This window comes from Mesorhizobium kowhaii, assembly GCF_003253745.1.
GTDB classification, from domain to species: Bacteria; Pseudomonadota; Alphaproteobacteria; order Rhizobiales; family Rhizobiaceae; genus Mesorhizobium; species Mesorhizobium kowhaii.
In genome coordinates this window covers 57,243-170,305 of record NZ_MZXV01000080.1, presented here as the reverse complement: position 1 = coordinate 170,305, position 113,063 = coordinate 57,243, and the positions used below count along the sequence as shown (strand labels likewise).

The 113,063-nt window shown below is 63.5% G+C and carries 107 protein-coding genes, 2 tRNA genes and 1 pseudogene (2 of these 110 cut by a window edge); 55 read left to right on the top strand and 55 right to left on the bottom strand.

The annotated features are described in order from the left end of the window. From B5V02_RS36310 to B5V02_RS36290, 5 genes are all read left to right on the top strand, one after another. Window positions 1-948: the 3' portion of a Bug family tripartite tricarboxylate transporter substrate binding protein gene (locus tag B5V02_RS36310; RefSeq protein WP_111548761.1), read on the top strand. It extends 33 nt beyond the left edge of the window; 948 of the gene's 981 nt are visible here — the last part of the coding sequence; its start codon lies off the left edge, out of view; the stop codon is at window positions 946-948. A 125-nt stretch (window positions 949-1,073) separates the two neighbouring features. Then, on the top strand, window positions 1,074-1,610 hold the full coding sequence (locus B5V02_RS36305) for a tripartite tricarboxylate transporter TctB family protein (protein ID WP_111548760.1): 537 nt from the start codon (window positions 1,074-1,076) through the stop codon (window positions 1,608-1,610). A 4-nt stretch (window positions 1,611-1,614) separates the two neighbouring features. After that, window positions 1,615-3,138: a tripartite tricarboxylate transporter permease gene (locus B5V02_RS36300; RefSeq protein WP_111548759.1), complete on the top strand. Its 1,524-nt coding sequence runs from the start codon at window positions 1,615-1,617 to the stop codon at window positions 3,136-3,138. Window positions 3,139-3,153: 15 nt separating this feature from the next. Beyond that, complete coding sequence (locus B5V02_RS36295; RefSeq protein WP_111548758.1) at window positions 3,154-4,338, top strand: CaiB/BaiF CoA transferase family protein; 1,185 nt, start codon at window positions 3,154-3,156, stop codon at window positions 4,336-4,338. Continuing rightward, complete coding sequence (locus B5V02_RS36290; protein ID WP_111548757.1) at window positions 4,335-5,183, top strand: citryl-CoA lyase; 849 nt, start codon at window positions 4,335-4,337, stop codon at window positions 5,181-5,183. Before B5V02_RS36295 ends, B5V02_RS36290 begins: the two co-directional genes overlap by 4 nt. Window positions 5,184-5,294: 111 nt before the next feature. Here B5V02_RS36290 and B5V02_RS36285 read toward each other — a convergent pair whose 3' ends face one another. Next, window positions 5,295-5,771, bottom strand: a complete 477-nt coding sequence (locus B5V02_RS36285) for an NUDIX hydrolase (protein ID WP_111548756.1) — start codon at window positions 5,769-5,771, stop codon at window positions 5,295-5,297. Window positions 5,772-5,897: 126 nt separating this feature from the next. Further along, window positions 5,898-6,206, bottom strand: coding sequence for a hypothetical protein (locus tag B5V02_RS41250; RefSeq protein ID WP_111548755.1), 309 nt, complete (start codon window positions 6,204-6,206; stop codon window positions 5,898-5,900). Window positions 6,207-6,533: 327 nt separating this feature from the next. Between B5V02_RS41250 and B5V02_RS36275 the strand changes: the two genes are divergently transcribed. Beyond that, window positions 6,534-7,109, top strand: coding sequence for an invasion associated locus B family protein (locus B5V02_RS36275; RefSeq protein ID WP_111548754.1), 576 nt, complete (start codon window positions 6,534-6,536; stop codon window positions 7,107-7,109). A 59-nt stretch (window positions 7,110-7,168) separates the two neighbouring features. On the opposite strand, the gene coaBC is transcribed toward B5V02_RS36275, so the two are convergent. From coaBC to ubiE, 3 genes are all read right to left on the bottom strand, one after another. Continuing rightward, entirely contained in the window at window positions 7,169-8,641 is a 1,473-nt protein-coding gene (coaBC, locus tag B5V02_RS36270; RefSeq protein WP_208647192.1) for a bifunctional phosphopantothenoylcysteine decarboxylase/phosphopantothenate--cysteine ligase CoaBC, read from the bottom strand. A gap of 93 nt (window positions 8,642-8,734) precedes the next feature. Further along, complete coding sequence (gene ubiB / locus B5V02_RS36265; RefSeq protein ID WP_111548753.1) at window positions 8,735-10,309, bottom strand: 2-polyprenylphenol 6-hydroxylase; 1,575 nt, start codon at window positions 10,307-10,309, stop codon at window positions 8,735-8,737. 70 nt (window positions 10,310-10,379) lie between these two features. Then, on the bottom strand, window positions 10,380-11,156 hold the full coding sequence (gene ubiE / locus B5V02_RS36260) for a bifunctional demethylmenaquinone methyltransferase/2-methoxy-6-polyprenyl-1,4-benzoquinol methylase UbiE (protein ID WP_111548752.1): 777 nt from the start codon (window positions 11,154-11,156) through the stop codon (window positions 10,380-10,382). Between the two features lie 134 nt (window positions 11,157-11,290). On the opposite strand from ubiE, the gene B5V02_RS36255 reads away from it, so the two are divergent. From B5V02_RS36255 to B5V02_RS36245, 3 genes are all read left to right on the top strand, one after another. Continuing rightward, window positions 11,291-12,265 carry an adenosine deaminase gene (locus B5V02_RS36255; RefSeq protein WP_111548751.1) on the top strand — a complete coding sequence of 325 codons (975 nt, stop codon included), beginning with the start codon at window positions 11,291-11,293 and terminating at the stop codon, window positions 12,263-12,265. 146 nt (window positions 12,266-12,411) lie between these two features. Next, a complete protein-coding gene (gene upp, locus B5V02_RS36250; protein ID WP_111548750.1) occupies window positions 12,412-13,041 on the top strand; it encodes a uracil phosphoribosyltransferase in 630 nt (209 codons plus the stop codon). 95 nt (window positions 13,042-13,136) lie between these two features. Then, complete coding sequence (locus B5V02_RS36245) at window positions 13,137-13,700, top strand: TIGR02281 family clan AA aspartic protease (protein WP_111548749.1); 564 nt, start codon at window positions 13,137-13,139, stop codon at window positions 13,698-13,700. Between the two features lie 59 nt (window positions 13,701-13,759). Here B5V02_RS36245 and deoA read toward each other — a convergent pair whose 3' ends face one another. The 6 genes from deoA to B5V02_RS36215 all read right to left on the bottom strand — a co-directional run bounded on the left by deoA (window position 13,760) and on the right by B5V02_RS36215 (window position 20,145). Next, entirely contained in the window at window positions 13,760-15,079 is a 1,320-nt protein-coding gene (gene deoA, locus B5V02_RS36240) for a thymidine phosphorylase (protein WP_111548748.1), read from the bottom strand. After that, entirely contained in the window at window positions 15,079-15,888 is an 810-nt protein-coding gene (locus tag B5V02_RS36235) for a purine-nucleoside phosphorylase (RefSeq protein WP_111548747.1), read from the bottom strand. Before B5V02_RS36235 ends, deoA begins: the two co-directional genes overlap by 1 nt. A gap of 64 nt (window positions 15,889-15,952) precedes the next feature. Further along, window positions 15,953-16,474, bottom strand: a complete 522-nt coding sequence (gene cdd / locus B5V02_RS36230) for a cytidine deaminase (RefSeq protein ID WP_167458807.1) — start codon at window positions 16,472-16,474, stop codon at window positions 15,953-15,955. Between the two features lie 29 nt (window positions 16,475-16,503). After that, complete coding sequence (locus B5V02_RS36225) at window positions 16,504-17,475, bottom strand: ABC transporter permease (RefSeq protein ID WP_111548745.1); 972 nt, start codon at window positions 17,473-17,475, stop codon at window positions 16,504-16,506. 1 nt (window position 17,476) lies between these two features. After that, on the bottom strand, window positions 17,477-18,616 hold the full coding sequence (locus tag B5V02_RS36220; protein WP_111548744.1) for an ABC transporter permease: 1,140 nt from the start codon (window positions 18,614-18,616) through the stop codon (window positions 17,477-17,479). Continuing rightward, window positions 18,613-20,145 (bottom strand): ABC transporter ATP-binding protein, encoded by a 1,533-nt coding sequence (locus B5V02_RS36215; RefSeq protein ID WP_111548743.1) that lies wholly within the window; start codon window positions 20,143-20,145, stop codon window positions 18,613-18,615. Before B5V02_RS36215 ends, B5V02_RS36220 begins: the two co-directional genes overlap by 4 nt. 230 nt (window positions 20,146-20,375) lie before the next feature. Between B5V02_RS36215 and B5V02_RS36210 the strand changes: the two genes are divergently transcribed. Continuing rightward, window positions 20,376-20,582 carry a SlyX family protein gene (locus B5V02_RS36210; protein WP_208647194.1) on the top strand — a complete coding sequence of 69 codons (207 nt, stop codon included), beginning with the start codon at window positions 20,376-20,378 and terminating at the stop codon, window positions 20,580-20,582. Between the two features lie 22 nt (window positions 20,583-20,604). Then, window positions 20,605-21,003: a hypothetical protein gene (locus tag B5V02_RS36205; protein ID WP_111548741.1), complete on the top strand. Its 399-nt coding sequence runs from the start codon at window positions 20,605-20,607 to the stop codon at window positions 21,001-21,003. A gap of 60 nt (window positions 21,004-21,063) precedes the next feature. On the opposite strand, the gene B5V02_RS36200 is transcribed toward B5V02_RS36205, so the two are convergent. The 4 genes from B5V02_RS36200 to B5V02_RS36185 form a co-directional block, all read right to left on the bottom strand. Next, window positions 21,064-22,053, bottom strand: a complete 990-nt coding sequence (locus B5V02_RS36200; RefSeq protein WP_111548740.1) for a BMP family lipoprotein — start codon at window positions 22,051-22,053, stop codon at window positions 21,064-21,066. 211 nt (window positions 22,054-22,264) lie between these two features. Beyond that, on the bottom strand, window positions 22,265-22,927 hold the full coding sequence (gene msrA / locus B5V02_RS36195; RefSeq protein WP_111548739.1) for a peptide-methionine (S)-S-oxide reductase MsrA: 663 nt from the start codon (window positions 22,925-22,927) through the stop codon (window positions 22,265-22,267). Window positions 22,928-23,023: 96 nt separating this feature from the next. Continuing rightward, on the bottom strand, window positions 23,024-23,347 hold the full coding sequence (locus tag B5V02_RS36190) for a hypothetical protein (protein WP_111548738.1): 324 nt from the start codon (window positions 23,345-23,347) through the stop codon (window positions 23,024-23,026). Between the two features lie 367 nt (window positions 23,348-23,714). Further along, window positions 23,715-24,419: a DUF2569 domain-containing protein gene (locus B5V02_RS36185; RefSeq protein ID WP_167458806.1), complete on the bottom strand. Its 705-nt coding sequence runs from the start codon at window positions 24,417-24,419 to the stop codon at window positions 23,715-23,717. A 356-nt stretch (window positions 24,420-24,775) separates the two neighbouring features. Between B5V02_RS36185 and B5V02_RS36180 the strand changes: the two genes are divergently transcribed. The 11 genes from B5V02_RS36180 (at window position 24,776) to B5V02_RS36125 (ending at window position 36,261) form a co-directional block, all read left to right on the top strand. Then, window positions 24,776-24,865: transfer RNA gene (locus B5V02_RS36180), tRNA-Ser, on the top strand. 181 nt (window positions 24,866-25,046) lie between these two features. Then, the gene (locus B5V02_RS36175; RefSeq protein ID WP_111548737.1) at window positions 25,047-25,289 is read left to right on the top strand and encodes a hypothetical protein; all 243 of its coding nucleotides are present in this window, start codon (window positions 25,047-25,049) and stop codon (window positions 25,287-25,289) included. Between the two features lie 136 nt (window positions 25,290-25,425). Then, the gene (locus B5V02_RS36170) at window positions 25,426-25,686 is read left to right on the top strand and encodes a hypothetical protein (RefSeq protein ID WP_111548736.1); all 261 of its coding nucleotides are present in this window, start codon (window positions 25,426-25,428) and stop codon (window positions 25,684-25,686) included. Window positions 25,687-25,899: 213 nt separating this feature from the next. Next, window positions 25,900-27,111 (top strand): acyltransferase family protein, encoded by a 1,212-nt coding sequence (locus B5V02_RS36165; protein ID WP_245446371.1) that lies wholly within the window; start codon window positions 25,900-25,902, stop codon window positions 27,109-27,111. A 179-nt stretch (window positions 27,112-27,290) separates the two neighbouring features. Further along, window positions 27,291-27,593 carry a DUF982 domain-containing protein gene (locus tag B5V02_RS36160; protein WP_111548735.1) on the top strand — a complete coding sequence of 101 codons (303 nt, stop codon included), beginning with the start codon at window positions 27,291-27,293 and terminating at the stop codon, window positions 27,591-27,593. A gap of 461 nt (window positions 27,594-28,054) precedes the next feature. Continuing rightward, the gene (locus B5V02_RS36155) at window positions 28,055-28,144 is read left to right on the top strand and encodes a K(+)-transporting ATPase subunit F (protein WP_023669708.1); all 90 of its coding nucleotides are present in this window, start codon (window positions 28,055-28,057) and stop codon (window positions 28,142-28,144) included. A 34-nt stretch (window positions 28,145-28,178) separates the two neighbouring features. Continuing rightward, window positions 28,179-29,882, top strand: a complete 1,704-nt coding sequence (gene kdpA, locus B5V02_RS36150; RefSeq protein WP_111548734.1) for a potassium-transporting ATPase subunit KdpA — start codon at window positions 28,179-28,181, stop codon at window positions 29,880-29,882. A gap of 231 nt (window positions 29,883-30,113) precedes the next feature. After that, the gene (gene kdpB, locus B5V02_RS36140) at window positions 30,114-32,207 is read left to right on the top strand and encodes a potassium-transporting ATPase subunit KdpB (RefSeq protein WP_111548733.1); all 2,094 of its coding nucleotides are present in this window, start codon (window positions 30,114-30,116) and stop codon (window positions 32,205-32,207) included. Between the two features lie 11 nt (window positions 32,208-32,218). Continuing rightward, a complete protein-coding gene (kdpC, locus tag B5V02_RS36135) occupies window positions 32,219-32,782 on the top strand; it encodes a potassium-transporting ATPase subunit KdpC (protein ID WP_111548732.1) in 564 nt (187 codons plus the stop codon). Window positions 32,783-32,839: 57 nt separating this feature from the next. Then, window positions 32,840-35,572, top strand: coding sequence for a sensor histidine kinase (locus B5V02_RS36130; protein ID WP_111548731.1), 2,733 nt, complete (start codon window positions 32,840-32,842; stop codon window positions 35,570-35,572). Next, window positions 35,569-36,261, top strand: coding sequence for a response regulator transcription factor (locus tag B5V02_RS36125; protein ID WP_111548730.1), 693 nt, complete (start codon window positions 35,569-35,571; stop codon window positions 36,259-36,261). Before B5V02_RS36130 ends, B5V02_RS36125 begins: the two co-directional genes overlap by 4 nt. A 114-nt stretch (window positions 36,262-36,375) precedes the next feature. On the opposite strand, the gene B5V02_RS36120 is transcribed toward B5V02_RS36125, so the two are convergent. From B5V02_RS36120 to B5V02_RS36085, 8 genes are all read right to left on the bottom strand, one after another. Further along, window positions 36,376-37,812, bottom strand: a complete 1,437-nt coding sequence (locus B5V02_RS36120) for an MFS transporter (protein WP_111548950.1) — start codon at window positions 37,810-37,812, stop codon at window positions 36,376-36,378. A 197-nt stretch (window positions 37,813-38,009) separates the two neighbouring features. Further along, entirely contained in the window at window positions 38,010-38,492 is a 483-nt protein-coding gene (locus B5V02_RS36115; RefSeq protein WP_111548729.1) for a DUF992 domain-containing protein, read from the bottom strand. A gap of 149 nt (window positions 38,493-38,641) precedes the next feature. Further along, on the bottom strand, window positions 38,642-39,118 hold the full coding sequence (locus tag B5V02_RS36110; protein WP_111548728.1) for a DUF992 domain-containing protein: 477 nt from the start codon (window positions 39,116-39,118) through the stop codon (window positions 38,642-38,644). A gap of 177 nt (window positions 39,119-39,295) precedes the next feature. Continuing rightward, window positions 39,296-40,147, bottom strand: a complete 852-nt coding sequence (locus B5V02_RS36105; protein WP_111548727.1) for a tetratricopeptide repeat protein — start codon at window positions 40,145-40,147, stop codon at window positions 39,296-39,298. Window positions 40,148-40,338: 191 nt separating this feature from the next. Further along, entirely contained in the window at window positions 40,339-40,617 is a 279-nt protein-coding gene (rpsU, locus tag B5V02_RS36100) for a 30S ribosomal protein S21 (RefSeq protein WP_023810129.1), read from the bottom strand. 178 nt (window positions 40,618-40,795) lie between these two features. Further along, window positions 40,796-41,182, bottom strand: coding sequence for an SET domain-containing protein (locus B5V02_RS36095; RefSeq protein WP_111548949.1), 387 nt, complete (start codon window positions 41,180-41,182; stop codon window positions 40,796-40,798). Window positions 41,183-41,293: 111 nt separating this feature from the next. Next, window positions 41,294-42,052: an SDR family oxidoreductase gene (locus tag B5V02_RS36090; protein ID WP_111548726.1), complete on the bottom strand. Its 759-nt coding sequence runs from the start codon at window positions 42,050-42,052 to the stop codon at window positions 41,294-41,296. Window positions 42,053-42,216: 164 nt separating this feature from the next. Continuing rightward, the gene (locus tag B5V02_RS36085) at window positions 42,217-42,585 is read right to left on the bottom strand and encodes a DUF2568 domain-containing protein (protein ID WP_111548725.1); all 369 of its coding nucleotides are present in this window, start codon (window positions 42,583-42,585) and stop codon (window positions 42,217-42,219) included. Window positions 42,586-42,786: 201 nt separating this feature from the next. Between B5V02_RS36085 and B5V02_RS36080 the strand changes: the two genes are divergently transcribed. The 7 genes from B5V02_RS36080 to B5V02_RS36050 all read left to right on the top strand — a co-directional run bounded on the left by B5V02_RS36080 (window position 42,787) and on the right by B5V02_RS36050 (window position 49,491). Continuing rightward, window positions 42,787-44,040, top strand: coding sequence for a sarcosine oxidase subunit beta (locus B5V02_RS36080; RefSeq protein ID WP_111548724.1), 1,254 nt, complete (start codon window positions 42,787-42,789; stop codon window positions 44,038-44,040). Further along, window positions 44,040-44,462, top strand: coding sequence for a hypothetical protein (locus B5V02_RS36075; protein WP_111548723.1), 423 nt, complete (start codon window positions 44,040-44,042; stop codon window positions 44,460-44,462). Before B5V02_RS36080 ends, B5V02_RS36075 begins: the two co-directional genes overlap by 1 nt. A gap of 12 nt (window positions 44,463-44,474) precedes the next feature. Then, window positions 44,475-44,771, top strand: a complete 297-nt coding sequence (locus tag B5V02_RS36070; RefSeq protein WP_111548722.1) for a sarcosine oxidase subunit delta — start codon at window positions 44,475-44,477, stop codon at window positions 44,769-44,771. Continuing rightward, a complete protein-coding gene (locus B5V02_RS36065; RefSeq protein ID WP_111548721.1) occupies window positions 44,768-47,761 on the top strand; it encodes a sarcosine oxidase subunit alpha in 2,994 nt (997 codons plus the stop codon). The genes B5V02_RS36070 and B5V02_RS36065 overlap by 4 nt, the downstream gene beginning before the upstream one ends. Then, the gene (locus tag B5V02_RS36060; RefSeq protein WP_111548720.1) at window positions 47,754-48,338 is read left to right on the top strand and encodes a sarcosine oxidase subunit gamma; all 585 of its coding nucleotides are present in this window, start codon (window positions 47,754-47,756) and stop codon (window positions 48,336-48,338) included. The genes B5V02_RS36065 and B5V02_RS36060 overlap by 8 nt, the downstream gene beginning before the upstream one ends. A gap of 59 nt (window positions 48,339-48,397) precedes the next feature. After that, window positions 48,398-48,628: a hypothetical protein gene (locus B5V02_RS36055; protein ID WP_111548948.1), complete on the top strand. Its 231-nt coding sequence runs from the start codon at window positions 48,398-48,400 to the stop codon at window positions 48,626-48,628. Window positions 48,629-48,705: 77 nt separating this feature from the next. Further along, window positions 48,706-49,491, top strand: coding sequence for a ThuA domain-containing protein (locus B5V02_RS36050; protein ID WP_111548719.1), 786 nt, complete (start codon window positions 48,706-48,708; stop codon window positions 49,489-49,491). A gap of 12 nt (window positions 49,492-49,503) precedes the next feature. Here the strand turns inward: B5V02_RS36050 and B5V02_RS36045 are convergent, their stop codons facing one another. Beyond that, window positions 49,504-50,352 (bottom strand): SDR family oxidoreductase, encoded by an 849-nt coding sequence (locus tag B5V02_RS36045; RefSeq protein ID WP_111548718.1) that lies wholly within the window; start codon window positions 50,350-50,352, stop codon window positions 49,504-49,506. A 104-nt stretch (window positions 50,353-50,456) separates the two neighbouring features. Between B5V02_RS36045 and B5V02_RS36040 the strand changes: the two genes are divergently transcribed. Next, window positions 50,457-51,374, top strand: a complete 918-nt coding sequence (locus B5V02_RS36040; protein ID WP_111548717.1) for an AraC family transcriptional regulator — start codon at window positions 50,457-50,459, stop codon at window positions 51,372-51,374. Window positions 51,375-51,405: 31 nt separating this feature from the next. Here the strand turns inward: B5V02_RS36040 and B5V02_RS36035 are convergent, their stop codons facing one another. From B5V02_RS36035 to B5V02_RS36010, 6 genes and pseudogenes are all read right to left on the bottom strand, one after another. Further along, the gene (locus B5V02_RS36035; RefSeq protein WP_111548716.1) at window positions 51,406-51,654 is read right to left on the bottom strand and encodes a DUF680 domain-containing protein; all 249 of its coding nucleotides are present in this window, start codon (window positions 51,652-51,654) and stop codon (window positions 51,406-51,408) included. A gap of 216 nt (window positions 51,655-51,870) precedes the next feature. Continuing rightward, window positions 51,871-52,515 (bottom strand): TetR/AcrR family transcriptional regulator, encoded by a 645-nt coding sequence (locus tag B5V02_RS36030; protein WP_111548715.1) that lies wholly within the window; start codon window positions 52,513-52,515, stop codon window positions 51,871-51,873. A 185-nt stretch (window positions 52,516-52,700) separates the two neighbouring features. Then, a pseudogene (locus B5V02_RS36025) lies at window positions 52,701-53,377 on the bottom strand (SDR family NAD(P)-dependent oxidoreductase). Further along, a complete protein-coding gene (locus B5V02_RS36020; RefSeq protein WP_111548714.1) occupies window positions 53,377-54,411 on the bottom strand; it encodes a phosphotransferase family protein in 1,035 nt (344 codons plus the stop codon). The pseudogene B5V02_RS36025 and the gene B5V02_RS36020 overlap by 1 nt, the downstream one beginning before the upstream one ends. Continuing rightward, entirely contained in the window at window positions 54,408-54,893 is a 486-nt protein-coding gene (locus B5V02_RS36015) for a MaoC family dehydratase (protein ID WP_378922604.1), read from the bottom strand. The genes B5V02_RS36020 and B5V02_RS36015 overlap by 4 nt, the downstream gene beginning before the upstream one ends. A gap of 36 nt (window positions 54,894-54,929) precedes the next feature. Beyond that, window positions 54,930-55,745 carry an SDR family oxidoreductase gene (locus B5V02_RS36010; RefSeq protein ID WP_111548713.1) on the bottom strand — a complete coding sequence of 272 codons (816 nt, stop codon included), beginning with the start codon at window positions 55,743-55,745 and terminating at the stop codon, window positions 54,930-54,932. A 122-nt stretch (window positions 55,746-55,867) separates the two neighbouring features. Here B5V02_RS36010 and B5V02_RS36005 point away from each other — a divergent pair, with 122 nt between their 5' ends. The 6 genes from B5V02_RS36005 (at window position 55,868) to B5V02_RS35980 (ending at window position 61,780) form a co-directional block, all read left to right on the top strand. Further along, a complete protein-coding gene (locus B5V02_RS36005) occupies window positions 55,868-57,109 on the top strand; it encodes an acyl-CoA dehydrogenase family protein (RefSeq protein ID WP_111548712.1) in 1,242 nt (413 codons plus the stop codon). A 54-nt stretch (window positions 57,110-57,163) separates the two neighbouring features. Next, window positions 57,164-58,201, top strand: a complete 1,038-nt coding sequence (locus tag B5V02_RS36000) for a zinc-binding dehydrogenase (RefSeq protein ID WP_111548711.1) — start codon at window positions 57,164-57,166, stop codon at window positions 58,199-58,201. Window positions 58,202-58,409: 208 nt separating this feature from the next. After that, window positions 58,410-59,573 (top strand): glycosyltransferase family 87 protein, encoded by a 1,164-nt coding sequence (locus B5V02_RS35995; protein WP_111548710.1) that lies wholly within the window; start codon window positions 58,410-58,412, stop codon window positions 59,571-59,573. Next, a complete protein-coding gene (locus B5V02_RS35990) occupies window positions 59,566-60,555 on the top strand; it encodes a glycosyltransferase family 2 protein (protein WP_111548709.1) in 990 nt (329 codons plus the stop codon). The genes B5V02_RS35995 and B5V02_RS35990 overlap by 8 nt, the downstream gene beginning before the upstream one ends. After that, on the top strand, window positions 60,552-61,373 hold the full coding sequence (locus B5V02_RS35985; protein ID WP_111548708.1) for a ChbG/HpnK family deacetylase: 822 nt from the start codon (window positions 60,552-60,554) through the stop codon (window positions 61,371-61,373). The genes B5V02_RS35990 and B5V02_RS35985 overlap by 4 nt, the downstream gene beginning before the upstream one ends. Next, a complete protein-coding gene (locus B5V02_RS35980; protein WP_111548707.1) occupies window positions 61,370-61,780 on the top strand; it encodes a GtrA family protein in 411 nt (136 codons plus the stop codon). The genes B5V02_RS35985 and B5V02_RS35980 overlap by 4 nt, the downstream gene beginning before the upstream one ends. A 146-nt stretch (window positions 61,781-61,926) precedes the next feature. Here the strand turns inward: B5V02_RS35980 and B5V02_RS35975 are convergent, their stop codons facing one another. The 3 genes from B5V02_RS35975 to B5V02_RS35965 all read right to left on the bottom strand — a co-directional run bounded on the left by B5V02_RS35975 (window position 61,927) and on the right by B5V02_RS35965 (window position 67,186). Beyond that, a complete protein-coding gene (locus B5V02_RS35975) occupies window positions 61,927-65,046 on the bottom strand; it encodes an efflux RND transporter permease subunit (protein ID WP_111548706.1) in 3,120 nt (1,039 codons plus the stop codon). Beyond that, window positions 65,043-66,200 carry an efflux RND transporter periplasmic adaptor subunit gene (locus B5V02_RS35970; RefSeq protein WP_111548705.1) on the bottom strand — a complete coding sequence of 386 codons (1,158 nt, stop codon included), beginning with the start codon at window positions 66,198-66,200 and terminating at the stop codon, window positions 65,043-65,045. Before B5V02_RS35970 ends, B5V02_RS35975 begins: the two co-directional genes overlap by 4 nt. A gap of 158 nt (window positions 66,201-66,358) precedes the next feature. Then, window positions 66,359-67,186: a MurR/RpiR family transcriptional regulator gene (locus B5V02_RS35965; RefSeq protein ID WP_111548704.1), complete on the bottom strand. Its 828-nt coding sequence runs from the start codon at window positions 67,184-67,186 to the stop codon at window positions 66,359-66,361. Window positions 67,187-67,422: 236 nt separating this feature from the next. Here B5V02_RS35965 and B5V02_RS35960 point away from each other — a divergent pair, with 236 nt between their 5' ends. The 9 genes from B5V02_RS35960 (at window position 67,423) to B5V02_RS35920 (ending at window position 78,236) form a co-directional block, all read left to right on the top strand. Further along, window positions 67,423-68,241, top strand: coding sequence for an N-formylglutamate amidohydrolase (locus B5V02_RS35960; RefSeq protein WP_111548703.1), 819 nt, complete (start codon window positions 67,423-67,425; stop codon window positions 68,239-68,241). Window positions 68,242-68,262: 21 nt separating this feature from the next. Next, on the top strand, window positions 68,263-69,825 hold the full coding sequence (locus tag B5V02_RS35955) for an amino acid permease (protein WP_111548702.1): 1,563 nt from the start codon (window positions 68,263-68,265) through the stop codon (window positions 69,823-69,825). A gap of 88 nt (window positions 69,826-69,913) precedes the next feature. After that, window positions 69,914-71,284, top strand: coding sequence for a glutamine synthetase family protein (locus tag B5V02_RS35950; RefSeq protein ID WP_111548701.1), 1,371 nt, complete (start codon window positions 69,914-69,916; stop codon window positions 71,282-71,284). A gap of 177 nt (window positions 71,285-71,461) precedes the next feature. Further along, window positions 71,462-72,850: an aldehyde dehydrogenase family protein gene (locus B5V02_RS35945; protein ID WP_111548700.1), complete on the top strand. Its 1,389-nt coding sequence runs from the start codon at window positions 71,462-71,464 to the stop codon at window positions 72,848-72,850. Between the two features lie 18 nt (window positions 72,851-72,868). Next, on the top strand, window positions 72,869-74,041 hold the full coding sequence (locus B5V02_RS35940; protein ID WP_111548699.1) for an iron-containing alcohol dehydrogenase: 1,173 nt from the start codon (window positions 72,869-72,871) through the stop codon (window positions 74,039-74,041). A 243-nt stretch (window positions 74,042-74,284) separates the two neighbouring features. Further along, window positions 74,285-75,391 (top strand): ABC transporter substrate-binding protein, encoded by a 1,107-nt coding sequence (locus tag B5V02_RS35935; protein WP_111548698.1) that lies wholly within the window; start codon window positions 74,285-74,287, stop codon window positions 75,389-75,391. Window positions 75,392-75,453: 62 nt separating this feature from the next. Further along, a complete protein-coding gene (locus tag B5V02_RS35930; protein ID WP_111548697.1) occupies window positions 75,454-76,368 on the top strand; it encodes an ABC transporter permease in 915 nt (304 codons plus the stop codon). Continuing rightward, window positions 76,365-77,156 (top strand): ABC transporter permease, encoded by a 792-nt coding sequence (locus B5V02_RS35925; RefSeq protein WP_111548696.1) that lies wholly within the window; start codon window positions 76,365-76,367, stop codon window positions 77,154-77,156. Before B5V02_RS35930 ends, B5V02_RS35925 begins: the two co-directional genes overlap by 4 nt. A 15-nt stretch (window positions 77,157-77,171) precedes the next feature. Continuing rightward, the gene (locus B5V02_RS35920; RefSeq protein ID WP_111548695.1) at window positions 77,172-78,236 is read left to right on the top strand and encodes an ABC transporter ATP-binding protein; all 1,065 of its coding nucleotides are present in this window, start codon (window positions 77,172-77,174) and stop codon (window positions 78,234-78,236) included. Window positions 78,237-78,374: 138 nt separating this feature from the next. Here B5V02_RS35920 and B5V02_RS35910 read toward each other — a convergent pair whose 3' ends face one another. Beyond that, window positions 78,375-78,608 (bottom strand): hypothetical protein, encoded by a 234-nt coding sequence (locus B5V02_RS35910; RefSeq protein WP_245446370.1) that lies wholly within the window; start codon window positions 78,606-78,608, stop codon window positions 78,375-78,377. 50 nt (window positions 78,609-78,658) lie between these two features. Between B5V02_RS35910 and B5V02_RS35905 the strand changes: the two genes are divergently transcribed. The 3 genes from B5V02_RS35905 to B5V02_RS35895 all read left to right on the top strand — a co-directional run bounded on the left by B5V02_RS35905 (window position 78,659) and on the right by B5V02_RS35895 (window position 82,076). Then, a complete protein-coding gene (locus tag B5V02_RS35905) occupies window positions 78,659-80,212 on the top strand; it encodes a cation:proton antiporter (protein ID WP_111548694.1) in 1,554 nt (517 codons plus the stop codon). 99 nt (window positions 80,213-80,311) lie between these two features. After that, window positions 80,312-81,223, top strand: a complete 912-nt coding sequence (locus B5V02_RS35900; RefSeq protein ID WP_111548693.1) for an endonuclease/exonuclease/phosphatase family protein — start codon at window positions 80,312-80,314, stop codon at window positions 81,221-81,223. Between the two features lie 7 nt (window positions 81,224-81,230). After that, window positions 81,231-82,076: an EamA family transporter gene (locus B5V02_RS35895; RefSeq protein ID WP_111548692.1), complete on the top strand. Its 846-nt coding sequence runs from the start codon at window positions 81,231-81,233 to the stop codon at window positions 82,074-82,076. Between the two features lie 64 nt (window positions 82,077-82,140). Here B5V02_RS35895 and B5V02_RS35890 read toward each other — a convergent pair whose 3' ends face one another. The 14 genes from B5V02_RS35890 to B5V02_RS35825 all read right to left on the bottom strand — a co-directional run bounded on the left by B5V02_RS35890 (window position 82,141) and on the right by B5V02_RS35825 (window position 98,073). Continuing rightward, window positions 82,141-83,358: an MFS transporter gene (locus tag B5V02_RS35890; protein ID WP_167458805.1), complete on the bottom strand. Its 1,218-nt coding sequence runs from the start codon at window positions 83,356-83,358 to the stop codon at window positions 82,141-82,143. An 89-nt stretch (window positions 83,359-83,447) separates the two neighbouring features. After that, complete coding sequence (locus tag B5V02_RS35885; protein ID WP_111548947.1) at window positions 83,448-83,765, bottom strand: Dabb family protein; 318 nt, start codon at window positions 83,763-83,765, stop codon at window positions 83,448-83,450. Window positions 83,766-83,778: 13 nt separating this feature from the next. Beyond that, window positions 83,779-85,407 (bottom strand): GMC family oxidoreductase, encoded by a 1,629-nt coding sequence (locus B5V02_RS35880; RefSeq protein WP_111548690.1) that lies wholly within the window; start codon window positions 85,405-85,407, stop codon window positions 83,779-83,781. Window positions 85,408-85,420: 13 nt separating this feature from the next. Next, entirely contained in the window at window positions 85,421-86,182 is a 762-nt protein-coding gene (locus B5V02_RS35875) for a 3-ketoacyl-ACP reductase (RefSeq protein WP_111548689.1), read from the bottom strand. Then, entirely contained in the window at window positions 86,179-87,681 is a 1,503-nt protein-coding gene (locus B5V02_RS35870; protein WP_111548688.1) for a GMC oxidoreductase, read from the bottom strand. Before B5V02_RS35870 ends, B5V02_RS35875 begins: the two co-directional genes overlap by 4 nt. Before the next feature lie 5 nt (window positions 87,682-87,686). After that, window positions 87,687-88,802, bottom strand: a complete 1,116-nt coding sequence (locus tag B5V02_RS35865) for an ABC transporter ATP-binding protein (RefSeq protein WP_111548687.1) — start codon at window positions 88,800-88,802, stop codon at window positions 87,687-87,689. Window positions 88,803-88,806: 4 nt separating this feature from the next. Continuing rightward, window positions 88,807-89,751, bottom strand: a complete 945-nt coding sequence (locus B5V02_RS35860; protein WP_111548686.1) for a carbohydrate ABC transporter permease — start codon at window positions 89,749-89,751, stop codon at window positions 88,807-88,809. Next, window positions 89,748-90,704 carry a carbohydrate ABC transporter permease gene (locus B5V02_RS35855; RefSeq protein ID WP_111548685.1) on the bottom strand — a complete coding sequence of 319 codons (957 nt, stop codon included), beginning with the start codon at window positions 90,702-90,704 and terminating at the stop codon, window positions 89,748-89,750. The genes B5V02_RS35860 and B5V02_RS35855 overlap by 4 nt, the downstream gene beginning before the upstream one ends. A gap of 90 nt (window positions 90,705-90,794) precedes the next feature. Next, window positions 90,795-92,048, bottom strand: a complete 1,254-nt coding sequence (locus B5V02_RS35850; RefSeq protein WP_111548684.1) for an ABC transporter substrate-binding protein — start codon at window positions 92,046-92,048, stop codon at window positions 90,795-90,797. A 59-nt stretch (window positions 92,049-92,107) separates the two neighbouring features. Then, window positions 92,108-93,619: an aldehyde dehydrogenase family protein gene (locus B5V02_RS35845; protein ID WP_111548683.1), complete on the bottom strand. Its 1,512-nt coding sequence runs from the start codon at window positions 93,617-93,619 to the stop codon at window positions 92,108-92,110. A 15-nt stretch (window positions 93,620-93,634) separates the two neighbouring features. Further along, window positions 93,635-94,411: an enoyl-CoA hydratase/isomerase family protein gene (locus tag B5V02_RS35840; RefSeq protein WP_111548946.1), complete on the bottom strand. Its 777-nt coding sequence runs from the start codon at window positions 94,409-94,411 to the stop codon at window positions 93,635-93,637. After that, entirely contained in the window at window positions 94,404-96,005 is a 1,602-nt protein-coding gene (locus B5V02_RS35835; RefSeq protein ID WP_111548682.1) for an acyl CoA:acetate/3-ketoacid CoA transferase, read from the bottom strand. The genes B5V02_RS35840 and B5V02_RS35835 overlap by 8 nt, the downstream gene beginning before the upstream one ends. After that, window positions 96,002-97,018 carry a Gfo/Idh/MocA family protein gene (locus tag B5V02_RS35830; protein WP_111548681.1) on the bottom strand — a complete coding sequence of 339 codons (1,017 nt, stop codon included), beginning with the start codon at window positions 97,016-97,018 and terminating at the stop codon, window positions 96,002-96,004. Before B5V02_RS35830 ends, B5V02_RS35835 begins: the two co-directional genes overlap by 4 nt. Then, complete coding sequence (locus B5V02_RS35825) at window positions 97,015-98,073, bottom strand: LacI family DNA-binding transcriptional regulator (RefSeq protein ID WP_111548680.1); 1,059 nt, start codon at window positions 98,071-98,073, stop codon at window positions 97,015-97,017. Before B5V02_RS35825 ends, B5V02_RS35830 begins: the two co-directional genes overlap by 4 nt. 240 nt (window positions 98,074-98,313) lie before the next feature. Between B5V02_RS35825 and B5V02_RS35820 the strand changes: the two genes are divergently transcribed. Next, entirely contained in the window at window positions 98,314-99,468 is a 1,155-nt protein-coding gene (locus B5V02_RS35820; protein WP_111548679.1) for a dihydrodipicolinate synthase family protein, read from the top strand. 21 nt (window positions 99,469-99,489) lie between these two features. On the opposite strand, the gene B5V02_RS35815 is transcribed toward B5V02_RS35820, so the two are convergent. Continuing rightward, window positions 99,490-99,564 (bottom strand) — tRNA-Val (locus B5V02_RS35815). Between the two features lie 117 nt (window positions 99,565-99,681). Beyond that, the gene (cpdR, locus tag B5V02_RS35810) at window positions 99,682-100,044 is read right to left on the bottom strand and encodes a cell cycle two-component system response regulator CpdR (RefSeq protein ID WP_010911372.1); all 363 of its coding nucleotides are present in this window, start codon (window positions 100,042-100,044) and stop codon (window positions 99,682-99,684) included. 162 nt (window positions 100,045-100,206) lie between these two features. On the opposite strand from cpdR, the gene B5V02_RS35805 reads away from it, so the two are divergent. Beyond that, window positions 100,207-101,148, top strand: a complete 942-nt coding sequence (locus B5V02_RS35805) for an N-formylglutamate amidohydrolase (RefSeq protein ID WP_111548678.1) — start codon at window positions 100,207-100,209, stop codon at window positions 101,146-101,148. A 372-nt stretch (window positions 101,149-101,520) separates the two neighbouring features. Next, window positions 101,521-102,294: a histidinol-phosphatase gene (gene hisN, locus B5V02_RS35800; protein ID WP_111548945.1), complete on the top strand. Its 774-nt coding sequence runs from the start codon at window positions 101,521-101,523 to the stop codon at window positions 102,292-102,294. A 2-nt stretch (window positions 102,295-102,296) separates the two neighbouring features. On the opposite strand, the gene B5V02_RS35795 is transcribed toward hisN, so the two are convergent. The 3 genes from B5V02_RS35795 to B5V02_RS40945 form a co-directional block, all read right to left on the bottom strand. Next, window positions 102,297-103,127, bottom strand: coding sequence for a helix-turn-helix domain-containing protein (locus B5V02_RS35795; protein WP_111548677.1), 831 nt, complete (start codon window positions 103,125-103,127; stop codon window positions 102,297-102,299). Between the two features lie 209 nt (window positions 103,128-103,336). After that, window positions 103,337-103,591 carry a DUF1127 domain-containing protein gene (locus B5V02_RS35790; RefSeq protein ID WP_111548676.1) on the bottom strand — a complete coding sequence of 85 codons (255 nt, stop codon included), beginning with the start codon at window positions 103,589-103,591 and terminating at the stop codon, window positions 103,337-103,339. 3 nt (window positions 103,592-103,594) lie between these two features. Then, window positions 103,595-103,750: a hypothetical protein gene (locus B5V02_RS40945; protein WP_167392101.1), complete on the bottom strand. Its 156-nt coding sequence runs from the start codon at window positions 103,748-103,750 to the stop codon at window positions 103,595-103,597. Between the two features lie 176 nt (window positions 103,751-103,926). On the opposite strand from B5V02_RS40945, the gene B5V02_RS35785 reads away from it, so the two are divergent. Next, entirely contained in the window at window positions 103,927-104,439 is a 513-nt protein-coding gene (locus B5V02_RS35785; RefSeq protein WP_111548675.1) for a DUF1579 domain-containing protein, read from the top strand. An 18-nt stretch (window positions 104,440-104,457) separates the two neighbouring features. Here B5V02_RS35785 and B5V02_RS35780 read toward each other — a convergent pair whose 3' ends face one another. Beyond that, the gene (locus B5V02_RS35780) at window positions 104,458-105,435 is read right to left on the bottom strand and encodes an alpha/beta fold hydrolase (protein WP_111548944.1); all 978 of its coding nucleotides are present in this window, start codon (window positions 105,433-105,435) and stop codon (window positions 104,458-104,460) included. 469 nt (window positions 105,436-105,904) lie between these two features. Between B5V02_RS35780 and B5V02_RS35775 the strand changes: the two genes are divergently transcribed. Further along, the gene (locus tag B5V02_RS35775) at window positions 105,905-106,372 is read left to right on the top strand and encodes an Hsp20 family protein (RefSeq protein WP_111548943.1); all 468 of its coding nucleotides are present in this window, start codon (window positions 105,905-105,907) and stop codon (window positions 106,370-106,372) included. A gap of 65 nt (window positions 106,373-106,437) precedes the next feature. Here B5V02_RS35775 and B5V02_RS35770 read toward each other — a convergent pair whose 3' ends face one another. Beyond that, a complete protein-coding gene (locus B5V02_RS35770; protein WP_111548674.1) occupies window positions 106,438-107,490 on the bottom strand; it encodes a threonine aldolase family protein in 1,053 nt (350 codons plus the stop codon). A gap of 471 nt (window positions 107,491-107,961) precedes the next feature. On the opposite strand from B5V02_RS35770, the gene gltB reads away from it, so the two are divergent. Beyond that, window positions 107,962-112,707, top strand: a complete 4,746-nt coding sequence (gene gltB, locus B5V02_RS35765; RefSeq protein WP_111548673.1) for a glutamate synthase large subunit — start codon at window positions 107,962-107,964, stop codon at window positions 112,705-112,707. Window positions 112,708-112,844: 137 nt separating this feature from the next. After that, on the top strand, window positions 112,845-113,063 hold the 5' portion of the coding sequence (locus tag B5V02_RS35760) for a glutamate synthase subunit beta (protein ID WP_111548672.1). It continues 1,236 nt past the right edge of the window; 219 of the gene's 1,455 nt are visible here — the first part of the coding sequence; the start codon lies at window positions 112,845-112,847; the stop codon falls past the right edge of the window.

Sequence of the window (113,063 nt, the reverse complement as noted above, 5' to 3'; positions counted from 1 at the left end):
GCGGCGGCGGCAGGCGCTGCCGGCTTTGCAGGACTTCATCTCTCTCCCGCTTTCGCCGAAGGCGCACCGCAGATCCAGATTTTCGTGCCGGCGGCACCCGGTGGCGGCTGGGACCAGACAGGGCGCACGATGGACCAGGTGCTGCGCAGTGAGAAGCTGATCTCCGGCTCGCAGATCACCAATGTCGGTGGCGCCGGCGGCACGGTCGGGCTGCCGCAGTTCATCAACCAATGGAACGGCAAGGGCAATTCGCTGATGGTTGCCGGCATGGTCATGGTTGGCGCCATCATCGCCAACAAGGCTGCCAACAATCTGACGCAAGTCACGCCGATCGCGCGGCTCACCGGCGAGTTCGAGGCCTTGGTGGTGCCGGCGGAGTCGCCGTTCAAGACCGCCGCTGATTTCGTCGCCGCGCTCAAGGCCGATCCGACTAAGGTTCCTGTCGCTGGCGGCTCCGCCGGCGGCTCGGATCACATCCTGTTCGGCCTGATCGCCAAGACCGTCGGCGTGCCGGCGACAAACCTGTCCTACGTCCCGTTCGCCGGTGGCGGCGAGGCGCTGTCGGCACTGCTCGGCAACCAGGTGGCGGCCGGCATCTCCGGCTTTGGCGAGTTCTCCGAGCAGATCAAGGCGGGCGCACTGCGGCTGCTTGCCATCTCTGCCGATAAGCGCCAGGACGGTATCGACGCGCCGACGCTGAAGGAAGCCGGCATCGATGTCGAGCTGTTCAACTGGCGCGGCGTCTTCGCACCTCCCGGCGTTTCCGATGCCGACAAGGCGGCGATGATCACGCTGATCGAGAGCATGGCCAAGAGCGATGCCTGGGCGACGGAGTGCAAGAACCGCAACTGGACGCCGATCCTGCTCACCGGCGACGACTATGCGAAATTCGTGACCGAGGATACGGCCCGCATCGAGGCCATCCTGAAAGATCTCGGGCTCGCCTGATCTTCCCTAAAGGGGCGGCGCACGCCGCCCCTTCTCACATGGAATGCAAAGCCGGCATGAAACTGCGATGAGGACCGGCCGTGCGGTGCCGCGCATCTTGGCCAGCTATCCTGGGGAGGACAATCATGAGCAGCAGTGACCAGCAGGCGGCGCCGTCGCGCCTTGCCGTGCCGGAATTGTTGATTGGCGTCGGGCTTCTGGCCTGCGCCGGCGCCGTAGCCTGGCAGACGCTGGCGATCCCGGTGTCGCCGCTCTACTCCAAGGTCGGCCCGACCGTTTTTCCCTACCTCACCATGGTCGGTCTGGTGGTGCTTTCCCTGTTGCTCATCCTCGCGGCGCTTCGTGGCGGCTGGCAGCCGGAGGAGGAAAGGGAAACGCCGACCGACTGGAAGGCGATGGGTTTCGTCGTCATCGGCCTGCTCGCCAATCTGCTGCTCATCCAGCCGCTCGGCTTCACGGCGGCATCCGTCATCATGTTCGTTCTCGTCTGCTACGGCTTCGGCAGCAAGCGCACGCTGCGCGACGTCGGGCTCGGCCTGATCCTGGCGCTGGCCGCCTATTTCGGCTTCGCCAGGGCGCTCGGCGTCAACATCGGCGCCGGCTTCATCGAGAACCAGCTGAACACGGTGATCGATCAGATCATCGGCACGTTTGGAGCCTGACGCCATGGAAACGCTCGGCCATCTCGCACACGGCTTCTCGGTTGCCTTCACCCCGGTCAATCTTCTGTGGTGCCTGCTCGGCACCACGCTCGGCACCGCCATTGGTGTGCTGCCCGGCCTCGGGCCGGCGCTGACCATCGCCCTGCTGCTGCCCATCACCTACCAGGTGGCGCCGGAGGCCTCTTTCATCCTGTTTGCCGGCATCTATTACGGCGCCATGTATGGCGGCTCGACGACGTCGATACTGCTCAACACGCCCGGCGAAAGCGCCACCATCGTCACCGCGCTGGAAGGCAACAAGATGGCGCGGTCCGGCCGCGGCGGTGCGGCACTTGCCACCTCGGCGATCGGCTCCTTCGTCGCCGGCACCATCGGCACGATGGGCGTCGCCTTCCTGGCGCCGGTGGTGGTCAAATTCGCACTGGCCTTCGGCCCGGCCGAATATTTCTCGCTGATGGTGTTGGCCTTCATCACGGTTTCGGCGGTGCTCGGCTCCTCGTCCGTGCGCGGCCTGACCAGCCTGTTCGCCGGCTTCGTCATTGGCATGATCGGCGTCGACCTGCAGACCGGCCAACCGCGCTTCACCTTCGGCATGACCGAACTGCTTGACGGCGTCGACGTCATCATCGCCGCCGTCGGCCTGTTCGCCGTCGGCGAGACACTCTACATGGCTTCGCGCCGCTATGCCGGCAAGGACGAGATCGTGCCGCTGAGGGGCTCGCTCTACATGACATCGGCCGAATGGGGGCGCTCGTGGAAACCCTGGCTGCGCGGTGCGGCAATCGGCTTTCCGATCGGCGCCATGCCGGCCGGCGGCGCGGAAATCCCGACCTTCCTGTCCTACGCCATCGAAAAGAAGCTGTCGAAGCACAAGGAGGAGTTCGGCACGGTCGGCGCCATCGAGGGCGTTGCCGGCCCCGAAGCCGCCAACAACGCGTCCGCCGCCGGCGTGCTGGTGCCGATGCTGACGCTCGGCCTGCCGACCTCGGCGACGGCGGCGATCATGCTGTCGGCGTTCCAGAGCTATGGCATCAATCCGGGGCCGCTGCTTTTGACGACGCAGGGCGACCTCGTCTGGGGGCTGATCGCCAGCCTGTTCATCGCCAACGTCATCCTCGTCATCCTCAACCTGCCGCTGATCGGGCTGTGGGTGCGGCTGTTGAAGATCCCGGCGCCGCAGCTCTATGCCGGCATCCTGGTGTTCGCCACGGTCGGCACCTATGGCATCTCGCAATCGCCTGTTGACCTGGTCATCCTCTATCTCCTGGGGGCGGCCGGGTTCCTGATGCGGCGCTTCGATTTCCCGACCGCGCCGGTCATCATCGGCATGATCCTGGGGCCACTGGCAGAAACGCAGTTCCGCCGGGCGATGACCATCTCGAATGGCGACTGGTCGGTGTTCTACAAGCATCCGCTGTCGCTGACGCTGCTGACGCTCGCCTTCATCGGCCTGGTCGGGCCGCATATCTGGGCCTATGTCGAGCACCGCCGGCGGCGCGGACCGGAGCATGTGCCGGGCGATGCCTGATCGATTTGAGCTGTCATGACCGAATTGCTTTCCGGTATCCGCGTCCTCGACCTGACCAACGTCCTGGCCGGCCCCTATTGTGCCTATCAGTTGGCGCTGCTCGGGGCCGACGTGATCAAGGTCGAGGTCCCGCAAGGCGGCGACCTGGCACGCCAACTCGGCGGTTCGCCAAAGCTCAACAGCGCCGGCATGGGCGCATCGTTCCTGGCGCAGAACGCCGGCAAACGATCGGTGGTGCTCGATCTCAAGAACCCGGCCGATCGCGAGCGCTTCCTCGATCTGGTCGCCAGTGCCGATGCGCTGGTGGAGAATTTCCGCCCCGGCGTGATGGATCGGCTTGGCCTTGGCTACGAGGCACTGAAGGCGGTCCGTCCCGGCCTCGTCTATTGTGCGATATCCGGTTTCGGCCAGACCGGGCCGATGCGTGACAATCCCGCCTATGATCAGATCATCCAGGGGCTTTCCGGGATTATGAGCATCACCGGCACGCCGGAAACGGCGCCGCTGCGTGTCGGCTATCCGGTCGCCGACACGCTTGGGGGACTGGTCGGCGCGTTCGCCATTGCCTCGGCGCTGGTCCGGCAAAAGACAAGCGGCGAGGGCGCCTTTCTCGACGTCTCGATGCTCGAATGCACGCTCTCGGCGCTCGGCTGGCCGGTCTCCAACTACCTGACCGCGGCCGTCGATCCGCAGCCGATGGGCAATGAGAACATGACCGCAGCACCCTCCGGCGCCTTTCGCACCGGCGACGGGCTGCTCAACATCGCCGCCAACAAGCAGGAGCAGTTCGTCGCGCTGTGCCGGCTGATCGGGCGGCCGGAGCTGGCGTTGGATCAGCGCTTTGCCGAGCGCGAGACGCGCAAGCGCAACCGAGCGGCGCTCAAAGTCGAGATCGAGGACGCCCTGGTCAGCGCCCCGGCGGCGGTCTGGGAAGAGACGCTCAACCGTGCCGGCGTGCCGGCGGGCAGGGTGCTAACGATCCCGCAAGTGCTGGCCGAGCCGCAAGTGCTCGAACGCCAGGTGACCGCGAATTTTGAAGACGTGCCGGGTATGGACAGGCCACTGACTGTCCTGCGCGGTGGGTTCATGGTCGATGGCGCGGCACCTCTGCCGACGAAGCCGCCACCGGCGCTGGGCGAGCATATGGACGAGGTTTTCGCCGATCTGCCGCCGCGCGCCAAGGCAAAGGCACGGGCATGAGCACCGAGAAGAAGACCGGCCGTGAGCGCGGCGAGGAATGGTGGCAGACCGACATCATCGAGATGCAGCCTGGTATCATCCGGCTGCGCGGCTACGAGATCCAGGATCTGATCGGCCGCGTCAGCTTTCCGGCGATGATCTGGCTGATGCTGCGTGGCGAATTGCCCAGCGAGGACGAGGCGGCGCTGCTTGGCATTGCGCTGGGCGCCGCCGTCGACCATGGGCCGCAAGCGCCGTCGATCGCGATTGCGCGCATGGCTGCAACCTGCGGCGTCGGCATCAACAGCGCCATGGCCTCGGCCATCAATGTGCTCGGCGACGTGCATGGCGGCGCCGGCGAACAGGCGCTGTCCTTCTACGGCGACATCGCCGTGGCGCTCGACGGCGGCATGACGCTGAATGCAGCCGTCTCGGCACGGCTCGACCGGTTCTTCGCCGGGGAGAAGGGCTATGTGCCGGGGCTCGGCCATCGCTTCCATCCCATAGACCCGCGCGCGCCGCGCCTGCTGGAACTGACCCGCGAGTTTGCCGCGCGTGGTGTCGTCAATGGACGCTTCGCCGACATCGCCGAGGCGGTGGAAGCGGCAGTCGCGCGGCGCAAGGGGAAAAAGATACCGCTCAACATCGATGGCGCCACTGCCGTCATCTATGGCGAACTCGGCTTCCCGCCGCCGCTGACGCGCGGGCTTTTCGTGCTGTCGCGCTCGGTCGGCATCCTGGCGCATGCCTGGGAACAGTCGCAGCAAGCCGAGCGAAACAAGGGTCCGTTGCCGCGTGAATGGTTGTGGGCCTATACCGGTGCGCCGGCGCGCCCCTTACCCGAAGGGGGCGACACGAGCGAGTGAGGTCCAGAGCGGTTCACCGTTTCACGGAAACGCTGAACCGCTCCATCTCTCTGTTTTGACGCAATTCCGGACGGAAAACCGTTTCACACTTTTCCTGGAATTGCTCTAACCTCAGGCGGGGTTGAGCGGTTCAGGCCGGGCAATCGTCAAGGTCGCCACCAGGGTCGAAAGGTCTGGCTCATCGATCAGCAGGGCCGCATCGGCGGGCGGCAGCCAGGCCCGCTGCCGCCGTTTGGCTTCCTGCCAGTCGGCCAGTTCCTCGGTGACTTCCAGCAGATAGACGATGACGTCGACGCGGACGAAGCGGTTGGCCAGCCGTTTCCAGTAGGAATAGGTGCCCGCCGGTTCCTTCAGCGTCTTGCCGAGCACGCCGGCTTCCTCTCGCGCCTCGATGGTGGCCGCCTTGCGTCCGCTCTTGCCCTTCATTGGCCAGCCCTTGGGGACGATGAAGCGTCTTGTGGTTCGCGACGTAACCAGCATCACCTCGACATCGCCACGCGGGTTCAGTCGAAACGGAATCGCCGCCACCTGACGGATACTCTCGCCCTTCTTTGCCTTGCGTACGGCCTTTTTCTTGGTGGCTGCCATTCGTGAATCCAGTCGATGCAATGCCGCATAGCGCGACAGAGCACCGTTGCAAAACCAAAACTTTCGCGTGTGCCGAAAGGCACTCCGAATACATAAGTCGGCTAATAAATGAAAAACGCCGGCTTGTCAGCGGCAATTGCTCACGGCGGTGCTGCCGATTATCTGCGTCGTGCAGCCTGGCTTGAATTGTGGCACCACCGGTTGCGGCTGCTGGACGATCTGGCGGTCCTGGGCACGATACTGCTGCTGTTGCTGCTGGTATTGCTGCCGCTGCACCCTGTTCTGCAGGATTTGCAGGTCGTTCTGCCGGATCAGCGCGTTATTGCCTGTGAGGGAATTGAGGGCCTGCGCGGAAACGGGCAGGCAAGCGCCGGCCAGCACCGCCGTGGCCAGCATTGCCGATGTGAAAACCATCGATGGTCGAAGCGCCGACATCCGCTCATTCCCGCGTGAAAGAAATCATGGCCTTAATATAGGGCGTCTGTCCGGCTGTGCCATATCTCGGCGCTGATCGAAGCAAAATCGGGTTATCGACCGCGGCGGAGAATCTGCCTTGCAACCCCGCATTGCACTTGACGGAAGCGGTCGATTCGCCGCTCTATCGGGTCGGCGCTGGTCCTGAGCTGAATGGCGTCAAGGGCGTCGGCATGTTCGTCAGGTATGATGGCGCCTCCGGCGAAACGGTTAAACGGAAGGCGATCGGCGCGTCTCTCAAGGTCAGCATCGAGCTGGCCCAGGCGGAGCCGGGCGGGAGGGGTCTTGATGAGGAAGTACGCGTATTTCGTGGCAATGCTGGGTGTTGCCTGCGTCGTCGGTGTGCCGGCCGTGGCGGCGCAAACCAAGACCGACAAGGCGGTGGTGGCGCCCGCCGCCGATGCGCCGCAGTTGCCTGGCGGAGCGTCGGCGCTGTCAGAAACCCATGGCGACTGGACGGTCAATTGCCAGATATCAGGCGCGACCAAGACCTGTAGCCTGTCGCATCAGCAATTCAACAAGCAAAACAACCAGCGCCTGCTGGCGATCGAGCTGTCGAGCAAGACCGGCGACGATGCCACCGGTACGCTCGCGCTGCCGTTCGGCCTGGCGCTGGGCAAGGGCGTCAGCATGTCCATCGACGACCAGAAGCTGGATGGCAGCCTGCCGTTCAACACCTGCCAGGTTGTTGGCTGCCTGGTGCCGGTGGCGTTCGATGCGACTCTCACGCCGCTGCTGAAGTCGGGCACCACCCTGAAGATCGATGCCTTCGCGGCCGACACCGAACAAGCGGTGAGTTTTTCCATTCCGCTCAACGGTTTTGCCGGCGCACTTGCCCGAACCGCGGAGCTTTTGGCCAATTGACCGCAGAGGTCGTGCAGAGCCGGATGACCTGAAGCGCGCCGCCGCTCCAGCGCCACTGCTCAAACGACGATCGTCTTCAACCGTTCGGCGATCAGGGCGGCGAGCCGCGCAGCCACCTCGTCCTTGCTCATCTCGGGCCATTCCTCGACGCCGGCCTTGGACACGATCCGCACCCGATTGCGATCACCGCCCATCACGCCCGAAGGACCGATGCCGCTTTCGTGTGACACGTCGTTTGCAACGATGAAATCGGCGCCCTTCTTGCGAAGCTTGGCGTCGGCGTTGCGCAAGAGATCCTGTGTCTCGGCCGCGAAGCCAATCACAAGGCCGGGTCGCTGGCTATGATGGCCAACCCCAGCGAGAATGTCCGGATTCTCGACCATGCGCAGCACCGGCGGTCCTTCGCCTACGACCTTCTTGATCTTCTCACCGGCCGAGTTCTCGCTGCGCCAGTCGGCAACTGCGGCGACGAACACCGCCGCGTCCGCAGGCAGAAGCTGCTCAACCGCATCGCGCATCTCTTGCGCCCGTTCGACATGGATGGTCTTCACGCCGGCGGGATCGGCAATGGTGACCGGACCGGAGACGAGCCGCACATCGGCGCCGAGCCTGGCCAGTGCCGCCGCGATGGCATGGCCCTGCTTGCCCGACGAACGGTTGGCGATGTAGCGCACCGGGTCGATCGGCTCATGCGTCGGGCCGGAGGTGACGATGATCCTGCGTCCCGACAGCGGCTTGGGGCTGACATCGAGCAGCGCTTCGATGGCGGCGACGATCTCCAGCGGCTCGGCCATGCGGCCTTCGCCCGCCTCATGGCTTTCGGCCATCTCGCCCTTGGCCGGACCTATGAAGGCAATACCGTCCTTGCCTAGCGTCGCGCGGTTACGACGTGTCGCCGGATGCGCCCACATTTTTGGGTTCATGGCTGGCGCCATCAATACCGGCTTGTCGGTGGCGATCAGCACCGTCGAGGCAAGATCGTTGGCATGGCCGTTGGCAAGCCTGGCCATCAGGTCGGCGGTGGCCGGCGCCACCACCAGCAGGTCGGCCTCGCGCGACAGCCTGATGTGGCCGACATCGTGTTCGTCATTGCGGTCGAACAGTTCGGTGAAGACATGGTCGGCGGAGAGCGCGCCCACCGACAGCGTGGTGACGAATTCCTGCGCGGCTGATGTCATGACCACCCGCACCGCAGCGCCTCGCTCGCGCAGCCGGCGGATCAGATCCAGCGCCTTGTAGGCGGCGATGCCGCCGCCGATGATGAGCAGGATGCGCTTGCCGGAGAGGCTGCCGCGCGGCACGATCTTGCCTGGCGCCGCAGCGATTGGCACCGCGAGGTTGTGCGAACTGGTCAGGTCGCGGAGGGTTTTCTCGATCTGGTCGATGCGACCCACAGGACCGATCTGCCCGTCAACGGCGGCTCGGATCATGACCCGCGCCTGCTCCTCCATGGAGCGGTCGTTTTCCGCCGCCAGGCGGCGCAGCAGTTCCTTGACCTCATCGTCCAGGTTGCGGATCGTAATGCTGGCCATATGATTGCACCCGGCTGCGGCTTCCGATCGCAATGATAGCAATGCAATCAGATCGCTGCAAGTTGCGGAACCGAATCCCGATGTGGCTGGGCGCTATACGAGCTTCCAGGCGATATAGACCAGCGTTAGCGCGATCACCCACAGTGCCAGGCGGCCGGAGCGGCTGTAGCGCGCCTCAGCCTTGCCGATGGCGCGGGCGGTGGTCTCGTCGAAGCGCAGGCCGTGCTCGGCCATCAGGTCGATCTCGCGTGATAGCCGATCGGTGCGCGCCGCAAGTTCGGGCGCCTGGCGGGCCAGCGTCAGCAGCGCCTTGGCGCCATCGCGTGCATCGATCATCATGCCACGCGGGCCGAGATTGCCGGCGATCCAGCCGCCAACCACCGGTTCGGCCGTCTTCCACATGTTGAAGGCCGGGTCGAGCGTGCGTGCCACGCCCTCGACCACCACCATGGTCTTCTGCAGCAGGATCAATTCCGGCCGCGCCGCCATGTCGAAGAGTTCGGTCACTTCGAACAGCAGCGTCAAGAGCTTGGCCATCGAAATGGTCTCGGCTGGCTGGCCGTGGATCGGCTCACCGATCGCCCGGATTGCTTGCGCGAAGGCCGCGACATTGTGCTGGCGCGGCACATAGCCGGCCTCGAAATGCACTTCGGCGACACGCAGATAGTCGCGCGTGATGAAGCCGTAGAGGATTTCGGCGAGGAAGCGGCGCTCCTTCTTGCCGAGCCTGCCGGCAATGCCGAGATCGACGGCGACGATGGTGCCGTTTGCTTCGACGAACAGGTTGCCCGGATGCATGTCGGCGTGGAAGAAGCCGTCGCGAAGCGTGTGGCGCAGGAACGACTGGATGAGGTTGGCCGCGATCGTCTTCAGGTCATGACCGGCAGTGGCAAGGCCGGCAATGTCGTTCATCTTGACGCCGTCGACCCACTCCATGGTCAGCACGTCGCGGCCGGTGCGCTCCCAGTCGACGGATGGCACGCGAAAGCCGGGATCATGCCTGGTGTTTTCGCCGAGCTCCGAAAGGGCGGCCGCCTCGAGGCGGAGATCCATCTCGACCTTGGTGGTCTGCGCCAGCGTCTCGGTGACCTCGACCGGTCGTAGCCGGCGCGACGACGGGATGTATTTCTCCTGCAGGTGGGCTGCGAGGAAATAGCTTTCGAGATCCTGGAAGAAGCGGCGGCGCACGCCCGGCCGGATCACCTTCACTGCTACCTTTGTGGCTATGCCGTCATGGACCGTGTCGGCAGCATGGACCTGGGCGATGGAAGCGGCTGCGACCGGGTCGCCGAATTGCGCGTAGAGATCGCCGACCTTGCGCCCGAGCGAAGCCTCGATCGCCGTGATCGCCTCGGCTCTCGGAAAGGTGTGCATCTTGTCCTGCAACATGGCGAGATCGAGCGCCATGTCGTTGCCGACGACGTCGGGCCGTGTCGCCAGGAACTGGCCGAGCTTGACATAGGATGGCCCGAGCCGGACGACCGCCTTGGCCAGCCGGTCGCTGCGCTCATAGGCCAGCGCGCGGCGGCGGGTGAACAGCCGCGCCAGGCGCCAGCCGAACTTCGGCAGGCCGGACAATTCCTCGCCCGGCAAGGCGGCGACGACGCCTTCGCGCACCAGCACCCAGCCGGCCCGCATGAGCCGAAATCCAGCGCTGACGGTACTCATGGCCGTTCCCGTCCTACCGGTTCTTCGAACCGGCATAGCGCATATCGACTGTGAGAAATGCGGTCCAGCCTCAAAGCTTCCAGCCCGAATGAAGTGCCGCGATGCCACCGGAATAGTTGCGGAAGGAGACGCGATCGAAGCCGGCGCGGGAAATCATCGTCGCGAAATTCTGCTGGTTGGGAAACCTGGCAATCGATTCGACCAGATAGGAATAGGGTTCGCCGTCGCCGGTGACCATCTTGCCGATCTTTGGAATGGCGTTGAACGACCAGGCTTCGTAGGCCTTGTCGAGCAGCGGCATCTCGACTTCGGAAAATTCGAGGCACAGGAACCGGCCGCCCGGCTTCAGCACGCGGAACGCTTCACTGAGCGCGACATCGATGCGCGGCACGTTACGAATGCCGAAAGCGATGGTGTAGGCGTCGAACGTAGCGTCGGCAAAGGGCAGTTCCTCGGCGTTGGCCTCGACGAAGTCGGTGTTGCCGGACAGGCCTTTCTTCTCGGCACGGTCGCGGCCAACGGCAAGCATCGAGCCATTGATGTCGAGCACGGTGGCATGGGCATTGCCGTGGCTGGCATCGACGATGCGGAAGGCTATGTCGCCGGTGCCACCGGCAACGTCGAGCACGCGCCAGCCCATCCTTTTTGGAGGATTGAGCCAGGTGACCATGGCATCCTTCCACAGCCGGTGCAGGCCAGCCGACATCAGATCGTTCATCAGGTCGTAGCGGTTCGCGACCTTGTGGAAAACATCGTTGACCAGGGACTGCTTGTCGCCAGCCCCTACACGCTTGAAACCATAGGAGGTTTCCATGCCGCCCGCGGCCGTGGTTCTCTCAACTGACATTTTTTTGATCCGTCATAAAACCGGCGGGACCATAGCCGATCGATGGTGCGGGCGCTATTGTTTAAGGCGCGGTGTTCAGCCGCGCTTCCAGGTGTTGGGTTTTCAAGACCTGGACTGACAGACGGGATGATTGAATGCCTTTGAAAGCGGAATTGCACTGCCACATTGAAGGGGCAGCGGCGCCCGAACTCGTCATCCGCCAGGCGCAGAAATACGGCAAGGATACCGCGCCCTATATCCAGAACGGTTCCTTCGTCTGGCATGATTTCACATCCTTCCTCGCGGCCTACGATTTCTCCTCCGATCTGTTCCGGACGGAGGAGGACTATGCGCGGCTGGCCGACCATTATCTGACCAGCCTCGCCCGCGACGGTGCCATCTATTCCGAGGTGTTCACTTCGCCCGACCATGCCAAGAAGGCCGGGCTGTCGCCCAAGGCCTATACAGACGCGCTTGGCGAAGGCATGGCCCGGGCCAAGGCCAAGACCGGCATCGAGGGCCGCATGATCGTCACCGGCGTGCGCCATGTCGGCGTCGAGTCGATCGAGCAGGCGGCGCGCTTCGCGGCGCGCTGCGGGCATCCGCTGGTCACCGGCTTCGGCGTCGCCGGCGACGAGCGCATCGGCGACATGGAGGACTATGTCAGGGCCTTCGAGATCGCGCGCGAGGCCGGGCTCGGCATCACCATCCATGCCGGCGAACTGACCGGCTGGGAGACCGTCAAGGCGGCGCTCGATCACATCCGTCCCTCCCGCATCGGCCATGGCGTGCGCGCCATCGAAAACCCGGACCTTGTCCGGCGCATTGCTGATGAGGGCGTCGTGCTGGAGTGCTGCCCCGGTTCCAACATCGCGCTCAAGGTGTTCGACAGTTTCGCCGACCACCCCTTTCCGGCCCTGCAGGCGGCCGGCTGCAAGGTGACGCTCAATTCCGACGATCCACCCTATTTCTGGACCTCGCTGAAGCGCGAATATGACATCGCCGCCGAGCATTTCTCGATGAACGAAAAGGCGCTGACTGCCGTCACCAGAACGGCCATCGAGGCCGCTTTCGTCGACCGAAAGACCAAGACCGCGCTTCTTGCCCGCCTCAACGGCGCCGCTCGCTGATTTCTTCCGACAAAGCTGTGGTCGGTGCAGGCCAAGCGGTTCCTTGGCCGGCGCATTGCCGCTAGGGTTCGCTCAAGCAGCTTGAAGCGCGGTGCGTCCGAGAGGACCATGCGTGCACTTTCGGGCGCAGGCATCAGGAGAACACCATGCAGGGCGTCACCGTCGTCGACCATCCGCTTGTCCAGCACAAGCTGACCATCATGCGCAAGAAGGAGACCTCGACGGCCGGCTTCAGGCGGCTGCTGCGCGAGATCTCGCTGCTGCTCGGCTACGAGGTCACCCGCAACCTCGAACTGACGACGACATCGATCGAGACACCGATGGAGACGATGGAAGCGCCGACGCTGGAGGGCAAGAAGCTGGTCTTCGCCTCGGTGCTGCGCGCCGGCAACGGCTTGCTGGAAGGCCTGCTCGACCTGGTGCCGGCGGCCCGCGTCGCCCATGTCGGCCTCTACCGCGATCACGAAACGCTGGAGGCGGTCGAGTATTTCTTCAAGGCGCCGAGCGACCTCGCCGACCGGCTGGTCATCGTCGTCGATCCGATGCTGGCCACCGCCAATTCGGCGATCGCGGCGGTCGACAAATTGAAAGAGCGCGGCGCCACCAACATCCGCTTCCTCTGCCTGCTGGCGGCACCCGAAGGCATCGAGCGCTTCACCAAGGCGCATCCGGACGTTCCCGTCTTCACCGCCTCCATCGACCGCCAGCTCAACGAGAAGGGCTACATCATGCCCGGCCTCGGCGATGCCGGCGATCGTATGTACGGGACCAAGTAATTTACCAATTGTTTACGCAAAGGCGTGGTTTTGGCGCGCGTTAAAGCGGCAAACACCATGCGGGCTTAAGGATCGGCCGTCACGAAGGCCGATCCATGCTGCGCAAGCTTCTCATCCTTGGCGTTTTCGCCGGTACATCGGCATCGATACCGATCGTGTATCAGTCGAATCCGCAAATCATCGAAAACCTGCTGAAATCGGCGGCGACGAGCAAACCTGCGGTCGAAGTCCAGCCGGACGTCAATCTGGCATCGGTGCCCGGCAAGCCGGCCGCGCCGCTGGCGCTTGGCCGCAAGGTCATCGTTACGGCAGACGAACGCGGACATTTCTCGTCGGCCTTCAAGCTCAACGGACGTCAGGTCGACGGCATGATCGACACCGGCGCCACGCTGGTTGCCATCAACACCTCGACGGCACGCAGGATCGGCCTGTCGCTGAACCCTTCCGACTTCAGTCACGAGGTCAGCACCGCCAATGGCTCGATCAAGGCTGCCGTGGCAATGATCGACCGCCTGCAGATCGGCAGCATCACGGTCAATGACGTCCAGACCATCGTGCTCGACGACAAGGCGCTGCACACCAACCTGATCGGGATGAGCTTCCTCAATCGGCTTGGCAAATTCCAGGCCGAGAATGGCACGCTGCTGCTCGTCCAGTAGCGAGAGCATTCCAGGAAAAGTGTGAAACGGTTTTCCGTCCGAAATTGCGCTGAACCGCTCTAGCCCCGCGGAAGAATCCGCCGGATGACCGACTTGTCGGCGGCCGGCTTCGAAGCCCCGATCGCATAGGCCGAAATCACGGCGGCGGCGGCCGCCTCGGCATCGGCCAATGAGCGGGCATGGACCAGCGCCAGCGGCTCGCCAGTCCGAACCTCCGCGCCGACCGGCAGCAGCCTGGTGATACCGACCGCGGGGTCGACCTTGTCGTCCGGCCGCGTGCGTCCGCCTCCCAGGCCAACCACCGCGAGCCCGATGTCGCGGGTCGCTATGCCGGTGACGAAGCCGTTTTCGGTCGCCTTGACGGCAAACTCGGTCGCCGCTTCCGGCAGGTATTTTTCTGGCTTCTCGATGAAATCGGTGGGGCCGCCGAGCGCGGCGACCATGCGCGCGAAAGTGGCGGCGGCGCGGCCGCTGGCAAGCGTCTCAGTGGCGCGCCGCATGCCATCCTGGTTGGACGACACCAGTCCTGCCGACTGCAGCATCTCGGCGGCGAGCGCCAGCGTCACGTCTTCCAGCCGACGATCACGAAGACGGCCGGTGAGGAAATCGACGGCGTTGCGCACCTCAACCGCGTTGCCGGCGGCCGACGCCAGCGGCTCGTTCATGCCGGTGATCAACGCCGAGGCCTTCAACCCGGCACCATTGGCGATCTCGACAAGGCTGCTGGCGAGTGCGGTCGCATCGCGTGACTTTTCCATGAAGGCGCCGTTGCCGACCTTGACGTCGAGCACCAGCGATTGCAGCCCGGCCGCCAGCTTCTTCGACAGGATCGAAGCGGTGATCAGCGGCACCGATTCGACCGTGCCGGTGACATCGCGGATCGCGTAGAGCCGGCGATCGGCCGGCGCGAGGTCGGCGGTCTGGCCGATGATGGCGCAACCGGTTTCAAGCACAGCCTTGCGAAACAGCGCGATATCGGGCTGGCTGGCATAGCCGGGGATGGCATCCATTTTGTCCAGCGTGCCGCCGGTATGGCCAAGGCCACGGCCGGAAATCATCGGCACATAAGCGCCGCAGGCGGCGACGATCGGCGCCAGCATCAGCGAAACATTGTCGCCGACGCCGCCTGTCGAATGCTTGTCGGTGACCGGGCCGGGCAGGTCCGACCAGTCGAGCACGTCACCGGAATCGCGCATCGCCAGTGTCAGCGCCACGGCCTCGTCGCGGCTCATACTGTTGAAGAACACCGCCATGGCGAAGGCGCCGACCTGGCCGTCCGAAACGACCCCTTCGGTGACGCCCTCGACGAAGCCGGCGATCTCCTGCGCCGACAGTTTCAGGCCATCGCGCTTGCGTCGGATGATTTCCTGGGGAAGCATCAGCTCTCCAGCAGTCCGTCGCGGAACACGCGCTGCAGGATCGTCGCCAGCCGCGCGCCACCGACCGGCGCCATGTCCTTGGTCTCCTGGTGCGAAAGCTCGGCGCCGGTCATGCCGGCCGCCAAATTGGTGATGACCGAGCAGGCGGCGACGCGCAGTCCGAGGAAGCGGGCAAGAATGACCTCCGGCACGGTCGACATGCCGACCGCATTGGCGCCCATGATGCGCGCCATGCGGATTTCGGCGGGGGTTTCGAAGCAAGGGCCCGAGAACCACATGTAGACGCCCTTGTGAAGTGCTGTGCCGGTCGCCTTCGCCGCGCGTTCGATCGCCTTGCGGATGCCGGCGTCATAGGCTTCGGTCAGGCCGACAAAGCGGCGGTCGCTGGGCTCGCCAATCAGCGGATTGGTGCCCGAGAAATTGATGTGGTCCGATATCAGCATGACCGAGCCCGGCGGCATGTCGGGATCGACCGAGCCGGCGGCATTGGTGAGGATCAGTTTTGTGATGCCGATACCGGCAAGCACTTCCAGTGCCGGCCGCATCGCAGCCGCGTTGCCGTGCTCGTAGTAGTGGGCGCGGCCGGACAGCATCAGCACCGGCACGCCGGCAAACAGCCCCGCCACCACTTCGCCGGCATGGCCGGTGACGCCGCTTCTGGGAAAGCCCGGCAGGTCGGCGTAGGAAACGCGGATCGGATCCTCGATCTGGTCGACCAGCCCGCCCAGGCCCGAACCCAGCACCAGTGCGGTCGACGGCGCCAGGCCGTCCAGCCGTTCGACGAGATGGTCCAGCGCCTTTTCCGTCATTGCAGCCAACTCTTCATTTCAGCCAGTTCTTCATTTCAACCAGGTTTTCATTTCAACCAGGTCTTCATTTCAAAATGTCGCCGCGGAAACCGTAGGGCAGCATCTCGCCCATGGTCACGGTCTCGGCCACGCCGGCATTGTCGCAGAGATAGAGTTTTGTTTCCGGCCGGCAGAATTCGGCCAGCCGCTGCCGGCAGCCGCCGCAAGGCGAGCATTTCGCCATGCGTTCGGCAAGGACGGCGATTTCCACGATCTTGCCGCCGCCACCCATGATGTAGTGACCAAGCGCGGTGGTCTCGGCGCACCAGCCTTCCGGATAGGAGGCGATTTCGACATTGGCGCCGGCAAAGACGCGCCCGTCCTCGGTGCGCAAGGCGGCGCCCACCCGAAACTTCGAATAGGGCGCATAGGCCTTGGACATGGCAGCTTTGGCCGCTTCGAACAGATCATGCGACATTAGTTTGTTCTCTCCGATGATCGTGTCCAAAACCCGGCACTCCCGCTTAAAGCGCGTCGCGTCGAAACGGATTCTTGTGACGCGCTTTAAGTCCGTTGTCCCAAAACCGGGACCACTTTTGAGCGACATGCCTTGGCCTGAGCCGACCCCGCTTCGGCTCAGCGTTCCTTCACGTAAGGCACGCCGCCGGCGCGCGGCGGGATCGCCTTGCCGATGAAGCCGGCGAGCAGGATGACGGTGAGGATGTAAGGCAGTGCCTGCATGAACTGCACCGGCACCTTGCCGATGATGGGCAACGGCGAGCCTTGCAAGCGGATCGACAGTGCGTCGAGGAAACCGAACAGCAAGCAGGCGAACATGGCGTTGACCGGCTTCCATTTGGCAAAGATCAGCGCCGCCAGCGCGATGTAACCCTTGCCGGCGGTCATGTCCTTCACGAAGCCGCCATTCTGCACCATCGACAGATAGGCGCCGGCGATGCCGGTCAGCACGCCGGTGCAGATCAGCGCCCGGTAGCGCAGCCAGGCGACGGAAATGCCGGCGGTGTCGACCGCGGCCGGGTTCTCGCCGACGGCGCGCAGCCGCAGGCCGAAGCGGGTGCGAAACAGCACCCACCAGGTGAACGGCACCATCAGGAAAGCGAGATAGACCAGGATCGAGTGGCCGGAGATCAGTTCCGAATAGATCGGCCCTAGGATCGGCACATCGTGGATGGCACCGGCGCCAGGCCACGTGATGGCCTCGAAGCGCTCACCTGGTTGCAGCGCCGGCGTGCGCCCGCCTTGCTGGAACCAGGCCTGGCCGAGGATGATGGTCGATCCGGCGGCGATGAAATTGATCGCCACGCCGGAGACGATCTGGTTGCCGCGATGGGTGATCGAGGCAAAGCCGTGGATCATGGCAAACGCGACCGAGATCAGGATGGCCATGCCGAGGCCGAGAAAGGCCGAATGGAACACGGAAGCCGCCGCCGCACCCGCGAAGGCGCCGACCAGCATCTTGCCTTCGAGGCCGATGTCGAAGATGCCGGCGCGTTCCGAATAGAGGCCGGCGAGGCAGGCGAGCAGCAGCGGCACCGAGAGGCGGATGGTCGAGTCCAATGTCTGGACGATTGCGTTGAACACATCCATTTCAGGCACCCTTCCCCTTGACCGCTTCCATGCCGACCGATCGCGGACTGAAAGAGGCGAACAGCGCCTGAATGTAAGGCCGGAACATGTGCTCGAGCGCGCCGGCGAACAGGATGACCAGACCCTGGATGATGACGATCATGTCACGGCTGATCGCCGGCATCTCGAAGGCAAGCTCGGCGCCGCCCTGGTAGAGCATGCCGAACAGGATCGCCGCCAGCACGATGCCGATCGGGTGCAGGCGGCCCATCAGCGCCACGGCGATGCCGACGAAACCGGCGCCGGAGACAAAGTCGATCGCGACATTGTGCTGGTCGCCCATCACCGGATTGAGCGCCATCATTCCGGCGAGCGCGCCCGAGATCATCATAGCAGTGATGATGATGCGGGTTTCCGAAATGCCGGCATAGCGCGCCGCCTTCGGGCTGTGACCGTAGGTGCGCATCTCATAGCCGAGCTTGGTGCGCCAGATCAGCAGCCAGACCAGGAAGGCCATGATCAGCGCCAGCAGGAAGGAAATGTTGAGCGGCGCCGAACGGATCTTGGCGCCGAACAGCTCGATGATCCAGTTGAGCTTCGGCAATTCCGCGCCAGCGAAGAAGTTGCGCGTCTGCGGCGCTTGCGAGGCTGCCGGCTTCAAGGGGCCGACCAGCAGGTAAACCATGATCGAGGCGGCGATGAAATTGAACATGATGGTGGTGATGACGATGTGCGAGCCGCGCTTGGCCTGCAGATAGGCGGGGATAAGCCCCCACAACGCGCCCACGACCGCCGAAGCGACGATGGCCAGCGGAAATGTCAGCCACCACGGCAGCACGCTGTCGAAGGAAAGACAGACGACGGCGATGCCGAGGCCGGCGATGTAGGCCTGCCCCTCGGTGCCGATGTTGAACAGGCCGCAATGCGCTGCCACGGCCACCGAAAGCCCGGTAAAGATGAATGTGGTGGCATAGAACAGGGTGAAGGCAATACCTGTGCCCTTGCCGAAGGCGCCCTCGACCAGGATGACGGCGGCGCGGAACGGGTTCTCGCCGACCAGAAGCACGACGAAGCCGGCGACGACGAAAGCAACGAAGAGGTTGATCACCGGGATCAGGCCGTAGTCGGCCCAGGCCGGCAATTTGGCGTAAGGCGTGCTCATTGGGCTGCCTCCTGATGCTCGACGCCGGCCATCAGCAGGCCAAGCTCGCCTTCGCTTGCTTCCGGGCCGCGCTCGCCGACGATGCGGCCAGCAAACATCACCAGGATGCGGTCGGAGAGCGAACGGATCTCGTCCAGCTCGACCGACACCACCAGCACCGCCTTGCCCTGGTCGCGCATGGCGATCAGGCGCTTGTGGATGAACTCGATGGCGCCGACATCGACGCCGCGCGTCGGCTGGCCGACTATGAGCACGCCGGGGTCCTGTTCCATCTCACGTGCCAGTACGATCTTCTGTTGGTTGCCGCCGGAGAAATTGGCGGTCTTCAACCGGCAGTCCGCCGGACGGATGTCGTATTTGGCGATCTTGTCCTTGGCATCGTTTCGGATGGCATCGATGTTGAGGAACGGGCCTTTCAAATAGCGCGGGTCGTCATGATAGCCGAGGATGGAATTCTCGTTCTCCTCGAAGGCCAGCACCAGCCCGACATGATGGCGATCCTCCGGCACATGGGCGAGGCCGCGGTCGCGCAGTTCGCCGGGATCGGCGGCACCCGTCAGGTCGATCGGCTTGCCGTCGAGCATGACCGAGCCGGAAACGGCGCGCCTGATGCCGGAAATCGCCTCGAGCAGTTCGGATTGTCCGTTGCCGGCGACGCCGGCGATGCCGACGATCTCGCCGGCGCGAATGTCGAAGGAGATGTCGTCGACCATGGTGACGCCGCGCGTATCCTTCACCGTCAGGTTCTTGACCGCGAGCTTGATGGCGCCGGCGTCGGCCTCGCCCTTTTCGACCCTGAGCAGCACGCGCCGTCCGACCATCAGTTCGGCCAGTTCCTCGACGGTGGTCTTCTTGGTCTCGCGCGTCGCCACCATCGTGCCCTGACGCATCACCGACACAGTGTCGGTGATGGCCATGATCTCGCGCAATTTGTGGGTGATCAGCACCACCGTCTTGCCCTGTTCCTTCAACTGCCTGAGGATGCGGAACAGATGGTCGGCCTCGGCTGGTGTCAGCACGCCCGTCGGCTCGTCGAGGATCAGGATCTCGGCGCCGCGATAGAGCGCTTTGAGGATCTCCACCCGCTGCTGAAGGCCGACCGGCAGTTCCTCGATGATCGCATCGGGATCGACTTCCAGCCCGTATTCGCGTTCGAGGCGTTCGAGTTCGGAGCGCGCCTTGGCGATGCTTCGCTTCAGCAGTGCATCGCTTTCGGCACCGAGGATGACGTTTTCCAGCACCGTGAAATTGTCGACCAGCATGAAATGCTGATGCACCATGCCGATGCCGAGCGCGATGGCGTCATTGGGGGTCTTGATCGAGGCCGGCTGGCCGCCGACGCGGATCTCGCCGCTGTCGGCCTGGTAGAACCCATAGAGGATCGACATCAGCGTCGACTTGCCGGCGCCATTCTCGCCGACAATGCCATGGATGGTGCCGCGTGCGATCTCCAGATTGATGTCGCGGTTGGCGCGCACGGCGCCAAAACTCTTGTTGATGCCGATCAACTCGATTGCGGCTTGCGCCATGCAGCCTGTCCCACTCTTATTTTTTATCGCTTGGTCAAAATGCCTAGCATGACACTCCGCCCCTGCCAATTGGCGGAGCATTGGTCACTCTCGACAAATCCCGGTGCGCTTGTCAATTTCCAACGTGGCCGGGGCCTTCACATTCGCTAATATGGCGAAGCCGAAATTCGTATCGCGGCGCAACGTATTGCAGTGCGAGGCATCGCGGCGAGAGACTGGGGATTTGAATGATCATGCCTGCCGACCGGCTGACGACGCTGGAGATCCGCGCCGCCGAACAGGAGAAGACGATCGAGGAACTGTCCGGCCAGATCGCCGAGCAGTGGAAGGTGATCGAGCGCATGCAGCGCAAGCTCGACGCGCTGACCGACCGCTTCCTGGCGCTGGAGGAGCAGGCGGCGCCCGACGTGCCTGTAACCAGACCACCGCACTGGTGAGGAAAAAGGGGAGGGGGAAGTCATGGCCAGTGAAAGCGATCGCACCGCGCGGGCCGGCGACTATGTGCTCGGCCTGATGAACGACGCGGAACGCGAACGGGCCGAGCGCGACCTAGAGATCGACCCTGCCTTCCGCGACGCGGTCGTGCAACTTGCCGAACGCATGCACGTCTTCGACCGTGCCGAACCGGCTGATGGCGAAGAGCGTTGGAACCAGATCACCCAGCGCATTGCCGACCTGCCGCAGATGCGCAGATCTGGTCTGGGCGGCAACGATGCCAAATCACCGACGGTGATCCGAAGCCTGTCTCGGCGCCCGTACGGCATCGGCCTGCATGCGCTCGGAGGTCGGCGCGGATTTGTCGTCGCTGTCGGGCTGATCGTGGCCTTCGCGCTGGGTTACCTGGCGGGCAAATTATAGGCCAACGCAAAACCGCCGGGCTTGCGCCCGGCGGTTTGCAGTTCATGTATGTCGTGCCGCTCAATACGGGCAGGCGTTGTCGGCCGTATAGTCGTGCACCTCGAGCTTGCCGGCGATGATATCGGCCTTGGCCTTTTCGACCGCCGCCTTCATCTCGTCGGTCACCAGCGCCTTGTTGTTGTCGTCCATGGCGTAGTCAACGCCGCCTTCCTTGAGGCCGAGATTTTGCAGGCCGCCCTTGAAGGTGCCGTTCTTGCCGTCCATGAAAGCGGTGTAGACGGCAACATCGACGCGCTTCATCATCGAGGTCAGCACCTTGCCGGGCTGCAGGCCGTTCTGGTTGGAATCGACGCCGATGCCAAGCTTGCCGGCATCAGCCGCCGCCTGCAGCACGCCGACGCCGGTGCCGCCGGCCGCGGCGTAGACCACGTCGGAGCCCTGGTCGATCTGCGTCTTGGCGATTTCACCGCCCTTCGCCGGGTCGTTCCAGGCAGCCGGCGTGTCGCCGGTCATGTTCTGGATGACATCCGTCGCACCGGCCGACTTGGCGCCGCCGACATAGCCGCATTCGAACTTGCGGATCAGCGGGATGTCCATGCCGCCGATGAAGGAGACCTTCTTCGACTTTGAAGCCATCGCCGCCAGGATGCCGACGAGGTAGGAGCCTTCATTCTCCTTGAATACCAGCGAGCGGACATTGGGCAGATCGACGGCATCGTCGATGATGGCGAAGTTGAGGTCAGGATATTCGGCCGCGACCTTCTTCAGTGCATCCTCCCAGGCAAAGCCGGCCATGACGATCGGGTTGCGGCCGTCCTCGGCGAAGCGGCGCAGCGCCTGCTCGCGCTGCGAGGCGTTGGACACCTCGAACTCGACATAGGCGACGCCGGTCTCTGTCTTGAACTTCTCGGCGCCATGAAAGGCAGCCTCGTTGAAGGATTTGTCGAACTTGCCGCCGAGATCATAGAGGATGGCCGGCTGGACATCCGCGGCGAAAGCCGGAAGAACCATTGCGGTTGCGGCCAGGAGGCCGAGAACGATACGTTTCATGTGATCCACACCCTGTCGGTTATTTTTTCCGTTACGCGCCGCATGCTGCCCGGTTCTCCGGCAGGCATGCGACATCAGCCAGGAGTGTATTCCCCTCCCGCTCGGCGGCAATCTGGCACGGCCCGAAACAAAATTCACGCGGAATTTTGACCTTTTGGAAAAGCATGGCGCGGGGAGACCGCACCGCAGCTCGATCCTTGCGCCAAAGGCTTTAGGCGGAGATGGCAGCCGGGATGCAAGGGATGCCGGTGCCTTTGAGGTTGCAGTAGCCGTAAGGGTTCTTCGCCAGATATTGCTGGTGATCGGCTTCGGCGAAGTAGAATTCAGGCGCCGGTACGATCTCTGTGGTGATCTTGCCATGGCCAGCACCGCGCAAGGCGGTTTCGTAGGCATCGCGCGAGGCGCGCGCCGCCTGCAATTGCGCATCGCTGAGTGTGTAGATCGCGGAGCGGTAGGTGGTGCCGATATCATTGCCCTGGCGCATGCCTTGCGTCGGGTCGTGGCTTTCCCAGAACAGCTTCAGAAGCCCGGCATAGGAGACGATTTTGGGGTCGTAGACGACCAGCACCACTTCGGCATGGCCGGTGAGGCCGGTGCAGGTTTCCTGATAGGTCGGATTGGGCGTGATGCCGCCGGCATAGCCGACCGCGGTGACCCAGACGCCGTCGAGCTGCCAGAACAGCCGCTCGGCGCCCCAGAAGCAGCCGAGCCCGAACATCGCCGTCTCAAAGCCTTCGGGGTAGGGACCCTTGAGAGGCTTTTTCAGGACATGATGCCTGGATGCCGTCGGGATCGCCCGGGCGCGGCCCGGCAACGCCTCGGACGGTTTCGGCAGATTGAGCTTCTTGTTCAGCATGTCGCTGAGAAAGAACATGCGCGGTCTTCCCTCTCTGGGTGGGATGCAAGAAGTGGTCTTTCGTTTGAGCATCGGATTTTCCCAAAACCGGTACTCACCTTTGGGTCCGATGCTCTAGGTGGCGGCGAACTGTCCCGGGCGTCGTTGCCGCCTGTAGCCGATAGCATAGAGCAGGAGGGCCAGCACCGCGAACACGGCGAAGCCCGGCTGGTTGAGCACCCAGGCGATCGCACCGTCCCACAGCAGCGCACCGGCTTTGGTTCGCACGAAGGTTTCGAAGGCGGCCCGCGTGTCCGGCGAGACCGCCAGCCAGCTTGTGTCGAGCGGGGTCAGCACCAGCGCCGAAGCCGCCACGGTGCGCGTCGCGTCGAGCACCGCCATGATGACGGAAATCGACAGCGCGACCATTGCGGCAAGACGAAAGACGAAGCGAAACATGCGGAGACCTTCCCCCGGGCCAGTCCTCAAGCTCCTCCCGAGGGCCTTCCGGTTCCAAGACGAGAAATAGAGTGCGCATGCCTGGTTCGCAATCGCCATACGCGAATTTGCAGGGCTCCCAACTCAGGTTAACAAAAGCCCTGACGACAGCCAGTCCAGGGGTGTGGGCAGCTCTTGTGCCGGTAGCTTTTCATTGACATGTGACGGCAGTTATGCTACCAATTTGGATATGGTGTTAATTTGCGCCAGTGACCCGCCGCACAGGCGGGTTTTTTCGTTTGATGCTTCGTCAACCCACGCGTAGGCGAAGGTTCCGAAGGAACCCGTTAACCTGGATTCGTTGCCCTGCGCGAATTTGAAGCCTGGCCTATGCCGCCGGCTTCCTTATGCGCCGATGGACGCGCCAGACGGCGAAAAGGCCGCCACCGATGGCGCCGACGACCAACCCGGCCAGCCCGATGAACAAGGCAAAATAACCGCAGCCGCCCTCGAAGCAGCTCATGTCGGTGGCCTCCGCAATCCCCTCACCGGCGAAGAATCCGCCCACGGCGCCGATGACCGCGCCGAGGATGATACCGAGCAGGGCGGCGATGATCGAAACGAAGACAGGCGGGCTTTCGGTTTCCGGATTGGCATAGACGGCCCCGGCTTCGGAACCGCGGCGCAGCAGATAAATGCAGAGAACCCCGATGGCGATCTCGGCAGCGGTGACGGCAAGCGCCTGGCCTGAGAAGACGAAATCGGAAATCGTCAGCACATAGGCCTGCCTCGCCAGCAGCCAGATGATGGTGGCGATCTGCCAGATGGTGAAATGGCGCGGGAAGCGGGCCGAGCGGCCAAAGGCGAGGCCGAGCAGGTAAAGCCCCCACAGGATGGTGATGACATTGGCGACGACCCCGCTCAGGAGGAGATAGAAGATCCTGTCCGGCAGGCCAGAGTTCCCAACCAGCCACCAGCTCGACACCAGGCCGTAGACCGACCACGCCATGACGAAGACGAGCCAGCCCGGCGGCACGAAGGACAGGCCGCTGTCCGGCCGTCTGGCAGGCGTCTGTCCATTGCTCGATGTCATGTCCGGCCCCCCAAGGCCTCTGCGTCACTCGACAGGCGGCCCCGGGCGAAGTCAAGCGCGGCCGGCCTTGCGGCCTTGCCTGTGCACATCATTCGGGTGACTGCGCCTCAAAACGGGCGCGCCGGCAGCCTCGCGAAACGCTGTGTGGCCGGCAAAGCGAATAGACTGCCGTTATGGCTTGGCATTCGGCGCCGGATCGACTAGATGAGCCCCGCGCCTGTTGCTTCGACGGCTCAGGTGCAGGGGAAGGGCGTTCGCTGGTTGGCGGCGCCGGCGCGGGGTTCCACGCCCAATCCCAAGGGAGGTGCATCTCCCCAACCCACGCGGCGAAACCGGCCGGCGCGACATGCATGGACGGAGAGGTGGCCGAGTGGTTGAAGGCGCACGCCTGGAAAGTGTGTTTACGGGAGACCGTAACGCGGGTTCGAATCCCGCTCTCTCCGCCACCATCGTTCGACAACACGTTGAAATCGCTGGTGATTTCTGAAGCACTTGCGTGCTTCCCTACTTTTCCCTGCCTGGCTGGCTTGCTCAAACAGAAAAGCCCGCACCGTGAGGCAGCGGGCCAACGTGAGCGAAAAAACCAGAAGCCGGAGGAACCCGGGGCGGTGACGAGCGTTTCCTCGCATGCTCAAGAAGATCGCCCTCGCTGCCGTCCTGATCCAAGTCGCCGCCGTTGCGGCGCTCATAACTCAGACAGTGCTCGTCACGTCATCCACCGCTACCCAAGCCGCGAACGTGCGGCCCGGCGAAACTGTTGCGGTCACGGAGAAAGAATGCGCCAAGGCGACGTGGCCAGATATTCCAGAACATTGCCTCAAACGAATTGAGGCGAGAGAGCGCACGTTCGTCCTGACTGCGGCGCGATAGAAGCCCGCCACCGTGATTTCAGGATCAAGGGAAGGCGATCTCTGTTGAGGGGGCTCGCCGCAACGGAGGATCATATTCGTGATCTCGGTGCCAGGCCTCAGGGGGAACGAACCGCTCCGTTATGAGTTAGCACTTCATGATGTACACCCTGGAGCACAACGGACGCGGCGCGATGGCCGATCTCATGATCCTGGAACTGGCTGAGGCCAGACTGCGCGTTAAGCAGGCGGAGCTCGCCCTCGGGCGTGCCAAGGATATGCTGGACGAAGACTGCGGAGTCGGGATCAATATCGCGCTCTGCAGCAGGATAAGGGCCGCTCAGCGGCGTGTGATCGAGGCCAGAGAGCATCTGGCGAAGATCGATCCACCAGCACGCGCGAATACCAATGCACGATGATTTTTGGGATTGTTGCTAGCCCGCGCAAGTGTACGCATGGCCGGTGGAGCATGCCCTTCGTTCCTGCGCCGACCGGTTTTGTGTCTGGCGGATCTTGCGGGCGCTTGTGCCGCCGCTGGGCAAGGTTGCATAGTCTGACAGGGGGACTCAGCAGGCTGTGCGCATCGGCTCGGAGCAATCGTGATTGGACTTTATGACCTCTGGCCCGCCTTTGTGGTCGTCGCGCTGCTTTGGCCGCTTGCAGGCATGCCGCTGTTTCAGCGGGTCGGCTTCGAAGCGAACGCCGCCAGGGTCCGGGCAATCGACGGGATGCGAGGCTATCTGGCGCTTGCCGTCGTGCTTCATCACGCCGTCATCTACCATGAATTCCTGACAACCGGCGCATGGAAGTATCCGCCTTCGGCTTTCTATGGCCTGCTGGGACAGGTGGGAGTGTCCTTTTTCTTCATCATCTCCGCCTATCTGTTCTGGGGGAAATTGCTGTCTGCAAAGTCCGCCGTGGATTTTCCGACCCTGTTGCTCAAGCGGGCTTTCAGGATCGGGCCGCTCTACATTTTGGCCGTCGGCCTGGCGATGGCTTTGGAGGTCGCCGACGGCCAGATCGATTATTCGACCTTCGCAACCTACGAGCGGGCATTTCTCAATCTGCTGTTTGGTGTCTTTGGCTATGTCCCGCTTTCGAGTGCCCGCGTCTGCGTATTGGCCTGCGTAACCTGGACCTTGCCCTATGAATGGCTGTTTTATTTCAGCCTGCCAATCGCAGCCATATTCAGCCGGCACCCGGTTACCCGCATAGGATTGCCGGCCGTTCTGCTGGCTTTTTCCATTCTCATGTCGATGAATGGAGGGGGCGGCGCCTACGGCTATCTAGGACTTTTCGCAGGTGGGATGCTGTGCGCGACGCTTGAAGCAAACACGCTGCTGGTGAAGGTGCATCGGCACGTCCTGTCTACTATGGCTCTAGCGCTGCTGGTCTATATTTTTGCCACCTACAGGATTGCCTACGCGCCGGGGCCGGTGCTGCCGTGCATCGGTGCCTTCTTCCTGATCGTCTCGGGCGCTGATTTCTTTGGTCTTCTGACCGCCAACCGTTCGGTGCGACTGGGCGAGATCAGCTATGGCATCTATCTCTTGCAGGGGCTTGCCTTCGTCGCGATATTTTCCATCGCGCCGGTGCGGACCTTGGCCTTGGACAACGCCACCCAGTATTGGCTTGTGATAGTGATGGCGATGGTGCTTCTGGTCCTCATGGCGCTGGTCGCGCACCTTGTTGTTGAAAAGCCCGGCGTCTCGCTGGGAAACAGCCTTGCGGCAGTTCTTCGCCTGTCGACGCAGCGTGAGACCCGCGAGGCTCCAGTCGCGCGTGAAGTGTGGTCCTGGCGAATGCCGACAAGCTTCACACGACAATCTGCCGACCGCTCATAGCGCCCAAGAGAGGCGCGAACGATTGGTTGTGCGGGCATCGCGATCAACGGCCGACCGCCGCATTTCATATAAAAGCGCTCGGCCTGGAACCTCCTGCCTCCCAGCGCGTTTCACGGCGTCCCGTCCGTGGACCAGCCCGGATATCTCTCCCGGCGCTGCGATAAATCAGGAGCCATTTCATGCACGACAAGCTGTTTCATTCACCGGTCGCACTGACCGTCGGCCTTGGCTTCAAGCGCGAGATTGCCTCGCTTGCCGAAATGCACGATTTCCTGACCAACTGGACGACCTCCCGCCGTGGCCCGCTCTTTCGCAACGCGGTGAAGGCATGTGATCTCGCCGTTCCGGGTTATGTGACCATCGAGCAGGCGCGCCGTGCCCTGGTCGAATTTGCCCAGGCTGCCGGCATCCTGTGGCCGGATCTCGAGCCGGCTGCAGGCGTACACGCCGTTGCCCGTGGTTATGGCGGTTACGCCGCCTGACGCCACCTCCCATCGTGGCGGCTAAATCTGCACCAGCCACCACGGAAAGCCCGGCTTGGCCCTCCCCAGCCGGGCTTTCGCTTTTCCAGCCGGGAAACCGCAGGCCCGTGGTCGGGGCTGAAGCCGGCCGCTGCGCGACAATCAACCTGTCGAACGCTTGCGACGAGCTGACCCGAAAACCTTTATAAAATTCCTATTTCTTTCCATCCCGCCCCGTCTCGAACCTTTATGGCGATCGGGTCCATATCACCCTTGAGAAAACACATCCGGTACCGCCGCCAAAATGCGACGGGCCGTTTTCACGTAATCGCCGACCTGTCTGTATCAGGCGAAAGTGGAAGACCGGAAGCAAGGAACAAGCACAATGGACATTATTGTTCTCGGGATAGGGATTTTGTTTTTCGCCCTTTCCTTCGCCTACATCAAAGCCTGTGACATTCTTTAACGCGAGGACCGCAAAAATGCTCGTCGACTATATCCTCGGTGGCGGCGTGACGCTGTTCCTGCTCGTCTACCTGACATACGCCCTCGTTCGCCCAGAACGCTTCTGACAGCAATTGGCGCAAGGCACGGAAAGCTACAACCATGACTCTCAACGGATGGCTACAGATCCTCGTCTACTGCGGGATCGTCGTTTTGCTGGTGAAGCCGCTCGGCGGCTACATGTACCGCGTCTTCAACGGCGACCGGACATTTCTTTCGCCGGTTCTAGGCCCGATTGAACGCGGGCTTTATCGCATCGCGGGAACCAGCGAGCGCGAGGAACAACACTGGACCACCTATGCGGCAGGCATCATGTTCTTCAGCGTTGTCAGCTTCCTGGTGCTTTATGTCCTGCAGCGGCTGCAAGGCGTCCTGCCTTACAATCCGGCGGGCATGACCGCCGTCGAACCCAATCTCGCCTTCAACACCGCCGTCAGCTTCGTAAGCAACACCAACTGGCAGAACTACGGCGGCGAAAGCACGATGTCCTACCTCGTGCAGATGGCCGGCCTCACTGTGCAGAACTTCATGTCGGCAGCGGTCGGTATCGCCATCGCGGTCGCGCTGATCCGTGGCTTTGCCCGCGCCTCAGTCAAGTCCATCGGCAATTTCTGGGTCGATATCACCCGCTGCACCCTCTATGTGCTGCTGCCGCTCTGTATCGTCCTGACCCTCGTCTATGTCTGGCTCGGCATGCCGCAGACGCTCGGCGCCTATGTCAACGCCACGACGCTGGAAGGCGCGCAGCAGACGATTGCGGTCGGCCCGGTCGCGTCGCAGGTGGCCATCAAGATGCTCGGCACCAATGGTGGTGGTTTCTTCAATGCCAATGCCGCGCATCCTTTCGAAAATCCCGATGCGATCTCCAACCTGATCCAGATGGTGACGATCTTCGCGCTCGGCGCCGCCTTGACCAACGTCTTCGGCCGCATGGTCGGCAACCAGCGCCAGGGCTGGGCGATCCTGGCCACCATGGGTGTCCTGTTCATCGCCGGTGTCGCCGTCTGTTACTGGGCGGAAGCTGCCGGCAATCCGCTGGTGCACGCGCTTGGCATCGACGGCGGCAACATGGAAGGCAAGGAGAGCCGCTTCGGCATCGCCATGTCGGCACTGTTTGCTGTCGTCACTACCGCCGCGTCCTGCGGCGCGGTCAACGCCATGCATGACAGCTTCACGGCACTCGGCGGCTTCATCCCGATGATCAACATGCAGCTCGGCGAAGTCATCGTCGGCGGCGTTGGCGCCGGCTTCTACGGCATCCTGATGTTCATCGTCGTTGCGGTCTTCGTTGCCGGGCTGATGGTTGGCCGCACGCCGGAATATCTCGGCAAGAAGATCGAAGCCAAGGAAGTCAAGATGGCGATGCTGGCCATCCTCAGCCTGCCGCTGGCGATGCTGATCTTCACGGCCATTGCCGTGGTGCTGCCAAGCGCCGTGGCATCGATCGCCAATGCCGGCCCGCACGGCTTCTCTGAGGTTCTCTACGCCTATACCTCGGCGGCGGCGAACAATGGCTCGGCCTTTGGCGGCCTCAGTGGCAACACGCCCTGGTACAATATAACGCTCGGTATCGGCATGCTGATGGGACGCTTCCTGGTCATCATTCCGGCGCTGGCCATTGCCGGCTCGCTGGTGGCCAAGAAGACGGTCCCGGCCTCAGCCGGCACCTTCCCGACCGATGGCCCGCTGTTCGTCGGCCTGCTGGTCGGCGTCATCCTGATCGTCGTCGGCCTGACCTTCTTCCCGGCGCTGGCAATCGGACCGATCGTCGAACATTTGGCGATGATCCATGGGCAGACCTTCTGAAACCGCCCCGCCTTGGATAGAAGTCATGTCCTGGTTCAGCAACATGCGTCGCAAGGCTCGGCCCTGAGCCGACAATGAGGGGGAGGCAACTCCCCCTCCCTTCCCGACCATATCCACGTTCCTGGGCATTGCGGCGGTCATGATCGTGATCTGGCTGCTGGTCTACGGGCCACCCTTTTCGGCATCCGATCGATCGGTGCCATCCAACAACAGCGAAGCCGGAGCTCCAAAATGAGCCACTCAAAATCTGCGAGCATCATGGATGCTAGCATCCTCTTGCCCGCCATCGGCGGGGCCTTCAAGAAATTGAACCCGCGCACCCTGATCAGGAATCCGGTGATGTTCGTCGTCGCCGTTGTCTCGGCGCTCACGACCGTCCTGTTCGTCAGGGATCTGATCACCGGCGGCGGCGATTTCAAATTCACGCTGCAGATCATCATCTGGCTGTGGTTCACCGTGCTGTTTGCCAACTTCGCCGAAGCCGTCGCCGAAGGCCGTGGCAAGGCGCAGGCGGATTCGCTGCGCAAGGCGCGCACCGAGACCCAGGCCAAGCTTTTGACCGGTGAAGACCGCACGAAATACAAGCTGGTGCCCGGCACCAGCCTCAAGGTCGGCGATGCCGTGCTGGTCGAGGCCGGTGACATCATCCCGTCCGACGGCGAGGTGATCGAAGGCGTCGCTTCGGTCAATGAGGCGGCGATCACGGGCGAATCCGCGCCAGTCATCCGCGAATCCGGCGGCGATCGTTCGGCGGTCACGGGCGGCACGCAGGTGCTGTCCGACTGGATCCGCGTGCGCATCACCGCGGCCTCCGGCCATACCTTCCTCGACCGCATGATCTCGCTGGTCGAAGGCGCCGAGCGCCAGAAGACGCCGAACGAGATCGCGCTCAACATCCTGCTCGTCGGCATGACGCTGATCTTCGTGCTGGCCACGGCGACGATCCCGAGCTTTGCCTCCTATTCGGGTGGCTACATCTCGGTGACCGTGCTGGTCGCGCTGTTCGTGACCCTGATCCCGACGACGATCGGCGCCCTGCTGTCGGCCATCGGCATCGCCGGCATGGACCGCCTTGTGCGCTTCAACGTGCTGGCCATGTCCGGCCGCGCCGTCGAGGCGGCCGGCGACGTCGACACGCTGCTGCTCGACAAGACCGGCACGATCACGCTCGGCAATCGCCAGGCGACGCAGTTTCGCCCGGTCAAAGGCGTCACCGAGCAGGAACTGGCCGACGCGGCCCAGCTCGCCTCGCTCGCCGACGAGACGCCCGAAGGCCGCTCGATCGTCGTGCTCGCCAAGGAAAAGTACGCCATCCGCGCCCGCGACATGGCGACGTTGCACGCCACTTTCGTGCCCTTCACCGCGCAAACCCGCATGAGCGGCGTCGACATCGATGGTTCGTCGGTCCGCAAGGGCGCCGTCGATTCGGTTCTTGCCCATGTCAACCAGTCGACATCAGCCTCTCATGGCACGCGCCCAAGCAGCGAATCCGTCCGCGATCTGCAGGCCATCGCCGACGAGATCGCCAAGTCGGGCGGCACGCCGCTGGCGGTCGAACGCGACGGGCGCCTGCTCGGCGTCGTCCACCTCAAGGACATCGTCAAGGGCGGTATCAGCGAACGCTTCACCGAACTGCGCCGCATGGGCATCCGCACGGTGATGATCACCGGCGACAATCCGATGACGGCCGCGGCGATTGCCGCGGAAGCCGGCGTCGACGACTTCCTCGCCCAGGCGACACCCGAGGACAAGCTGAAGCTGATCCGCGACGAGCAGGCCAAGGGCAAGCTGGTTGCCATGTGCGGCGACGGCACCAACGATGCGCCGGCCCTGGCCCAGGCCGATGTCGGCGTCGCCATGAACACCGGCACGGTGGCCGCGCGCGAGGCCGGCAACATGATCGATCTCGACAGCGATCCGACCAAGCTGATCGAGATCGTCGAAATCGGCAAGGCGTTGCTGATGACGCGCGGTTCGCTGACCACCTTCTCGATCGCCAACGACGTCGCCAAGTATTTCGCCATCATTCCGGCGATGTTCGCCGTCTTCTACGTCGCGCCGGGACAGACGACCGGCCCGCTGCAGGCGCTCAACATCATGCATCTGGCGACGCCGCAGAGCGCCATCCTGTCGGCCATCATCTTCAACGCGCTGATCATCATCGCGCTGATCCCGCTGTCGCTGAGAGGCGTCAAATATCGTGCCATCGGCGCCGGCGCGCTGCTCCGCCGCAACCTGCTCGTCTACGGCCTCGGCGGCATCATCGTCCCCTTCGTCGGCATCAAGGCGATCGACATGATCGTCACCGCCCTCGGCCTCGCTTAAGGAATACGTCCATGCTCACCCAGATAAGACCCGCGATCATCATGATCGTCTTCTTCACGGTGCTGACCGGCCTGACCTATCCGATCGGCATGACCGGCATCGCCCAGGCGCTGTTCCCGCGCCAGGCCAATGGCAGCCTGATCGAGAAGGACGGCAAGGTGATCGGCTCCGAACTGATCGGCCAGGGCTTTGCCAGCGATCGTTACTTCCACGGCCGCCCCTCGGCCGCCGGCGACGGCTACAACGCCGCCGCCTCGAGCGGCAGCAACCTCGGCCCGACCAATCCCAAGCTGATCGATCGCATCAAGGGCGACGCGGAAAAGCTGAAGGCGGAGAATCCGAACCAGCCCGTGCCGATGGACCTGGTGACGACGTCCGGCAGCGGCCTCGATCCGCATATCAGCCCCGAAGCGGCCTACTTCCAGGTCGCCCGGGTGGCCAAGGCCAGGGGCGTCGACGAAGCCAAGGTCAAGGCGCTTGTCGACAGCCAGGTCGAGGGCAGGGAGCTCGGTTTCATGGGAGAACCAGTGGTCAACGTGCTTGGTCTCAACCTTGCGCTGGACGGCGCGAAATAGTGAATGGTGAGGTCCGGGGATCGACAGTATCCCCGGCGCCATCCATGATCGATCCTGATGCCGGACGACAGCCGCAACGAAACCAGACCTTCTCCCGACGCGCTGCTTGATCATGCCGAGCGGGAGGCACGCGGCCGCCTGAGAATATTCCTGGGTGCGGCACCCGGCGTCGGCAAGACCTACGAGATGCTGATGTCGGGTCGCGCCAGGCTGGCCGACGGCGTCGACGTGGTGATCGGCGTCGTCGAAACGCATGGCCGCAAGGAAACACTGGCCCTGGTCGAGGGCTACGAGGTCATTGCCCGCCGCAAGGTCGACTACAAGGGGCGCATCCTCGACGAGATGGATATCGACGCCATCCTCGCCCGGCGCCCGGCGCTGGTTCTCGTCGACGAACTCGCCCACACCAACGCGCCCGGCAGCCGCCACCCCAAGCGCTACCTCGATGTCCAGGAAATCCTGACGCAAGGCATCGACGTCTACACGACGCTCAACATCCAGCATGTCGAAAGCCTGAACGATGTCGTCGCCCAGATCACCAAGGTCAGGGTCCGCGAGACGGTTCCCGATTCCATCATCGACCAGGCCGATGATGTCGAAATCATCGATCTCACCCCCGACGACCTGATCAAGCGGCTCGAGGAGGGCAAGGTCTATTTCCCCAACACCGCCCAACGCGCCATCGAGAACTATTTCTCGCCGGGCAATCTGACGGCGCTGAGGGAACTGGCGCTGCGCCGCACCGCCCAGCGCGTCGACGACCAGTTGCTGATCCATATGCAGGCCCACGCCATTCCTGGACCGTGGGCAGCAGGCGAAAGGGTCCTCGTCTGCCTCGACGCGCGCCTGGGAGGATCGGCTCGCGTCCGCTATGCACGCAGGCTGGCCGATCGGCTCCGTGCTCCCTGGACGGCGCTGCATGTCGACAGCCCTCGCTTGGCCAGCATGCCCGAGGAGGACAAGGACCGGCTCGCAACCAACCTGCGCCTCGCCCAACAACTTGGTGCCGAGGTGACGACGATTCCGGGTCAGAATGTGGCGCAGGACATTGTGCGCTATGCGACGGCGAACAATTTCACCCATATCGTGGTCGGCAGGCCGACCCGATCGCGCTGGCGCGAATTGATCGAAGGCTCGCTCACCTATGATCTCATCCGCAATGCCGGCGACATCAGCGTCCATGTCATTTCGGGAAATGAACGCAACACCGAGGCGACGTCGAGGAGCGTCAAGACGGCGGACGAGCAGAGGCAGTTCCAGATAGGGCCCTATCTGCTGTCCACGGCCTATGTCGTGGGTTCGCTCGCCTTCAGCGCGGTCCTCGACCAGTTTCTCGACGTCCGCAATCTCGCCATCATCTTTCTCATCGCGGTGCTGGCATCGGCGGTCACCGGCGGACTGTGGCCGGCTCTGTACGCCTGTCTCGTCAGCGCCCTTGCCTTCAACTATTTCTTCCTGGAGCCGCGCTACACGCTGACCATCCGGGATCCGGAGAGCATTGTTGCGCTTGGCGTCTTCCTGGTTGTCGCCGTCATTGCCAGCAATCTGACGGCGCGCGTGCAACGGCAGGCGGTCGCCGCCCGCTCGCGGGCGCGGGCCACCGAGGACATCTACCTCTTCTCAAAGAAGCTCGCCGGTGCCGGCACGCTCGACGACGTGCTCTGGGCCACCGCCTTCCAGATCGCCTCGATGCTGAAGCTGCGGGTGGTGCTGCTTTTGCCGGAAGACGGAACGATCACCGTCAAGGCCGGCTATCCGCCCGACGATACGCTGGCCGAGGCCGACATCGCAGCCGCCCGTTGGGCCTGGGAGCACAATCGTGCCGCGGGACGCGGCGCCGACACGCTTCCGGGCGCCAAGCGCCTCTATCTTCCCTTGCGGACCGGGCGCACGGCAATCGGTGTCATCGGCCTCGACAACGACAAGCAGGGCCCGCTGCTGACGCCCGAGCAGCAGCGCCTGCTCGATGCGCTGGCCGACCAGGCGGCGGTCGCCATCGAGCGCATCCAGCTGGTCGCAGATGTCGACCGCGCCAAGCTCGCTGCCGAGGCGGATAGGCTGCGCTCGGCACTTCTCACTTCCATCTCGCATGATCTGAAGACGCCGCTCGCCGCCATCATGGGCGCGGCCGGCACGCTGAGGGAATTCGCGCCGGCACTTCCCGAACAGGACCGGGCGGAGCTGCTGACGACGGTGCTCGACGAATCCGAGCGATTGAACCGCTTCATCGCCAATCTGCTCGACATGACCAAGATCGAGTCCGGCGCGATGGAGCCGAACTATGCTTTCCACTATGTCGGCGACATCGTCGGTTCCGCCCTGCAGAGAGCCAGGAAAATCATCGCCGAGCACAAGACCGAGATAGACATCCCCTCGGATCTGCCGATGTTGAAGGTCGACCCCGTCCTGTTCGAGCAGGCGCTGTTCAATCTCCTCGACAATGCGGCGAAATACGCGCCGCCCGGCTCGACGATCCGCGTGCAGGGCTGGACCGACAATGGTTCCGTCATCCTGCAGATCATGGATGAGGGGCCGGGCATCCCCTCCGGCGATTTGGAACGGATTTTCGACACGTTCTACCGGGTGCGCAAGCGCGACCAGGTTCGTGCCGGCACCGGGCTCGGGCTGTCGATCTGCCGCGGCTTCATCGAGGCGATGGGGGGCACGATCACGGCGGCAAACCGAACCGACCGTTCGGGCGCGGTTTTCACCATCAAGATGCCGAAGCCGGCGAACCCGCCCGAGCTCGACGCCTCGAATGCGGACGACGATGTGGGTGACTTGGCATGACAAACTCGAACGTCAGGATACTGGTTGTCGATGACGAGCCGCCAATCCGCAAGCTGCTGCGCGTAGGCCTCGGCAGCCAGGGCTATGCGATCAGCGAGGCGCCAAACGCCAGGGTGGCGATCGAACTGATGGAGGCCGAGAAACCGGATCTCGTCCTGCTCGACCTCGGCCTGCCCGGCATGAGCGGCCATGAGCTGTTGCGCAAATGGCGCGACGACGGCCTCGACATTCCGGTGGTCATCCTTTCCAGCCGCACCGACGAGGCCGGTATCGTCCAGGCTCTGGAACTCGGCGCCGATGACTATGTCACCAAGCCATTCGGCATGAACGAGCTGGTAGCGCGCATCCGCGTGGCGCTGCGCCACAAGTTCCAGCAGCAGGGTGAAACGCCGGTGTTCCACACTGGCGACCTGTCCGTCGATCTGGTCAAACGCATCGTCAAGGTCGAAGGCAAGGACGTAAAGCTGTCGCCGAAGGAATACGACATCCTGCGCATCCTGGTGCAGCACGCCGGCAAGGTGCTGACCCATCATTTCCTTTTGAAGCAGGTCTGGGGCGATTCGACCGACGTGCAGTATCTCAGGGTCTACGTCCGGCAGCTCAGGCAGAAGATCGAGAAGATCCCCGACCAGCCGCGCTACATCACCACCGAGACCGGTGTCGGCTACCGCCTGCGCGAGGTCGAATAGAGCGAGGGGCCATTCGACCTCTCGGGATCGCGCTCTATCTCTTCGTTTTAACGCAATGCCCTCAGGGAAGGCGCTACGCGCTTTTCCCCGTTTCACACTTTTCCTGGAATTGCTTTAACCAACAGCTTCCTGCAGACGGTTTGCCGTTGACGATGTCCGCAAGGCAGCCAGGCAGCCGACAATGCCGAGCGGCACGAAGGCGAGGAACAGCCAGGACGCGACATTCGCCGCCGCGTCATGGTTCAAACCTTGCGAAAAGCCACTGGCATTGGCGACGATGCCGGCAAGTGCTGCACCCACGGCATAGCCGATGCGCTGCATGGTCGGCACCGCCGCCGAGGCGATGGTCTGCTCGCCCTCCGGAGCGGAGGCGACGATGACGCGCGTCAGGAACGGCCAGGCGATGCCGAAGCCGCCGCCCTGCAGCAGGGCGCAAAGCAGGATCAGCGGAATGGAGCCCAGCGGTATCGTGTAGGCAAAGCCGGCGATGCCTGCCGCGATCATCACCGCGCCGCCAACGATGATCAGCCGCTCGCGTTGCGGTGGCGCATTGGCGACGAGGATCGACAGGATCGACCAGGCGATCGATTCGGCGGCGATGATGTAGCCGGTGGTGAGCAGCGGAATGTTGTGCAGGCTGGTCAGGATCAGCGGCCCGTAGACGCCGAAAGAACAGGTCGCCACTGAAAAGGCGGCGACCATGGTCATGCCGGCGCCGACCGGTGTGCGCCACGAGAATAGCCGCGCCGGAAAAAGCCGGGAGCGCGGCTTCAGCGCGTCGATGGAGAAGAACAGCACCAGGCCGATGAGGCCGAGGACCATCAGCAGCGACGAGCGCAGCAAGGCGATATCGACGCCGGCCGAGGCGATCAGCACCACGGCGACGGCAAGGCAGCCAAGTGCTGCGAACGGGAAGGGCGGTGCCTTGCCGGTGCTTGTCCTGGGTTTCGTCGCCTCCGGCGTGTTGAGCACGATGAAACTTGCCAGCGCCATGGCGGTGCCGCCGAAGGTGAAGATGCCGAAGGCCCAGCGCCATGACAAAAGCTCGGTCATGATTGCACCGAGCATCGGGCCGCTGAACGCGGCAACGCCCCAGATCGCCGACATGATGCCGAAAAGCTGCGGCCAGATGGCGCGCGAGAACAGCCGCTCGACCGAGACGAAGGCCAGCGACACCAGCGCGCCGCCGCCAAGCCCTTCGATCAGGCGGCCGGCAAGGAACAATTGCATGGAAGGCGAGGTGGCGCAGATCAGCGCCCCGGCGGCATAGAGGAGGGCGGCGACCACCATGTTGGTGCGCAGCGGGACATAGCTCACCAGCCGCCCGGCCGCCGCGCCGGCGACGATGGCGCCGAGCTCATAGATGGCCAGCGACCAGCCGACGAGCTGCACGCCGGCCAGTTCGCCGACCATGGCCGGCATCACCGTTGCCACCATCGTCTCGTTGGTGGCGTGCAGCAGGATGCCGAGGCTGATGAAGCAGAAACGCGCCAGGTCGCCGCTCGCCCATAAAGCGCGCCAGTCGACCCTGCTTGTGCTGATTTCGGTCATTTCCACCCCTGCCTTCCATATGCCTGCGCATGGCGCCAGAAGCCAGTATGGGTTTCCGGCAGGACCATGCGCAGGCAGGAGCGTGCGTCGCGCGCCGTATCAAGGGCGCTGCTCCAGTCGGGGCAGGCTTCTAAGACCTCAACCGGGGTTGAGCTCAAGCGAAATTTTTCGGAACATTTACGGCAGGCGACCGGGGGTCAATTCTCGGTGCTGCGCAACTGGAACTGGCTGACGCCGATGGCGAGGTTGATGCCGGTCTGCGTCTGCAGGCTGAGTGGCTGCAAGGTGAAGGCCTGCGAGGAGCCTCCGACCAGCAGATTGGCACCGGCGCCGACGGCTGCCGTCACCTCCGCGCTGGCGCCGAGATAGTCTCCGGCCAGCGCGCCTGGCGCGTAGATGTTCTTCAGCGGTGTCAGCACCAGCCATTGCATCACTGTCTGCTTCGTGGTGCCGATGTCGAGGCCGTATTTGTTGACGGCGCCGAAATAGGCTTCCGGTGCAAAGGTCTTGTCGGCGGGGTTGAAGGTGCAGCTCAAGTCCTTGCTCGAGCCGAAGATGAAACCGGTGCCGCCGCCGATGGCGCAATCCAGCACACCGAGTTCGATGCCCTTGTCCTGTGCATGCGCCGTCCCGGCAAGCGCGGTGGCGAATATGGCAGCAGCGATGGCTGTCTTTGGCATGCGGTCCCCCAGCGGTTCGGAACCGCTCTATCTTTTTGTTTTGACGCAATTCCCTAAGGGAATTGCTCTAAAAATCAAACGGCGCAGAACCATCCTATCTGGTTCCGCGCCGCAGGTAGAGGGGTCGTGGAGCGCATGGCTCCCTGCACTCACTTGAGCGAGTGGATCAGCTCGAGCGAGGTCACCGCCAAGGCGAGGTTGACGCCGGTCTGTGCCTGCACGCTGAGCGGCTCCAGCATGAAGGCGCTGTTGAAGCCACCAACCAGCAGGTTGGCGCCGCCGCCGGTCACCACGCTGGCCTCGGCGTTAACGCCGTAGTAGCTGCCGGCGAGATCGCCCGCGTCACGGTCGCGTGTTGCCGCCAGCACGGCCCAGGCGAGCTGGCCCTGATGCGTCTGGCCGACATCGACGCCGATCTTGGAGATGACGCCGGTGTAAATCTCCGACGGTCCGTGATGGTAGGGGCGGAAGACACAGGACACGCCCTTGTTGGAGGCGACGATGTAAGCGGTGCCGCCGTCAATGGTGCAGTCGAGCGTTCCGAGCTGCAGTTTGCCAGCGCTGGCAGGGGCGGCCGCGAACACCGTCGTGGCGAGGGCAGCGGCGCAGGCGAGTTTCTTGATCATGGGAGGGTCCTTTCGCAAATTGCTTGGAATAACGGCTTGGGTGGCCAGACCGTTCCGCCGAAAACTTGGCGCGAACAAGGCACGGGTCAGCACCTTGCTGCCGGGGTTAACGCGCGGTTGCCGGATTGACGGCTTTGCGGCGCCGCCCGCTCTTTCGGCCAGCGCTTTGATACGCGCCTAAGTCGCACCGCTGACGCGGGCGAGGCCATCCTTGGCCGGCTGGTAAGTCGGATCAAGATGCACGGCTTCGCGGTAGGATTTCCCGGCCTTGACCTTGTCGCCGCGCCGCTCGTAGATCAGCGCCTGATTGGCCCAGGCCTCGGCGTTCTTGCCGTCGAGCTTGATCGCCATGTTGAAGTCGGCAAAGGCGTTGTCTTCGTCGTTCGTGGCCAGATAGGAAAGCCCGCGGCCGTTGTAGGGCTCGGCGGCGTCCGGCGCCAGCGAGATGGCGGTCGAGAAATCCTCGATGGCGAACTTGTGCTGGCCCTGGCTCTGATAGATCAGACCGCGATTGTGGTAGGCGCGCGCATCGGTCGTGTCGAGCTGGATTGCCTTCTGGAAGTCGTTGAAGGCGTCCTGTGTGCGACCCGCCTTGCGGTAGAGGTTGCCGCGGCCGATATAGGCGGCGTCATAATTGCCGTTGATCTGGATCGAATGGTTGTAGTCGTCGAGCGCAGCCTTCTGATTGCCGAGGAAGCGCTGAATGAGCGCGCGGTTCGAATAAGCCTGGAAGAAATTCGGGTTGAGCTGGATGGCGGTGTCGAAATCCTTGAGAGCCGCCTGGTACTGGCCGCCCCGGCCATAGGCGGAGCCGCGCACATTGTAGCCTTCGGGATCCTGGGGATTGCGCTGGATCACCGCCGACAGCGAGGAGATGTTCTCGCTCGACCCCTGCGCCTTGTCGATGTTGTTGAATTCGCCTGTAGGGCCAGCCGTCTGGCAGCCGGCAAGCGCCAGCCCGGAAAGCAGAGCTGCCGTCAGGGCAAAGCCGCGCAATGGGGTTCTGCGCTCCACGCTGATTGCGTTCATGTCTGCCCTGTCCTCGCTTTAGCCGCGTCGATCGGTCCGAGTCCCCCCTCCGGGCCGGGTCGTAGTTTTCGTAAAGTGTTAGAGCGTCCTTTGTGCGTCCGTGTGGACGCCTGTCGCCCTAAACAAAAAGGTGGCGGCGATTCCGCATCGCGCCACCTCTAGTATCCTTCGAAAAGGACGAAAAATTGGCGTTAGAACCGCGGCGGACGCGGAGCACCACCTGCACCGCCGGCGGCGCCAGCAGCAACCGGACGCGGCGTCATCGGCAGCAGGCCTTCGCGCTGAGCGCGCTTGCGGGCCAGCTTGCGGGCGCGCCGCACGGCTTCGGCCTTTTCACGGGCGCGCTTCTCGGAAGGCTTCTCGTAATGTCCGCGCATCTTCATTTCGCGGAAAATGCCTTCGCGCTGCATCTTCTTCTTGAGCGCGCGAAGCGCCTGATCAACGTTATTGTCGCGGACGAGTACCTGCACGGGCAATCCTGTCTTTCGGGTTTGATATCAACAGGCAAGCGGCCATAGCCACAAGCCTCCGCGGCGATCTACACCACGAATTGTGGCGGCTGATAGCAGAATCAGGCCGCGCTGTCCACAGCCGAAATGAACATCAGCGGCCAAACCGCAGCCGGTTTGCTGCTGGATAGGGAGCCGACTACGCCGTAGCGAGGTGAAGCCGCTCGAAATCCGCGAAGAACTCGCCATAGTCGCAGGTGATCTCCTCGCCGGCCGCGATGTCGCGGGTCGCGGTCGCGCCGCCATACCGCGAAAAGTCCGTATTCGGCCGTTCGGCGTGATTCATGAAGCGCCCATTGTCGACCTCATAGACCATGAAACCGGGACGATCCGGGCTTGGATAGGCATAGCGGTCGAGCAATTCCCTGAGATGCGGCGGTGCTGCCTCGTATTTCTGCAACGGAATCAACCGGTCGAAATCCGGATCGAGCCGCCAGATCGAGGCGCCTTTCCTGATCGGCTCGGCGGCGAACACGCCGACCCCTTCGATTGCGCTCGCAGCCACATAGGTTCTGATCAGCATCATGGTTCGAGGACCCGTTTCGACAGGAAACGGCATCGCCAAATCGCACAGAAAAAGCAAGACCGGCCGCCCAGGTTTGCGGCAATGAACATGCATCCTGGCGGCGAAAAGCCTTCACGTCCGGTTGATCGACACGCCGCCATCGGCAAACAGCGCGGCTCCGGTGGTGAAGCTCGAAGCGTCGGAGGCGAGGTAGAGCGCCGAGCGGGCGATCTCTTCCGGTACCGCGACACGCTTCAGGGCATGCAGGTTTTCGACGAAAGCCCGCGATTCAGGGGTCTTGAAGGTTGCCGCCGGTGTGTCGGTCCCGCCGGGCAGCAGCGCGTTGACCCGCACGCCTTTCGGGCCATATTCAGCCGCCAGCACCTGCGTCAACCCGATCAGGCCGGCCTTGCTTGCAGCATAGCTGGTCATGCCGGGCATGCCGACGGTGTTACCGACGAAGGTGGAGGTGAAGATCAGCGAACCACCGCCGCGCTCGACCATTGCCGGCACCTGGTATTTCGCGCCGAGAAAGGCGCTGGTAAGGTTGGTGTCGAGCGTCTGGCGCCATCCCTCCAGTGACAGGTCCGAAATCGGCCCCATCTGGCCGACGGCGCCTGCATTGTTGAAGGCGATGTCGAGCCCGCCGAATTTTTCGACAGCCAGATCGACAAGGGCTTTCGCATAGGCTTCGTCGCGGACGTCGCCGGCAAGCGCGACGGCCGTGCCGTCGGCGTCGGATATCTCGGCCACCAGCGTATCAAGCTCGGCCTGGCGGCGGGCGGCGACGATGACCTTGGCGCCTTCCTCGGCGAAGAGTTTTGCGGTGGCGCGACCGATGCCGGAACTGGCGCCGGTGACGATGGCGATCTTGTTGGCAAGTGCGAGCATGGCTGTCGTCCTTCTGTCGGTCCTGTCTGGCCGACTGGTGCCGGCAACGAGGTCCGTTGATCGCAGGCCACGCCTTCCGGCGACACCCGATACCTGCGCAGTTGGATCTTGCTGACGATGGACGGAAGCCAGCCGCTCGCGAAAGGCGAGGCCGGTTGGGCGGACTATTGCTTCAGCAACCAGCTGAGGCGATCGAGCGAGAATGCGTAGCTGATGGCGATGAGCAGGGCGACGATGACGCCCGTGGTCGTGTAACCGGCCAGGTAGAACCCAGCCGCACCGCCGAACAGGATGACCAGTTCCAGCACCAGCCGCACCGCGCCCGGTACCGGCACGGGGGTACGGCCCGACCGGCTTGGATCGTTGAGTACGGCGAAGGTTCCCCACAGGACAGCCGCAATGAGCGGCAGGGCCAGAGCCAGGATCCAGCGCCACCATCCGTCGGAGAGCCCCCATCCCGCCAGACCGAGGCCGAGCAAGGCGGCAAGCTCCAGCAGGAAGCGCAACGTCAAATTCCACCAGGCGTTGCCCATGATCGTCCTCCTTGAGTCCCGCGCCAGGCAATGTGACCGAAGACAGCCACGGCAGCCAGATCGCATGCGTCTTTTTCGCGCGGCGCAAAACGGCAAGCGCCGTCGCAAACAGCGCAAGGGTGGAAGCTGCGTTTCGCTAGTGATACACCTCGCGCGCCGGGGCCGAGTGAACGCCCTGCCGCCATTTGCGAGGCTGGAACGTTGAAGAAATATTCGGTATTCGCCATCGCCCGCGAGGCTATGCGCGGCCATAAGGGCTGGGAGGAGCAATGGTCCTCGCCTGAGCCGAAGAAGGAATACGACGTCATCATCGTCGGCGCCGGCGGCCATGGCCTGGCCACCGCCTATTATCTCGCCACGGTGCACGGCATCACCAATGTCGCGGTGCTGGAAAAGGGCTGGCTCGGCGGTGGCAACACCGGCCGCAACACCACCATCATCCGCTCCAACTATCTCTATGACGAGAGCGCCGGCATCTACGACCATGCGCTGAAGCTGTGGGATGGGCTGAGCCAGGAACTCAACTACAACGTCATGTATTCGGCGCGCGGCGTTATGATGCTGGCCCACAATGTGCACGACATCCAGGTGCTGAAGCGCCATGTCCACGCCAACCGGCTGAACGGCATCGACAATGAATGGCTGACGCCGGAGCAGGCGAAGGAATTCTGCCCGCCGCTCAACATCTCGAAAGATGCGCGCTATCCGGTGGTCGGAGCTGCCCTGCAGCGCCGCGGCGGCACAGCGCGCCACGATGCCGTGGCATGGGGCTATGCGCGCGGCGCCTCGGCGCGCGGTGTCCACATCATACAGAATTGCGAGGTCACCGGCGTCAAGCGCGCGGCCAATGGCGCGGTCATGGGCGTTGACACGACGCGCGGCTTCATCGGCGCCAAGAAGGTCGGTGTCGTCGCCGCCGGCCATTCCTCCGTCATCATGAACATGGCCGGCGTGCGCATGCCGCTGGAGAGCTACCCGTTGCAGGCGCTGGTGTCGGAGCCGGTCAAGCCGGTGGTGCCCTGCGTGGTGATGTCGAACACGGTGCACGCCTATATCTCGCAGTCCGACAAGGGCGAGCTGGTGATCGGCGCCGGCACCGACCAGTATGTCTCCTATTCGCAGACCGGCGGCCTGCACATCCTGCAGCACACGCTCGACGCCATCTGCGAGATGTTCCCGATCTTCACGCGCATGAAGATGCTGCGCTCATGGGGCGGCATCGTCGACGTCACGCCGGACCGCTCGCCGATCCTGGCCAAGACGCCGGTGCCCGGCCTCTATGTCAATTGCGGCTGGGGCACGGGCGGCTTCAAGGCGACGCCGGGCTCAGGCCATGTCTTTGCCCACACCATCGCCAAGGACGATCCGCATCCGATCAACGCGCCCTTCACCATCGAGCGCTTCCGCACCGGCCGACTCATCGACGAGGCGGCAGCGGCGGCGGTGGCGCACTGATGATGGCGCAGATGGCTGTCGCCATGCCGCTGATGCTGGCGGGGGAACAGGGCATGTTCCATTTTCCGTCGGCGGACGAAGTGCGCACGCAGCCGATCAGCCGCGCCGGGAACGAGGCCGGATGGCCGTTTTCCGTCGACGACGGCGTGCTGGCCTGCGTTTGGAGCGGCGGCCAGAAGGTGGTGATGTTCCTGGAGAACAGGCCTTCCGATCTTGACGAGGACGACACATTCGAGCCGCGCCGCGTCATCGTCACGACCGATCCGATGCAACTCACCATCGGCAACATGGCGTATCGCGACCTGTTTCGCCCGGCCGCAAGCGTGGAGGAGCGCATTCGGCTCGTCGCGCCCTTTGCGGCCATGGGCCAGAGGCTTTGCGACCAACCCGCCGGCGCTCACGTCGGCCACGGCGAATTGTAGGAACGAACACAAATGCTTCTCATCCGCTGCCCCTATTGCGAGGAAGAGCGCCCGGAGCTCGAGTTCCGCAATGCCGGCGAGGCGCATATCGCGCGCTCGGCCAACATATCAGGCGAGAGCGACGACGATTTCGAGAAGTTCTTCTTCATCCGCTCGAATCCCAAGGGCATCATCTATGAGCGCTGGCGGCACATGCATGGCTGCGCCCGCTTCTTCAATGCAGTGCGTGACACCGTCACCGACAAGTTCATCATGACCTACAAGGCCGGCGAGCCAAAGCCGTCGAAGCTGCCTGGAGTTGCCAAATGAGCGGCGCGTTCCGCATTCCCAGCGCCGGCCGCCTCAAACAGGCGAAGACCGCGCGGTTCAGCTTCGATGGCCAGTCCTACGCCGGCATCGAGGGCGATACGCTGGCCTCGGCGCTGCTCGCCAATGGCGTCCATCTCGTCGGCCGCTCGTTCAAGTATCACCGTCCGCGCGGCATCCTGTCGGCGGGCGCGGAAGAGCCGAACGCGCTGGTTGAGATCAAGCGCGACGCAGCGCGCAAGACGCCGAATGTGCGGGCCACCGTGCAGGAGCTCTATGACGGGCTTGCCGCGCAGTCGCAGAACCGCTGGCCGTCGCTGTCCTTCGATGTCGGCGCGGTCAACGACCTGGCGTCGCCGCTGTTTTCGGCCGGCTTCTACTACAAGACCTTCATGTGGCCGAAGGCGGCGTGGAAGAGCCTCTACGAGCCGAAGATCCGGGCGGCGGCCGGCCTCGGGGTTTCCCCGGACCAGCCGGATCCCGATCACTATTCGTCGCGCTATGCGCATTGCGACGTGCTGGTGCTCGGCGGCGGCGCGGCCGGCATCGCGGCAGCACTTGCCGCAGCCGAGACCGGCGTGCGCGTGATCCTTGCCGACGAGCAGGCCGAGTTCGGCGGCAGCCTGCGTTTCGAGACCGGCGCCAGGATCGACGGCCAGGACGGCTTTGCCTGGGCGCAGGCAGCGATTGCCAGGCTCCAGGGCATGGACAATGTCCGCGTGCTCTCGCGCACGACAGCTTTCGGCTATTACGCGCAGAATTTCGTCGGGCTGGTCGAGCGCATCAGCGATCATCTCTCAGCCCCCGGCCACGACCTGCCGCGCGAGCGGCTGTGGCAGGTGAGGGCCAAGCGCGTGGTTCTGGCTTCCGGCGCCATCGAGCGCCACATGGTGTTCGCCGACAACGACCGGCCGGGGATCATGTTGGCCGGTGCGGCGCGGACCTATCTCAACCACTATGGCGTCGCGGTCGGCAAGAATGTCGGCGTCTACACCGCTAATGATTCCGCCTATGCGGCGGCGATCGACCTGAAGAAGGCGGGCGTCAACGTGGCGGCGATCGTCGACCTGCGCGACCATCCGACCGGGCCGGTGATCGATGAGGCGAGGGCGCTCGGCATCGAGGTCAATTTCGGCCGCGCGGTGATCCGCGCCGGCGGCAAATTGCGGGTGTCGTCGATGACCGTGCAGCCGAAGAATGGCGGTGGCGAACGCACCATCCCGGTCGATGCGATCCTGATGTCGGCCGGCTGGACGCCGTCGGTGCACCTGTTCTCGCAGTCGCGCGGCAAGGTCGCCTTCAACGACGAGACCAAGCGCTTCGTGCCGGGCACCTATGCGCAGGACTGTGCCTCGGTCGGCGCCTGCAACGGCACGGACGGGCTGTCGGCGACGATCGACGAGGCTTATGCGGCGGGCGAGAAGGCAGCGAAAGATGCCGATGCGAAAACCGCCAAGGGCAACAAGCCCAAGGTCGACGCCTCGGAGAGCTGGTCGCGCGGCATGCTGGGTGCGGCCCCCGGCGCCGGGCCGGACACGACGGTGAAAGCCTTTGTCGATTTCCAGAACGACGTCACCGCCAAGGATATCCGCCAGGCGGTGCATGAGGGCATGCGCTCGATCGAGCACGTCAAGCGCTTCACCACCAACGGCATGGCGACCGACCAGGGCAAGACCTCCAACATGCACGGCCTGGCGATCGCCGCCGAGACGCTTGGCAAGCCGATCCCGGAAGTCGGCCTGACCACGTTCCGGGCGCCCTATACGCCTGTGACGTTCGGCGCGATTGTCAGCCACGCGCGCGGTCCGCTGTTCGATCCGACGCGCAAGACGGCTATTCATCGCTGGGCCGAAGCCCAAGGTGCCGTGTTCGAGGATGTCGGGCAGTGGAAGCGCGCCTGGTATTTCCCCAAGGCCGGCGACGACATGCACGCTGCGGTCGACCGCGAATGCGTCGCGGTGCGCAAGACGGCCGGGCTGTTCGATGCCTCGACGCTCGGCAAGATCGAAGTGGTCGGGCCGGATGCGGCCAAGTTCATGGAACTGCTCTACACCAATCCGTGGGAGAAGCTGGAGCCGGGCCGCTGCCGCTATGGCATCATGCTACGCGAGGACGGTTTCATCTATGACGACGGCGTCGTCGGCCGGCTGGCGCCCGACCGCTTCCATGTGACGACGACAACCGGCGGCGCGCCGCGCGTCATGAACCACATGGAGGATTACCTCCAGACCGAGTTCCCGCATCTCAATGTCTGGCTGACCTCGATCACCGAACAATGGGCGGTCATCGCCGTGCAAGGACCGAAGTCGCGCGACATCATCGCGCCGCTGGTCGAAGGCATCGACATGTCCGACGAGGCGCTGCCGCACATGTCGGTGCGCGAAGGCAAGATCTGCGGCGTGCCGACACGGCTGTTCCGCATGTCGTTCACCGGCGAGCGTGGCTTCGAGGTCAACGTGCCGGCCGACTACGGCCAGGCCGTGTGGGAAGCGCTGTGGGCCGAGGGCCAGAAGCATGGTGCGGCGGCCTACGGCACCGAGGCCATGCACGTGCTGCGCGCCGAAAAGGGCTATATCATCGTCGGCCAGGATACCGACGGCACGGTGACACCGAACGATGCCGGTCTCGACTGGGCGGTCGGCAAGAAGAAGGCCGACTTCGTCGGCATCCGCGGCATGGCGCGGCCGGACCTGGTCGCCAAGGGCCGCAAGCAGCTGGTCGGTCTCAAGACCAAGGACCCGAAGGTGGTGCTGGAAGAAGGCGCGCAGATCGTCGAGGATCCGAAGCAGGCGATCCCGATGAAGATGATCGGCCACGTCACCTCGAGCTACTGGTCGGAAAATTGCGGCCGCTCGATTGCGCTGGCATTGGTCGCCGGCGGTCGCGACCGCATGGGCGACACGCTCTACGTGCCGATGCCAAACGGGGTGATCGAAGTGGAGGTTTCCGGCATGGTGTTCTTCGACGAGACGGGAGGGCGCCTCAATGGCTAAGGCCGCTGCAAAGAAGACGGCTGCGGCCGCATCGCCTTCGGTCGAGCGTCGCCCGGCGCTGGCTGGACGCAGCACCGCCGCGACCGGCGCCAAGGTCGAGGTGCTGCCGCCGGCCGATCGCATCTCGCTGCGCGCGCCGGAGGCTTCGATTGCCGCCCTTTCCAAGGCGCTCGGTGTGACCTTGCCGAAAAAGCCAAAAACCTCGGCCACGAAGGCGGGCCGTACCGCTCTGTGGCTCGGCCCCGACGAATGGCTGGTGATCGACGAGGCTGGCAACGATCCGCTCACCGATTGCGCCGCGGTTTCTGCCTTGCATTCGGCCGTCGGCATCTCGCATCGCAACATTGCGATCGCCGTGACGGGTGCTGGGGCGGCGGCGACGATCAATGCGGGCTGCCCGCAGGACCTGTCGCTCGATGCCTTCCCGGTCGGGGCGGCCTCGCGCACCATCCTGGGCAAGGCTGAGATTGTGCTGTTGCGCAACGCCCCAGACGCCTTCCGGGTTGAATGCTGGCGTTCCTTCTCGGACTATGTCTTTACTTTCCTGTCCGAGGGATCGCGGGACGCAGCGGTCTGAACTCGGAACGTTTTGCGGGGCACGCTCGTTCTGCATCCGTACGCCGAGGGAGAATGCCGATGCCGTCGAATTCCGCGCCGAAGTCGCCGGTCAAAAAAAGCCCTGCCGTTCGCTCGCTCGAACATGAGCAACATGAAGCGTCGAGCGCCGAAGAGGAACTCGAGGAAGGCCTCGAGGACACCTTTCCGGCCAGCGATCCGGTGTCGATAACCGGAACGTCCATCTCCGGCGCTCCGGCGAAGCCGGGCAAGGCCAAGACGGTGGCCGGCCGCAAGAAGCGCACGACATAGTTTCCATCGGACCAGGCTGGATCGGGACCTTCTCAATCCCATTGGACATGCTATTTAAAGCGCTTTGGGAGACAGATATGCCGACAAAAGCCATCGTTTGGGGCGAGAATGTCCACGAGCAGACCAATGCTGCCGTGCGCGAGCTTTATCCCAAGGGCATGCATGGCACCATTGCCGCGGCGCTCATCCAGGACAAGGGTATCGAGGCGACCACCGCCACCTTGCAGGAGCCCGAGCATGGCTTGAGCGAGAAGCGCCTGGCCAGCACCGATGTCCTGCTGTGGTGGGGGCATGCCGCCCATGGCGAGGTCAAGGACGAGATTGTCGAGCGCGTACAGAAGCGGGTGTGGGAAGGCATGGGGCTGATCGTGCTCCATTCCGGCCACTACTCGAAGATTTTCAAGCGGCTGATGGGCACGCCCTGCTCGCTGAAATGGCGCGAGGCGGGCGAGCGCGAGCGCGTCTGGGCGATCAACCGCGGCCATCCGATCGCGCAAGGCATCGGCGAGTGCCTGGAGATCGGTGAGACGGAAATGTATGGCGAGCCGTTCGCGGTGCCGGAGCCGCTCGAGACGGTGTTCGTCTCCTGGTATGAAGGCGGCGAGGTGTTCCGGTCCGGGCTGACCTACCAGCGCGGCGCCGGCAGGATCTTCTACTTTTCGCCCGGCCACGAAACCTATCCGATCTATCACAATGAGGGCGTGCAGCAGGTGCTGCGCAACGCCGTGCACTGGGCGCACAACCCGGCGCCGGCATGGTCGGGCATCACCAATGCGCCGAACGTGCCGACGGATGCGGCCAAGGAGAAGATCGTCCAGAAAGGGCTGCGCCTGCATGCCGATGGTGACAAGGGCCTGAGATGATGGGGCCTGAGATCAGTTGGACCTCCTGTCGCGCCAGGCGGTTTGACCCATCAGGCGGTTCATGGTGGTTAGGTATTCGTCTTCCGAAGTCGACCAGCGCAGCCTTGCCATTTCCTCCGTATCCGGGCCGGCGAGGTAGCGCAGGCGGTGCGATGGATCGGTCGCCGCCGCATAGATCGTCACGACGACTTGATCTTCGTTGGCATCAGGGAATGGGTAGTTCATCATCGATTGCATCATGTGATCGAAGTAGGGCTTGTACGATGCCGGGACGGAAACGGCCTGTGACGCCGCCATGGTGTTGGACGTGAAACTGGTGGTGCGCATGGCTCCGGGTTCGACGAGCTTGACCAGGATGTTCTGCGATTCCAGCTCGTAGGACAGCGATTCCGAGAGGCCTTCGACGGCGTGCTTGGTTGCGGTGTACAGCGCCAGAAGCGGCACCGCCGCCAGCCCGACACCGGAGCTGATGTTGATGATCGTTCCGCCGCCATGGTTGCGCAAATGCGGAATGACCGCCTGCATGACATTCATCATGCCGAAGACATTGGTCTCGAAAACTCCACGGATCGTCTCTTTCGCGGTGGCCTCGAAGATCGAGACGACACTGACGCCGGCATTGTTGACGACAGCGTCGATACGGCCGAAGTGGGCGACGCCAGCGGCAATCGCGGCCTCGATGCTTGCGGAATCGGTGACGTCGAGAGGCAAGACAAGCATTTGGCCGGCATAGCCGGCGGCGAGACTTTGGTCCGGCTTTCGCATTGTCGCGATGACGTTCCAGCCCTGGGCGGCGAAGTATCTTGCCGCGGTCTTGCCGAGCCCGGACGAACAGCCGGTAATGAGGACGGTCTTGGTCATTCACATAACTCCATCGGGTTAGGTGAGTGATCTAGGTAAAACGATCTGCCTGATCTATAATGAAAAGTACCGATTGAATTACGGATCGTCTCATTTTGGACCCTTTGACTGACATCATCGCTCTGTTGCGTCCAAGGACACTCCTGCTCGGCAACCTTGCCGCAACCGGTGAATGGGGCATCCGCTCGCCATATCAGAGCGATCCCACCTTCTATCTGGTGACAGAAGGTGAATGCTGGTTTCAGCCTGATGACGGAGAACCGCTGCGGCTGTGCACGGGGGATTACCTCCTGGCTGCGCAGCCGTCTTCGCCGTGCTTCGTCAGCAGCCCCGGCACAATGCTCGTCCTGTCCGATGCCGCGTTCAAGGAACGCAACACGGTCGATAACGAACTCAGGGTCGGAAACGGCGTTAAGGGTGGCCCGACGACGCGCATTCTCGGCGGCCTGATCATCTGCGATCCGGCAAATGCCGACCTGCTGTTCGGCCTGCTGCCGCGCTTCACGCATATCCGTGCGGCGGAGGATGTAGGGGAAAGGCTCGGAGGCCTGATGCGGATCATCGTCGACGAAACGCATGCCGCGAGGCCGGCCAGGGACATGGTCCTGTCGCGGCTGATCGAGGTGATGCTGATCGAAACGCTGCGCCGCGAGGGTGCGCAGCGCGCCTCACAGCCACAAGGCCTGCTTGGCGGTCTTGCCGATCCGCAACTGGCCAGGTCGCTGACGCATATACATTCGGATGTCGGCAGGGCATGGACGATTGCCGAACTGGCAAAGAGTGCGGGCATGTCGCGCTCGCGATTTGCCCGGCGCTTCGTCGACGTCGTGGGGGCAGCACCCGTGGAATATCTGCTGGCATGGCGCATGGCGCTTGCCAAGGACGCGCTGCTGCACAGTCAAAAACCACTCAGCCAGATCGCTGCCGATGTGGGCTATCAATCGGCGAGTGCCTTCAGCACTGCCTTCAGCGGCAAGGTCGGCTGCGCGCCGACCCAATACGCAGCTCAAAGTCGAGGCTAGATCGTCTACTCGTGAAGTGTTTAGTCCGGTCTCAGAATGTGCTCGGCACAATCCACGGATTGATGCTGATGCCGAGCCGCGGGCCCTTGCCTTCAGCGGTGTTTTCCGTGGAGCCCTTCTTCTCGACCGAGCCGGTCGAGGCGCAATCGAGCTTCACATGGGTCCTGGTGTCGACGCAGGTCGCGGCAGGTGCCTGCTTGACCGGCTGGGTGGCGCTGGCGGCAAAGGCCGAGCCCGAAAGTGCCAGCACGGCGGCGAGGGTCAGGAGTGTCTTTTTCATCGTCAGTCTCCGTTATCGACGATTGAATTTTTTTGTACATGTACGATACGACGTACATATACGTCCGGTGATGCCGACGTTCAAGTCAGAAAACGTACATGTACGGATAAATTTTATTGAACTTTTATTGAACGCCGAAAATCGCGGCGTTCTTACACAGCCGAGCGCTCCAATTGGCCGTTGGTCGTGGTGATCAGAGCCTGTGAAGAGTGTCGCTCAGCAGTTGACTGGCGTCTCAGTCAGCGGCGGCACATTCTGTGTGCTCAGCGTGGCAAGCGTGAAGTCGCACATCCGCTTCACGAACGCCTGCGGGTCGCCGAAGGGATAGAATGGAAAGGTGATCAGCAACGAGATCGTACCGTGGCCGACCGCCCACAGCATGGTAGCGATGGCGCGCGGGTCGCCCTGCAACTTGCCGGCAGCGACACAGGCCTCGACCCTGCTGATCAGCGCGTTCATCGCCGGGTTGCTCTCTTCCATGTCCTCGTAGCTCCTGCCTTCCGGCAGTTTGGTCTTTTCGGTCATGAATACGGTGCGGTATTCGTTGGGATTGCCGAGCCCAAAGGCGGCATACTCGGTCATGACCGCCTGCAATGCCTCGATCGGATCGTCGGACGCATGCTCCTCGATGCGGCGGGCAAGCGTCTCGAAAGCATCCTCGGCCAAGGCGAACAGGATGTCCTGCTTGTCGGCGAAATAGGAATAGACCGACATCGGCGCGTAGCCGACCCGCTTAGCCAATTTGCGGATGGTCAGGCCTTCATAGCCTTCCTCCTGGACGAGCTTGTGCGCGGCCTCCACCAGTTCGGAGCGCAGTTCGGCCCTTTGTTTCTCGCGGCGTGTCTGGACGCTCGGCGGCAAGATCTCGTGCCTTTGGTTGGTTGGTACCTGGCTAAATTATATACGCTGTACGAAAACGGACAAGGGCGCGACAGGTTCCCAAGCGGCATGCATCAGATCGCGCCGATGCCACCGTCGACGGCCAGCGCATGGCCGGTCATGAAGGAGTTTGCCGGGTCGGCGGCAAACAGGATGGCGGTGGTGATTTAATCGACTTCCGCCACCCGCTTCATCGGCACGCCACGCGTCAGCTCGGCCAACGCCTCTGCTTCCGGCGCGCCGGAGGTGCGCACGAAGCTGTCGACCATCGCCGTCCTCGTGTGAGCGGGGCAGATGGCGTTGATGCGCAGGCCCTTGGTGGCGTATTCGACCGCGGCTGAGCGGGTCAAACCGATGACGCCGTGCTTGGCGGCGGCATAGACCGAAAGTTTCGGCGCGCCGGACAGGTCGGCGGCCGAGGCGATGTTGACGATGGCGCCGCCCTTGCCGGTCGCCTTGAACTGCCGCTCCATCTGCGGGATCTGGTGCTTCATCGCATAGAAGACGCCGAGCAGATCGACCTCCAGCACGCGGCGAGCCTCATCCGAGGGGACTTGCGGCAAGCGCACGAAGCTTTGGACGATGCCGGCATGGCGACATCCAGCCGGCCGAATTTTTCGACCGCCAGCCGGACCAGATCATCCGACAGTTTTTCGTCGGCGATGTTGCCGGCCAGGAACGCCGTTTCGGCCTGCAGCATGCCTGCGAGATCGGCCAGCGCCTTTTCGTCGATGTCCGACAGCACTAGCCTTGCACCTTCGGCGGCAAAGCCTTTCGCCGCACCCCGGCCAAGCCCGCCGGCCGCACCGGTGATCAGCACGGTTGTCCCGTCAAAACGGCCCATCAAGCCTCCTTGTCGATCAGTTGCGCGGCGAGATGCGAAAGCAGCTTCACCGCTTCCCCATAGGTCTTCGCCTTTTCGGGATTGGAGGCGTTGCCGTCCAGCGCCCGCTTGAAGACGCCCTGGCAGATCGCCGCCAGCCGGAAGAAGGAGAAGGCCAGGAAGAACGTCCAGTTGCCGATGCTGTCCAGCCCGCGCCGCCGGCAATAGGCGGCGACATAATCGTCTTCGGAGGGCAGGCCGAGCGCGCGACGGTCGACGCCGCCCAGGCCGCGAAAGCCCGAGGCGTGCGGCAGGCGCCATTGCATGCATTGATAGGCGATGTCGGCGAAGGGGTGGCCGAGCGTCGACAATTCCCAGTCGAGCACCGCCAGCACCTTTGGCCGATCGGGAGCAAAAATCAGATTGTCCAGCCGGTAGTCGCCATGCACCAGCGAGACGCGGCCATCATCTGCAGGCCTATGTGTCTCCAGCCAGGCAATCAGCCGGTCCATATCGGCGACGGTGCCGGTCTCCGAGGCGCGGTACTGGCTGCCCCAGCGCGCCAGCTGGCGCTCGAAATAATTGCCCGGCCGGCCGAAATCGCCGAGACCCACGGCCTCGACATCGACATCGTGCAGGGCCGTGAGCGTGTCGTTCATGGCATCGTAGATGGCGGCGCGTTCTTCGTTGTCGCGAGCCTCCGGCAGCGCCGGATCCCAGAAAATGCGGCCGTCGAGGAAATCCATGACGTAGAACATGCGGCCGATCGGCGAGTCCTCCGCCGACAGATGCAGCATCCTGGGCACCGGCACGGCGGTGCCGGCAAGCGCGCTCATCACGGTGAATTCACGGTCGACCTGATGCGCCGATTTCAGCAATTGCCCGGGCGGCTTGGCGCGCAGCACGTAGCGGCCGCTTTCCGCCGTCAGTAGATAGGTCGGGTTCGATTGGCCGGATTTGAACTTTTCGATGGAGAGGAGCCCGGAAAAGCCTGATATGTTCGCCTCGAGGTAGGGCGCAAGCGCTGCCTGGTCGAGAACGTTCGGATCGCTCATGCCGTCTCGGGCTGGCGTTCGATCAAGGTCAGCGTCAGCCAACGGGCGGTCAGCGCCGGTTTCTTGGAGCCTTCGATCTCGATCGTCACATCATGCGCGGTCTGCACCCAGCCCGACGGCCTGACCTTGACGTCGGCCAGCACGAAACGGGTGCGGATGCGCGCGCCGGTCTTCACCGGCGCCAGGAAGCGCAGCGAATCGAAGCCGTGGTTGACGCCCATCTTGCCGTTTTCCAGCGGCGGCATGGTCTCGAAGGTCATCGCCGACAACAGCGACAGCGACAGGAAGCCGTGTGCGATGGTGCCGCCGAACGGCGTCTCGCGCATGGCGCGCTCCGGGTCACAGTGGATGAACTGGTGGTCGTCGGTAGCGTCGGCGAACTGGTCGATCATGCGTTGCGTGACCACCCGCCACGGCGACACGCCAACCTCCTTGCCGACACTGGCCAGAAGTACATCGAGACTGATCGGTTCCACGCGGATGTCCTCCAGTTCACCCCCGGCTCCGGCCGGAAAATGTCATTCTTTGAACAAGGTCAGCCCATGCTGCACCGACTGTCCGCCGTCGATCGGCAGGATGGCGCCGGTGACATAGCTGCCTGCACGGCTGCACAAATAGAGCGTTGCGCCGGCAATGTCATCCGGTGCGCCGATACGGCCGATCGGAACATGGTTGCCGACATGCCTGGCCTGTTCCTGCGTGCCGGTGGCAAAAGCCGTCATGCGGCTCTGGAAGGGGCCGGGAGCGAAGGCGTTGACGGTGATGCGGCGGGCGGCGAACTCCAGCGCCAGCGTGCGCGTCAGATGATGAACCGCGGCCTTCGAAGCCGTGTAGGAATAGGCGTCGTCGGCAAGCGGCTGCGTGCCCATCACCGAACCCAGATTGATCACCCGGGCCGGATCGGCATCGCTGGCGGCGGCATCGAGCAGCGGCAGCAATTCGCGCGTCAGATGGAAGACCGCGGTGACATTGACGCCGAACACTTTCGCCCAGGCGGAATACGGAAAGCTCTCCAGCGGCGCGCCCCAGGACACACCGGCATTGTTGACCAGGATGTTCAGGTGGTCGGTCCGCGTCTTGACCTCGGCGACGAGTGCGGCAATGCCGGCTTCGCTGGAGACATCGCCAGCGAAGCCATCGGCCCGGCCCGGTGCGCCAAGCCCGTTCAGTTCACCGGCGACCTTGATGCAATCCTCACCCTTGCGCGACGCGATCATCACGCTGGCGCCGGCCTTCACCAGCGCGGTTGCCGCCATGCGGCCGATGCCGGTCGCCGCTCCGGTCACCAGCGCGGTCTTGCCGGCCACCGAAAACAGCTCGTCCAGATAGCTCATCACAATCCTCCGCGCCTTGCCTCGGTGTGCGGGCAAAACAGTTCGCGTTGACAAGGCTATCCGAAGTACGGTCATCCTTGCCACGGGTAAAATGCCTGGCGTGCATGAAGGGTTAGCGACCGATGACGGAGATGAATCTCGGCATGACCGAGCGGCTGAAGCCGATCCACGCGCGCGTCGCGGCCATGGTGCGCGACGAGATCAAGCCGCTCGACAAGGAATTCCTAGGCGAAGTGGGCAAGGCCGGTGACCGCTGGCTCTATAGCGCGCGCCAGAGCGAGATCCTCGAAGGGCTGAAGAAGACCGCACGGGAGCGCGGCCTGTGGAACTTCTGGCTGACCGGCTCGGAGCGCGGCTACGGCCTTTCCACGGTCGAATACGCGTATCTCGCCGAGGAAATGGGCAAGGCGCATCTCGGCGCCGAGACCTTCAACTGCTCGGCGCCCGACACCGGCAACATGGAGGTGTTGGAACGCTATGGCTCGGCCGACCACAAGAAGGCGTGGCTCGAGCCGCTGCTCGACGGCAAGATCCGCTCGGCCTATCTGATGACCGAGCCGGATGTCGCCTCGTCCGACGCCACCAACATTGCAATGCGCTGTGAGCGCCAGGGCGGCGACTATGTGCTCAACGGCGAGAAATGGTGGGCTTCCGGCGCCGGCGATCCGCGCTGCGCCATCTACATCGTCATGGTCCGGACCGGTGCCGACGAAGAGCCGCAGCACCGTCGGCATTCGATGATCCTGGTGCCTTCCGACGCAAAGGGCGTGACCAAAGTCCGGGCCATGCAAGTCTATGGCGACGACGACGCGCCGCATGGCCACATGCATCTTCGCTTCGACAATGTGCGTGTGCCCGCATCGAACCTGATCCTCGGCGAGGGCAGGGGTTTCGAGATCGCGCAGGGGCGGCTCGGCCCCGGCCGCATCCATCACTGCATGCGCGCCATCGGCCAGGCCGAGATGGCGCTGGAGATGCTGTGCCAGCGTTCCGTGCGTCGCGAGGCCTTCGGCCAGCCCTTGGCAAAACTCGGCGCCAATTTCGACATCATCGCCGAATGCCGCATGGAGATCGAGATGGCGCGGCTGCTCTGCCTCAAGGCGGCTTGGATGATCGACCAGGGCGATGCACGCGCCGCAGCCCCCTGGATCAGCCAGATCAAGGTGATCGCGCCGCGCGTCGCGCTCAAGGTCACCGACGAGGCGGTGCAGATGTTCGGCGCGCAAGGCATCAGTCAAGACACGCCACTGGCGCGTTCGTGGACGCATCTGCGGACATTGCGCCTTGCCGACGGACCGGACGCCGTGCATCGCCGTCAGGTAGCGCGGACGGAGCTGAAGAAATACACGCAGAAAAAGGTCTGAACGCCGGCATTCGTCATCCGGTGACGCCGGCAGGTCCAAGCAAGGAGTGTTCCGATGACTGTCCCCTCCGAAATGAAGGCGCTGCTGCTTGTCGGCGACGGCTACACCAGGACGCCTTCCGGCAGCGTGCTGGAAGCGATGGAGCCCTATCTTGAGCCGGGCAGCATCGCGGTGCCGACGCTGGGGCCGACGCAGGTGCTGATCAAGGTCAGCCTCGCCTCGATCAATCCGTCCGATGTCATGTTCATCAAGGGCCAGTACGGTCAGCCGCGCGCCAAGGGCCAGCCGGCCGGCTTCGAGGGCGTCGGCACCGTCGTCGCCAGTGGCGATGAGCCCTATCCCAAAAGCCTGATCGGCATGCGCGTCGCTTTCGCCACCGGCGTCACCAACTGGGGCTCATGGGCCGAATATGCCGTTGCGGAAGCGGTGGTCTGCATCCCGCTGCTCGACACCGTCCGTGACGAGGATGGCGCGGCGATGATCGTCAACCCTCTCACCGCGCTCGCCATGTTCGACATCGTCAAACAGGAAGACGAAAAGGCCTTCGTCATGACCGCCGGCGCCAGCCAACTCTGCAAGCTGATCATCGGCCTGGCCAAGGACGAGGGTTTCCGACCGATCGTCGCCGTGCGCCGTGACGATCAGATCGCGGCTCTGAAAGAGCTTGGCGCGGCGCACGTCCTCAACGAAAAGGCGCCGGATTTCAAGGCGGCGTTGCGCGAGGTGATCAAGGCCGAACAGCCGCGCATCTTCCTTGACGCGGTCACCGGGCCGCTGGCCTCCGCCATTTTCGACGTCATGCCGAAGCGTTCGCGCTGGATCATCTATGGGCGGCTCGATCCCGAAGCCACGATCATCCGTGAACCCGGCCAACTGATCTTCCAGCACAAGCACATCGAGGGTTTCTGGCTGAGCGAATGGATGCGCCAGTTTCGCGACCGCCGCGGCCCAGCCATCCTGGAAGCGCAGAAACGGTTTTCCGATGGACGCTGGTCGACCGATGTGACGGCGGTGGTTCCGCTCGCCGAGGCAATGGCGCGGGTGCCGACGGAACTGGCCAGGCCCAACGGCAAGGTGTTCATCCGGCCTTAGCACGAAGGTGCCCGACGTTCGAATGCGAAGCATTCACAGGCTCTCGATGCCAATAAATGCTGGTGTCCGGCTGCCGCAAGCCGCGTCGGGCGGACATCCGCGTCTTTCAGACCCCTATGCCACGCCGCTTTGTCCGTGATATGCCGCCGCCATCGAATGCCGGGCGGTCCAGGCAAGGGCCGTTCCGGGATGGGTGTAGGGTGACTTGATGACGATTTCCAAGCCGGTTTTCGATCGTTTGGGGTTTGGCCTGTGGATCGGAGCGTTCCTGGTCGTTCTTGCCATGGTCCTGTGGTCGCCCGACACGCGTACAGTGTTGCTAGCGTATAGATATGGCAGCGAGAACCTTCTGGCTGGCCGGCCGCTCTACGATCTTCAGTCCGAGATGGGGTATCTCTACGCGCCCGCCTTTGCCGCGCTCTATGTTCCGCTGTTGAAGCTGGGCCCGCATCTGGGCGGCCTGGTGTGGCATGTCCTCGGCTTCGCGGTGCTGACCTTCGCCGCCGTGCGGCAGGTGCGCAAGCTCGGCGGTCAGGAACTGACCTGGCTGCTTTCGTTCGGTCTCTTCCTCGCTCTGCCGATGGCGCTCGGCGCGATCCGCAACGGCCAATCGACAATTCTGCTGGCCGGCGCCTGCTGGCTTCTTACTTTGTCGGCGCTTGAAGGGCGGCGCGCCGAGACCTTCTTCTGGGCTTCGCTTGCCATCATCGCCAAGCCGACCGCGATCATCATGCTGCTCCTGGCAGGAGGGCTGCGCCCCCGGCTGGTACCGGTGCTGGTGCTGGCGGTGCTGCTCGTGCTCGCCATACCTTATGCTTTCGCGCCAGCCGATTATCTGAACGATCAGTATCGTGATTTCGCCAGCATGCTGACCTCGATGGCGGTCGACAAGACCAGCCATTTTGTTGCCGCCGATTTCACCGCGCCTTTTGCGACGGCAGGGATGCCCATCGCGGAATCCGGCGCCACGGCGGTGCGCTTCGTGGTCGGCCTGTTGACGCTCTCGATCGTCCTCTGGTTCGATCGCAAGCTCGAGCAGGGAACGGCAGGGCTGGCGATCTTCCTGACCGCCGCTTTCTACATGTGCGTCTTCAATCCGCGCGTCGAGCCCAACACCTATGCGATGATCGCCGTGCCTGCTGGTCTCGCCATCGCCCTGTTGTGGCGCGAGGAACGAGGCGGTGTCCTGGCCTCGGTGCTGTCGACGGTGCTGTTCGCGACCGGGCTGAGCGGCGTCGAGCAACACGTGCATGATTTCCTCTATCCCTGGTTCCGGCCGGTCGCGGTTGCTTTCATCGCCTGTTCCCTAATCTGGTGGTTCTGGGCCAAGGCTCGGGAAAAGGTGGTGAATGAAGGGGTCGCAAATGGCTGAGTCGCGGCCGACACTCGATATCGTCGCGCCGTTCTTCAACGAAGCGCCATCGGCATCGGCCTTCGCCGAATTGCTTGCCGCGCTGGAGGCGGTCGTGGCACAGCGCTTCGGCATGACCGTGCGCAAGATCCTGGTCGACGACGGCAGCCGCGACGATGGCGCCCAACGGTTCTCAAAGGTGCTGTCGGGGTCGTGGGAGATCGTCCGCCTCAGCCGCAATTTCGGCAAGGAAGTCGCCGTGCTCGCCGGCCTCGACCAGTCGCGCGGCGACATGGTGCTGATCATGGACGCCGACCTCCAGCATTCGATGGACATCAGCCTGAAGCTGATCGCCGAACTGGTGGAACATCCGGACATCGACGTCGTCTACGCGCAGAACGACCGGCGTGAGGCCAGTTGGCGACGCAGTCAGCTGGCGCGGCTTTTCTACAGCCTGATCAACAGCAGCCAGCGTTTCGACATTCCCGAAAATGCCGGCGACTTTCGCGTCATGCGCGGCACTGTCGCACGCGCGCTGACCAGCCTGCGCGACAAGCGACGCTTCAACAAGGGCCTGTTTGCCTGGGCCGGCTTCCGCCAGAAGGCGTTGCCCTATTCGCCGGAGGGCCGCGCCAGCGGCACGTCGAAATGGAGCCGGCTCAACCTGATCGCCTTCTCGCTGGAAGGTTTCACCTCCTTTTCCGTCATTCCGCTGCGCATGATCAGCCTCAGCGGGCTGCTTGCCGCGTTAGCCGGCGCGGTCTACGGCGCCAAGGTGTTCTTCGAGGTGATCTTCTACGGCATTGCCGTTCCCGGTTACCCCAGCCTCCTGGTCGCCGTCGTCCTGCTCGGCGGCCTCAACCTGACCCTTCTCGGCCTGATTGGCGAATATGTCTGGGTCACGCTCAGCGAGAGCAAGGATCGGCCGGTCTATATCGTGCGCGATGTCGTACGTAGCGACGTCGCTCCTGGCAAGCCGGCACCGGGCGCTCGCGATACATGACGCGGCGCATCCGCCTGATCGCCGACGACTACGGCCTGGCGCCAGGCGTCTCCGCGGCGATCCTCGACCTGCTCGATCGCGGGCGCCTGACCGGCACCAGCTGCATGACCGGCTTTCCGGAATGGGCACTGGAGGCGGAGCGCATAAGGCCTCTGTGCGGCCGTGTCGCGGTCGGGCTGCATCTTACCTTGACCGACCAGCCAGCCGTCACCGGCCGGTCGAGCCTGGCGCCGGAAGGCCGGCTGCCGCCGCTCCGCTCGCTGGCGTTGCCTGTTCTGCGCGGCCGCATCGACGATCGCGATGTCCATGCCGAACTCGACGCCCAGTACAGCCGCTTCGTCGAAGCACTCGGGCGCCGCCCCGATTTCGTCGACGGGCATCAGCATGTGCATTTCCTTCCTGTCGTGCGCACATGGCTGCGCTCACGTCTGCATGAGGAAGCCGACAGGCCTGCGTTGCGTGGCGCGCCGGTGCTGGCTGGCACGCTCGCTGCGACGCCGAAAGTCGCCGCGATCGCAGCGCTTGCTGCCGGGTTCAACCGGTCTATGCAGCATGCCGGCTTCACCATTTTCGAACCGCTCGCCGGCATCTATGACTGGCGGCGACCCGAAAAGTTCGCTTCCGTGCTGCAGGCCGCTGTCGAGGCATTGCCGGAACGAGGGCTGTTCATGTGCCACCCCGGCCATGTCGACGAGACGCTGCGCGCGCGTGACCCGATGCAAAGCGTGCGCGAGATCGAATTCGCGGTCCTGGCATCGGACGATTTCGGCGCCAGCCTGGCCCGCGCCGGTGTCGCAATCATGGGCGGCGAGGGATGAGCGGCGCGGACCAGCCCCGGCGTTCGACCGGCAACAAGATCGTCCGCTTTGCCATTGTCGGACTTGCCAACACAGCCATCGACCTTGCCAGCTTCTTCCTGCTGCTCAAGCTGCAGATGCCGCCGGTGCCCGCCAACATCGTTGCCTGGTTCATCGCCGTCACCTTTTCGTTCGTGGCGAACGGCTTCTGGGCGTTCGAGCGCAATCAAGCCATCCGGCTGCGTGATGCATTCCTTCGTTTCGCCTCGCTCGGGGCGCTGATTTCGCTTGGTGTCTCCAGCCTTTCGATCGCGCTGTTTGCCGCTACCGTTGGAGTATGGCCGGCAAAGATCGGCGGTGTCGTGGTGGCGGCGGTGCTGAATTTCGTCGCCGCGCGCTGGTCGATCGAAGGCCGCTTTTTGAGATAGGCCATTCTTACGAAATTGCGCTGTTTTACGAAATCGCGGGCGGAAAACCGGGGCACACTTTTCCTCGAATGTTTCTACTCGGCCGGCTCCACATCAGACCTGATCCAACCATGATCTTTCCGAAAACCGGTTCCCACTTTTCGGGATCATGGTCTGGTGTAGGCGGCTTCCTCGAGCTCGCGCTTCAGCCGCGCTTCCTCATGGGTCTTCGGCGTGACGAAGCGGCCTAGCAAGAGATAGGCAACCGGCGTCAGGAGCAGCGTCGAGACGGTGGCAAGGCCCAGTCCGCCGACGATGACCCAGCCGAGCGCCACGCGCGCCTCGGCACCGGCGCCGCTCGCCAGCACCAGCGGCAAGCCGCCGAGCACGGTGCAGATCATCGTCATCATTACCGGCCGAACGCGGATGATCGAGGCCTGTTCGATCGCTTCGCGCACACCAAGCCCGCGATCGCGCAGTTGGTTGGCGAATTCGACGATCAGGATGCCGTTCTTGGCCATGACACCGACCAGCAGCACCAGGCCGATCTGGCTGTAGGCATTGAGGCTGGTGCCCGAGAGCAGCAGCGCGAAGATGGCGCAGGCGAGCCCGAGCGGCACCGTCGCCATGATGATGACGGCGCTGACAAAGCTTTCGAACTGAGCGGCCAGCACCAGCAGGATGATGACCAGCGCGAAGCCGAAGATGGTGACCATGGCGCGGTTGGTCTCGCCCAGCGTCGCGGCCTCGGCCAACGGCAGGATGCGGCTGCCCGCGGGCAAAAGCGGCGTGGCGATTTCCTCGGCGCGGGTCAGCGCATCGCCGAGCGCGAAGTCGCCGTTGAGGTTGGAGGTGATGGCCACCGACGGCTGCTGCTGCTCGCGCGACAGCGACGGCGGCACGGCACGCTCGGTCAGCGTGGCAATGGTCGACATCGGCACGAAGCGGCCGTCTGATGTCTTCAGGAAGATGTTTTCCAGGTCGGTCGGGTCGTTGATCGGGTTGGTGGTCGAGACCAGCTTCACGCCGTAGCTGCGGTCGGCGATGTAGACGTCGACGACATCGTTGCCGTCGAGCATCGCCTGCAAGGTGTTGGCCAGCCCGGTGATGTCGATGCCGAGGTCGGAGGCGCGTTCGCGGTCGATGGCCACGGCCAGCTGCGGCTGCGTCGGGTCGATGGACAGGCGCGGTGTCTGGAAGCGCGGGTCCTTCTGCATCTCGGCAATGATCTTGACGGCCGCGTCGCCGAGTGCCTTGCGGTCATTGCCGACCAGCGTGAACTGCAGGCCGTTGCCGGCACCGCGAATGCCGAGACTGTTCGGCTGCACCGGGAAGATGCGCACGCTCGGCACCTGCCTGGTCAGCTGGCTGATCTCGGCCATGATCTCCTGCTGGCTGCGGCTGCGCTCGTTCCACGGCGCCAGCGTCATCACCATGAAGCCTGAGTTGTAGGAGCCGTTCTGGCCGGCGTTCTCGAAAGTGCTGCGGATCTCGCCGGAATCGCGCATCGGCTGGATCAGTTTCTCGATCTTCTGCATCTGCTGCGTCGTGTAGTCGAGGCTGACGCCTTGCGGGGCGCTGATGCGCAACAGCACGGCGGCGCGGTCCTCGGTCGGCGTCAGTTCCTGGCGGATGGTGCCGAACAGCGTGAAGGCGGTGCCGGCAAACAGCACCGCGACCAGAAGCACGATCCACGGCGCATCGAGGCAGGCATGCAGGGCGCGCTTGTAGGCTGCATTCAGCGCGCCGCCGATGCGGGCGCCGATGCCGTGGCCGCCTTCGTGGTGGAGCGATGCACTCGACAGCATGCGCGAGGCGAGCATCGGGCACAGCGTCAGCGCCACCACACAGGACAGCAGCACCGACATGGCGAGCACGAAGCCGAATTCGCGGAACAGGCCTCCGGTCTGGCCAGGCAGGAACGAGATCGGCACGAAGACGGCGACCAGCGTCAGCGTGGTGGCAATGACGGCGAAGAACACTTCCTGAGCGCCAAGCACGGCGGCGGCGCGCGAGCCCATGCCTTCATTGCGTCGTCGCACGATGTTTTCGAGCACGACGATGGCGTCGTCGACGACCAGTCCCGTCGCCAGCACCAAGGCGAGCAGGGTCAGGATATTGACCGAGAAGCCGGCCAGATAGATGGCGGCGATGGTGCCGATCATGGCGACCGGCATCGACAGTCCCGGGATCAGCGTTGCGCGCCAGTCGAGCAGAAAGACGTAGATGACGATCAGCACCATGGTCACGGACAGGCCGAGTGCGATCTCGACCTCGTGCACCGCGCCATTGACGAAAACCGCGTCGTCGCTGGTGATCTTGATCGACATGCCCTTGGGCAGGTTCTCCTGCAACTTGCCGACGGCGGCCTGAACACCGGTCGAGATGTCCAGCGTGTTCGATTCCGCCTGGCGGATGATGCCGATGCCGATCCCGGTCTTGCCATCCGAACGCAGCGTGGTCTGGCCGACATCGGGGCCGAGGGTGACGGTGGCGACGTCGCGGATGCGCGTCGTGCCACCGATGATGATGCTTTCGAATTCCTCGGGCGTGGTCACGTCCGCCGTCGTGCGGACGATCAGGTCCTGGTTTGTCGTGGTGATCGAACCGGCCGGTGAATCGAAAGCGACAGAAGCAAGCGCCGCCCTGAGGTCGGCAACAGTGAAGCCGAGGCTGGCGAGCTTGTTCTGGTCGACGTCGATGCGGAAGATCTTGTCGCGGTCGCCATAGACCTGGACGTCGGCAACGCCGGGCACGGCGGCCAGTTCGTCCTCGATCTGGTCCTGGACCACCACCGTCATGTCCTGGATCGACATGTTGTCCGAAGTCACCGCCAGTCGCATCACCGGGTCGGAATTGGCGTCGGCCTTGACGATGCGCGGCGGATCGGCCGTGTCCGGCATCTGGTTGGCGACACGGCCGACGGCGTCGCGCACGTCCGAGGCGGCGACGTTGAGGTCGACGCCGTCGTTGAACTCGATGGTGACGCGGCTCGAACCGAAAGAGGAGGACGACGAGATCGACTTGACGCCGGAGACGCGGGCGACAGCGCCCTCGATGGTGTCGGTCAGTTCACGGTCGACGGTTTCGGCCGCGGCGCCCTCGAAGGCGGTCGAGACCGTGACGACCGCGCGGTCGACGTCAGGCAGTTCGCGGATTTCGACGCCATAGAAGGCGGCCAGGCCGGCGACTGCGATCAGTGTGTTCAGCACGAAGGCCATCACCGGTCTGCGAATGAACAGGGCGGTAAAGCCGGTGTCGCTGGCAGCGTTGACGGGGCTGGTCATGAGCCTTCGGCGGCGTCCGCGGCGCGTTGCTCTTCGCCGGCGTTGCGCACCGCACCGCCCTCGCTGACGCTCTGGGTGCCTTCGGTCACCACCATGTCGCCGCTGTCGATCTCCGCGTCGATCAGCACGGTCTCGGAGTTGCGCTGGATGATGCGCACCGGGACCCGCTTGGCCTTGCCGTCCTCGATTTGCCAGACATAAGCGCCGTCCGAGCCCCAGAGGATCGCCAGCGGGCTGACCGCCGGATAGGTCTCGCCGGGGAACTTCATGATGATGCCGAACGACATGCCGGCACGCAGCGAATCGGCTGGGTTGGCGATCTTGGCCTTGACCTGAAGGGTGCGACTCTTTTCGTCGATGTGGTTGTCGATGGCCGAAACCGTGCCGGTATAGGCATTGCTGGGATTGGCGATCGGCGTCGCCGTCAATTGCGCGCCGACCTTGACGGCGGCTGCAAAGCGCTCGGGCACGAGGAAATCGACCAGGATGCTGGAACGGTCGTCGAGCGTGGCGATCGCCGACTGGTTGGTCACATAATTGCCGGCGGCGATCGGCAGGATGCCGACGGTGCCGGCGATCGGCGCGATGATAGAGCGGCGCTGCAGGGCAAGTTCGGCATCGCGAAGGACCAGTTTGGCGACCGCCAGCACCACTTCGGCATCGGCGACGGCGACCGGTGTCGCGGCGTTGGAAGCCCGCAGCGATTTCACCCGGTCGAGCTTGTTCTGCGAGTCCTGTAAAACGAGCTTGGCACGATCCTGCGCGATCACCTCGGTCTCGGAATCGAGGGTAGCAATGATTTGCCCCTTTTCGACGCGGGTGCCGGATTCGACCAACAGTTCGGCAAGGCGGCCGGAGCTGTAGGGATTGACGGTCACCGAGGCATTGGCACGGCCGGTGCCGATCGCCTGCAGGCGATCGTTGATAACAGCCGAAGTGGCGGCCAGGGCGACCACGTTCACCCGCCGGTTGCCGCCATTGCCGACGTTTGCCTGCTTGGCAGCACCGGTTTCAGCCGGGCGCGTTGCCACATAAACCCAGTCTATCCCCCAGCGTGCCAGTACGTCCGGTGCGCCCGGAAAAAAGCGCAGCCAGGCGGCTGCCGCCACGACCAGCACCACTAGCGCGAAAAGTATTTGTTTCCAGGCGGCCATCGGCACTCCGGTTGGCAAAACGATCCTTCCGTCTACCGGTTTCCCGAAATGAAGCAGACGCAGCGAGGCTATTCTAAGGCAAGAGGCCACCCCGATATCGCGTCTTTATGACAACTCTCCAGTGTCTGCGCACATTAAATATGCGTTACGTTGACGGCCTAACGCAGGCCTTCCATCTCGCGGATGCGTTTGGCGCCTTCTGCTTCCAGTTGCCTTGTGACGGCGCCGATCAGTGTTTCGGCGACGACGAAAAGGGCTGCCGAAGAATCCCACGCCGACGGCACTGCGGTACGTCCGGCAATGACATGGCGGGCGAAGCGGGCGATCGGCGACAGCCACTGGTCGGTGAAGAGCACGATCTGCACGCCGCGCTGATGTGCCTTCTCGGCGAAGCGGAGGAGGCTGTCCTGGTAGCGCCTGATGTCGAAGATCACGAGCACGTCGCGCTTGCCCATGTCGATCAGCCTGTCGCGCCACATGCTTTCCTGGCCGGCGAGGTGAAAGACATCGGGCTGGATGATGGCGAGGTGGGCGGCCATGTACCGCGCCAGCGGATCGGTGAAGCGGCCGCCGATCAGGAAGGTCTTGCCGCGCCGGTCGGCGAGGCGGGCGGCGATGTCGGCAAGCTGTTTGTCGGACAGGTGCCTGAATGTCTCGCGCATATTGTCGAGCGTCGCTTCCAGCATCGGTGACGCGGTGCCGCCGCCGGGCGAGGGCGGGTTGAGCGTCCTTATCGCCGGCGATTGCAGCTGCGCTGCCAGTTCGTCCTGCAGGCTCGACTGGAATTCGGGATAGTTCTGGAAGCCGAGCCGGGCAACGAAGCGCAGGATCGTCGGCGAAGAGACGCCGGCCGCGGCCGAGAATTCGGCAACCGTCTTGAGGCCGATCATCGGATAACTGGCGATCAGAGTCTGGGCTGCGCGCCGTTCGCTGGCCGGCATCGTGCCGATGCGGTCGGCAATCAGTTCGGCAATGCTGGAAATCATCTTTTCCCCACCCCTGGAGCGGGATGGTGGACCCATCCCGCTCCGTCTGTTTGTCTTGGCCGCATTTCTGCGACGCCAAGTGATTCCACTTGGCTGCAAAATGCTTCGGCCCGGTCCACCGTCTTTTCCGAAATCGTATTTGACAAAGCCGGATAAACTGTATGAAATCATCCACAGGGACGCAATGAGGCAAAATACGTAACATACGATACAGCGCTCCCCGGGGACGGCAGACTATGGAGAAAGCACGGCCCGCCAGCCTTGCATCGTCTGATACCGTGGGGGTGACCAACCCCGGCGGATCGAGCCCTTTCGTGCTGACCTGCGATCACGCCTCGAATTTCCTGCCGGCCGAGTTCGGCACGCTCGGCCTTGCCGCCGAGGACCTGTCCCGCCACATCGCCTGGGATCCCGGCGCGCTGCCGGTTGCCCGCCGCATGGCCGAGGCGCTTGACGCGACGCTGGTCGAAACCCGCATTTCGCGCCTCGTCATTGACTGCAACCGGCCGCTCGATGCGCCCGATCTGGTGCCGCCGGTCAGTGAGACCACGGCGATACCCGGCAATGCCGGCCTGTCGGACAAGCAGCGCGCGGCGCGCGTCGCGCTGTCGTGGCAGCCGTTTCATGCCGCCATCGAGCAGATTGTCGACGACAGGCTGGCGCGCGGGCAGGAAACCCGCCTGGTTTCCGTGCATTCCTTCACGCCGGTCTACAAGGGCCGCAACCGGCCCTGGCATATCGGCATCATCCATGACGAGGACCGCCGGCTGGCGTCACCGCTGATTGGCGCGCTGAAGCGGCTTGCCGGCGTCACCGTCGGCGTCAACGAGCCCTATTCGCCGGCCGACCGCGTCTATTTCACGCTGGAACGCCACGCGCGTTCGCGCGGCCTGCCGTGTGCGATGATCGAAATCCGCAACGACGAAATCGCCGGCGAGACCGGGCAGCGGAAATGGGCGGATCTGCTCACGGGCATTTTTTCGGATCTGGAGCCAGAGGAGGCCAAGGGCTCTCGAACAAGCGCAGTCGGCAAGTCAGTTCAATCGGCCAGCTAAGAACCAACAGGGGAAATCAAAATGGCAGCACCGGGTTATACAGACGTAGACAAGACGGAGGACCTGAAGGTTCTCCATGGCATGGGCTATGCCCAGGAATTGTCGCGAAGCATGAGCCGCTTCTCGAATTTCGCGATCTCGTTCTCGATCATCTGCATCCTTTCGGGCGGCATCAACTCCTTCGCGCAGGCGACGTCGTCGATCGGCGGCGCGGGCGCGGGTATCGGCTGGATCGTCGGCTGCTGCGTTTCAGGGTTTTTCGCTCTTGCCATGGCGCAGATCGCCTCGGCATTCCCGACCGCCGGCGGCCTCTATCACTGGTCTTCGATCCTCGGCAACCGCTTCACCGGCTGGCTGACGGCCTGGCTCAACCTGTTGGGCTTGATCACCGTGCTCGGCGCCATCAACATCGGCACGGCTTTCTTCTTCGTCGGTACTTTCGGCGGGGCTTTCGGCATTACGGGGACGCCAGGCGAAATCGTCGGGTTCGTCACCATCATCACCATTCTTCAGGCGGTGCTCAATCACTTCGGCATCAAGCTCACGGCCATGCTGACGGATGCTTCGGGCTTCCTCATCCTGGGCGCGACGGCGGTCCTGATCGTGGCTTGCCTGGTTTTTGCGCCGGCGATCGATATCACGCGGCTGTGGACGTTCACCAACTATTCGGGTGATGCGGGTGGCGGTGTCTTCCCGCAGTCGGATTCCATGAGCTATCTGTTCCTGCTCTGCCTGCTTCTGCCCGTCTACACCATCACCGGCTACGACGCGTCGGCGCACACCTCCGAAGAGACAGAGAAGGCAGCACACTCGGTGCCGCAGGCGATCGTTTCGTCCGTGCTCTGGTCTTCGCTGATCGGCTGGGTGATGCTGTGCGCAATCGTTCTGGCGATCCCGGACCTGGCTGCCGGCGCCAAGCAGGGCTGGAGCGTGTTCTTCTCGACTATGGATGCGATCCTGCCGGTCTGGCTGAAAGAGCTGCTTTACCTGGCGATCCTGATCTCGCAGTTCCTCTGCGGTCTCGCCACGGTGACCTCGGCCTCGCGCATGTTGTTTGCCTTCTCGCGTGACGGCGGCATGCCGGTCGGCTCAGCCTCGCTCGCCAAGGTCAGCCCAAGCTGGCGCACGCCGGTCAACGCCATCTGGACCGCCGCGATCCTCGAGATCATCTATGTCTTTCTTGCCCAGTTCATCTCGATCGGCGGCACCAACATCTACACCATCGTCGTCAATTCGACGCTGGTGTTCCTGTTCCTGTCGTTCACCATTCCGATCGTGCTCGGCATGATGACTTTCGGAACGGCGAAATGGCCAACTCCGGGTCCTTGGAATCTCGGCGCCGGGCTGTTCAAGCTGTTTTGCGTCCTGTCGGTTGTCGGCATGGTGATCATCTTCTACATCGCCATCCAGCCGCCGAACGACAAGGTGCTTTACATCACCATTGGCTTCATCGTGCTGACCGCCGTGCTTTGGTTCGGTTTCGAGAACCGCCGCTTCCAGGGTCCGCCGATCGGCGATCAGATCGCCAAGCGCAAGGCTGCCATCGCGGCTGCCGAGCTGGCCGTCGGCGAGACCGGCCACTGATATCCACCATCATGGCCATGGCCGGCATCGTGCCGGCCATGGTTTTGTTGAAACTCATTCAAAGCTCAAGCGCTGGAGTGCCAAAGGAATGGCCGGAAATTTCTCGTTCGATCAGTTGAAGAAAGCGGTCTCCAGCGGCGAGATCGACACGGTGCTGGCCTGCATCGTCGACATGCAGGGCCGGCTCGCGGGAAAACGGTTCCTGGCGCAGTATTTCGTCGATTCCGCGCATGACGAGACGCACGGCTGTAACTATCTCTTGGCCGCCGATATCGATATGGAGCCGGTGCCCGGCTACAAGGCGGCGAGCTGGTCGAAGGGCTATGGCGATTTCGTCATGAAGCCGGATCTGGCGACGCTGCGGCGCATTCCGTGGCTGGAGAAGACGGCGCTGGTGATCTGCGACGTGCTCGATCACCACACCCATGACGACCTGCCGCATTCGCCGCGCGCCATCCTGAAGAAGCAGGTCAAGCGGCTGACGGAGCGCGGCTATATCGGCTATTTCGCTTCCGAGCTCGAGTTCTATCTGTTCAACGAGACCTACGATTCCGCCCGCAAGAAACACTGGCAGGGTCTCGATACCGCCTCGCCCTATATCGGCGACTATCAGATCGGCATCACCACCAAGGAAGAAGGCGTCATGCGCCGGCTTCGCAACGAGATGGAAGCGGCCGGCATCCCGATCGAGAATTCCAAGGGCGAGTGGGGCCCAGGCCAGGAAGAGATCAATGTGCGCTATGCCGAGGCGCTCGACATGGCCGATCGCCACGTCATCCTGAAGAATGGCGCCAAGGAGATTGCCGAGTCCGAAGGCAAGGCGATTTCCTTCATGTCCAAGTACAATTACGGGCTGGCCGGCAATTCCAGCCATATCCACAATTCGCTGTGGAGCGCCGACGGCAAGACGCCGCTGTTCTTCGACAAGAAGGCCGACTGGACGCTGTCGACGCTTGGCCAGCAATGGGCGGCGGGACAGCTGAAGTACGCCAAGGAATTCACCTGGTTCCTGGCGCCCTACATCAACTCCTACAAGCGCTTCCAGGCCGGCACCTTTGCGCCGACCAAGATCATGTGGAGCGAGGACAACCGCACCGCCGGCTTCCGTCTGTGCGGCGAGGGCACCAAGGGCATCCGCATGGAATGCCGGATCGGCGGCGCCGACCTCAACCCCTATCTCGCCTTTGCGGCGCTGATCGCCGCCGGCCTTGCCGGCATCGACGAGAAGCTCGAACTGCAGAAGCCCTTCGTCGGCGATGCCTACCAGGCGTCGCGTTTGCCGGAGATCCCGAAGACGCTGCGCGACGCCACCGAGACGCTGGTGAAGTCGAAGATGCTGAAGCAGGCGCTCGGCGAGGATGTGCTCGAACATTATGTGCATACCGCAAAGTGGGAGCAGCTCGAATACGACCGCCGCATTACGGATTGGGAACTGCACAGGGGCTTCGAGCGGTACTAAACTAGCCCGCGAACGTTGGCGCCGCCCCTCACCCTTGCCCTCTCTGTGTGAAGAACGCGAAGAGGGGGCGCCAATGCTAGAGCTTCTCCCCGTCACCATACGAAGAAGGTGCCGGCAGGAGGATGAGGGGCAGCGCCAAGCCATAAGATTTTTGTTGTAGAATGCGAGGACTTACAAATGACCGAGACGGTCAAACTCAAATCCCCCATCGATGGCTCGATCTATGCCGAGCGGCCCGTGGCGACGGACCAGGCGATCAATGCCGCGATCGAACGCGCCAAGGCGGCGCAAGAGAAATGGGCCGAGACGCCGATCGTCGAGCGCGGCAAGTACATGCTGGTGATGCTGGAAGCGCTGGTCGCGATGACCGACGAGATCGTGCCGGAGATTGCCTGGCAGATGGGGCGCCCGGTGCGCTATGGCGGCGAGTTCGGCGGCGTCAAGGAACGCACCAACTACATGGTCGAGATCGCCGAGGCGGCGCTGCGGCCGATGCCGGCTTCCAACCCGAAGGACGGCTTCAGGCGCTATGTGAAGAAGGATCCGCTCGGCGTGGTCATGGTGATCGCGCCGTGGAATTATCCCTACCTCACGGCGGTCAACACCATCGTGCCGGCGCTGATGGCCGGCAACGCCGTCATCCTCAAGCATGCAGCGCAGACGCTGCTGGTCGGCGAGCGTTTTCAACAGGCTTTCGACAGAGCGGGCCTGCCCAAGGGCGTGTTCCAGAATGTCGTGCTCAACCATGCACAGACCGAGAAGTTGCTCGGTTCGGGCAAGATCGACCACGTCAACTTCACCGGTTCTGTCGGTGGCGGCCGCGCCATCGAAAAGGCGGCCGCGGGAACCTTCATGACGCTCGGCCTCGAGCTTGGCGGCAAGGATCCGGCCTATGTGCTGCCCGACGCCAAGATGGATCATGCGGTCGCCAATCTGGTCGACGGCGCCTTCTACAATTCCGGCCAGTGCTGTTGCGGCATCGAACGCGTTTACGTGCACGAAAAGGTCTATGACGAATTCGTCGAGGGCTTCATCGCCGAGACCAAGAACTACGTCGTCGGCAATCCGCTCGACCAGGCGACGACGATGGGACCGATGGCGCAGGCGCGTTTCGCCGACCTGATCCGCGAGCAGAAGGCCGAGGCGCTGCGCAAGGGCGCGGTGGCGCAAATCAACATGAAGGTGGCCAACGACAAGGCCGGCTCGCCCTATCTGGCGCCGGAAGTGCTGACGCAAGTCGACCATCAGATGAGCGTCATGCGCGAGGAGAGTTTTGGGCCGATCGTCGGCATCATGAAGGTGCGCAACGATGAAGAGGCGATCGCGCTGATGAACGACAGTCCTTACGGGCTGACCGCCTCGATCTGGACGCGTGATACAGAGCATGCGGTGGCGATCGGCAACCGCGTCGAGACCGGCACGGTGTTCATGAACCGCTGCGATTATCTCGATCCGGCCCTGGTCTGGACCGGCGTCAAGGACACCGGCAAGGGCGCTGGTCTGTCCGCCATCGGCTATGACAATCTGACCAGGCCAAAATCCTTCCACCTGCGCGAAGCCATCTGACTTTTCGAAAGACAAAAAATGTCCAAGCTCATCTCCAAATGGAACTATCCCACAACTGTCCGCTTCGGCGTCGGGCGCATCAAGGAACTGCCTGAGGTTCTGGCGGCTACCGGCATCAAGCGGCCGCTGTTCGTCACCGACCCCGGCCTGGCGAAATTGCCAGTCGTCGCCTCGACCCTAAAGATCCTCGACGATGCCAAGGTCCCTTACGGCGTCTTTTCCGAAGTGAGGCCGAACCCGGTCGAGTCCAATCTGACCGCCGGCATCGCGGTGTTCAAGAACGGCAAGCATGACGGCGTCATCGCCTTCGGCGGCGGCTCGGCGCTCGATCTCGGCAAGCTGATCGCCTTCCAGGCCGGCCAGACGCGGCCGGTGTGGGACTTCGAGGATGTCGACGACTGGTGGACGCGCGCCAATTCCGACGTGATCGCGCCGATCATCGCGGTGCCGACCACAGCCGGTACCGGATCGGAAGTCGGCCGCGCCGGCGTCATCACCAATGAGGCGACCCACACCAAGAAGGTCATCTTCCATCCCAAATTGTTGCCTTCTATCGTCATTGCCGATCCGGAACTGTCGGTCGGCATGCCCGGCTTCATCACCGCCGGCACCGGCATGGACGCGCTTGCCCACTGCCTCGAGGCCTATTGCGCACCGGGTTACCATCCGATGGCCGATGGCATCGCCGTCGAAGGTGTCAGACTTGTCTTCGAGAACCTGCCCAAGGCCTATGCCAACGGCAAGGATCTCGTCGCGCGCGCCCATATGATGAGCGCCGCCGCGATGGGCGCCACCGCCTTCCAAAAGGGGTTGGGCGCCATCCACTCGCTGTCGCATCCGATCGGCGCGCTCTACGACACCCATCACGGCATGACCAATGCCGTCTTCATGCCCTATGTGCTGGCCTTCAACCGGGACTCCATCGAGGAGCGCATCGGGCGCCTCGCCGCCTATTGCGGCATCAGGGGCGGCTTCGACGGCTTCGCCAAGGCGATCATCAAGCTGCGCAAGGAATTGAAGGTGCCGCATGCGCTGCCCGGCCTGATCAAGGGGCTCGACATGGACAAGAAGCGCAAGGGCCTGATCGCCGACATGGCGGTGGTCGATCCGACCGCCGGCGGCAACCCAGTCAAGCTGACCAAGAAGGCGGCGCTGACCTTGCTCGAAAACGCCATCGCCGGCACGATCTGAGGCGTTTTTCCGCGCAGGAAATTGATCTGAAAAGGGGCTACAAAAACAAGGGGGAGGACAACGGGCAAGGCAGAAACTAGTTAGCCGGAAAAAGAATCGCGAGGCGATTGCTACAGCCGGTTAAAAAGAGTTTACTTTTTCGCACTGCGAGCAGCCGGTTTCACAAAGCTTTCATCTGGCTGTCACATGAAAACGATACCGGATCGCAGGCGTCCAACGGCGTCAGTTCAACGGAGAGAACACATGTTCAAATTCACGGGGAAAGTGCTTTCCCTTTCGGCCGCGGCGCTTTTCGCGTCGACGGTGATTTCGTCCGCGGATTCGATGGACGATCTCGTCAAGGCCGCCAAGGCCGAAGGCCAGCTCACCACCATCGCGCTGCCGCATGACTGGTGCGGCTATGGCGCCGTCATCGACGGCTTCAAGGCGAAGTATCCGGAAATCAAGATCAACGAACTCAACCCCGATGCCGGCTCCGGCGACGAGGTCGAGGCGATCAAGGCCAACAAGGACAACAAGGGCCCGCAGGCGCCTGACGTCATCGACGTCGGCCTGGGCTTCGGCCCGACCGCAAAGGCCGACGGCCTGTTGATGCCCTACAAGGTGTCGACCTGGGACTCGATCCCCGATAGCGCCAAGGACGCCGATGGCGCATGGACCGGCGACTACTACGGCGTGCTGTCCTTTCTGGTCAACAAGGACCTCGTCAAGGAAGCACCTGCGGACTGGGCTGACCTGCTGAAGCCGGAATTTGCCAACACTGTCGCGCTGGCCGGTGATCCGCGCGCCTCGAATCAGGCCATCCAGGCCGTCTATGCCGCCGGCCTTTCTGGTGGTGCGGCTGCCGGTGAAGCCGCCGGCACTGCTGGCCTCGACTTCTTCAAGAAGCTCAACGCCGCCGGCAATTTCGTGCCGGTCATCGGCAAGCCTGCGACGCTTGCCCAGGGGCAAACGCCGATCCTGGTCACCTGGGACTACAATGCGCTTGCTGGCCGCGATACGCTGAAGGGCAACCCGCCCGTCGACGTGGTCGTGCCGAAGACCGGCGTCGTCGCCGGCGTCTATGTGCAGGCGATCAGCGCTTTCGCACCGCACCCGAACGCCGCCAAGCTGTGGCTGGAGTATCTCTACTCCGACGAAGGCCAGATTGGCTGGCTCAAGGGCTATTGCCACCCGATCCGCTTCAACGATCTCGCCAAGAACGGCAAGCTTCCGGCGGACGTGATGGCGAAGCTACCGCCGGCTGAATCCTATGCGGCCGCGGTGTTCCCGACGCTCGACGAGCAGGGCAAGGCCAAGGAAGCCATCACCAAGAACTGGGATGCCGTCGTCGGCGCCAACGTCAAGTAAGACTTGAACAAACCGGGCGGCCGCGTGGCCGCCCGGTGTCCCTCGAAGACGGTAGCCGGCGCATGACCGACCTCTCGCTTTCCAATCAGGCCATCGCGGGGAAGACCGCGCCTCCAAGCGAGGCCCGCGCCTTGCGGCTGCCGACGCAGTGGCTCGGCGTTGCGCCATTCTTCATCTTCGCCATCATGTTCCTGATCCTGCCCACGCTCTATCTGATGCTGGGCGCATTCCAGAACGACGCCGGCGAATTCACGTTCGAAAACATAGCGGCACTGGCGCAGCCGTCGATTGTTGCTGCCTACTGGATCTCGCTCAAGGTCAGCCTTGCCTCGGCGCTGATCGGCGCCTTCGCGGGCCTGGCGATTGCCATCGCCATTGTGCGCGGCGGCCTGCCGGAGTGGATACGCTCGGCGACCCTGACATTCTCTGGCGTTGCTTCGAATTTTGCCGGCGTACCGCTGGCCTTTGCCTTCCTCGCTACGCTCGGTCGGCTTGGCCTCGCCACCGTGCTCCTGAACACCGTGTTCGGCCTCAACATCTACGCGCACGGCTTCAACATCCTGTCGTTCTGGGGGCTGACGCTGACCTATGTCTATTTCCAGATTCCGTTGATGGTGGTCATCATCACGCCGGCGATCGACGGCTTGAAGAAGGAATGGGGCGAGGCCGCCGCGACGCTCGGCGCCACCCAGGCGCAATACTGGCGCATGGTGGTTATCCCGGTAATCTGGCCGAGCTTCCTCGGCACGGTCATCCTGCTCTTCGCCAATGCCTTCGGCGCCATCGCCACCGCCTATGCGCTGACCGGCTCCTCGCTCAACATCGTGCCGATCCTGCTCTACGCGCAGATTCGCGGCGATGTGCTGCACAATGCTCATCTCGGCTATGCGATCGCCTTCGGCATGATCGTCATCACCGGCCTCGCCAATGTCTTCTACATCTGGTTCCGGACGCGTTCGGAGAGGTGGCTGAAATGAAGTCTGGAAAATTCTGGGCCTGGGTCGTCTTCGCGCTGGGTGCGGCCTATTTCTTCATTCCGCTGATCGCGACGGTGGAATTCTCCATGCGCATGCGGCGTGGCGCCTATTCCTTCGACGCTTACCAGATCGTGCTTGGCGATCCTCGTTTTCAGGCGACCTTCGGCTACTCGGTGCTCGCCGCCATCTTCACCATCATTCTCGGCGTGCTGATCGTGGTGCCTGCGGCCTACTGGATCCGGCTGCGCCTGCCCCAGCTGCGGCCGATCGTCGAGTTCATCACGCTGCTGCCGCTGGTCATTCCGGCCATCGTCATCGTCTTCGGCTATATCAGGATGTACGGTTCGAATTCGCCGCTGCCGTTCCTGGCGACCGACATGGGTACCAATGCCTTGCTGGTTATCGGTTATGCGATGCTGGCGCTGCCCTATATGTATCGCGCGGTCGATACCGGACTGCGCACCATTGACGTCAGGACGCTGACCGAAGCGGCGCAGATCCTTGGCGCCGGTTGGGGCACGATCATTGGTCGAGTGATCCTGCCCAATGTGCTGATCGCCGTGTTGTCGGGCGCGTTCCTCACCTTCGCCATCGTCATTGGCGAATTCACCATGGCCAGCCTGCTCAACCGGCCCGCCTTCGGCCCCTATCTGCAAAACGTTGGCGCCAACCGCGCTTATGAGCCGGCGGCGCTTGCCATCATCGCCTTCGCCATCACCTGGGGCTGTATGTCGCTGATCCAGATCCTGTCCCGTTTCGCGCCGAGATCGGCGAACCGCCCGAACTGATCGAAAGAAAAAGCCATGGCCGAACCATTCCTCTCCATCCAGCATGTGCGAAAATCCTTCGGCGCCACCACTGTGGTCGAGGATTTCAATCTCGATGTCGAGCCGGGCGAGTTCGTTTCCTTCCTCGGGCCGTCCGGCTGCGGCAAGACCACCGTTCTGCGCATGGTCGCCGGTTTCGAAGAGCCGTCGGCGGGCAAGATCGTCGTTGCAGGCAAGGACATTACGAGGCTAAAGCCAAACCAACGCAATGTCGGCATGGTGTTCCAGGCCTATGCGCTGTTCCCCAACCTGACGGTGGCGCAGAATATCGGCTTTGGACTGAAGGTCGCCGGCATGCCCAAGGCGGACATCGATAGACGCGTGGCCGAGATGCTCGACATCATCAAGCTGCCGCAGATGGCCGACCGCTATCCCTACCAGCTCTCCGGCGGCCAGCAGCAGCGCATCGCGCTGGCGCGGGCGATTGCGCCGAAGCCGAAGCTGCTTTTGCTCGACGAGCCGCTGTCGGCGCTGGACGCCAAGGTGCGCGTGTCGCTGCGCGAGGAAATCCGCTCGATCCAGAAGAAGCTCGGCATCACCACCATCTTCGTCACCCATGACCAGGAAGAGGCGCTGTCGATCTCCGACCGCATCGCCGTCATGTATGGCGGCAAGGCCGAGCAGGTCGGCACGCCGTTCGAGATCTACAACCGGCCAGCGACCAAGTTCGTCGCCAATTTCGTTGGCACGCTGAACGTGCTCGAAGGCACGGTGACCGATGCCGCATCTGGCAGAGTGCGCGTCAACAGCGAGGAGGTCCTGCTCAAGGGCAAGCTCAACGGGTCCAAGTCAGGCGACACGCTGTCGCTGGCGCTGCGGCCGGAGGCGATTTCGCTCGGCCGCCAGCCCGGCCGCGATTCCAGCCTGTCCGGTGAAATCTCCGAGGTGCATTTCCTCGGCTCGGTGATCCGGGTTCGCGTCGGCATCGGTGGCAGCACGGTCTCGCTCGACACCTTCAACAGTCCAGCCGCTCCGCCGCCGGCTGTCGGCGAGAAGGCCGAGATCTCGTTCTCGTCGAGCGATATGCTGGTGCTGCACTAAAGCGCGTCGCGTCGAAACGGATTCATGCGACGCGCTTTAAGTCCTTGTTTCCATGCATGTCGTTGCCTCAAAACCGGGGCCACTTTTGAGCGACATGCATTGGGCAGCAGAGAGGCGGGCAGAAGAAGAACCCAGCCCTCAGGCCGGCGCAATAAACGGCTGCATCACTGTCTGAGAGACCGGCAGGGCTTCCATCCGCGCGGCATGGATTTCCAATGGGGGGAAGTCGGCCAGCGACGCGAGCCCCGGATGCGCGATGTCGGCATGGCCGATGCGGTCGCCGAACCAGTGGGTGTCGATCTTCCAGAACGCCGGCAATCCGATCCGGGCATACTGCCAGGAGCCGAGAGTGCGTTGGACAATCAACAGCATCTTGTCATCTAACCACTGCCAACGATCCTGCTTCGCCGCTACGATAGGCTATGGCGCTTTTCGAACTGACCCTTATCCTGCTTTTGACCGCCGTCGCGCTGACGGCGCTGTCGCGGCGGCTGGAGATACCTTATCCTTCGCTGCTGGCTCTGGCAGGCGCCGGTCTCGCTTTCGTACCTGGCGCGCCGACCATCGAGATCGACCCGGAGCTGGCGCTGGCGCTGTTCATTGCGCCGGTGCTTCTGGATGCCGCCTACGACACATCGTTGCGGGATCTCAACCGCTACCGGCTGCCGCTCGTGGCTCTGGCGCTTGGCGCCGTCATCTTCACGACGGCGGTCGTTGCTTTCGTCGGCTGGAAAATGGCCGGGCTGCCGATTGCCGCGGCGATAGCGCTCGGCGCCATCGTCGCGCCGCCGGACGCGGTGGCGGCCAGCGCGGTGCTCGGGCAGTTCAAGGTGCCGCACCGCGTCACCGCCATCCTGCAGGGCGAGAGCCTGCTTAACGATGCCACCGCGCTCCTGATCTACCGGTTGGCGGTTTCGGCAACGCTCGGCGCGATCATGCTGAGCAACGCCATACCGACGATCCTGTTGTCGACGATCGGCAGCCTGGCCGCGGGTTATCTGCTTGCCCGCTTTTCGCTGCTGACGCTCAGCCGGATCGAGGATGCGGCAAGCAGCACGGTGGTGCAATTCGCCGGAACTTTCGGGGTCTGGATCCTGGCCGACAGGCTGGGCCTTTCGGCCATCATCACCATCGTCGTCTATGCCATGACCCTCGCACGCAGGGCGCCGCGCCGCATGTCGGCAAGGCGGCGCGTCAGCACCTATTCGGTGTGGGAGTCGGCGGTCTTTGTGCTCAACGTGCTGGCCTTTGTGCTGATGGGCCTGCAGGCACGGTCGATCGTCGGCCGGCTTGCCGGGGAAGGGCAGGGCGAAGCGTTCGTCTTCGCCGCAACGGTGCTGGCCGTCGTCGTCGTGTCGCGCCTCGTCTGGGTGTTGGGCTACGGCGTGATCATACGATGGTTTGCCCGCTTCGGCAGTGAGGACCAAAGGCGAGAAGCGCCATCGTTTCGCGGCGGCGTGCTTATCGGCTGGTGCGGCATGCGCGGGCTGGTGACGCTGGTCGCGGCCTTTGCCTTGCCGGTCGAATTTCCCGGCCGCGATCCGATCGTGCTCGCCGCCTTCGCGGTCGTTCTCGGTACGCTGGTGCTGCAAGGAATGACGCTGAAGCCTTTGCTGCGCCTGCTCAACTTCGATCCGGACACGACAGTCGATCGCGAAGTGGCGCAGGCGCGTGTCGCCATCATGCAGGCCGCGCTCAACGTGTTGAGCGGCAAGACATCGAATGCGGCTGCTGCCGTGCGCGCGCAATATACGGCCCAGCGCACGATCGCCGAAAACCCGGAAAATGCGCAGGCGGCGACGGAGTATGACCGGCTGCGTCTCTATGCCATCAACCGCCAGCGTGACACGCTTGAGGAACTGCGCCGCAACGGCACGATCGGCGACGAGGCCTATCACCGGCTTGAAGAGGAAATCGACTGGTCGGAATTGGCGGCATCGCCGGCTGGAAGTTTCCAGCCGCTCACCACCACATAGGTGGTGTCTCCTCCTGGCCCAGCCACGCTGTCGCCGCGGTCCATTGCAGGGCCATCGCCGAACCGTTACTGCCATCATCGAAAGTGAGCCGGATAAGCAATGAAGCTGGTCAGCTACAACATCCAGTACGGGTTCGGCAGCGACGGGCGCTACGATCTTTCGCGTGCCGCCCGCATCGTCGCCGGCGCCGATATCATTGCGCTGCAGGAAGTCGAACGGCACTGGCAACGCAGCAATTGCGACGACCAGCCGGAACTGCTTTCCCGCCTGCTGCCGGACTATCACTGGGTCTATGGTCCGGCCCTCGACATGGATGCCAGCGAGCGGCGTGACGGCCGCCTGGTCAACCGACGCCGTCAGTTCGGCACCATGGTACTGTCGAAACTACCGATCGTCTGGTCGCGGCTGCATACGCTGCCGATGCGCCGCACGCTGCGGCCGCTCAACACCCGCAATGCGGCGCTCGAATGCATGATCCGCACGCCGGCGGGCCCGGTTCGGGTGCTGTCGTTGCATCTCGCCCATATCGCGGTCGAGGAGCGGCTGGAGCAGATCGACTATCTGCTTGCCGAGCATCGCCGTGCGCCTTCCGAAGGCGGGCCGTGGAGCGGCGCCGATGACGAGCCTGCCCGCAACTGGAGTAATGGTGAGCCGGAGCCGGAGAACCCAATGGCGGCGATCTGGCTGGGCGATTTCAACATGGAGCCGGGCAGCGCCGAATACAGCCGCATCGTCGGCAGCACGCCCTATCATCGTGGCGCCGCCTACCTCGATGGCTTCGTCGATGCCGCTGCCGTTGCCAGCGAGCCTCCCGCGGATTTCCACACCCATGTGAAGACCATCGACGGCAAGGTGGCAAAGCGCCGGCTCGACCATTGCTTCGTCGGCGGCATGTTTGCGGGGCGCGTGCGCTCGGTCAGCGCCGACATGGGTGAGGTCGCGTCGGATCATTTTCCGCTGCGGATCGACATCGATCTCAAGACGCCGCTCGCCATGGAGCGCGGCGGATGAGCCTGATATGACGCTCTTCGTCTTCTTCGCGGTGCTTGCCGCCGCCGCCATGCACGCGATCTGGAACGCGCTGGTCAAGGTCCATCTCGACCGTTTCCTGTCGATCACGCTGATGACGCTCGGCATGGGCGCTGCTGCCCTCGTGGTGCTGCCCTTCGTCGAGGTGCCGAAAGCCGAAGTGTGGCCCTATATCATGGCCTCGGTGCTCTTCCACATGGGCTACCGGACCTTCCTGATCGGCGCCTATAAGGCCGGCGATTTCGCCCAGACCTATCCGCTGGCGCGCGGCACAGCGCCTCTGCTGGCAGCCCTTGGCGGTATGTTCGTGGTCGCCGAGGTGCCAGCGCCGCTTGCCATTCTGGGCATTTTTCTGTTGTCGACCGGCACGCTGGTGATGTCGTTTCGCGGCGGTGCGCATCTGGAAAAGCTGAACCTGCGTGCGGTCGGTTTCGCGCTGGGCACCTCGATCTTCATCGCCAGTTACACGCTGTCCGACGGCAGCGGCGCGCGACTGGCCGCCACGGCGCAGAGCTATGCCGCCTGGCTGTTCATCTGCGATGCGCTTGGCGCGCTGGTGCTATGCCTCATCTTCCGTGGGCCGAAGGCGCTGCCGGTGCTGGCGCGTGACTGGAAGGTGGGCCTGTTCACCGGCGTGCTCAGCGGTGCAGCCTACTGGATCGTGATGTGGGCGATGACCAAGGCGCCGATCGCTTCGGTGGCGTCGCTGCGCGAAACCTCGATCCTGTTCGCCATGATGATCTCGGTGTTCGCGCTCGGCGAGAAGATGACGGGCTGGCGCGGTGCCGCCGCGCTCAGCATTGTCGCCGGTGTCGTCGCGCTCAGGCTGGGCTGAGCATGATCCCGAAAAGTTGCAGACTTTTCGGCAAAGATCATGCGTGAAAAACCAGCCAGATCTTTCAGCCCAGCACCGTCATCACTTGGCCGCGTCTTTCTGGACTGAAGCGGATGACGACGATGATGCAGACGGCGACCACGCCGGCAAAAAGCGCCAGCGCGTAGCCATAGCTGCCCCCGACCCTTTCCGCGATGCCTGCCTGGTAAGGGCCGCCGTAGGAGGCGGCGAGATTGCCGGCCTGATAGATGAAGCCGGGCAAGGTCGCGCGCACCGACCCGGGTGAAAGCTCGTTGAGGTGTACCGGGATGACACCCCAGGCGCCCTGGACCGCGACCTGCATGACGAAGGCGCCGATGGCGAGCATGAAAGGCGTGGTGCTGTAGGCCCACAGCGGAATGGATGGCAAGGCGATCAGGCACGCCAGGGTGATGGCGTTGACGCGGCCGATCTTCTCCGACAGCGCACCGAACGCCAGGCCACCGCCGATGGCGCCGATATTGGCAACGATGGTGATCCAGCTCACCGTATGGGGATCGAAGCCGTGCTGCTTCTTGAGGAAGGTCGGGTAGAGGTCCTGCGTGCCATGGCTGAAGAAATTGAAGAACATCATCAGCACGACGGCATAAAGCGCAACACCCCAATGCTTCTGCAACGTCTCCAAAAGACCCGGTCTGGCGGTCTTCTGCGCTTCGACGAAAGCCGGCGATTCCGGCACATGCGAGCGGATGAAGAGCACGATCAGTGCCGGCACGAAGCTGAGCAGGAACATGGCGCGCCAGCCGATCGTGTAGCCGCCGATCGTTTGTTGATAGAGCAGGCCATAGACCACCGCTGCCAGGAGGTAGCCGGCCGGGTAACCGCATTGCAGGATGCCCGAAACCATGCCGCGCGCGCTGGGCGGGATGGACTCCATGGCGAGCGAACTGCCGAGCCCCCATTCGCCGCCCATGGCGATGCCGAACAGGGCGCGCAGCGCCAGGAAGATCCCGAGATTGGGCGAAAAGGCGGCCAAGGCGCCGATCACCGAATAGCTGACGATGTTGAGCATGAGGATGGGTTTGCGCCCGTATTTGTCGGCAAGCATGCCGAAGAAGAATGCGCCGATGAAGCGCGTCGCCAAGGTCAGGAACAGCGCCTTCGAGACTGCCGGGACATCGGTCTGGAATTCGGTCGCAATATCCGTGAGCAGGAATGTCAGAAGGAAGAAATCAAAGGCATCGAGCGTCCACCCCAGGAATGAGGCCAGGACGGTTTTCTTCTGTTGGGCGTTGAGGTTCAAGACGTGCTCCTTTGCCATCCCCGGGCAACGATATGTCGCCCGGTTCGCAAAAGAGAACAGCCATCAGCCGGCTTTCGAAAAACCGGCGGTCACTTTTTCGTAAGGTCGAGATCGAAGACCATCAACCCGTCGGTGCCGCCTTCGAGGGCTGCAACCAGCCGGGCGCCGGCGCGCTGATGGGCTTCATGCACCAGATAGGCGTCGCGGGCGGCGGCATCGCGGAAATCGATGGTGAAGCCGTGCGTGAAGCCGCGCGCGAACGGCTCCGGGCTGACATTGGCGCTGAATTTGACGGTGTCCATGCCGTCGATCACCTGTCGCAGCGCCTCGAGGTCGGCATGGATCGCCGCACGCTCGGCAGCGGAAACATCATTGCGAAACCTTGCGAAAACACAGTGCCGGATCATCTTCAGGGTCCCTTCAAGCTGCACGGTTTCCGGAAAACACCGCCGGCGGCAGCGGCTCGCGGCCAAGGATCAGGTCGGCACCCTTCTCGCCGACCATGATGGTCGGCGCATTGGTGTTGGAGGAGGGCACACGCGGCATCACCGAGGCGTCGCAGACCCGCAGGCCTTCGATGCCGCGCAGCCGCAGATCGGGTGTGACCACCGCCATGTCGTCATGGCCCATGCGGCAGGTGCCGACGGGATGATGGTCGGTCTTGGAGCTGCGGCAGGCATAGTCGAACAGCTCGTCGTCGCTGGCGAGCGACGGGCCGGGCAACACTTCGCGCAGCACGTAGGGCTGAAGCGCCTTCTGCCGCATGATTTCGCGCGCCAGCCTCAGCCCCTTGATCGACATGGCGCGGTCGTAGGGATCGGACCAGTAGTTCGGATCGATCAGTGGGTGGTCGGCCGGGTCGGCGCTCTTCAGCCGCACCGTGCCGCGCGAGCGCGGCCGCAGGAAGGCCGAGTTCAGGGTGACGCCCGGGTTGTTCAGCTTCTCGACGCCGGCCTCGATGCCGGAGCCGAGGCCGAGATGGAACTGGATGTCGGGCGAGGCGGCGGTCGGGTCGGCGTACCAGAAGCCGCCGGTCTCGAATAGGCTGGAGGCCACCGGTCCCTTCTTGAGGAGCAGGTACTGCAGGCCGGCCCAGGCCGTGCGGTGCAGCTTGGCGTAGTTGTCGTAAGTGTGGTCGCCGGTGCATTCGGCGATGACGAACAGATCAAGATGGTCCTGCATGTTGGAGCCGACACCGGGCAGGTCATGCACCGGCGTGACGCCAACCGCCTTCAGATGGTCGGCAGGACCGATGCCCGACTGCATCAACAGCTTCGGCGAGCCGATGGCGCCGGAGGCGATGATCACCTCGCGCCCGGCGCGGAGGATTTTCTTCTCGCCGCCCGGCCTGTCAACGATTTCGACGCCGATGGCGCGGCCTTTCTCGACGACAATGCGCGTCACCAGCACGTCGGTCCTGACGGTGAGGTTCTTGCGGGCGCGGATCGGTCTGAGGTAGGCGACCGAAGCGGATGAACGGCGGGCATCCTTCTGGGTCAATTGGTAGTAGCCGACGCCTTCCTGGCTGGCGCCGTTGAAATCCGGGTTGAACGGAATGCCCATCTCCTGGCCGGCGCGGAAATAGGCTTCGCAGATCGGCAGCGGCGAAATCGGGTTCGACACACCGAGCGGGCCCTGGTCGCCATGAAAGTCGTTGGCGTAGCGCTGGTTGTTCTCGGCGCGTTTGAAATAGGGCAGCACGTCGCGGTAGCCCCAGCCGGCGAGACCCTCTTCCTTCTCCCAGGCGTCGTAGTCGCGGGCATTGCCGCGCGTGTAGATCTGGGCGTTGATGGAAGAACCGCCGCCGACCACCTTGGCCTGCGTGTACCAGAAGACGCGGTCCTTCATGTGCTTCTGCGGCACCGTCGACCAGCCCCAGGAAGCAATGCCCTTGGTCATCTTGGCAAAGCCCGCCGGCATGTGGATATAGGGATGCCAGTCCTTGCCGCCGGCTTCCAGCAGCAGCACCTGATGCGTCGGATCCTCGCTCAGCCGGTTGGCCAGAACGCAGCCGGCGGGGCCGGCGCCCACGATGATGTAGTCGGTCATGACACTATCCACCTTACAGCCGCGGCACGGAGAGCGCGCCGTCGACATTGATGATCGAGCCGGTCGAAAAGCCGAGCTTGCCGCCGGCGAGCGTCGCCACCACGGCACCGATGTCCGACGCTTCGCCCCAGCGCTTTGCCGGCACCAGCCCGCCGTCGATCAAGGCGCCGTATTTGGCGGTGACGCCTGATGTCATATCGGTGCGGATGATGCCCGGCCGCACCTCGAACACAGCGATGTCTTCGGCGGCGAGCCTGAGCGCCAGGGTCTTCACCCACATCGACAGCCCGGCTTTCGAGATGCAGTAGTCCGGCCGTTCCGGCGACGCCATTTCGGCACTGACCGAGGTGATGGTGATGATCGATTTCGGGTGATCGCCCGGTGAGGCCAGCATCGCCTTGGCGATGGCCTGGCTGAGAAACACGGTGCCGCGCAGATTGACGTTGAGCGCCCGGTCGAAGTTCTCCGGCTTCAGCTCCAGGAGATCGCCGCGCACGACGGCGCCGACGCCGGCATTGTTGACCAGGCAGTCGATGCGGCCGAAGGCGCGCATCGCCGCGTCGACGAGTGTGGTGTGACTGGCAAGATCGGCGATGTCGCAGCTGACATAAGCGAACTTCGCGCCGTGCTTGGCGATGTCTTTGGCTAACCCGTCAGCGGGTTTTTCGGCAAGGTCGGCGACCAGAATATCGAAGCCGGCATCGGCAAGCGCCCGGGCGCAGGCAAGTCCAATGCCGCGCGCGCCGCCGGTGACGATGGCTGCAGGACGGGTCATGTGGAAAGCTCGGTCTTGCGAATATGGTCGGCGACACGCAGCGCTTGTGCGGCGATCGATAGCGCCGGATTAACGGCGGCCGAGTTCGGCAGGAAGCCGCCATCGACAACGAACAGATTCTGATGATCGAAGGACCGGCAGAACGGGTCGAGCGGCGCGGTCGCCGGATCGTCACCCATCTTGACCGTGCCGCACTGGTGCGACGGCGTGCGCTTGTCGAAGGGGCGCGACAGCACGATCGGGTAACCGCAGGCGCGGAAGTTTTCGCGCATCACCTTGGTCAGCCCGTCCAGCGACTGCATGTTGGAGCGCCGCCATTGCATGACGATGTCCTTGCCGTCGACCATGATGCGGCTTTCGGGATCGGGCAGATCCTCGCACATCAGATACCAGTCGACAGCATGGCCGGCCATGAAATCGAGCGCGAATTTCGGCGCGAACTTTACATTGGCGCTGAGGATGTTGCCGTCGATCTTGCCGAGAAGCTGGACGTTACCGAGCGGCTTGCCGCCCTTGCCGTCGGACAGATAATAATCGTTCAGCATCAGCGTCTTCTGGTAGACGGCATCGTTCCGGCGGCGCGGATCGATTGCCAGCATGGCGCTGGAATTGTGGTTCATGAAATTGCGGCCGACCTGGTCGGAGCGGTTGGCAAGGCCCTTGCCGTCGGGAGAAGGCGAGCGCAGCAGGATGACGGCGGAATTGATCGCGCCGGCGGAGAGGATGACCAGCTTCGGCGTCAGTTTTTTCAACGCGCCATTCTGGCGGTAATGAACTGCGACGATGGTTTTGCCGTCGGCCGAGGCTTCGAGATATTCGACATAGGCGCCGGTTTCGAGCCGGATGTTCTGGTCGGTGAGGGCAGCCGTCAGCGGTCCTGTTTGCGCGTCTACCTTGCCTTGCCCGGTGTTCGGGAAAGCATCCCAGCCGGTCTTGCCATCCTTCAGCCAGGTGTCGATGTCGACGCCGAGCGGCAGCGAGGCCGGATGCAGGCCGAGGCCCTTGAGTTCGGCGCGGGCGCGCGCGATCGGCGCCTCGTCCGGTACCGGCTTGAAGGCGTAGGGGATCGAGTGGAATGGCTCGGTCGGATCCTCGCCCAGTGTGCCGCGCACGCGAAACAGTTGCTCGGCCTTCGAATACCAGGGCTCGAATTCTTCGTAGGAAAACGGCCAGGCCGGCGACACGCCGCCGAAATGCTCCATGGCCGAAAAGTCTTCCCTGCGGTAGCGGATCAGCACCGCGCCATAGAATTTCGAATTGCCGCCGACGTAGTAGTAGTTGCCGGGGTTGAAGGCCGCACCGCCGGCTTCGCGCCACATCTCCTTCGGCCGGTAGTGGCCGTCGACGAAGATGGACCGCGTGTCGCGCGCATGCGGCGTTGCCGGCAACGGTTCGCCGCGCTCCAGCATCAGGATCGAGGCACCGCTGCCGGCAAGGCCGGAGGCGATCGTGGCGCCGCCGATGCCGGAGCCGATGATGACGATATCGGGATTTGCCATCTCGGTCAGAGAATGCGGTTTTCGGTCGCCGGATCGAAGAACACCGCCTTGGTCAGGTTGAAGGCGAGCGACGTGTTGGTGCCGGGCTGGATGTTGGCGTCGGCGCGCAGCCGCGCCACCACGCCTTTGCCGCCGAGATTGGTGACGGCGAAGGTGTCGGAGCCTGCCGGCTCCACCACCTCGATAAAGCAGTCGGCGGTGGCTATGTTCGACGCATTGCGCTCGGCGCCTTCCGGATCGGTCAGCGCTTCGGGGCGAACACCGAAGATGATCGGCTTGCCCTGGAATGCCGACAGGCCCGCCGGTGCGTTGGCCATCGGCAGCGAGATCGGCTCGCGCGCCTCGCGCTGCAGTACGACGGACAGCGCGTTGCCGTTGGTGCCGATCGTCGCCGGGATCAGGTTCATCGCCGGCGAACCCATGAAGTCGGCGACGAAGAGGTTGGTCGGGTTGTTGTAGATCTCGGCCGGGGTGCCGAACTGCTGCACCTCGCCGTCGCGCATGACGGCGATCTTGGTCGCAAGCGTCATCGCCTCGATCTGGTCGTGGGTGACGTAGACGATGGTGGTGCCGGTGGTGGCGTGCAGGCGCTTGATCTCGATGCGCATGTCGACGCGCAGCTTGGCGTCGAGGTTGGACAAAGGCTCGTCGAACAGGAACAGTTTTGGGTCGCGCACCAGCGCCCGGCCCATGGCGACGCGCTGGCGCTGGCCGCCGGACAGCTGGCTTGGCTTGCGCTGCAGGAGGTGGCCGATCTGCAGCACCTTGGCCACCTTGTCGATCGCCTTCTGGCGCTCTGCCGCCGGCACGCCGCGCATCTCCATGCCAAAGGAGATGTTCCCGGCCACCGTCATGTTCGGGTAGAGCGCATAGCTCTGGAACACCATGGCGATGTCGCGCTTCGACGGATGCAGGTCGTTGATGGTGCGTCCCTCGACGCGAATTTCGCCCGAAGTGATCGTCTCGAGGCCGGCGATGGTGTTGAGCAAAGTCGACTTGCCGCAGCCGGACGGGCCGACCAGCACCAGGAAGCCGCCCTTATCGAGTTCGACATCGATCCCCTTGAGGATCTCGACCTGGCCGAAGCGCTTTCTCAGACCATCAATTTCCAGAAAAGCCATCAGATTATCCTTTGACGGCGCCGGCCATCAGGCCGCGCACAAAATAGCGGCCGGCGAGCACATAGACGAGAAGGGTTGGGAGTGCGGCGATCATCGCGGCCGCCATATTGACGTTGTATTCGACGACGCCCGTCGAGGTGTTGACGACATTGTTGAGTGCTACCGTCATCGGCATCACGTCGCCGGAACCGGCATAGGCGGAGGCGAACAGGAAGTCGTTCCAGATGTTGGTGAACTGGTAGATCACCGTCACCACGATGATCGGCAACGAGTTGGGCAGCATGATGCGCCGGAAGATCTGGAAGAAGCTTGCCCCGTCGATCTGCGCCGCCTTAACCAGTTCGTTCGGAAACGCTTCGTAATAATTGCGGAAAAACAGGGTGGTGAAACCGATGCCGTAGACGACGTGAACGAACACCAGGTTCACGGTCGGATTGCCGAAGCCGAAGGTGAAACCGGTCGCGTTCTGCAGCTTAACGCCGAACCGGCCGAGGCTGCCGAGGATCGTCGCCATCGGCAAGAGCACCGACTGGAACGGGATGAAGCAGGCAAACAGCATCAGCCCGAACACCAGCGTCGCCCCACGAAAGCGCCATTTCGTCAGCACATAGCCGTTGAGCGCGCCGAGCAGGGTCGAGATGATGACTGCCGGAACCACCATCTTGATCGAGTTCCAGAAATAGCCCTTCATGCCGACGCAGGTCAGGCCCGAGCAAACTTCGCTCCACGCCTTGATCCAAGGCTCGAAGGTCGGCGCTTGTGGCAGCGCCAGCATGTTGCCGTTCTGGATCTCCTCCATGGTCTTGAACGAGGTGACCAGCATGACGAACAGCGGCATCAGGTAGAACAGCGCAAACAGCGCCAGCAGCCCGTAGATGACGATGCGGTTGATGGTCTTGACGTTGACGCCGCCGGCGGTCTGGCGGACAGGAGTGGCAACGGCGCTCATTGCGGCTTCTCCCGCAGTTCCGAATAGAGATAGGGCACGATGATGGCGACGATGGTCATCAGCATGATCACGGCACTGGCCGAGCCGACAGCCATCTCGTTGCGCTTGAAGGTGTACTCATACATGAAGTTCGACGGCAGCCAGGCCGAGCCGCCGGGGCCGCCGCTGGTCAGCGCGACAACCAAGTCATACGATTTGATGGCAAGGTGCGCGAGCACGATGAAGGCCGACAGGAAGATCGGCCGCAGCAGCGGGATGACGATGCGCCGATAGAGCTGGAAGGTGGTGGCACCATCGATCTGCGCCGCCTTCATGATCTCGCCGTCGATGCCGCGCAAGCCGGCCAGAAACATCGCCATGATGAAGCCGGAGGCCTGCCAGACGCCGGCGATGACCACCGTGTAGATGACGAAGTCCTTGTTCTTGATCCAGTCGAAATGGAAGCTCGTCCAGCCCCATTGATGCAAGGTCTGCTCAAGGCCGAGGCCCGGATCGAGGAACCATTTCCAGGCGACACCGGTGACGATGAAGGACAGCGCCATCGGATAGAGATAGATCGGCCGCAGCACACCTTCGCCGCGGATCTTCTGGTCGAGCAGGATGGCCAGGAACAGGCCGAGCGCCAGGCAGATGAAGATGTAGAGAAAGCCGAAAATGCCCATGTTGGTGATCGACGTGTACCAGCTCGATGGCGGGTCGGTGTCGAAGGTCCAGCCCCACAGGCGCTGATAGGCGCGCGAGCCGGTGATGACATAGGATGGGAAGGTCTTGGAATTGGTGAAGGACAGATAGATCGTCCACAGGATGAAGCCGTAGACGAAGACGATGGTGATGGCGAAGCTCGGCGCCAGCACGATCTTCGGCAGGGCATCCTGCAGGCGCGAGCGCACCGAGGCGCGGGGACGGGCGTGCTCCGGCGTCAGCTTGATCTGGCTTGTCGCTACCGTGCTCATAAGGCTCCTCCCGTCGACGCGAGGCCAACCAGGTTCGCGGATCGGAGCCTTCCCCGCCGGGGCGGGGAAGGCGTTTTTGGTGTGTGGCGCTTACCTGGCGTCGTCGATCGCCTTAACCAGCTCGGTCACGGCCTCGTCCGAGGTCTTGATCTGGCCGTGGACGAACTTGGTCACGACATCCTTGTAGGCATTGGCGATCGCGGGCGGGGCGCCATAGCCCTGGGCCAGCGAACCGAACAACGTGCCCTTCTCGTTGGCGGCCTTAAGGTCGGCGATGCCCTTCTTGCCGCAGGCGTCGAAGTCGGTGTCCGGAACGTCGGTGCGGGCCGGAACCGAGCCCTTGACGACGTTGAAGGCCGACTGGAAGCTCTTCGACAAAGTGGCGGTGGCAAGTGCGGCTTGGGCGGCCTTGCGGTCGTCAGATACGTCGAACATGCCGAACACGTCGGAATTGTAGACGACGCTGCCGTCGGTGCCCGGGAAGCGGTAGCACAGGAAATCGGTACCCGGGGTCTTGTTGGCGGCGTGGAACTCGCCCTTGGCCCAATCGCCCATGACCTGAACCAGTGCGTCCCCCTTGATGACCATGGCGGTGGCGAGGTTCCAGTCGCGGCCCGAGAAGTTCGGGTCGACATAGGTGACGAGCTTGGCGAGGTTGTCGAACGACTTCTTCATCGTGTCGGACTTCAGCGATGCGTCGTCGAGGTCGTTGAAGGCCTTCTTGTAGAACTCAGGTCCGCCGGTCGACAGCACGACCGAGTCGAACATGGTGGCTTCCTGCCAGTTCTGGCCACCCAGGGCGAGCGGAATGACGCCGGCCGCCTTGGCCTTATCGAGCAGCGCAATAAGGTCGTCGAAGGTCTTGGGCTCGGTGCCGCCGATCTTGTCCATCACCGCCTTGTTGATCCACAACCAGTTGACCGAATGGACGTTGACGGGCACCGCGACCCATTTGCCTTCATAGACGGTAAACTTCTGCAGCGCCGCGGGAACAACCTTGTCCCAGCCCTCCTTGACGGCGATGGCGGTGATATCGCCCATCTTGCCGGCCGCCGCATAGTCGAGCGCGGTGTAGCCGAGCATCTGAGAAGCCGTCGGCGGATTGCCTGCAGCCACCATTGCCTTCAGCGCAACCATTGCGGGGTCACCGCCACCGCCGGCCACCGGCACGTCCTTCCAGGCATAGCCTTCCTTGGCAAGGTCCTGCTTGAGCACGTTGAGGGCAGCCGCTTCGCCGCCCGACGTCCACCAATGCAGCATCTGGACTTCCTTGACGTCCTCGGCATGGGCCGCGAAAGCAAGGCCCGATGCGAGAGCCGTTCCGATAAGAAGTTTGCGCAACATGTACTTCCTCCCTTGTTGCATCTACACGACCGGCGGATGCCCGCCGGGTTCTTCTCAACTCAGCCGACCCACCATCCGGTGCGCTGGCCGCGATGAAACTGGATTGTCTTTTCTTCGGTATAATCCTCGACGGCGCGTTTGCCGAGTTCGCGTCCGAGACCGGACTGCTTGTAGCCTCCGAATGGCAGCTCGGGATAACCTTCCATGAACGTGTTTACCCAGACGGTTCCCGAACGCACACTCCGCGCCACCGACATGCAGGTGTCGATGCTGGCGCTCCATACGCCCGCCGACAAACCATAAGGCGTGTTGTTGGCGATGCGCAACGCCTTTTCAATCGATTCAAAAGTCAGCACCGAGAGCACCGGCCCGAACACTTCCTCGCGGGCGATGGCCATGTCCTCGGTGACGCCGCGGATGATGGTGGGATCGAGGTACTGGCCGGCATTCGAGGCCAACTGCTTGCCGCCGCTGTAGACGCTGCTGCCGTTGCTTGCCGCTGCCGTGACGTAACCGGTCACCTTGGTCAGATGGTCCGACGAGATCATCGCGCCGACCTTGGTGTTGTCATCAAGCGGATCGCCGACCGCCACCCTGGCGGTGAGCGCCTTGACCGCGCCGAGAAAATCATCGGCGATCGCCTCGTGCACGATCAGGCGGCTGCCGGCATTGCAGCATTCGCCGGCATTGAAGAAGCCGCCAAACACCGCCGCGTCGGCGGCTGCTTCGAGGTCTGCATCCGGAAAGACGATCTGGCCGTTCTTGCCGCCAAGTTCCATCGAGACTTTCTTCAGCGACTGCGCGGCAGAGGCCATGGTCATCTTGCCGACGCGGGTGGAGCCGGTGAACGAGACCATCTCGACCAGGGGATGGCTGACCATCGGCGCGCCGACATCGGCGCCAAGGCCGGCGAGGATGTTGACGACGCCGGTGGGCAGGCCGGCCTGCATCAGGATGTCACCAAGAACAAAGGTCGAGGCCGAGGTCATTTCGCTCGGCTTGACCACGGCCGTGCAGCCGGCGGCAAGCGCGAAAGGCAGTTTCTGGCTGACGATCAGGAAGGGGAAATTCCACGGCGTGATGATCGAGACGACGCCGATCGGCTCGCGCAGCACGACACCCAGCATGGCGTCGCCGAGATTGGCGTAGGATTCGCCGTGCAGCGTGCGGGCGAGCGATGCGGCGTAGCGCCAGATATCGACCGCACCACCGATTTCGCCGCGTGCCTGGGCGATCGGCTTGCCCGATTCCAGCGCATCGAGCCGTGCGATGCCTTCCAGCCGTGCGTCGATCAGATCGGCCGTTTTGAGCAGGATCGCGGCGCGCTCGGCCGCCTTCATGCGCGGCCATGGGCCGGTCTCGAACGCCTTGTGCGCAGCCTGCACCGCGGCTTCCACTTCGGCTTCGCCGGCCTGTGCATAATGCGAGACGGTGAAGCCGTGGCCTGGGCTCTTGCGCTCCAGCGTGCGGCCATCGCGCGCATCGACATGCTTGCCGTCGATCAGCAGCCGATAGGTTCCTGGCGCTGCGGATGCCTCGGCGGGCATGATGATGTTGAGAGGGGCGTTCATCTGACTTCGGAATCCTCAGGATCGTGAAAATGCTGGTTTCTGTTTGGCCTTGAAAGCGTCGACGCCGGCCTTGAGATCGCCGGTCAGGGCGATAAAGCCGCTGGCCAGCGCTTCCGTCGCGGCAGCACTTTCCTCACCTTCGGCCACCGCGATCATCAATTTGGCGGCCTCTGTCGCCAGCGGGCCGCGCTCGGCGATTTTTCCGGCCCAGGCCTTGGCTTCGGTCAGGCCGCTGCCGGTTTCGACCACCCGGTCGACCACGCCAAGCGCCAGCGCTTCGGGAGCGAGCAGAATCTCGCCGCCCAGCGCCATGCGCCGCACCGTCTGCGCACCGAAGCGGCGCACCGCGCGCTGGGTGCCGGACCAGCCCGGGACGACGCCGATCGAGGTTTCGGGGAAGCCGAGCTTGACGTGTTTCTCCGCCACGCGGAAGTCGCAGGCGACGGCCAGTTCCAGCCCGCCGCCCAGCGCATGGCCGGACAGCACGGCGATGGTCGGCTGCCGCAGCCGCGCCAGCCGGTCGAAGACACGATGGCCGTAGCGCACCCATTGCACCTGGAAGTCGGCGGCACTCATCTGCGCCCACGCCTCGACATCGCCGCCGGCGCAAAAGCCCTTGCCTTCGCCGCGCAGCAGCACGACGCGCACGCTTTTCGCCATCTCCGCTTCGTCGAGTGCTGCCTCCACCGCGCGCAGCATCGGAATATCAAGCGCGTTGAACTTTTCCGGCCGCCGCAAGGTGACGATGCCGATGGCGCCTTCGGTTTCAAAGGTGACGAGGCGCTCAGTCATGCGCGCCTCCAAGCGAGGCGCCGCCATTCAGCGTCAGGCCGATCAACCGATCCTGGTAGAGAGCTTCCGGTGTCGTCTTGAGGTCCTTGGCGATACCGAGCGGAATCTCGGCCTGGGCCAGCACATCGCGCTGCAGGTCGACGCCGGGTGCGATTTCGGTGACAACCAGACCTTCGGGCGTCAGCTTCATCACGCAGCGCTCGGTGACGTAGGTGATGTCCTGTCCCTGTGCGACCGCGCGCTTGCCCGAGAAGGAGATGTGCTCGACCTCGTTGACCACCTTCTTGACCTTGCCCTCCTGGTCGATGTGGATGCCGCCATCAGCCAATGAGAGTTTTGCCCCGGCATTGAAGAAACCGGAGAAGACGATCTTCTTCGCCCGCGCGGTGATGTCGACAAAGCCACCGGCACCGGCGGTGACATGCGGCCGTGCAGACAGTTTGGAGACGTTGACCGAACCGTGGCGGTCGATCTGCAGGAAGGACAGCAGCGAAGCGTCAAAGCCGCCGGCCTGGAAATAGATGAACTGGTGCGGCGAGGGCATGATCGCCTCGGCGTTGGAGGCGCAGCCGAACTTGAAGTCGAGCAGCGGCACGCCGCCGACGGCGCCCTGTTCGATCACCCAGGTGACCTTGCCGTGCTGGCCTTCCTCGAGAAGGATGCGCGGCACATTGGCCGAGATGCCGAAGCCGATGTTGACGGCCATGCCGTCGCGAAGCTCCATGGCAACGCGGCGCGCAATCACCTTCTGGACGTTCATTTCGGCGTTGCGGAAGCTCGACAGCGGCCGGAAGATCTCGCCCGAGATTGCCGGATCGTAGGGCGTCAGCGTCGTCTGCAACTGGTCGGGCGCGACGACAATGTGGTCGACCAGCACGCCGGGCACGCGCACGTCGTGCGGTTTCAGCGTGCCATTCTCGACGACGCGCTTGACCTGGGCAATGACGACGCCGCCATTGTTGCGGGCGGCGAGCGCCTGTTCGAGCCCGCCGAGATAGGCGCCCTCATGCTCATAGGTGAGGTTGCCACGCTCGTCGGCCGTGGTGGCGCGGATGATCGAGACATGCGGCACGATCGAGCGAAAATAGAGCCATTCCTCGCCGTCGAACTGCTGCACCGAAACGATCGGCTCGCTGGCGGCCGCGTTCATGGCGCAACCCTGGTGGCGGGGGTCGGCGAAGGTGTCGAGACCGACCTTGGTCAGCACGCCCGGCCGCTTGGCGGCGGCCTCGCGGTGCATGTCGAACAGGATGCCGGACGGCACATTGTAGGCGGCGACCGAATTGTCGCCGATCATCTTCCAGATCTGCGGCGGCTCGGAGGAGGAGGGGCCGGACGGATAGGAGCCGCACAAAGTGCGCTTCAACAGGCCGGGTTTGGCCAGATGGTCGATGCCCTTGATGCCATACATGTCGCCGGCGGCGATCGGGTGCAGCGTGGTGATATCCTTCGGATGGCCTTCACTGTCGAAGCGCTCGCCAATGGCGGCCATCACCGCGTCCGGGCAGCCGAGACCGCTTGACGACGACACGGATACGACCATGCCGTCCCTGATCAGGCCTGCGGCTTCAGCGGCTGAAACGACCTTGCTCAATTCATGCTCCCGAGTTTCGGGTCGATCTTGACGGCCTTGCCGGAGCTTGCCGATTGCAGGGCCGCTTCGGCTGCAGCGAGCGACCAGATGCCGTCCTCGCCGGTGGCGGAAGGTTGGCCTTCGCCGCGGATCGCGGCATGGAACTGACGCAGCGACCTAGCATAGAGGTCCTCGCGGTCGAAGCGAAGGTCCTCTTCGCCCTTGGCTGTGCGTAGCGTCACCGAGCCGATCGGCTTCTGCGTCATCACATTCCTGGCGATCAGCGAGCCCTCCGAGCCATGCACCTCGAAACCGGTGTCGGCGAATTTGGTGGTGAAGCCTTCATGCGACTGGGCGATGAGGCAAGACTTGAAGCGCCAGATGCACATAGCCCCATCTTCCAGCCCGCTGCCGGCCATGCCGGCCGACTGGGTGAAGGCCGAGACTTCGACCGGATCGTCGCCGAGCACGAAGCGCAGCGTGTCGGCATCATGCACGGTGATGTCGAGCACCACGCCGCCGCCCGCTTCCGGCTTGGTGATGCGCCAGCCCTGCAGGTTCTCCGGCAGGTAGACGGCATGGAAGACGCACGCGGCGATCGGCTTGCCGATACGGCCGGCCGCGATGGCCTCGCGCATGGCGCGGTGCGCGCCGGCGTTGCGCAGATGGTGATTGGTGCCGAGCACGATGCCGGCGGCTTTTGCCGCGGCGACCATTGTGCGCGCGTCGGCGCTGGTCAGCGCCAGCGGCTTTTCGCACAGCACGTGCTTTCCCGCCTTGGCGGCGGCCAGGGCCTGCTCGAGATGCAGTTCATTGGTGGTCGAGATGTAGACCGCGTCGATGTCGGTGCTGAGCACAGCGTCAAGCGTCGAAACAGCCAGCGGAATGTTGTTTTCCCTGGCATAGTCCGTGGCGCGCTCGGGGCTGGAACTCATCACCGCAACGATCTCGCCATCGCCTTGCGCGCGGATGGCGTTGATCATGAACTGTCTGGCGATCGTGCTGGCGCCGATCAAGCCCCATCTGACGCTCATGCCGCGTCCCCCATTCCTGCGGGCCTGTTTCGGGCGCGACGATCCGGGCCGCAGCTTTCCCTGACCACCAGATTGACCGCGCCGATATGATCTTCGGCCCGCGTGGTGCGCGACTGGATCATTTTCAGCATGACATGGGCGGCACGTTCGCCGAGCCCAGCCGTGTCCACCGAAACGCTGGTCAAGGCCGGTATATAATGCTCGGCCTCCACCACATCGTCGAAGCCGACGACGGCGAAATCCGCGCCAGGCTCAAGCCCGTGCTTGCGCAGTGCCAGCATGACGCCAAAGGCGACCGCGTCGTTGAAGCACAAGGCCGCGGTCGGCGGTTCGGGCATCGACAGAGCGGTTTCCAGGCACGCCATGCCACCTCTGCGGCTGGTCTCGCCCTCGACGAGGAGCACGTCGCGGGCAGCGATGCCAAGCGTTTCGCAGGCTTCGCGAAAGCCGCCAAGGCGTTCATGATAGACCACGAGATCGGACGAACCGCCAAAGAAGGCAAGGCGGCGATGGCCCTTGCCAATGAGATGGGCGGCCGCAAGGTAGGCGCCGCGATGATTGTCGGGCGTGATCACCGGAATGCGGCTTTCAGGCAGCCGGCGCATGGCGAAGACGACCGGAACGCCCGCCATCTCCAGCCGACGGAAAGCGCCCGGCGTGGTGCCGCGCGCCGGCGACACAATGAGGCCGGCGACGCCTTGCTCCATCAACGATTTCAGCACCTCTTCCTGGCGCACCGGATTTTCCGCCGTGTTGGCGATGAAAGGCACGATGCCGGCCGACTGGAAGACGCGCTCCATACCGACCGCCAGTTCGGCGAAGAAGGGATTGGTGAGATCGTTGATGACCATGCCGATGACGTTGGAGTGCGCCTTGCGCAGATTGGCGGCGCCACGGTTGTAGACGTAACCGACATCCTCGATCGCCTTGCGAACCTTGACCGCGGTCTCAGGCCGGATCAGCCCACTGCCCTGAAGCACGAGCGACACCGTCGATTTGGACACGCCTGCCTCGCGGGCAATGTCGAATATCGTTGCCTTGGCCCGACTGGCCATCCAGATGCGTCCTCCCGGTTTTTCTAGGTCAAATCTATTGGAACGTTCTAATCTCTACTCCCGTCCAGAGTCAATTGGGGTCTTTTCAGATTCGAAAAATTGATCAGACAGGGGTAATCGGGCTGTTCTACAGGCTCTTGTGCTGCGTCGCAGCATTTGCCTGTGAATGAACCCTGAATCTTAAAGCTTCTTGATTTATTGGAACGTTCCATTTATAGGCACGGCGATAGGGAGAGATCGATGGATATTGCCTTGCCTGGTGAGGGTGGCCGCAGCACCCGCTACGCGCTGGTCGGCCAGCCGGTGCAGCCGGTGATCGGCGCACGGTTTTCGCGTATCGCCTATGCCGCAGCCCATGTCGTTGCCGATCCGCTTGCGATGACCGATCCGTGGTCGAAGCCGGTGGTCGACTGGGATAGGACGATGGCATTCCGTCATCATCTGTGGCGGCTCGGCTTCCGCATCGCCGAGGCGATGGACACGTCGCAGCGCGGCATGGGGTTCGACTGGACAAATGCGCAGGAATTGATCCGCCGCTCAATCGCGGAAGCGCGCACCGTCGAAGGCGCCGATCTCGCTTCGGGTGCCGGCACAGACCATCTGGCGCCAAGCGCCGCCAGGACGCTCGACGATGTCATCGCCGCCTACGAGCAGCAATTCGCTTTCATAGAAGGACAGGGCGGCAAGGCGATCATGATGGCCAGCCGCGCGCTGGCGGCGGTCGCCAAGGGCCCGGACGACTATGCACGTGTCTACGACCGCATCCTGAGCCAGGCGTCCGGCAAGGTCATACTGCACTGGCTGGGCGACATGTTCGACCCGGCACTGAAGGGCTATTGGGGCAGCAACGATTTCGAGGCCACGCTGGACACCGTCGTCGCAATCATCGAACGTCATGCGGGCAAGGTGGAAGGGATAAAGATCTCACTGCTCGATGCCGGCAAGGAGGTCGCGCTCAGAAACCGGCTGCCGGACGGCGTCGTCATGTTCACCGGCGACGACTTCAATTATCCCGAACTGATCGCGGGCGACAGCAGGAAACACTCGCATGCGCTGCTCGGCATTTTCGACGCGATCGCGCCGGTCGCCAACGCGGCACTGGCAAAACTGGCGGACGGCGACCGCGCCGGTTATGACACGCTGATGGCGCCGACCGTGCCGCTATCGCGAAAAATCTTCGAGGCGCCTACGGAATATTACAAGGCCGGCATCGTCTTCATGGCCTGGCTGAACGGCCATCAGGACCATTTTTCGATGGTCGGCGGCATGCAGTCAGCACGCGGCATCCGCCACTATGCCGATGTCTTCCGCCTCGCCGACCAGGCCGGATTGCTGGCCGATCCGGAACTGGCGGTTGCCAGGATGAGGAGCCTCTGCGCCGTCGCAGGCGTTTAAAATCTGATCGTTTGGTCTGGATGGTGGGCGTGACAGGGATTGAACCTGTGACCCCTGCAATGTCAATGCAGTGCTCTCCCGCTGAGCTACACGCCCATCCGAAGCCGCGCATACACCATTTTTGATCCAGCGCGTCAATAGCAGGAAAAAGGAAAGAAGGCGTCGTCTCGCCGCAGCGGCGACAAGGCACTGACGCCTTGCCCAGAAAGCGGCTCAGGCCGCGTGCAGCATCTTTTCGACCTCGTTGACGAGGTCGCGCAGGTGGAACGGCTTCGACAGCACCTTGGCGTCTTTCGGCGCCTTGGAATCCGGGTTCAGCGCAACGGCGGCGAAACCGGTGATGAACATGACCTTGAGGTCGGGATCGATCTCGGTGGCGCGGCGCGCCAATTCAATGCCGTCCATCTCCGGCATGACGATGTCGGTCAGAAGTAGCGAGAACGGTTCCTCGCGCAGCCGCTCGTAGGCGCTGGCGCCATTGTCGAAATCGCTGACCTGGTACCCGGCGCGCTCCAGCGCCTTGACGAGGAACCGACGCATATCGTCGTCGTCTTCCGCCAGAAGAATGCGTGCCATGATATCCCGTCCGAATCACCCGCCCGAGATTGCCGTTGGGCAAGCCCGTTAACCATCCTGTATATGAGGAGGTGAGGGTAAACATCAAGTGAACGAGAACGGGGATGATCCATATTTGCCCGGCGGTGTGGCCGCTGAAATGCTGGACACGCGACCAGCAAGGTGGCACTTTCACATCATGATGCACTGGTGTTTTCGGGTTCGTTCAAATTGAAGACGGCAGCCGAGGATTTTTCGGTCTTTCCACCCTTCGAAATCCGGTCGGGCGCCGAGCAGCGCGTCCCCTTCCTCTTCAACTCGCCGCATAGCGGCCGCTACTATCCGGAGCGCTTCCTTGCCATGGCAAGGCTGGACCGCAACGCCATCCGCCGCTCGGAAGACTGCTACGTCGACGAGCTGTTCGGCGGCGCCGTCGCGCTGGGCGCGCCGATGCTGGCGGCGAATTTCCCGCGCGCCTATCTCGACGTCAATCGTGAGCCGTGGGAACTCGATCCGCGCATGTTCGCCGAGCCGGTGCCGTCCTTCTGCAACATCCGCTCGGCGCGGGTGGCCGGCGGGCTTGGCACGGTTCCCAAGCTGGTCGGCGAGGGGCTCGATATCTATTCCGGCCGGTTGCCGCTGGCTGAAGCGATCGCCCGCATCGAGGCCGTCTACAAGCCCTATCACGAGACGCTGAAACGGCTTTTGACCAGAACCCATGCGCGTTTCAGCTTTGCCGTTCTGATCGACTGTCATTCGATGCCGGCAAGCATTCGTGTCGGCGAAAACGGCCTGCGGCCCGACTTCATCATTGGTGACCGTTTCGGCATCTCGGCCACCGCGGCCTTGACCGAGACCGCGATTGGCCTGCTCACCGCGATGGGCTACACCGTCGCCCACAACAAGCCCTATGCCGGCGGATTCATCACCGAGCACTATGGCCGCCCAGCGCGCCATCTGCATGCGCTGCAGATCGAGGTCAATCGCGGGCTCTACATGAACGAGCGGACATTCGAGAAGGCCACTGGCTTCGACGCGCTGGCCGACGACCTGACGCGATTTTCGGCGGATCTGATGGCGATGCCCGACCATCATTTCATCGACCTGCCGCTGGCGGCGGAGTGAAATCCAGTCTTGTTTTTACGCATGTCGTTGTCCCAAAACCGCTACACACTTTTGGGCGACATGCATCAGGATTTTCGGCGTAAAAAAAGACCGCATCGTTTGCACGATACGGTCGAAGTCTAGGGAGGAAACGCCCAAGGAGGGCATGGACAGGAAAACCTGTCCGAGGTCGAGGGTATTGTGCGCTGCACAAATGTCAAGCGACCTTCAGGCTTTTTTAATTCACTCTGATGTGGAAATTGCGTTTCGGTGACGCTTGTGTGACATCCGGGCAACAGCTGCTGCAGCGGAGAAATCGTCGAACACCCTTGTTTTGGCTGGAAATTGGCGGCAGAGCACCGGCTCGGGCATGCTGCAATGCGGGAGAATCAGTTGGATATCAGCATCGATTTCATGCGCCGCATCGCGCAGGCGGCAGCGGCGCAAACCTTGCCGCGCTTCCGCAGCGAGGGCGCCGTCGCCAACAAGGAAAAGGGCAGTTTCGACCCGGTCACCGAAGCCGATCGCGAGGCTGAACGCGCCATCCGGGCGCTGATATCAGCGCAATATCCCGACCATGGCATTCTGGGCGAGGAGCATGGCAGCGAAAACATTTCAAGCCGGCATGTTTGGGTGATCGACCCCATCGACGGCACGCGCGCCTACATCTCCGGCCTGCCGGTGTGGGGGACGCTGGTCGGGCTGACGGTCGATGGCGACGCGGTTGCCGGCATGATGTCGCAGCCGTTCACCGGCGAGCTTTACTACGCCAACGCCTCGGGCTCGCACTATGAGGGGCCGGGCGGCCCGCGCAAGCTGACAACCCGCAAGACGACGAAGCTCGCCGAGGCGACGCTGTTCACCACCACGCCGGCGCTGTTCAAGGGCGCGGCGCGCGAGCGTTACGACCAGTTAGAGAAGCAAGTCCAACTCGCCCGCTACGGCGCCGATTGCTACGCCTTCGCCATGATCGCGTCGGGAAGCGTCGACATCGTCGCCGATCCCGGATTGAAGCCTTACGACATCGTGGCGCTGATCCCGATCATCGAAAAGGCCGGCGGTGTGGTTACCACATTCGAAGGCGGGCCGGCGGAGAAGGGCGGCGACGTGGTGGCAGCGGCGACGCCGGAGCTTCATGCGGCCGCCATGGCAGCGCTACGCGGCTAATATCAGCGCGGCTTGATCGAGCGCTGGAATTCCGCCGGCGTGCGGCCGTAAACCTGCCTGAACGCGGAGCTGAAATGGCTGTGGCTGGAGAAGCCAAGGTCCATGCCCAGCGTCGTCAGATTGTCGTAGCGGCCAAGCAGGTCGAGCGCACGCGCCAGCCGCAGGCGCAGGTGGTAGCGATAGAGCGGCATGGCCTCGACCTGCTGGAACACTTGCGTCAGGTAGACCGGCGAGACGCCGACCTCGGCGGCAATTTCGGCCAGCGTCCAGCGCCGGGACAGATCAGAGGACAAAACGAGCTTGGCGCGGTCGACCAGTTTCTGTCGCCCTGGGCTGGCGCCGGCGACGTGCGAGGTCCGCTCGCCGAGCGAGCGCCGCACCAGCGTCAGCGCCAGGGTTTCGGCCTCGAGCGTTTCGGCGACGTTGCGGCTCAGGCTGTGGCGCAGCAAAGCCACCAAAGCCTGCGCTCGCGGGTCGATGCGCCGGCGTTGGCGACGAAACGCCGGGGTGGCGCCGGCGCGCAATTGTTCCTTCGGCACCAGCTCCAGCAGCTGAGCCTCCTCGACGACGAGATCGAGGCAGGCATCGCCGCCCTCGACGGGGTGGCTGATCTGATAGGTTTCCGCCTCGTTGAAGAACAGCAGTTGGTTGGCTTCGGCGACGGCGTCGTTGCGGCCGACATGACGCACGAAGACGCCGCGATACGGAAACACAAGATGCGTCGCCGTCGTGCACTCTTCTTCGCTCCTGTGCCGGCATTCGCCACTGCAGATGACGTCCCGCACCCTGACAGTGCCGGTGTCGAGAAGCGGCTGGACGGTGAATTGCGACATGGCCGTTGCGTTCCCTTGCGCCGGACCATGGGGTCCGGCATTGCAATCGGCACTCTACGCAATCGGCCCGCCCATTCCTGTCAGGAGACTTCCAGGCAGGCCGCTCCTTAAAGCGCGTCGCGTTGAAACGGATTCAGGCGACGCGCTTTAAGTCTTTGTCTCATGCATGTCGTTGCCCCAAAGCCGGGACCACTTTTGGGCGACATGCATTAATCCCACAACCGGCGCGTGGATTCGGAATAGGCTTCGCCGCGCGACAGACCGATGTCCTTGAGCTGGTCGTCGGTCATCTCGAGCAAAGCGCGCCGGCTTCGGCGCCTCTCCATCTGACAGCTGATCCAGCCAGCCGTCGCTATGAATTGTGCGTACAAAGTCTGGCGGATGGTCACGGTGCGGATTGTCGGCGCCTGCGTCGGCACGGTGCCGGCCAGGCATTGCGTCGCCGCTGTATGATCGGGGCGCATCGCTCAGTCCTCCCTGGTGCCGGCTGCCGAGGCGCCGGCTTCGTTCAGCGCTTGCGCGCATTCCTCGCAGCAGACTTCGACGGTCTTGCCGCCGACCTTGACGCGGATCGGGTTGGCGTCCAGCTGGCAATCGCAGGCGGCGCAGGTTTTCTCGGTCATGATCTCATCTCCATGGCGTTCAGTTCGACGCGGGCAGATGAGCATTCCGGGACGGCGCGGGCTGTCAGAATCTTTAGCACTTTGCGTGCCGCGGGCGCAGCCGGCCCATCCCTACTGACAATAGGGTGTCAGTAGGGACGGACTACGGAAGGGCCTTTCCAGAGGGAGGACCAGACATGCCGACACAATCAACAGCCAGCCACGCCAATGACAGTCCGGCGGACGGCCGCAGCGATTTCGATTTCTTCTTCGGCAGCTGGGATGTCAGTCATCGAAGGCTGCAAAAGCGCCTGGCAGGCGACGACAATTGGGACGAATTCGGCGGCATATGCGAGGTGCGCCCGCTGCTCGGCGGTCTCGGCAATGTCGACGACAATGTGATCGAACTGCCGGGCGGCGCCTATCGCGCCGCCACGGTGCGGACCTTCGATGCAGTGACACGGCAATGGTCGATCTGGTGGATCGACGGTCGCAACCCGTCGACCATCGATGTGCCGGTGCGCGGCGCGTTCACAGACGGTGTCGGCACGTTCCTGTGTGACGATGTCTTCGACGGCCGGCCGATCCAGGTTCGTTTCCTCTGGTCAAGGATCATGGAGAATTCGGCGCGCTGGGAGCAGGCCTTTTCGCCCGATGGCGGCATGAGCTGGGAGACCAACTGGGTCATGGAGTTCGCCCGCCAGGCATGAGCCGATGATCGGCGTCCGTCAGGCCGTGGGGTCGTCGCTGCCGGGAATGAAGGCGTCGAAGGCGGCGAGCAATTGTTCGCGGTAGATGTCGGCTTCCTGCAGGATTTCGTGGCGCGCGCCGTCGATCATCAGCAGCGAACCGAGCCGCAGCCGCCTGGCATAGGCTTCCACGGCCTTGGTCGAGACGACCTGGTCGGCGCCGGCTGCGATTATCAGCAGCGGGACCTGGATCCGAGCCATGAAGTCGGGGTCGCTGACGGCTTCGGATGCTTTGGCGGCTGCCTGCAGCCAGCGGATCGTCGGGCCGCCAAGCGCCAGTTGCGGGTACTCTTCGTAAATCCGTGTGTTACGGCGATAGCGCTCCGGGTCGGACGTCAGCTTGTTGGTCTCGAAAGGGGCCGTCACCTTCGGCCGTGGGCCCCAGGCGGCATAGAGCCGGCCAAGGCCGAGAGCGCAGAACAGCGAACAGACGCGGCGAACCGTTCTTATCGAGACCGGCAGATCGGGCACCGTGAGGAACGGCGCGATCAGCACCATGCGCCGCACGCGGTTCACCATCGACGGCGCGGCAAGCAGCGTGATCACCGCACCCGCGGAATGGGCCAGGATGTAATATGGGCCGCGGCAGTCGGGCAGCACGATCTCCTCGAAGAACTGCTCCAGATCAGCGGTATAGTCACGGAAGCTGCGGACATAGCCGCGCTGGCGATCGCGGATCAGACGGGAGGAATCGCCCTGGCCGCGCCAGTCGAGGGTGGCGACGCCAAAGCCACGGTCGGCAAGATTGCGGATGGTTTCGAAATATTTCTCGATGCACTCGTTGCGGCCGGTGAGCACGACCACGGTGCCTTTCAGCGGGCGCGCGACCGCGCCGAACAGGCCGTAGCGGATCTTCTTGCGGTCGCGGGTGGTGAAGAAGCCGCCGGTGGCGTTTTCCGGTCGTGGGTTGCCCTCGATTTCGTGAAAAAGGGGGATGTCGGGGAAAAGATCCGTCATTCGGGGCTTCGTGCTCGGCGTCTGGCGTGCCTGCCCGTGCTGGCTGGCTCGGCTAAGGTGATAGACGCCCATGCGCCAAAAGCAAAGGAATTCCGGGCGATGGAGGCCCCGCAACGGGGAAGGCCGGAAGCCGCTTGAAAGCGTGCTTCCGGCCTCTGTCGATCCGGGAGGAAGGGACGTTACACCCGGTTCGGCCTCGTTGCGGCACCCGGCGCCGCTAATCCTTGATCTTGGGCTCACCCTAGCGCCGGCTGTCTGAACGCGCGCCGAAGCGCCGGTTCATCTGCCGTTCATCAACGACCAGCCGCACGGCCTTTTTGCCAGCATGCGAAATCTTGAAATGCATTCGAGCGCTCCCCAAATGTCGAATGCGGTCGCCAATGTCGGGGCCGCTGGTCCAGCCGAAACGCCGCTCAAGGGTTTCGCACCGGCCATACGCAAACCATGTTGCTCAACAGGAGAACACCTCATGCGTCACGTTGATTTTTCCCCGCTCTACCGTTCGACCGTCGGCTTCGACCGTCTCTTCACCATGCTCGATTCGCTTGCGCAGCCGGATGGCGCGCAGACCTATCCGCCCTACAACATCGAGCGCACCGGCGAGGATTCCTATCGGATCTCGATGGCGGTTGCCGGCTTCTCCGACGAGGAAATCTCGATCGAAGCCCACCGCAATGTGCTGACCGTGAAAGGTGAGCGCAAGGACGAGGGCACCGGCGAAGGTTCCGAACTGCTCTATCGCGGCATCGCCTCGAGGGCTTTCGAGCGCCGCTTCCAGCTTGCCGACCACGTTGAAGTCGTTGGCGCCGCGCTGAAGAACGGCCTGCTCTTCGTCGACCTCAAGCGCAACATTCCCGAGGAGTTGAAGCCACGCAAAATCGCGATCAGCTCGGCTCCGGCCAAGGCCAAGCAGATCGAGGCCAAGACCGCCAACTAACCAATAGCCTCCCAAGGCAAAGGCGGCGCTGAAAGGCGCCGCCTTTTTGTAGTCCGGGATATCGATTATCCTGCGATCAGCTGGCCAAAGCGGTCAACATCTTCGGCCGTCGTCGCAAAGCTGGCGACGAAACGGTAGATCGCTTCGTTGTCGCCGAGGTGGCCGTCGAAGCCCTGAGGTACGCCCCATTCGTAGAATTTGGCGTCGGCCGCCTGCAGCTTTTCGGCATTGGTGCGGTCGAGGACCGCGAAAACCTCATTGGCCTGCGGCAACCAGGCCAGCCTGCCTGTCGGCGCGTCTTCGATCGTCTCGGCCAGCCGCGCGGCCATGGCGTTGGCCTGGCGCGCCATCCTCAGCCACAGGTCGTCGGTGAGATAGGCTTCGAACTGAGCCGAGATGAAGCGCGCCTTGGAGAAGGTCTGCCCGGCGCGCTGGCGCAGCAGGCGCAGGTCACGCGCCACGTCGAGGTTCAGGACCACAACCGCGTCGGCCATCCAGCAGCCGTTCTTGGTGCCGCCGAAGGAGATGATGTCGACGCCGCTCTTCCAGGTCATTTCAGCAGGCGATATGTCGGTCGCGGCAATCGCGTTGGCGAAGCGCGCGCCGTCCATGTGCAGAGGCAAGCCATGGCGGCGAGCGACCTCGGAGACGGCCTTGATATCATCGACGGTGTAGACCGTGCCGACCTCGGTCGCCTGGGTGATCGTCACCGCCATCGGCTGGCCGGCGGGGGCGAGGTCTTGCGAATAGCGCATGATGGCCCGGTCGAGAGCCCGCGGACTGATGCGCCCCAATGGTCCAGGAACCGGCGACATGCGCGCTCCGCCGGTGTAGAAGCCCGCCGCGCCGAATTCATCGACGTTCATATGCGCTTCGGAATGGCAGAAGGCGACGCCGCCGATACGATTGCATGCCGCCATGGAGAGCGCGTTGGCCGCCGTGCCGGTCGCGACGAAGAACACCGCGACCTCCCGCTCGAAGATCTCGCTGAAGCGCCGATAGACGGCGCGGTCGAGCTCGCCGTCGCCATAGGCGGTCGCGATGCCCGCGGCGTGCCGGGACAGATTGGCCGAGATGTCGGGATGGGCGCCTGCCCAATTGTCGGAAGCGAAGAACATGCACCTGCCTGTGTTTGGGGAAATCGGCCTGAAGCTGACCGATTTCGCGTGCCGACCGCAAGGGCCAGACGCCGGAAAACCATTAAAGCCAGTCAATCTGGTAAAGCAGCGGCTGGCGACTGAAGCTTACGTTTTTCCTCAACTTCACGTAATTTTATGTCGCCGACGGCCCAAGTTTTTTGTGAATCGGTCTTGTGTGTGTCCCGGATTTCTGTCATAAAAATTTAGGACAGTAGTGCTGTCTTATTTTGTCGCACAAAACGAGCTGGATTGGCGTATCATTTGGGCCTCTCCGGCTGTTGCTGCGAGCGACAGGTTGGACAGCCAGACTCTGGCCTGTACGAATACGAACCATGCGGAAAGCCGCCTGGTTCGGCAAGGATTTCGCAAGACGTGCCGCAAGGATCAGGGTGAGCCAGGCGCTTGCCGGGGCAAACCAGCGCCCGAAGGGCTGGGAATGGAGGACAGGAGATGACGGACATGACGCACTCTGCGACGAACGGCCAGGCCGCGCAGACGAAAGCGGCAACCGTCAAAACCGCGCTCCGAACCAATACTAGCCGATCCAATATTGGCCGAACAGGCTTTTCCGCCCAAGGCCTCTACGATCCGCGCAACGAGCATGATGCCTGCGGCGTCGGCTTCATCGTCAACATGAAGGGCGTGAAGTCGCATCAGATCGTCAAGGACGGCCTTGCCGTGCTCGAAAACCTGACGCATCGCGGCGCCGTCGGCGCCGATCCGCTGGTCGGCGATGGCGCCGGCGTGCTGGTGCAGCTTCCAGACCGTTTCTTCCGCGAGGAGATGGCAGCCCAGGGCATCGAACTGCCGCCGGCGGGTCAGTACGGCGTCGGACACTGGTTCATGCCGCAGGACGCCGCCTTGCGCGCCCATATCGAGGACATCATCGCCGAATCGGCGCAGTCCGAGGGGCTTCCGCTCATCGGTTTCCGTGATGTGCCCGTCGACAATTCGTCGCTGTCGAAGGCGCCCGACATCGTGGCGTCCGAGCCGTTCCATCGGCAGGTCTTCATCGGCCGCACAGCCGACATTCCCGACGACGAGGAGTACGAGGCCAGGCTCTATCTGCTGCGCAAGGTCATATCGGGCCGCATCTACGCCGAGAACGACAACAAGGACATCGGCTCCTACTGCGTGTCTCTGTCGGCGCGCACCATCGTCTACAAGGGCATGTTCCTGGCCTATCAGGTCGGTGCCTATTACAAGGACCTGATCGATCCGCGCTTCGAAACCGCGCTGATCCTTGTCCACCAGCGCTTCTCGACCAACACCTTCCCGTCGTGGAAGCTGGCGCATCCCTACCGCATGGTCGCCCACAATGGCGAGATCAACACCGTGCGCGGCAACAACAACTGGATGGCGGCGCGACAGGCGTCCGTCGATTCCGAACTGTTCGGCAACAACATCTCGAAGCTGTGGCCGATTTCCTATGACGGCCAGTCCGACACCGCATGTTTCGACAATGCGCTCGAGTTTCTGTTCCAGGGCGGGTACAGCCTCAGCCACGCCATGATGATGCTGATCCCGGAAGCGTGGGCCGGCAACAAGCTCATGGATGCCGACCGCAAGGCCTTCTACGAATACCATGCTGCGCTGATGGAGCCGTGGGACGGACCGGCGGCGGTCGTCTTCACCGATGGCCGCCAGATCGGCGCCACGCTCGACCGCAACGGATTGCGCCCGGCGCGCTACATCGTCACCGACGATGACCGCGTCATCATGGCCTCGGAAGCCGGCGTGCTGCCGGTGCCGGAAGAGAAGATTGTCAAGAAGTGGCGGCTGCAGCCCGGCCGCATGCTGCTGATCGACCTGGAAAAGGGGCGGATTGTCTCCGACGAGGAGCTCAAGTCGGAGATCGCGACCAAGCATCCCTACAAGACCTGGCTCGCCAACACGCAGCTCATCCTCGAAGACCTGAAGCCGGTCGAGCCGCGCGCGCTGCGCAAGGATGTCAGCCTGCTCGATCGCCAGCAGGCGTTCGGCTACACCCAGGAAGACACCAAGCTGTTGATGTCGCCGATGGCGACGACAGGCCAGGAAGCCGTGGGCTCGATGGGCACCGATACGCCGATCTCGGCGATGTCGGACAAGTCGAAGCTGCTCTACACCTATTTCAAGCAGAACTTCGCCCAGGTCACCAACCCGCCGATCGACCCGATCCGCGAGGAACTGGTGATGAGCCTGGTGTCCTTCATCGGGCCGCGGCCGAACATCTTCGACCTGGTCGGCAATTCGCGCCGCAAGCGGCTCGAGGTGCGCCAGCCGATCCTGACCAATGGCGATCTGGAGAAGATCCGCTCCATCGGCCACACCGAGGACCGCTTCGACACCAAGACGATCGACATCACCTACGGCTCGAATGAAGGGGCCGCGGGCATGCAGGGCGCCATAGACCGCTTGTGCGAGCGGGCGGAGGCGGCGGTCGCCGGCGGCTACAACATCATCATCCTGTCCGACCGCCAGGTCGGGCCGGACCGCATCGCTATCCCGGCGCTGCTGGCGACAGCTGCGGTGCATCACCACCTGATCCGCAAGGGGTTGCGCACCTCGGTCGGCCTCGTCGTCGAATCCGGCGAGCCGCGCGAAGTGCATCATTTCTGCTGCCTTGCCGGCTATGGCGCCGAGGCGATCAACCCGTACCTCGCCTTCGACACGCTGCTCGACATGCACAAGCGCGGCGAACTGCCGAAAGAGGTGGACGCCTACGAAGTCGTCACGCGCTACATCAAGTCGATCGGCAAGGGCATCCTGAAGGTGATGTCCAAGATGGGCATCTCGACCTACCAGTCCTATTGCGGCGCGCAGATTTTCGACGCCATCGGGCTGAAGACCGATTTCGTGCAGCAGTATTTCACCGGCACCGCGACGCTGATCGAAGGCGTCGGGCTGGACGAGATCGCAACCGAGACGCTCAGCCGCCACAATGATGGTTTCGGCAACGATCCGGTGCTGCGCAGCAGCCTCGAAGTCGGCGGCGAATACATGTTCCGCATGCGCGGCGAGGCGCATATGTGGTCGCCGGACGCGGTCGCAACCTTGCAGCACGCCGTGCGCCAGGGCTCGTGGGAGACGTTCAAGGACTATTCCGCCCAGATCGACAGCGAGACGGCCCGCGCCCAGACCATTCGCGGCCTGTTCAGGATCAAGCTGGCGGAAGAAACCGGCCGCAACAAGGTTGCGCTCGACGACGTCATGTCGGCGGCCGACATCGTCAAGCGGTTCTCGACCGGGGCGATGTCTTTCGGCTCGATCTCGCGTGAGGCGCACACCACGCTGGCGCGCGCCATGAACGCCATCGGCGGCAAGTCGAACACCGGCGAGGGCGGCGAAGAGGCCGACCGCTATCTGCCGCTGCCCGGTGGCGGCAAGAACCCCGAACGCTCGGCGATCAAGCAGATCGCCTCGGGCCGTTTCGGCGTGACGGCCGAATATCTCGTCAATTCCGACATGATGCAGATCAAGGTGGCGCAAGGTGCCAAGCCCGGCGAGGGCGGACAGTTGCCTGGCCACAAGGTCGACGCGACCATCGCCAAGGTCAGGCATTCGACGCCGGGTGTCGGCCTGATCTCGCCGCCGCCGCACCACGACATCTATTCGATCGAGGATCTGGCGCAGCTGATCTACGATCTGAAGAACGTCAACCCGGCGGCCGACGTGTCGGTCAAGCTGGTGTCGGAAGTCGGTGTCGGCACGGTTGCGGCGGGCGTCGCCAAGGCGCGCGCCGACCACATCACCATCTCTGGCTATGATGGCGGCACCGGTGCCTCGCCGCTGACTTCGCTCAAGCATGCCGGCAGCCCATGGGAAATGGGCCTTGCCGAGACGCACCAGACGCTGGTGCTGAACGGTCTGCGTTCGCGCGTGGCGCTGCAGGTCGATGGCGGTCTGCGCACCGGCCGCGACGTCATCGTCGGCGCGCTGCTCGGCGCCGACGAGTTCGGCTTCTCGACCGCGCCGCTGATCGCGGCCGGCTGCATCATGATGCGCAAGTGCCATCTCAACACCTGCCCGGTCGGCGTGGCGACGCAGGACCCGGTGCTGCGCAAGCGCTTCAAGGGCACGCCCGAGCATGTCATCAACTTCTTCTTCTACGTGGCGGAAGAGGTGAGGGAGCTGCTCGCCGAAATGGGCTACACCCATATCGACCAGATCATCGGCGACACCGACCTTCTGGAAAAGCGCGACCTGATCGTGCACTGGAAGGCGCGCGGGCTCGATTTCTCGAAGATGTTCTTCAAGCCCGATGCGCCGCATGAAGCGGTGCACTGGACCGAACGCCAGAAGCATCCGATCGACGACGTGCTCGACCGCAAGCTGATCGAACTGGCCAAGCCGGCGCTCGAAAGCAAGCAGCCGGTCAAGATCGAGGTCGACATCCGCAATGTCGATCGGTCGGCCGGCGCCATGCTGTCGGGCGAAGTGGCCAAGCGCTTCAAGCACAAGGGCCTGCGCGAGGACACGATCTCGGTAAAGCTGACCGGCACCGCCGGCCAGTCCTTCGGCGCCTTCCTGGCGCGCGGTATCTCGTTCGAGCTTGTCGGCGCCGGCAACGACTATGTCGGCAAGGGCCTGTCGGGCGGGCGTATCGTCATCCGGCCACCGGAAGAGGCCAAGATCGTTGCGGCGGAGTCCATCATCGTCGGCAACACGGTGCTTTATGGCGCGACCGAGGGCGAGGCCTATTTCGCCGGCGTCGCCGGCGAACGCTTCGCCGTGCGCAATTCGGGTGTTGCCGCCGTTGTCGAGGGCGTCGGCGACCATGGCTGCGAATACATGACCGGCGGCATCGTCGTCGTCATCGGTAAAACCGGCCGCAACTTCGCCGCCGGCATGTCGGGCGGCGTCGCCTATGTGCTGGACGAGGCGGGCGATTTCGCCGAGCGCTGCAACATGGCGATGGTCGAGCTGGAACCGGTTCCGGAAGAAGACGACCTGATGGAAAGGCTGCTGCACCATGGCGGCGATCTCGACCACAAGGGTCGCGTCGACGTGTCAGGCGACATGACCAGCCATGACGAGGAGCGGCTCTACCAGCTGATCTCCAACCATGTGCACTACACCGGTTCGGTGCGTGGCCGCGAAATCCTCGACGACTGGACGACTTTCCGGCCGAAATTCCGCAAGATCATGCCGGTCGAATACCGCCGCGCACTGATCGAGATGGAACGCATGCGCATGGGCGTGGCGGCGGAATAGACTGCGTTGCCGGGAGGCTCAGGTTTCCCGGCCACTTTCATCGACAGTTTGACCTCGAAGGCAAGGTTGCCATGGCTGCCTCAAGAGGTTAACGGGTGCGGCGAAAACCGCACCATCTGGACAGCAGGAACTGGACTATGGGCAAGGTAACAGGCTTTCTCGAAATCGACCGGCAGGTGCACAAGTACCAGCCGGCCTCCGACCGCATCCGGCATTTCCGCGAATTCACGCTGCCGATGTCGGACAAGGAGGTCGAGAAACAGGCCGCGCGCTGCATGGATTGCGGCATTCCGTTCTGCCATGGGCCGACGGGCTGCCCGATCCACAACCAGATCCCGGACTGGAACGACCTCGTC

Excerpts from the sequence above, each read along its gene's own strand:
- B5V02_RS36215 (WP_111548743.1), bottom strand. The coding sequence starts at position 20,145 with ATGGCGCAAGCCGCAATCGAGTTGATCGGCATCAACAAGAGTTTTGGC.
- B5V02_RS36170 (WP_111548736.1), top strand. The coding sequence starts at position 25,426 with ATGATGTACACCCTGGAGCACAACGGACGCGGCGCGATGGCCGATCTC.
- B5V02_RS35780 (WP_111548944.1), bottom strand. The coding sequence starts at position 105,435 with ATGACGGATCTTTTCCCCGACATCCCCCTTTTTCACGAAATCGAGGGC.
- B5V02_RS35885 (WP_111548947.1), bottom strand. The coding sequence starts at position 83,765 with ATGATCCGGCACTGTGTTTTCGCAAGGTTTCGCAATGATGTTTCCGCT.
- B5V02_RS35965 (WP_111548704.1), bottom strand. The coding sequence starts at position 67,186 with ATGATTTCCAGCATTGCCGAACTGATTGCCGACCGCATCGGCACGATG.
- B5V02_RS35830 (WP_111548681.1), bottom strand. The coding sequence starts at position 97,018 with ATGAGCGTCAGATGGGGCTTGATCGGCGCCAGCACGATCGCCAGACAG.
- B5V02_RS35825 (WP_111548680.1), bottom strand. The coding sequence starts at position 98,073 with ATGGCCAGTCGGGCCAAGGCAACGATATTCGACATTGCCCGCGAGGCA.
- B5V02_RS35910 (WP_245446370.1), bottom strand. The coding sequence starts at position 78,608 with ATGCTGTTGATTGTCCAACGCACTCTCGGCTCCTGGCAGTATGCCCGG.
- B5V02_RS35850 (WP_111548684.1), bottom strand. The coding sequence starts at position 92,048 with ATGTTGCGCAAACTTCTTATCGGAACGGCTCTCGCATCGGGCCTTGCT.
- B5V02_RS35925 (WP_111548696.1), top strand. The coding sequence starts at position 76,365 with ATGAAGTCTGGAAAATTCTGGGCCTGGGTCGTCTTCGCGCTGGGTGCG.
- B5V02_RS35930 (WP_111548697.1), top strand. The coding sequence starts at position 75,454 with ATGACCGACCTCTCGCTTTCCAATCAGGCCATCGCGGGGAAGACCGCG.
- B5V02_RS35985 (WP_111548708.1), top strand. The coding sequence starts at position 60,552 with ATGACGCGGCGCATCCGCCTGATCGCCGACGACTACGGCCTGGCGCCA.
- B5V02_RS35880 (WP_111548690.1), bottom strand. The coding sequence starts at position 85,407 with ATGACCGACTACATCATCGTGGGCGCCGGCCCCGCCGGCTGCGTTCTG.
- B5V02_RS36190 (WP_111548738.1), bottom strand. The coding sequence starts at position 23,347 with ATGTTTCGCTTCGTCTTTCGTCTTGCCGCAATGGTCGCGCTGTCGATT.
- coaBC (WP_208647192.1), bottom strand. The coding sequence starts at position 8,641 with ATGGCCAGCATTACGATCCGCAACCTGGACGATGAGGTCAAGGAACTG.
- gltB (WP_111548673.1), top strand. The coding sequence starts at position 107,962 with ATGACGGACATGACGCACTCTGCGACGAACGGCCAGGCCGCGCAGACG.
- B5V02_RS36020 (WP_111548714.1), bottom strand. The coding sequence starts at position 54,411 with ATGAGCGATCCGAACGTTCTCGACCAGGCAGCGCTTGCGCCCTACCTC.
- B5V02_RS36275 (WP_111548754.1), top strand. The coding sequence starts at position 6,534 with ATGAGGAAGTACGCGTATTTCGTGGCAATGCTGGGTGTTGCCTGCGTC.
- B5V02_RS35895 (WP_111548692.1), top strand. The coding sequence starts at position 81,231 with ATGACGCTCTTCGTCTTCTTCGCGGTGCTTGCCGCCGCCGCCATGCAC.
- B5V02_RS36185 (WP_167458806.1), bottom strand. The coding sequence starts at position 24,419 with ATGACATCGAGCAATGGACAGACGCCTGCCAGACGGCCGGACAGCGGC.
- B5V02_RS36110 (WP_111548728.1), bottom strand. The coding sequence starts at position 39,118 with ATGATCAAGAAACTCGCCTGCGCCGCTGCCCTCGCCACGACGGTGTTC.
- B5V02_RS36225 (WP_111548745.1), bottom strand. The coding sequence starts at position 17,475 with ATGGATGTGTTCAACGCAATCGTCCAGACATTGGACTCGACCATCCGC.
- B5V02_RS36105 (WP_111548727.1), bottom strand. The coding sequence starts at position 40,147 with ATGAACGCAATCAGCGTGGAGCGCAGAACCCCATTGCGCGGCTTTGCC.
- B5V02_RS35775 (WP_111548943.1), top strand. The coding sequence starts at position 105,905 with ATGCGTCACGTTGATTTTTCCCCGCTCTACCGTTCGACCGTCGGCTTC.
- B5V02_RS36050 (WP_111548719.1), top strand. The coding sequence starts at position 48,706 with ATGCCGACAAAAGCCATCGTTTGGGGCGAGAATGTCCACGAGCAGACC.
- B5V02_RS41250 (WP_111548755.1), bottom strand. The coding sequence starts at position 6,206 with ATGTCGGCGCTTCGACCATCGATGGTTTTCACATCGGCAATGCTGGCC.
- B5V02_RS36175 (WP_111548737.1), top strand. The coding sequence starts at position 25,047 with ATGCTCAAGAAGATCGCCCTCGCTGCCGTCCTGATCCAAGTCGCCGCC.
- B5V02_RS35920 (WP_111548695.1), top strand. The coding sequence starts at position 77,172 with ATGGCCGAACCATTCCTCTCCATCCAGCATGTGCGAAAATCCTTCGGC.
- B5V02_RS35770 (WP_111548674.1), bottom strand. The coding sequence starts at position 107,490 with ATGTTCTTCGCTTCCGACAATTGGGCAGGCGCCCATCCCGACATCTCG.
- B5V02_RS36115 (WP_111548729.1), bottom strand. The coding sequence starts at position 38,492 with ATGCCAAAGACAGCCATCGCTGCTGCCATATTCGCCACCGCGCTTGCC.
- B5V02_RS36160 (WP_111548735.1), top strand. The coding sequence starts at position 27,291 with ATGCACGACAAGCTGTTTCATTCACCGGTCGCACTGACCGTCGGCCTT.
- B5V02_RS35955 (WP_111548702.1), top strand. The coding sequence starts at position 68,263 with ATGGCAGCACCGGGTTATACAGACGTAGACAAGACGGAGGACCTGAAG.
- B5V02_RS36090 (WP_111548726.1), bottom strand. The coding sequence starts at position 42,052 with ATGCTCGCACTTGCCAACAAGATCGCCATCGTCACCGGCGCCAGTTCC.
- B5V02_RS35785 (WP_111548675.1), top strand. The coding sequence starts at position 103,927 with ATGCCGACACAATCAACAGCCAGCCACGCCAATGACAGTCCGGCGGAC.
- B5V02_RS40945 (WP_167392101.1), bottom strand. The coding sequence starts at position 103,750 with ATGACCGAGAAAACCTGCGCCGCCTGCGATTGCCAGCTGGACGCCAAC.
- B5V02_RS35900 (WP_111548693.1), top strand. The coding sequence starts at position 80,312 with ATGAAGCTGGTCAGCTACAACATCCAGTACGGGTTCGGCAGCGACGGG.
- msrA (WP_111548739.1), bottom strand. The coding sequence starts at position 22,927 with ATGTTCTTTCTCAGCGACATGCTGAACAAGAAGCTCAATCTGCCGAAA.
- B5V02_RS35995 (WP_111548710.1), top strand. The coding sequence starts at position 58,410 with ATGACGATTTCCAAGCCGGTTTTCGATCGTTTGGGGTTTGGCCTGTGG.
- B5V02_RS35970 (WP_111548705.1), bottom strand. The coding sequence starts at position 66,200 with ATGGCCGCCTGGAAACAAATACTTTTCGCGCTAGTGGTGCTGGTCGTG.
- B5V02_RS36200 (WP_111548740.1), bottom strand. The coding sequence starts at position 22,053 with ATGAAACGTATCGTTCTCGGCCTCCTGGCCGCAACCGCAATGGTTCTT.
- B5V02_RS35845 (WP_111548683.1), bottom strand. The coding sequence starts at position 93,619 with ATGAACGCCCCTCTCAACATCATCATGCCCGCCGAGGCATCCGCAGCG.
- upp (WP_111548750.1), top strand. The coding sequence starts at position 12,412 with ATGCAGGGCGTCACCGTCGTCGACCATCCGCTTGTCCAGCACAAGCTG.
- B5V02_RS36000 (WP_111548711.1), top strand. The coding sequence starts at position 57,164 with ATGACTGTCCCCTCCGAAATGAAGGCGCTGCTGCTTGTCGGCGACGGC.
- B5V02_RS35795 (WP_111548677.1), bottom strand. The coding sequence starts at position 103,127 with ATGTCGCAATTCACCGTCCAGCCGCTTCTCGACACCGGCACTGTCAGG.
- B5V02_RS36065 (WP_111548721.1), top strand. The coding sequence starts at position 44,768 with ATGAGCGGCGCGTTCCGCATTCCCAGCGCCGGCCGCCTCAAACAGGCG.
- B5V02_RS35820 (WP_111548679.1), top strand. The coding sequence starts at position 98,314 with ATGGATATTGCCTTGCCTGGTGAGGGTGGCCGCAGCACCCGCTACGCG.
- B5V02_RS35870 (WP_111548688.1), bottom strand. The coding sequence starts at position 87,681 with ATGGCAAATCCCGATATCGTCATCATCGGCTCCGGCATCGGCGGCGCC.
- B5V02_RS36005 (WP_111548712.1), top strand. The coding sequence starts at position 55,868 with ATGACGGAGATGAATCTCGGCATGACCGAGCGGCTGAAGCCGATCCAC.
- B5V02_RS36220 (WP_111548744.1), bottom strand. The coding sequence starts at position 18,616 with ATGAGCACGCCTTACGCCAAATTGCCGGCCTGGGCCGACTACGGCCTG.
- B5V02_RS36300 (WP_111548759.1), top strand. The coding sequence starts at position 1,615 with ATGGAAACGCTCGGCCATCTCGCACACGGCTTCTCGGTTGCCTTCACC.
- B5V02_RS36010 (WP_111548713.1), bottom strand. The coding sequence starts at position 55,745 with ATGAGCTATCTGGACGAGCTGTTTTCGGTGGCCGGCAAGACCGCGCTG.
- B5V02_RS36305 (WP_111548760.1), top strand. The coding sequence starts at position 1,074 with ATGAGCAGCAGTGACCAGCAGGCGGCGCCGTCGCGCCTTGCCGTGCCG.
- B5V02_RS35790 (WP_111548676.1), bottom strand. The coding sequence starts at position 103,591 with ATGCGCCCCGATCATACAGCGGCGACGCAATGCCTGGCCGGCACCGTG.
- B5V02_RS36245 (WP_111548749.1), top strand. The coding sequence starts at position 13,137 with ATGCTGCGCAAGCTTCTCATCCTTGGCGTTTTCGCCGGTACATCGGCA.
- B5V02_RS36060 (WP_111548720.1), top strand. The coding sequence starts at position 47,754 with ATGGCTAAGGCCGCTGCAAAGAAGACGGCTGCGGCCGCATCGCCTTCG.
- B5V02_RS35935 (WP_111548698.1), top strand. The coding sequence starts at position 74,285 with ATGTTCAAATTCACGGGGAAAGTGCTTTCCCTTTCGGCCGCGGCGCTT.
- B5V02_RS36235 (WP_111548747.1), bottom strand. The coding sequence starts at position 15,888 with ATGACGGAAAAGGCGCTGGACCATCTCGTCGAACGGCTGGACGGCCTG.
- B5V02_RS36155 (WP_023669708.1), top strand. The coding sequence starts at position 28,055 with ATGCTCGTCGACTATATCCTCGGTGGCGGCGTGACGCTGTTCCTGCTC.
- deoA (WP_111548748.1), bottom strand. The coding sequence starts at position 15,079 with ATGCTTCCCCAGGAAATCATCCGACGCAAGCGCGATGGCCTGAAACTG.
- B5V02_RS36085 (WP_111548725.1), bottom strand. The coding sequence starts at position 42,585 with ATGGGCAACGCCTGGTGGAATTTGACGTTGCGCTTCCTGCTGGAGCTT.
- ubiE (WP_111548752.1), bottom strand. The coding sequence starts at position 11,156 with ATGTCAGTTGAGAGAACCACGGCCGCGGGCGGCATGGAAACCTCCTAT.
- B5V02_RS35905 (WP_111548694.1), top strand. The coding sequence starts at position 78,659 with ATGGCGCTTTTCGAACTGACCCTTATCCTGCTTTTGACCGCCGTCGCG.
- B5V02_RS35940 (WP_111548699.1), top strand. The coding sequence starts at position 72,869 with ATGTCCAAGCTCATCTCCAAATGGAACTATCCCACAACTGTCCGCTTC.
- B5V02_RS36035 (WP_111548716.1), bottom strand. The coding sequence starts at position 51,654 with ATGAAAAAGACACTCCTGACCCTCGCCGCCGTGCTGGCACTTTCGGGC.
- B5V02_RS35975 (WP_111548706.1), bottom strand. The coding sequence starts at position 65,046 with ATGACCAGCCCCGTCAACGCTGCCAGCGACACCGGCTTTACCGCCCTG.
- B5V02_RS36070 (WP_111548722.1), top strand. The coding sequence starts at position 44,475 with ATGCTTCTCATCCGCTGCCCCTATTGCGAGGAAGAGCGCCCGGAGCTC.
- B5V02_RS35960 (WP_111548703.1), top strand. The coding sequence starts at position 67,423 with ATGGAGAAAGCACGGCCCGCCAGCCTTGCATCGTCTGATACCGTGGGG.
- B5V02_RS35980 (WP_111548707.1), top strand. The coding sequence starts at position 61,370 with ATGAGCGGCGCGGACCAGCCCCGGCGTTCGACCGGCAACAAGATCGTC.
- B5V02_RS35855 (WP_111548685.1), bottom strand. The coding sequence starts at position 90,704 with ATGAGCACGGTAGCGACAAGCCAGATCAAGCTGACGCCGGAGCACGCC.
- kdpB (WP_111548733.1), top strand. The coding sequence starts at position 30,114 with ATGAGCCACTCAAAATCTGCGAGCATCATGGATGCTAGCATCCTCTTG.
- B5V02_RS36285 (WP_111548756.1), bottom strand. The coding sequence starts at position 5,771 with ATGGCAGCCACCAAGAAAAAGGCCGTACGCAAGGCAAAGAAGGGCGAG.
- B5V02_RS36045 (WP_111548718.1), bottom strand. The coding sequence starts at position 50,352 with ATGACCAAGACCGTCCTCATTACCGGCTGTTCGTCCGGGCTCGGCAAG.
- cdd (WP_167458807.1), bottom strand. The coding sequence starts at position 16,474 with ATGTCGCTCAAAAGTGGTCCCGGTTTTGGGACAACGGACTTAAAGCGC.
- B5V02_RS36095 (WP_111548949.1), bottom strand. The coding sequence starts at position 41,182 with ATGATGCTGATCAGAACCTATGTGGCTGCGAGCGCAATCGAAGGGGTC.
- B5V02_RS35875 (WP_111548689.1), bottom strand. The coding sequence starts at position 86,182 with ATGACCCGTCCTGCAGCCATCGTCACCGGCGGCGCGCGCGGCATTGGA.
- B5V02_RS36075 (WP_111548723.1), top strand. The coding sequence starts at position 44,040 with ATGATGGCGCAGATGGCTGTCGCCATGCCGCTGATGCTGGCGGGGGAA.
- B5V02_RS36120 (WP_111548950.1), bottom strand. The coding sequence starts at position 37,812 with ATGACCGAAATCAGCACAAGCAGGGTCGACTGGCGCGCTTTATGGGCG.
- B5V02_RS36255 (WP_111548751.1), top strand. The coding sequence starts at position 11,291 with ATGCCTTTGAAAGCGGAATTGCACTGCCACATTGAAGGGGCAGCGGCG.
- B5V02_RS36055 (WP_111548948.1), top strand. The coding sequence starts at position 48,398 with ATGCCGTCGAATTCCGCGCCGAAGTCGCCGGTCAAAAAAAGCCCTGCC.
- ubiB (WP_111548753.1), bottom strand. The coding sequence starts at position 10,309 with ATGAGTACCGTCAGCGCTGGATTTCGGCTCATGCGGGCCGGCTGGGTG.
- kdpC (WP_111548732.1), top strand. The coding sequence starts at position 32,219 with ATGCTCACCCAGATAAGACCCGCGATCATCATGATCGTCTTCTTCACG.
- kdpA (WP_111548734.1), top strand. The coding sequence starts at position 28,179 with ATGACTCTCAACGGATGGCTACAGATCCTCGTCTACTGCGGGATCGTC.
- B5V02_RS35990 (WP_111548709.1), top strand. The coding sequence starts at position 59,566 with ATGGCTGAGTCGCGGCCGACACTCGATATCGTCGCGCCGTTCTTCAAC.
- B5V02_RS35840 (WP_111548946.1), bottom strand. The coding sequence starts at position 94,411 with ATGACTGAGCGCCTCGTCACCTTTGAAACCGAAGGCGCCATCGGCATC.
- B5V02_RS36130 (WP_111548731.1), top strand. The coding sequence starts at position 32,840 with ATGCCGGACGACAGCCGCAACGAAACCAGACCTTCTCCCGACGCGCTG.
- B5V02_RS35945 (WP_111548700.1), top strand. The coding sequence starts at position 71,462 with ATGACCGAGACGGTCAAACTCAAATCCCCCATCGATGGCTCGATCTAT.
- B5V02_RS35950 (WP_111548701.1), top strand. The coding sequence starts at position 69,914 with ATGGCCGGAAATTTCTCGTTCGATCAGTTGAAGAAAGCGGTCTCCAGC.
- B5V02_RS36295 (WP_111548758.1), top strand. The coding sequence starts at position 3,154 with ATGACCGAATTGCTTTCCGGTATCCGCGTCCTCGACCTGACCAACGTC.
- B5V02_RS36205 (WP_111548741.1), top strand. The coding sequence starts at position 20,605 with ATGGCCAGTGAAAGCGATCGCACCGCGCGGGCCGGCGACTATGTGCTC.
- cpdR (WP_010911372.1), bottom strand. The coding sequence starts at position 100,044 with ATGGCACGCATTCTTCTGGCGGAAGACGACGACGATATGCGTCGGTTC.
- B5V02_RS36125 (WP_111548730.1), top strand. The coding sequence starts at position 35,569 with ATGACAAACTCGAACGTCAGGATACTGGTTGTCGATGACGAGCCGCCA.
- B5V02_RS36290 (WP_111548757.1), top strand. The coding sequence starts at position 4,335 with ATGAGCACCGAGAAGAAGACCGGCCGTGAGCGCGGCGAGGAATGGTGG.
- B5V02_RS35860 (WP_111548686.1), bottom strand. The coding sequence starts at position 89,751 with ATGAGCGCCGTTGCCACTCCTGTCCGCCAGACCGCCGGCGGCGTCAAC.
- B5V02_RS35865 (WP_111548687.1), bottom strand. The coding sequence starts at position 88,802 with ATGGCTTTTCTGGAAATTGATGGTCTGAGAAAGCGCTTCGGCCAGGTC.